This is a genomic window from Streptococcus pyogenes, from assembly GCF_002055535.1.
In the GTDB taxonomy this organism is placed as follows: domain Bacteria; phylum Bacillota; class Bacilli; order Lactobacillales; family Streptococcaceae; genus Streptococcus; species Streptococcus pyogenes.
Window position 1 is genome coordinate 1,207,440 of the sequence record NZ_LN831034.1, and the last position, 114,230, is coordinate 1,321,669.

The 114,230-nt window shown below is 38.3% G+C and carries 129 protein-coding genes, 1 pseudogene and 1 CRISPR repeat array (2 of these 131 cut by a window edge); of the genes and pseudogenes, 11 read left to right on the forward strand and 119 right to left on the reverse strand.

Features of this window, described 5'->3' with window-relative positions; all coding sequences use genetic code 11:
• The 12 genes from B6D67_RS06425 to B6D67_RS06485 form a co-directional block, all read right to left on the reverse strand.
• Positions 1–666, reverse strand: partial view of a KUP/HAK/KT family potassium transporter gene (locus tag B6D67_RS06425; protein ID WP_010922439.1) — the beginning only. It extends 1,335 nt beyond the left edge of the window; only the first 666 of its 2,001 coding nucleotides appear in the window; it begins with the start codon at positions 664–666; the stop codon falls past the left edge of the window.
• Between the two features lie 127 nt (positions 667–793).
• Positions 794–2,413 carry a DEAD/DEAH box helicase gene (locus B6D67_RS06430; RefSeq protein ID WP_002989158.1) on the reverse strand — a complete coding sequence of 540 codons (1,620 nt, stop codon included), beginning with the start codon at positions 2,411–2,413 and terminating at the stop codon, positions 794–796.
• Between the two features lie 306 nt (positions 2,414–2,719).
• On the reverse strand, positions 2,720–4,264 hold the full coding sequence (locus B6D67_RS06435; protein ID WP_002989155.1) for a peptide chain release factor 3: 1,545 nt from the start codon (positions 4,262–4,264) through the stop codon (positions 2,720–2,722).
• A 247-nt stretch (positions 4,265–4,511) separates the two neighbouring features.
• Positions 4,512–5,207, reverse strand: a complete 696-nt coding sequence (locus B6D67_RS06445; RefSeq protein ID WP_029714299.1) for a YwaF family protein — start codon at positions 5,205–5,207, stop codon at positions 4,512–4,514.
• Between the two features lie 79 nt (positions 5,208–5,286).
• Positions 5,287–6,678: a UDP-N-acetylmuramoyl-tripeptide--D-alanyl-D-alanine ligase gene (locus B6D67_RS06450; RefSeq protein WP_010922441.1), complete on the reverse strand. Its 1,392-nt coding sequence runs from the start codon at positions 6,676–6,678 to the stop codon at positions 5,287–5,289.
• A 190-nt stretch (positions 6,679–6,868) separates the two neighbouring features.
• Positions 6,869–7,915 (reverse strand): D-alanine--D-alanine ligase, encoded by a 1,047-nt coding sequence (locus B6D67_RS06455; protein ID WP_002989146.1) that lies wholly within the window; start codon positions 7,913–7,915, stop codon positions 6,869–6,871.
• A 100-nt stretch (positions 7,916–8,015) separates the two neighbouring features.
• Positions 8,016–8,612 (reverse strand): recombination mediator RecR, encoded by a 597-nt coding sequence (recR, locus tag B6D67_RS06460; protein WP_029714296.1) that lies wholly within the window; start codon positions 8,610–8,612, stop codon positions 8,016–8,018.
• A 46-nt stretch (positions 8,613–8,658) separates the two neighbouring features.
• The gene (locus tag B6D67_RS10550; RefSeq protein WP_011285608.1) at positions 8,659–8,850 is read right to left on the reverse strand and encodes a hypothetical protein; all 192 of its coding nucleotides are present in this window, start codon (positions 8,848–8,850) and stop codon (positions 8,659–8,661) included.
• 560 nt (positions 8,851–9,410) lie between these two features.
• A complete protein-coding gene (locus B6D67_RS06470; protein WP_002989141.1) occupies positions 9,411–10,190 on the reverse strand; it encodes a formate/nitrite transporter family protein in 780 nt (259 codons plus the stop codon).
• 123 nt (positions 10,191–10,313) lie between these two features.
• Positions 10,314–10,856 (reverse strand): hypothetical protein, encoded by a 543-nt coding sequence (locus B6D67_RS06475; RefSeq protein WP_002989140.1) that lies wholly within the window; start codon positions 10,854–10,856, stop codon positions 10,314–10,316.
• 160 nt (positions 10,857–11,016) lie between these two features.
• A complete protein-coding gene (locus B6D67_RS06480) occupies positions 11,017–11,538 on the reverse strand; it encodes a transcription repressor NadR (RefSeq protein WP_002983930.1) in 522 nt (173 codons plus the stop codon).
• Positions 11,539–11,644: 106 nt separating this feature from the next.
• A complete protein-coding gene (locus B6D67_RS06485) occupies positions 11,645–12,340 on the reverse strand; it encodes a phosphoglycerate mutase (protein WP_002983928.1) in 696 nt (231 codons plus the stop codon).
• A 238-nt stretch (positions 12,341–12,578) separates the two neighbouring features.
• On the opposite strand from B6D67_RS06485, the gene B6D67_RS06490 reads away from it, so the two are divergent.
• Positions 12,579–13,514: a dihydroorotate oxidase gene (locus B6D67_RS06490; RefSeq protein ID WP_010922443.1), complete on the forward strand. Its 936-nt coding sequence runs from the start codon at positions 12,579–12,581 to the stop codon at positions 13,512–13,514.
• Between the two features lie 299 nt (positions 13,515–13,813).
• Here the strand turns inward: B6D67_RS06490 and B6D67_RS06495 are convergent, their stop codons facing one another.
• Both B6D67_RS06495 and B6D67_RS06500 read right to left on the reverse strand, forming a co-directional pair.
• Positions 13,814–15,676: a heavy metal translocating P-type ATPase gene (locus B6D67_RS06495; protein ID WP_029714293.1), complete on the reverse strand. Its 1,863-nt coding sequence runs from the start codon at positions 15,674–15,676 to the stop codon at positions 13,814–13,816.
• 530 nt (positions 15,677–16,206) lie between these two features.
• On the reverse strand, positions 16,207–16,389 hold the full coding sequence (locus tag B6D67_RS06500; RefSeq protein ID WP_029714291.1) for a competence regulator inhibitor paratox: 183 nt from the start codon (positions 16,387–16,389) through the stop codon (positions 16,207–16,209).
• Between the two features lie 228 nt (positions 16,390–16,617).
• Between B6D67_RS06500 and sda3 the strand changes: the two genes are divergently transcribed.
• Entirely contained in the window at positions 16,618–17,418 is an 801-nt protein-coding gene (gene sda3, locus B6D67_RS06505) for a streptodornase Sda3 (RefSeq protein WP_011285611.1), read from the forward strand.
• A 270-nt stretch (positions 17,419–17,688) separates the two neighbouring features.
• On the forward strand, positions 17,689–18,123 hold the full coding sequence (locus B6D67_RS06510) for a hypothetical protein (protein ID WP_011017966.1): 435 nt from the start codon (positions 17,689–17,691) through the stop codon (positions 18,121–18,123).
• A 69-nt stretch (positions 18,124–18,192) separates the two neighbouring features.
• Here the strand turns inward: B6D67_RS06510 and B6D67_RS06515 are convergent, their stop codons facing one another.
• The 45 genes from B6D67_RS06515 to B6D67_RS06725 all read right to left on the reverse strand — a co-directional run bounded on the left by B6D67_RS06515 (position 18,193) and on the right by B6D67_RS06725 (position 46,509).
• Complete coding sequence (locus tag B6D67_RS06515) at positions 18,193–19,398, reverse strand: glucosaminidase domain-containing protein (protein ID WP_010922446.1); 1,206 nt, start codon at positions 19,396–19,398, stop codon at positions 18,193–18,195.
• 115 nt (positions 19,399–19,513) lie between these two features.
• The gene (locus B6D67_RS06520; RefSeq protein ID WP_003058873.1) at positions 19,514–19,741 is read right to left on the reverse strand and encodes a phage holin; all 228 of its coding nucleotides are present in this window, start codon (positions 19,739–19,741) and stop codon (positions 19,514–19,516) included.
• Positions 19,738–20,013, reverse strand: a complete 276-nt coding sequence (locus B6D67_RS06525) for a DUF7365 family protein (RefSeq protein ID WP_002987582.1) — start codon at positions 20,011–20,013, stop codon at positions 19,738–19,740. The genes B6D67_RS06520 and B6D67_RS06525 overlap by 4 nt, the downstream gene beginning before the upstream one ends.
• A 9-nt stretch (positions 20,014–20,022) precedes the next feature.
• Positions 20,023–20,640: a DUF1366 domain-containing protein gene (locus tag B6D67_RS06530; protein ID WP_010922447.1), complete on the reverse strand. Its 618-nt coding sequence runs from the start codon at positions 20,638–20,640 to the stop codon at positions 20,023–20,025.
• 2 nt (positions 20,641–20,642) lie between these two features.
• Positions 20,643–21,074: a DUF1617 family protein gene (locus B6D67_RS06535; protein ID WP_010922448.1), complete on the reverse strand. Its 432-nt coding sequence runs from the start codon at positions 21,072–21,074 to the stop codon at positions 20,643–20,645.
• A gap of 11 nt (positions 21,075–21,085) precedes the next feature.
• Positions 21,086–22,870 carry a gp58-like family protein gene (locus tag B6D67_RS06540; RefSeq protein ID WP_010922449.1) on the reverse strand — a complete coding sequence of 595 codons (1,785 nt, stop codon included), beginning with the start codon at positions 22,868–22,870 and terminating at the stop codon, positions 21,086–21,088.
• A 14-nt stretch (positions 22,871–22,884) separates the two neighbouring features.
• Complete coding sequence (locus tag B6D67_RS06545) at positions 22,885–23,886, reverse strand: hyaluronate lyase N-terminal domain-containing protein (RefSeq protein ID WP_023079488.1); 1,002 nt, start codon at positions 23,884–23,886, stop codon at positions 22,885–22,887.
• Positions 23,886–25,844 carry a phage tail spike protein gene (locus B6D67_RS06550; RefSeq protein ID WP_010922451.1) on the reverse strand — a complete coding sequence of 653 codons (1,959 nt, stop codon included), beginning with the start codon at positions 25,842–25,844 and terminating at the stop codon, positions 23,886–23,888. The genes B6D67_RS06545 and B6D67_RS06550 overlap by 1 nt, the downstream gene beginning before the upstream one ends.
• Positions 25,841–26,536: a hypothetical protein gene (locus B6D67_RS06555; protein WP_010922452.1), complete on the reverse strand. Its 696-nt coding sequence runs from the start codon at positions 26,534–26,536 to the stop codon at positions 25,841–25,843. Before B6D67_RS06555 ends, B6D67_RS06550 begins: the two co-directional genes overlap by 4 nt.
• Positions 26,533–28,890: a phage tail protein gene (locus tag B6D67_RS06560; RefSeq protein WP_010922453.1), complete on the reverse strand. Its 2,358-nt coding sequence runs from the start codon at positions 28,888–28,890 to the stop codon at positions 26,533–26,535. Before B6D67_RS06560 ends, B6D67_RS06555 begins: the two co-directional genes overlap by 4 nt.
• Positions 28,890–29,261, reverse strand: coding sequence for a DUF5361 domain-containing protein (locus B6D67_RS06565; protein ID WP_010922454.1), 372 nt, complete (start codon positions 29,259–29,261; stop codon positions 28,890–28,892). The genes B6D67_RS06560 and B6D67_RS06565 overlap by 1 nt, the downstream gene beginning before the upstream one ends.
• Before the next feature lie 14 nt (positions 29,262–29,275).
• Positions 29,276–29,539, reverse strand: coding sequence for a hypothetical protein (locus B6D67_RS06570; RefSeq protein ID WP_010922455.1), 264 nt, complete (start codon positions 29,537–29,539; stop codon positions 29,276–29,278).
• A 10-nt stretch (positions 29,540–29,549) separates the two neighbouring features.
• Complete coding sequence (locus tag B6D67_RS06575; RefSeq protein WP_010922456.1) at positions 29,550–30,143, reverse strand: phage tail tube protein; 594 nt, start codon at positions 30,141–30,143, stop codon at positions 29,550–29,552.
• A gap of 11 nt (positions 30,144–30,154) precedes the next feature.
• On the reverse strand, positions 30,155–30,490 hold the full coding sequence (locus B6D67_RS06580) for a hypothetical protein (RefSeq protein ID WP_000573598.1): 336 nt from the start codon (positions 30,488–30,490) through the stop codon (positions 30,155–30,157).
• Positions 30,491–30,727, reverse strand: coding sequence for a hypothetical protein (locus tag B6D67_RS06585; RefSeq protein WP_010922457.1), 237 nt, complete (start codon positions 30,725–30,727; stop codon positions 30,491–30,493).
• Positions 30,720–31,058 carry a hypothetical protein gene (locus B6D67_RS06590; RefSeq protein WP_011285617.1) on the reverse strand — a complete coding sequence of 113 codons (339 nt, stop codon included), beginning with the start codon at positions 31,056–31,058 and terminating at the stop codon, positions 30,720–30,722. The genes B6D67_RS06585 and B6D67_RS06590 overlap by 8 nt, the downstream gene beginning before the upstream one ends.
• Positions 31,018–31,440 (reverse strand): phage Gp19/Gp15/Gp42 family protein, encoded by a 423-nt coding sequence (locus B6D67_RS06595; RefSeq protein WP_010922459.1) that lies wholly within the window; start codon positions 31,438–31,440, stop codon positions 31,018–31,020. Before B6D67_RS06595 ends, B6D67_RS06590 begins: the two co-directional genes overlap by 41 nt.
• A 9-nt stretch (positions 31,441–31,449) precedes the next feature.
• Positions 31,450–31,650 carry a hypothetical protein gene (locus tag B6D67_RS06600; protein ID WP_010922460.1) on the reverse strand — a complete coding sequence of 67 codons (201 nt, stop codon included), beginning with the start codon at positions 31,648–31,650 and terminating at the stop codon, positions 31,450–31,452.
• Positions 31,650–32,561, reverse strand: a complete 912-nt coding sequence (locus B6D67_RS06605) for a phage major capsid protein (RefSeq protein ID WP_010922461.1) — start codon at positions 32,559–32,561, stop codon at positions 31,650–31,652. Before B6D67_RS06605 ends, B6D67_RS06600 begins: the two co-directional genes overlap by 1 nt.
• 24 nt (positions 32,562–32,585) lie before the next feature.
• Positions 32,586–33,047, reverse strand: coding sequence for a capsid assembly scaffolding protein Gp46 family protein (locus tag B6D67_RS06610; RefSeq protein WP_010922462.1), 462 nt, complete (start codon positions 33,045–33,047; stop codon positions 32,586–32,588).
• 80 nt (positions 33,048–33,127) lie between these two features.
• Entirely contained in the window at positions 33,128–34,543 is a 1,416-nt protein-coding gene (locus B6D67_RS06615) for a terminase (RefSeq protein WP_011285619.1), read from the reverse strand.
• A 109-nt stretch (positions 34,544–34,652) separates the two neighbouring features.
• Positions 34,653–34,919 carry a hypothetical protein gene (locus tag B6D67_RS06620; RefSeq protein WP_010922464.1) on the reverse strand — a complete coding sequence of 89 codons (267 nt, stop codon included), beginning with the start codon at positions 34,917–34,919 and terminating at the stop codon, positions 34,653–34,655.
• Positions 34,912–35,091 carry a hypothetical protein gene (locus B6D67_RS06625; protein ID WP_015055972.1) on the reverse strand — a complete coding sequence of 60 codons (180 nt, stop codon included), beginning with the start codon at positions 35,089–35,091 and terminating at the stop codon, positions 34,912–34,914. Before B6D67_RS06625 ends, B6D67_RS06620 begins: the two co-directional genes overlap by 8 nt.
• Positions 35,092–35,140: 49 nt before the next feature.
• A complete protein-coding gene (locus B6D67_RS06630; protein WP_010922466.1) occupies positions 35,141–35,365 on the reverse strand; it encodes a hypothetical protein in 225 nt (74 codons plus the stop codon).
• 5 nt (positions 35,366–35,370) lie between these two features.
• On the reverse strand, positions 35,371–36,864 hold the full coding sequence (locus B6D67_RS06635; RefSeq protein ID WP_010922467.1) for a hypothetical protein: 1,494 nt from the start codon (positions 36,862–36,864) through the stop codon (positions 35,371–35,373).
• The gene (locus tag B6D67_RS06640; protein WP_010922468.1) at positions 36,857–38,125 is read right to left on the reverse strand and encodes a phage portal protein; all 1,269 of its coding nucleotides are present in this window, start codon (positions 38,123–38,125) and stop codon (positions 36,857–36,859) included. Before B6D67_RS06640 ends, B6D67_RS06635 begins: the two co-directional genes overlap by 8 nt.
• Positions 38,122–38,478: a hypothetical protein gene (locus B6D67_RS06645; protein WP_002994106.1), complete on the reverse strand. Its 357-nt coding sequence runs from the start codon at positions 38,476–38,478 to the stop codon at positions 38,122–38,124. The genes B6D67_RS06640 and B6D67_RS06645 overlap by 4 nt, the downstream gene beginning before the upstream one ends.
• Positions 38,479–38,626: 148 nt before the next feature.
• The gene (locus B6D67_RS06650) at positions 38,627–38,971 is read right to left on the reverse strand and encodes an HNH endonuclease signature motif containing protein (RefSeq protein WP_010922469.1); all 345 of its coding nucleotides are present in this window, start codon (positions 38,969–38,971) and stop codon (positions 38,627–38,629) included.
• A gap of 108 nt (positions 38,972–39,079) precedes the next feature.
• The gene (locus B6D67_RS06655) at positions 39,080–39,499 is read right to left on the reverse strand and encodes a DUF1492 domain-containing protein (RefSeq protein WP_010922470.1); all 420 of its coding nucleotides are present in this window, start codon (positions 39,497–39,499) and stop codon (positions 39,080–39,082) included.
• 267 nt (positions 39,500–39,766) lie between these two features.
• Positions 39,767–40,402 (reverse strand): N-6 DNA methylase, encoded by a 636-nt coding sequence (locus B6D67_RS06660; protein ID WP_010922070.1) that lies wholly within the window; start codon positions 40,400–40,402, stop codon positions 39,767–39,769.
• Position 40,403: 1 nt separating this feature from the next.
• On the reverse strand, positions 40,404–40,673 hold the full coding sequence (locus B6D67_RS06665; protein ID WP_002988369.1) for a hypothetical protein: 270 nt from the start codon (positions 40,671–40,673) through the stop codon (positions 40,404–40,406).
• Positions 40,674–40,756: 83 nt separating this feature from the next.
• The gene (locus tag B6D67_RS06670; RefSeq protein ID WP_002988366.1) at positions 40,757–41,269 is read right to left on the reverse strand and encodes a hypothetical protein; all 513 of its coding nucleotides are present in this window, start codon (positions 41,267–41,269) and stop codon (positions 40,757–40,759) included.
• Complete coding sequence (locus tag B6D67_RS06675) at positions 41,266–41,607, reverse strand: hypothetical protein (protein WP_020837403.1); 342 nt, start codon at positions 41,605–41,607, stop codon at positions 41,266–41,268. The genes B6D67_RS06670 and B6D67_RS06675 overlap by 4 nt, the downstream gene beginning before the upstream one ends.
• A 177-nt stretch (positions 41,608–41,784) precedes the next feature.
• Positions 41,785–41,952 carry a hypothetical protein gene (locus tag B6D67_RS10270; protein WP_011285624.1) on the reverse strand — a complete coding sequence of 56 codons (168 nt, stop codon included), beginning with the start codon at positions 41,950–41,952 and terminating at the stop codon, positions 41,785–41,787.
• A gap of 9 nt (positions 41,953–41,961) precedes the next feature.
• Positions 41,962–42,759 carry a PD-(D/E)XK nuclease-like domain-containing protein gene (locus B6D67_RS06680; protein WP_011285625.1) on the reverse strand — a complete coding sequence of 266 codons (798 nt, stop codon included), beginning with the start codon at positions 42,757–42,759 and terminating at the stop codon, positions 41,962–41,964.
• Positions 42,756–43,685: a recombinase RecT gene (locus B6D67_RS06685; RefSeq protein WP_011285626.1), complete on the reverse strand. Its 930-nt coding sequence runs from the start codon at positions 43,683–43,685 to the stop codon at positions 42,756–42,758. The genes B6D67_RS06680 and B6D67_RS06685 overlap by 4 nt, the downstream gene beginning before the upstream one ends.
• Positions 43,686–43,687: 2 nt before the next feature.
• Complete coding sequence (locus B6D67_RS06690) at positions 43,688–44,017, reverse strand: hypothetical protein (protein WP_002988359.1); 330 nt, start codon at positions 44,015–44,017, stop codon at positions 43,688–43,690.
• A gap of 55 nt (positions 44,018–44,072) precedes the next feature.
• Positions 44,073–44,279, reverse strand: a complete 207-nt coding sequence (locus B6D67_RS06695; RefSeq protein ID WP_011017565.1) for a hypothetical protein — start codon at positions 44,277–44,279, stop codon at positions 44,073–44,075.
• 8 nt (positions 44,280–44,287) lie between these two features.
• The gene (locus tag B6D67_RS10140) at positions 44,288–44,428 is read right to left on the reverse strand and encodes a hypothetical protein (RefSeq protein WP_011017992.1); all 141 of its coding nucleotides are present in this window, start codon (positions 44,426–44,428) and stop codon (positions 44,288–44,290) included.
• Entirely contained in the window at positions 44,425–44,658 is a 234-nt protein-coding gene (locus B6D67_RS06700) for a hypothetical protein (protein ID WP_002985387.1), read from the reverse strand. Before B6D67_RS06700 ends, B6D67_RS10140 begins: the two co-directional genes overlap by 4 nt.
• Positions 44,639–45,025 (reverse strand): DnaD domain-containing protein, encoded by a 387-nt coding sequence (locus tag B6D67_RS06705; protein ID WP_011017564.1) that lies wholly within the window; start codon positions 45,023–45,025, stop codon positions 44,639–44,641. The genes B6D67_RS06700 and B6D67_RS06705 overlap by 20 nt, the downstream gene beginning before the upstream one ends.
• Positions 45,026–45,165: 140 nt before the next feature.
• Positions 45,166–45,435: a helix-turn-helix domain-containing protein gene (locus B6D67_RS10430; RefSeq protein WP_011106700.1), complete on the reverse strand. Its 270-nt coding sequence runs from the start codon at positions 45,433–45,435 to the stop codon at positions 45,166–45,168.
• Between the two features lie 93 nt (positions 45,436–45,528).
• Positions 45,529–45,714 carry a hypothetical protein gene (locus B6D67_RS06715; protein WP_010922477.1) on the reverse strand — a complete coding sequence of 62 codons (186 nt, stop codon included), beginning with the start codon at positions 45,712–45,714 and terminating at the stop codon, positions 45,529–45,531.
• Between the two features lies 1 nt (position 45,715).
• Positions 45,716–46,027 carry an excisionase gene (locus tag B6D67_RS06720; RefSeq protein ID WP_010922478.1) on the reverse strand — a complete coding sequence of 104 codons (312 nt, stop codon included), beginning with the start codon at positions 46,025–46,027 and terminating at the stop codon, positions 45,716–45,718.
• A 269-nt stretch (positions 46,028–46,296) separates the two neighbouring features.
• Positions 46,297–46,509 (reverse strand): helix-turn-helix domain-containing protein, encoded by a 213-nt coding sequence (locus B6D67_RS06725; RefSeq protein WP_010922479.1) that lies wholly within the window; start codon positions 46,507–46,509, stop codon positions 46,297–46,299.
• Between the two features lie 200 nt (positions 46,510–46,709).
• On the opposite strand from B6D67_RS06725, the gene B6D67_RS06730 reads away from it, so the two are divergent.
• The 3 genes from B6D67_RS06730 (at position 46,710) to B6D67_RS06740 (ending at position 49,261) form a co-directional block, all read left to right on the forward strand.
• The gene (locus tag B6D67_RS06730) at positions 46,710–47,465 is read left to right on the forward strand and encodes a helix-turn-helix domain-containing protein (protein ID WP_010922480.1); all 756 of its coding nucleotides are present in this window, start codon (positions 46,710–46,712) and stop codon (positions 47,463–47,465) included.
• Positions 47,466–47,476: 11 nt separating this feature from the next.
• Positions 47,477–47,995: an HIRAN domain-containing protein gene (locus tag B6D67_RS06735; RefSeq protein ID WP_010922481.1), complete on the forward strand. Its 519-nt coding sequence runs from the start codon at positions 47,477–47,479 to the stop codon at positions 47,993–47,995.
• Positions 47,996–48,118: 123 nt separating this feature from the next.
• A complete protein-coding gene (locus B6D67_RS06740; RefSeq protein ID WP_003051793.1) occupies positions 48,119–49,261 on the forward strand; it encodes a tyrosine-type recombinase/integrase in 1,143 nt (380 codons plus the stop codon).
• Positions 49,262–49,349: 88 nt separating this feature from the next.
• On the opposite strand, the gene B6D67_RS06745 is transcribed toward B6D67_RS06740, so the two are convergent.
• The 17 genes from B6D67_RS06745 to B6D67_RS06825 all read right to left on the reverse strand — a co-directional run bounded on the left by B6D67_RS06745 (position 49,350) and on the right by B6D67_RS06825 (position 65,091).
• Entirely contained in the window at positions 49,350–49,625 is a 276-nt protein-coding gene (locus B6D67_RS06745; protein WP_002983920.1) for an HU family DNA-binding protein, read from the reverse strand.
• A 98-nt stretch (positions 49,626–49,723) separates the two neighbouring features.
• A complete protein-coding gene (locus B6D67_RS06750; protein ID WP_010922482.1) occupies positions 49,724–50,311 on the reverse strand; it encodes a YpmS family protein in 588 nt (195 codons plus the stop codon).
• Positions 50,289–51,131, reverse strand: coding sequence for an SGNH/GDSL hydrolase family protein (locus B6D67_RS06755; RefSeq protein ID WP_002992620.1), 843 nt, complete (start codon positions 51,129–51,131; stop codon positions 50,289–50,291). Before B6D67_RS06755 ends, B6D67_RS06750 begins: the two co-directional genes overlap by 23 nt.
• Positions 51,124–51,963 (reverse strand): DegV family protein, encoded by an 840-nt coding sequence (locus B6D67_RS06760; RefSeq protein WP_002989125.1) that lies wholly within the window; start codon positions 51,961–51,963, stop codon positions 51,124–51,126. The genes B6D67_RS06755 and B6D67_RS06760 overlap by 8 nt, the downstream gene beginning before the upstream one ends.
• A 227-nt stretch (positions 51,964–52,190) precedes the next feature.
• Positions 52,191–53,132: an LPXTG cell wall anchor domain-containing protein gene (locus B6D67_RS06765; protein ID WP_011285633.1), complete on the reverse strand. Its 942-nt coding sequence runs from the start codon at positions 53,130–53,132 to the stop codon at positions 52,191–52,193.
• A gap of 171 nt (positions 53,133–53,303) precedes the next feature.
• On the reverse strand, positions 53,304–54,965 hold the full coding sequence (gene recN, locus B6D67_RS06770; protein ID WP_010922485.1) for a DNA repair protein RecN: 1,662 nt from the start codon (positions 54,963–54,965) through the stop codon (positions 53,304–53,306).
• Positions 54,966–54,986: 21 nt separating this feature from the next.
• Positions 54,987–55,457 (reverse strand): arginine repressor, encoded by a 471-nt coding sequence (locus B6D67_RS06775; protein ID WP_002983907.1) that lies wholly within the window; start codon positions 55,455–55,457, stop codon positions 54,987–54,989.
• Complete coding sequence (locus B6D67_RS06780) at positions 55,444–56,271, reverse strand: TlyA family rRNA (cytidine-2'-O)-methyltransferase (protein ID WP_003056952.1); 828 nt, start codon at positions 56,269–56,271, stop codon at positions 55,444–55,446. The genes B6D67_RS06775 and B6D67_RS06780 overlap by 14 nt, the downstream gene beginning before the upstream one ends.
• Complete coding sequence (locus tag B6D67_RS06785; protein WP_003056941.1) at positions 56,264–57,136, reverse strand: polyprenyl synthetase family protein; 873 nt, start codon at positions 57,134–57,136, stop codon at positions 56,264–56,266. The genes B6D67_RS06780 and B6D67_RS06785 overlap by 8 nt, the downstream gene beginning before the upstream one ends.
• Complete coding sequence (locus B6D67_RS06790; protein ID WP_002983901.1) at positions 57,136–57,351, reverse strand: exodeoxyribonuclease VII small subunit; 216 nt, start codon at positions 57,349–57,351, stop codon at positions 57,136–57,138. Before B6D67_RS06790 ends, B6D67_RS06785 begins: the two co-directional genes overlap by 1 nt.
• Positions 57,329–58,669 (reverse strand): exodeoxyribonuclease VII large subunit, encoded by a 1,341-nt coding sequence (gene xseA / locus B6D67_RS06795; RefSeq protein ID WP_002992349.1) that lies wholly within the window; start codon positions 58,667–58,669, stop codon positions 57,329–57,331. Before xseA ends, B6D67_RS06790 begins: the two co-directional genes overlap by 23 nt.
• Before the next feature lie 152 nt (positions 58,670–58,821).
• Positions 58,822–59,676 (reverse strand): bifunctional methylenetetrahydrofolate dehydrogenase/methenyltetrahydrofolate cyclohydrolase, encoded by an 855-nt coding sequence (locus B6D67_RS06800; RefSeq protein WP_010922486.1) that lies wholly within the window; start codon positions 59,674–59,676, stop codon positions 58,822–58,824.
• A gap of 207 nt (positions 59,677–59,883) precedes the next feature.
• Positions 59,884–61,578 carry a phospho-sugar mutase gene (locus B6D67_RS06805; protein ID WP_002989112.1) on the reverse strand — a complete coding sequence of 565 codons (1,695 nt, stop codon included), beginning with the start codon at positions 61,576–61,578 and terminating at the stop codon, positions 59,884–59,886.
• 177 nt (positions 61,579–61,755) lie between these two features.
• Positions 61,756–63,165: a cryptochrome/photolyase family protein gene (locus tag B6D67_RS06810; protein ID WP_010922487.1), complete on the reverse strand. Its 1,410-nt coding sequence runs from the start codon at positions 63,163–63,165 to the stop codon at positions 61,756–61,758.
• Between the two features lie 148 nt (positions 63,166–63,313).
• Complete coding sequence (locus B6D67_RS06815) at positions 63,314–64,048, reverse strand: amino acid ABC transporter ATP-binding protein (RefSeq protein ID WP_010922488.1); 735 nt, start codon at positions 64,046–64,048, stop codon at positions 63,314–63,316.
• Positions 64,048–64,734, reverse strand: coding sequence for an amino acid ABC transporter permease (locus tag B6D67_RS06820; RefSeq protein WP_002983887.1), 687 nt, complete (start codon positions 64,732–64,734; stop codon positions 64,048–64,050). The genes B6D67_RS06815 and B6D67_RS06820 overlap by 1 nt, the downstream gene beginning before the upstream one ends.
• Before the next feature lie 126 nt (positions 64,735–64,860).
• A complete protein-coding gene (locus tag B6D67_RS06825; protein WP_002983885.1) occupies positions 64,861–65,091 on the reverse strand; it encodes a YkuJ family protein in 231 nt (76 codons plus the stop codon).
• Between the two features lie 297 nt (positions 65,092–65,388).
• On the opposite strand from B6D67_RS06825, the gene B6D67_RS06830 reads away from it, so the two are divergent.
• From B6D67_RS06830 to B6D67_RS06840, 3 genes are all read left to right on the forward strand, one after another.
• A complete protein-coding gene (locus tag B6D67_RS06830) occupies positions 65,389–67,671 on the forward strand; it encodes an ATP-dependent Clp protease ATP-binding subunit (protein WP_010922489.1) in 2,283 nt (760 codons plus the stop codon).
• Positions 67,672–67,798: 127 nt separating this feature from the next.
• Complete coding sequence (locus tag B6D67_RS06835; protein ID WP_002989103.1) at positions 67,799–68,254, forward strand: NUDIX hydrolase; 456 nt, start codon at positions 67,799–67,801, stop codon at positions 68,252–68,254.
• A gap of 50 nt (positions 68,255–68,304) precedes the next feature.
• Positions 68,305–68,607 carry a DUF1827 family protein gene (locus B6D67_RS06840; protein ID WP_010922490.1) on the forward strand — a complete coding sequence of 101 codons (303 nt, stop codon included), beginning with the start codon at positions 68,305–68,307 and terminating at the stop codon, positions 68,605–68,607.
• Between the two features lie 264 nt (positions 68,608–68,871).
• Here B6D67_RS06840 and ileS read toward each other — a convergent pair whose 3' ends face one another.
• From ileS to B6D67_RS06925, 17 genes are all read right to left on the reverse strand, one after another.
• A complete protein-coding gene (gene ileS, locus B6D67_RS06845; RefSeq protein WP_010922491.1) occupies positions 68,872–71,673 on the reverse strand; it encodes an isoleucine--tRNA ligase in 2,802 nt (933 codons plus the stop codon).
• Between the two features lie 272 nt (positions 71,674–71,945).
• Positions 71,946–72,704, reverse strand: a complete 759-nt coding sequence (locus B6D67_RS06850; RefSeq protein ID WP_002989099.1) for a DivIVA domain-containing protein — start codon at positions 72,702–72,704, stop codon at positions 71,946–71,948.
• A 9-nt stretch (positions 72,705–72,713) separates the two neighbouring features.
• Positions 72,714–73,505 (reverse strand): YlmH family RNA-binding protein, encoded by a 792-nt coding sequence (locus B6D67_RS06855; RefSeq protein ID WP_010922492.1) that lies wholly within the window; start codon positions 73,503–73,505, stop codon positions 72,714–72,716.
• Complete coding sequence (locus B6D67_RS06860; RefSeq protein ID WP_002983869.1) at positions 73,505–73,759, reverse strand: YggT family protein; 255 nt, start codon at positions 73,757–73,759, stop codon at positions 73,505–73,507. The genes B6D67_RS06855 and B6D67_RS06860 overlap by 1 nt, the downstream gene beginning before the upstream one ends.
• Before the next feature lie 4 nt (positions 73,760–73,763).
• The gene (locus B6D67_RS06865; protein WP_002995878.1) at positions 73,764–74,420 is read right to left on the reverse strand and encodes a cell division protein SepF; all 657 of its coding nucleotides are present in this window, start codon (positions 74,418–74,420) and stop codon (positions 73,764–73,766) included.
• Between the two features lie 11 nt (positions 74,421–74,431).
• A complete protein-coding gene (locus B6D67_RS06870; RefSeq protein WP_010922493.1) occupies positions 74,432–75,103 on the reverse strand; it encodes a YggS family pyridoxal phosphate-dependent enzyme in 672 nt (223 codons plus the stop codon).
• 2 nt (positions 75,104–75,105) lie between these two features.
• Positions 75,106–76,425: a cell division protein FtsZ gene (ftsZ, locus tag B6D67_RS06875; protein ID WP_002983862.1), complete on the reverse strand. Its 1,320-nt coding sequence runs from the start codon at positions 76,423–76,425 to the stop codon at positions 75,106–75,108.
• Positions 76,426–76,448: 23 nt separating this feature from the next.
• Positions 76,449–77,813, reverse strand: a complete 1,365-nt coding sequence (ftsA, locus tag B6D67_RS06880) for a cell division protein FtsA (RefSeq protein WP_002983860.1) — start codon at positions 77,811–77,813, stop codon at positions 76,449–76,451.
• Between the two features lie 211 nt (positions 77,814–78,024).
• Positions 78,025–79,173: a cell division protein FtsQ/DivIB gene (locus tag B6D67_RS06885; RefSeq protein ID WP_010922494.1), complete on the reverse strand. Its 1,149-nt coding sequence runs from the start codon at positions 79,171–79,173 to the stop codon at positions 78,025–78,027.
• Entirely contained in the window at positions 79,174–80,256 is a 1,083-nt protein-coding gene (locus tag B6D67_RS06890) for a UDP-N-acetylglucosamine--N-acetylmuramyl-(pentapeptide) pyrophosphoryl-undecaprenol N-acetylglucosamine transferase (protein ID WP_014407695.1), read from the reverse strand. It abuts the gene before it with no gap.
• Positions 80,256–81,614 carry a UDP-N-acetylmuramoyl-L-alanine--D-glutamate ligase gene (gene murD, locus B6D67_RS06895; protein WP_010922496.1) on the reverse strand — a complete coding sequence of 453 codons (1,359 nt, stop codon included), beginning with the start codon at positions 81,612–81,614 and terminating at the stop codon, positions 80,256–80,258. The genes B6D67_RS06890 and murD overlap by 1 nt, the downstream gene beginning before the upstream one ends.
• A 369-nt stretch (positions 81,615–81,983) precedes the next feature.
• Positions 81,984–82,235: a DUF3165 family protein gene (locus B6D67_RS06900; RefSeq protein WP_002995892.1), complete on the reverse strand. Its 252-nt coding sequence runs from the start codon at positions 82,233–82,235 to the stop codon at positions 81,984–81,986.
• A 121-nt stretch (positions 82,236–82,356) separates the two neighbouring features.
• Entirely contained in the window at positions 82,357–84,198 is a 1,842-nt protein-coding gene (gene typA / locus B6D67_RS06905) for a translational GTPase TypA (protein WP_002983847.1), read from the reverse strand.
• 182 nt (positions 84,199–84,380) lie between these two features.
• On the reverse strand, positions 84,381–84,770 hold the full coding sequence (locus tag B6D67_RS06910) for a rhodanese-like domain-containing protein (protein WP_002995894.1): 390 nt from the start codon (positions 84,768–84,770) through the stop codon (positions 84,381–84,383).
• 9 nt (positions 84,771–84,779) lie between these two features.
• Positions 84,780–85,751 carry an ROK family glucokinase gene (locus B6D67_RS06915; RefSeq protein WP_009880399.1) on the reverse strand — a complete coding sequence of 324 codons (972 nt, stop codon included), beginning with the start codon at positions 85,749–85,751 and terminating at the stop codon, positions 84,780–84,782.
• Positions 85,752–85,755: 4 nt separating this feature from the next.
• Positions 85,756–85,959, reverse strand: a complete 204-nt coding sequence (locus tag B6D67_RS06920; RefSeq protein WP_002983840.1) for a YqgQ family protein — start codon at positions 85,957–85,959, stop codon at positions 85,756–85,758.
• A gap of 141 nt (positions 85,960–86,100) precedes the next feature.
• Positions 86,101–86,628 (reverse strand): Dps family protein, encoded by a 528-nt coding sequence (locus tag B6D67_RS06925; protein WP_002983837.1) that lies wholly within the window; start codon positions 86,626–86,628, stop codon positions 86,101–86,103.
• A gap of 227 nt (positions 86,629–86,855) precedes the next feature.
• Here B6D67_RS06925 and B6D67_RS06930 point away from each other — a divergent pair, with 227 nt between their 5' ends.
• Complete coding sequence (locus tag B6D67_RS06930) at positions 86,856–87,482, forward strand: A24 family peptidase (RefSeq protein WP_010922497.1); 627 nt, start codon at positions 86,856–86,858, stop codon at positions 87,480–87,482.
• Between the two features lie 81 nt (positions 87,483–87,563).
• On the opposite strand, the gene rlmN is transcribed toward B6D67_RS06930, so the two are convergent.
• The 14 genes from rlmN to B6D67_RS07000 form a co-directional block, all read right to left on the reverse strand.
• Positions 87,564–88,643, reverse strand: a complete 1,080-nt coding sequence (rlmN, locus tag B6D67_RS06935; RefSeq protein WP_002992788.1) for a dual-specificity RNA methyltransferase RlmN — start codon at positions 88,641–88,643, stop codon at positions 87,564–87,566.
• 3 nt (positions 88,644–88,646) lie between these two features.
• On the reverse strand, positions 88,647–89,267 hold the full coding sequence (locus tag B6D67_RS06940; RefSeq protein WP_011285637.1) for a YutD family protein: 621 nt from the start codon (positions 89,265–89,267) through the stop codon (positions 88,647–88,649).
• Between the two features lie 447 nt (positions 89,268–89,714).
• On the reverse strand, positions 89,715–90,692 hold the full coding sequence (locus B6D67_RS06945; protein ID WP_002994809.1) for a LacI family DNA-binding transcriptional regulator: 978 nt from the start codon (positions 90,690–90,692) through the stop codon (positions 89,715–89,717).
• A gap of 413 nt (positions 90,693–91,105) precedes the next feature.
• Entirely contained in the window at positions 91,106–92,143 is a 1,038-nt protein-coding gene (locus B6D67_RS06950) for a SepM family pheromone-processing serine protease (protein WP_010922499.1), read from the reverse strand.
• On the reverse strand, positions 92,130–92,621 hold the full coding sequence (gene coaD, locus B6D67_RS06955) for a pantetheine-phosphate adenylyltransferase (protein WP_002983821.1): 492 nt from the start codon (positions 92,619–92,621) through the stop codon (positions 92,130–92,132). Before coaD ends, B6D67_RS06950 begins: the two co-directional genes overlap by 14 nt.
• Positions 92,611–93,150, reverse strand: coding sequence for a 16S rRNA (guanine(966)-N(2))-methyltransferase RsmD (gene rsmD / locus B6D67_RS06960; RefSeq protein ID WP_002983819.1), 540 nt, complete (start codon positions 93,148–93,150; stop codon positions 92,611–92,613). The genes coaD and rsmD overlap by 11 nt, the downstream gene beginning before the upstream one ends.
• Before the next feature lie 122 nt (positions 93,151–93,272).
• Positions 93,273–94,265, reverse strand: coding sequence for an aspartate--ammonia ligase (asnA, locus tag B6D67_RS06965; protein WP_010922500.1), 993 nt, complete (start codon positions 94,263–94,265; stop codon positions 93,273–93,275).
• A gap of 312 nt (positions 94,266–94,577) precedes the next feature.
• Positions 94,578–95,528, reverse strand: coding sequence for a carbamate kinase (gene arcC / locus B6D67_RS06970; RefSeq protein ID WP_010922501.1), 951 nt, complete (start codon positions 95,526–95,528; stop codon positions 94,578–94,580).
• 19 nt (positions 95,529–95,547) lie between these two features.
• On the reverse strand, positions 95,548–96,879 hold the full coding sequence (locus B6D67_RS06975; RefSeq protein ID WP_011285641.1) for a dipeptidase: 1,332 nt from the start codon (positions 96,877–96,879) through the stop codon (positions 95,548–95,550).
• A 16-nt stretch (positions 96,880–96,895) separates the two neighbouring features.
• Entirely contained in the window at positions 96,896–98,389 is a 1,494-nt protein-coding gene (locus B6D67_RS06980) for a YfcC family protein (protein WP_002983810.1), read from the reverse strand.
• Positions 98,390–98,558: 169 nt separating this feature from the next.
• Entirely contained in the window at positions 98,559–99,572 is a 1,014-nt protein-coding gene (gene argF / locus B6D67_RS06985) for an ornithine carbamoyltransferase (RefSeq protein WP_002983808.1), read from the reverse strand.
• Positions 99,573–99,611: 39 nt separating this feature from the next.
• Entirely contained in the window at positions 99,612–100,040 is a 429-nt protein-coding gene (locus tag B6D67_RS06990) for a GNAT family N-acetyltransferase (protein ID WP_010922504.1), read from the reverse strand.
• Between the two features lie 99 nt (positions 100,041–100,139).
• Positions 100,140–101,375, reverse strand: coding sequence for an arginine deiminase (gene arcA, locus B6D67_RS06995; RefSeq protein WP_002983803.1), 1,236 nt, complete (start codon positions 101,373–101,375; stop codon positions 100,140–100,142).
• Between the two features lie 273 nt (positions 101,376–101,648).
• Positions 101,649–102,329: a Crp/Fnr family transcriptional regulator gene (locus B6D67_RS07000; RefSeq protein WP_002983795.1), complete on the reverse strand. Its 681-nt coding sequence runs from the start codon at positions 102,327–102,329 to the stop codon at positions 101,649–101,651.
• 141 nt (positions 102,330–102,470) lie between these two features.
• Here B6D67_RS07000 and B6D67_RS07005 point away from each other — a divergent pair, with 141 nt between their 5' ends.
• Positions 102,471–102,944, forward strand: a complete 474-nt coding sequence (locus tag B6D67_RS07005; protein WP_002989056.1) for an arginine repressor — start codon at positions 102,471–102,473, stop codon at positions 102,942–102,944.
• A gap of 165 nt (positions 102,945–103,109) precedes the next feature.
• On the opposite strand, the gene B6D67_RS07010 is transcribed toward B6D67_RS07005, so the two are convergent.
• From B6D67_RS07010 to cas8c, 12 genes and pseudogenes are all read right to left on the reverse strand, one after another.
• Positions 103,110–103,826 carry a B3/B4 domain-containing protein gene (locus B6D67_RS07010; RefSeq protein ID WP_011285642.1) on the reverse strand — a complete coding sequence of 239 codons (717 nt, stop codon included), beginning with the start codon at positions 103,824–103,826 and terminating at the stop codon, positions 103,110–103,112.
• A gap of 13 nt (positions 103,827–103,839) precedes the next feature.
• Complete coding sequence (locus B6D67_RS07015; RefSeq protein ID WP_010922506.1) at positions 103,840–104,919, reverse strand: MmcQ/YjbR family DNA-binding protein; 1,080 nt, start codon at positions 104,917–104,919, stop codon at positions 103,840–103,842.
• Between the two features lie 72 nt (positions 104,920–104,991).
• Complete coding sequence (locus B6D67_RS07020; RefSeq protein WP_011285644.1) at positions 104,992–106,725, reverse strand: cache domain-containing sensor histidine kinase; 1,734 nt, start codon at positions 106,723–106,725, stop codon at positions 104,992–104,994.
• Positions 106,722–107,462, reverse strand: a complete 741-nt coding sequence (locus B6D67_RS07025; protein ID WP_010922507.1) for a response regulator transcription factor — start codon at positions 107,460–107,462, stop codon at positions 106,722–106,724. Before B6D67_RS07025 ends, B6D67_RS07020 begins: the two co-directional genes overlap by 4 nt.
• 87 nt (positions 107,463–107,549) lie before the next feature.
• Positions 107,550–108,482, reverse strand: a pseudogene (msrB, locus tag B6D67_RS07030) (peptide-methionine (R)-S-oxide reductase MsrB); the annotation flags it as partial.
• Between the two features lie 216 nt (positions 108,483–108,698).
• Positions 108,699–109,322 carry a TlpA disulfide reductase family protein gene (locus tag B6D67_RS07035; RefSeq protein WP_002983778.1) on the reverse strand — a complete coding sequence of 208 codons (624 nt, stop codon included), beginning with the start codon at positions 109,320–109,322 and terminating at the stop codon, positions 108,699–108,701.
• Positions 109,323–109,334: 12 nt separating this feature from the next.
• The gene (ccdA2, locus tag B6D67_RS07040) at positions 109,335–110,045 is read right to left on the reverse strand and encodes a thiol-disulfide oxidoreductase-associated membrane protein CcdA2 (RefSeq protein WP_002983776.1); all 711 of its coding nucleotides are present in this window, start codon (positions 110,043–110,045) and stop codon (positions 109,335–109,337) included.
• Between the two features lie 159 nt (positions 110,046–110,204).
• Positions 110,205–110,499: a CRISPR direct-repeat array (repeat unit 32 nt; unit sequence ATTTCAATCCACTCACCCATGAAGGGTGAGAC).
• A gap of 148 nt (positions 110,500–110,647) precedes the next feature.
• A complete protein-coding gene (gene cas2 / locus B6D67_RS07045; protein WP_002989044.1) occupies positions 110,648–110,941 on the reverse strand; it encodes a CRISPR-associated endonuclease Cas2 in 294 nt (97 codons plus the stop codon).
• A 10-nt stretch (positions 110,942–110,951) separates the two neighbouring features.
• Positions 110,952–111,977: a type I-C CRISPR-associated endonuclease Cas1c gene (gene cas1c / locus B6D67_RS07050; RefSeq protein ID WP_010922509.1), complete on the reverse strand. Its 1,026-nt coding sequence runs from the start codon at positions 111,975–111,977 to the stop codon at positions 110,952–110,954.
• Complete coding sequence (gene cas4, locus B6D67_RS07055) at positions 111,974–112,648, reverse strand: CRISPR-associated protein Cas4 (protein ID WP_003060901.1); 675 nt, start codon at positions 112,646–112,648, stop codon at positions 111,974–111,976. Before cas4 ends, cas1c begins: the two co-directional genes overlap by 4 nt.
• Before the next feature lies 1 nt (position 112,649).
• Entirely contained in the window at positions 112,650–113,498 is an 849-nt protein-coding gene (gene cas7c, locus B6D67_RS07060; protein ID WP_010922510.1) for a type I-C CRISPR-associated protein Cas7/Csd2, read from the reverse strand.
• Positions 113,499–113,502: 4 nt separating this feature from the next.
• A protein-coding gene (gene cas8c, locus B6D67_RS07065) for a type I-C CRISPR-associated protein Cas8c/Csd1 (RefSeq protein WP_010922511.1) crosses the window boundary here: on the reverse strand, positions 113,503–114,230 show its end. Its footprint extends 1,168 nt past the window's final position; 728 of the gene's 1,896 nt are visible here — the last part of the coding sequence; the start codon falls outside the window, past its right edge — the gene reads right to left on this strand; it ends in the stop codon at positions 113,503–113,505.

Here is a 114,230-nt window from a genome sequence, read left to right on the forward strand (position 1 = left end):
AAAAATCCCACGATGGTTTTCAGGACTAAACAGCAAATGCAGAGCATAGTAAGGATTGATAGCCTTGAAAATTTCCAGATGCCCCAACGTATTAAAAAAACCACTAACACCTAGAAAACTAAACCAGATAAACATAACTGGTCCAAAAATTTTACCAATAAAACCTGTTCCAAACCGCTGAATACCAAACAAGACTATTAAAATCACTAGAGTTGTGATAATGACATTGGTTTGATTTTGGTAGATGTGACTCAGACCAGGAACGGCTTTCAAGCCCTCAATAGCTGAAGTAACTGTTACCGCAGGTGTAAGAGCCCCATCAGACAAAAGTGTTGCACCTCCAATCATCGCCGGAATAATGAGCCACGGTGACATTTTACGTACCAAGGTGAATAAAGAAAAAATCCCACCTTCATGGTGGTTATCCGCTTTTAGAGCAATCAAAACGTACTTGATTGTTGTGATTAAGGTCAGTGTCCAAATAATTAAAGAGATTGATCCTAAAATAAAGGATTCAGAAACCTGATTAACCCCTCCTTGATTTTCAACTAGAGACTGTATCGTATAAAGGGGGCTTGTTCCAATATCTCCATAAACAATACCTAAAGCAATAATAAAACCTGCTTTTGAAGCTTTGTCAAAGGCAGTAAGATGGCTATCAGACATCTTATACTCCTCCTAATTTTTTAAAAATTATCACAAAAATAACTGAAACCATTATAACAGATTCCATTATAAAAGCAACTTTTTCAGAAAATTAAAAAGAGCTGACTCTCATCAACTCTCTTTAAGCTTATTCACCTTTGTGACGAATCACAAAACCAGTATTTTTAGCACTTGATTTTTTCTCTTTATTGAAAAAGTCTTTACTATTACGTTTTGATTTACGTTTGAAATCGCGGTTGCCACTGCCATCGTGACCATCACGCTTATCACGTTTTTGACGACGACGGTCACCATCACGCTCATCTCTGTTACGGTCACCACGATAGCCGCCACGGCGATCACCACGGTTACGGTTGTCACGTCCACGACCACCTTTGCCATTTTTATTGCCGTGACCACCACCCACATATTTGAATGGTAATGGTTTTTCACGTGCAATTTCAACTTCCGGTAAGCTATCTGGATCTTGAACCGTTAAGCTCAAAATATATAAAGCTAATTCTTCAGGAGTGAATTCGGCAGCCAATTGGACAGCATCGCCTTTGAATTTATCAAAGTTTGAACGAATAGTCTCATCCGCAAAGTCGCGTTCAATTTTCTTGAGGGCTACTTTTTTCTTGGCTTGAAAGGCCTCTTCAGCAGTTGCTGGACGAAGAGGTTTCATCTGTTTTTTCGTTAAGTTCTCAATCATTGAGAGGTAGCCCATCTCATTTGGTGAGACAAAAGTGATAGACTCACCAGATTTACCGGCACGACCTGTACGACCAATACGGTGAACATAACTTTCTGGATCTTGGGTAATATCGTAGTTATAAACGTGGGTAACTCCTGAAATATCAAGGCCACGCGCTGCTACATCAGTGGCAACAAGAATATCAATTTGGTCGTTTTTGAAATCACGGATAACACGTAAGCGTTTATTTTGGTCAAGATCACCATGGATTCCTTCGGCACGGAAACCACGAAGTTTCAAGCCACGTGTAATTTCATCAACTCGGCGCTTAGTCCGCCCAAAAACGATGGATAATTCTGGCTGGTTAACATCCATCAGACGGGTCATAGTATCAAATTTTTCTTGTTCTTTCACACGAACATAGTATTGATCAACATTGACGTTTGTTAATTCTTTGTTCTTAATTTGAACATGTTCAGGGTCTTTCATGAATTTAACCCCGATTTGTTTAATAGGTGCCGGCATCGTTGCGGAGAAGAGCAAGGTTTGACGGTCTGCTGGGACACGACTAATAATAGCTTCAATGTCTTCCAAGAATCCCATGTTAAGCATTTCATCTGCTTCATCAAGGATTAAGGTTTCCACATGATCTAAAATAAGAGCCTTGCGCTTAATCAAATCTAACAAGCGACCCGGTGTTCCCACGACAATGTGGGCACCTGATTTAAGGGCTTTGATTTGTTTTTCAATACTTGATCCACCGTAAACAGAGCGAACCTTAACCCCTTTTTCACGTCCAAAACGGAACAATTCTTCCTGACTTTGTACAGCCAATTCACGCGTTGGTGCAATGACCAATGCTTGGATGATATTTTCGTTAGTACGAATCTTATTCAAGGTTGGTAGACCAAACGCTGCTGTTTTACCAGTTCCTGTTTGTGCTTGACCAATAACATCCTTCCCTTCTAGTGCGAGAGGAATCGTCATTTCCTGGATAGGAGATGCTTTCTCAAAACCAGCGGTAACAACAGCTGATTGGATGTCTTGTGATAAGTTAAATTCTGTAAATTTCAATTGTTTCTCTTTTCTAAAAAGGCAGTGCGAAGCTGCCTTATAAACCTTTTAATTTTCGTCGTTTGATTAACAACCTAACTAGTGTAACACAATTAGAATCAAAAAGATAGGAAATAAGGCTAATATAAGCAATAACACGCTTTCACGATTATCCGCTAAATCATAAATATGCTTACAGTTGTGAAGATATCGTTTTTTGATAGAATCTTAAATCTGCAAAAGAGATAACTAGCCACTCATTTCTTTTAAAAAGTTGCTCAGTAAATTGATCTCCAAAACGTTAGACTGTTGAAAATCATGTTTCAATTACATTTTCTCTTCTAAAGTGACATCTGGGTATTTGTCTGCAAACCAGCGAAGGGCAAAATCATTTTCAAATAGGAAAACTGGTTGGTCAAAACGATCCTTAGCTAAAATGTTTCGGCTTGAAGACATGCGTTGATCCAAATCATCTTCTGAAATCCAGCGAACAGTCTTTTTACCCATTGGTGTCATCACAACTTCAGCGTTGTATTCACCTTCCATACGATGTTTAAAGACTTCAAACTGCAGTTGACCCACAGCACCCAGCATGTATTCGCCTGTCTGATAATTCTTATAAAGCTGAATTGCTCCTTCTTGTACTAATTGTTCAATACCTTTGTGGAAGGATTTCTGCTTCATAACATTTTTCGGAGAAACCTTCATGAAGATTTCTGGGGTAAAAGTTGGTAAGGGTTCAAATTCAAATTTATTTTTCCCAACTGTTAAGGTATCCCCAACTTGATAAGTTCCTGTATCATAAACCCCGATAATATCCCCAGCAACAGCATTCGTCACATTTTCCCGTGATTCTGCCATAAATTGAGTAACATTGGAGAGCTTAGCGCCTTTGCCAGTGCGTGTCAAATTAACTCCCATACCGCGCTCAAATTCACCAGAAACAATACGCACAAAAGCAATACGGTCACGGTGTTTAGGGTCCATGTTAGCTTGAATTTTAAAGACAAAACCTGAAAAATCTTTAGCTAAGGGGTCAACAACATTACCTTCTGTAGTCTTGTGACCATGAGGTTCTGGGGCAAACTCCAAGAAAGTATCAAGAAAAGTCTGAACTCCAAAGTTCGTAAGGGCAGAGCCAAAAAAGACTGGAGTTAGGTCACCATCAAGAATAGCTTGTTCTGAAAAGTCATTACCTGCTTCTTGAAGAAGTTCAATATCTTCTTTGACTTGTTCATAAAAGGGATTATTGGCAAACAGCTGATCACCGTCTTCAATACTTGCAAAACGCTCGTCTCCCTTATAGAGTTCTAAACGTTTATTATGTAAATCATATAAGCCCTCAAAGGCGCGTCCCATACCAATCGGCCAGTTCATCGGATAAGAAGCAATCCCTAAAACTTCTTCTAATTCTTCCAAGAGTTCTAAAGGCTCACGCCCATCACGGTCTAACTTGTTAATAAAGGTGAAGACAGGAATATTACGATGTTTGACAACTTCAAAAAGTTTTTTCGTTTGCGCCTCAATACCTTTAGCCGAATCTACAACCATGACAGCCGCATCCACAGCCATTAAGGTACGGTATGTATCTTCCGAGAAATCCTCATGTCCAGGTGTATCCAAAATATTAACACGTTTACCCGCGTAATCAAATTGCATAACAGATGAAGTAACAGAGATACCACGTTGCTTTTCAATATCCATCCAGTCGGACTTTGCAAACGTACCTGATTTTTTGCCTTTTACTGTCCCTGCTTCTCTAATTTCACCACCAAAATATAATAGTTGCTCAGTAATAGTCGTCTTACCAGCATCCGGGTGAGAAATGATGGCAAAAGTACGGCGTTTTTTAATTTCTTCTGTAAGTGACATTCTTTTTTCCTTGTATAGTAAAATGGCAGAGCTTTTCTCTGAGTTATTTTCGTTAGGTATTACTTGTTTATCAAAAGAGTTGGGCTACATTGGGTTTCTCCATATACGATTAGCCTCTAAAGTTCTTCAAAACTGGTATTATAACTTATCTTGGGCTATCAATGAGTGTCTTTTTTTTAAAAATCGAGCCTGGAAATCATCCCAGACTCTTCTTATTATAGCTGATTTTAAGTGCTTTTTCAACGACCTACTTTTCTTTAGAGAAAGCAAGTGCCAGCTGTTGAGCTTCACCAAATTTAAGGTAAAAATATTCGGTTATTTTAACCATAAAAGTCAAGCCACTTGTAACGATCACAAAATTAAGTAGCAAATGACGCGTATGAATCACTGGAATATCCATCACAAAACCATAATTTCCTTTCGTGGCTAAACTGACCAACAGAAGAAGAAAGTTAACAGTTGCTAAATAGCGTACTACTGATAGCAGTCTTAACTGACTGGCATCGTAAAAACGCAAGAGGTAAATCAAACCATTCACTAACAAAGCATAATGACCAAAATAAAACGAGACATTTGCTACATGCCATAATCTAAACGGATAAAGATCTGGCGATAAAAGTGCAAGGAATGTTCCACCTATCCCCAAAACCATAAATAATTGCTTAAACTTGTTACGATCAGGTAGAAAAAAGATAGCTAACATAGCGATGCGACAATGATACAACGGCAAAGCTTCATCTAAAGGAAACCCCCTTAACACGTACCATGTGTATAAGCCAATCACCTGAGATAACTGTAAAAACAAGAAAAAATAACGATAAGATTTTAACCTATATGCTTGAAAAGTCAAAAAAACAAGCAAAAGCGCTATCAAGAGTGACGACAAGTAAAAGATAAGTGAGGTATGAGGCAGTCCGATGGGGTCAATTGCAAAAAAATCCATAATCGTCCCTTTCTATATTTTTTCATTATACCTTAATCTTCATGAGAGAACAAGCCTTTCTCTGAAAGTTTTATAAAAATCAAGGCTGATAGCTGTCACAATTCTTGTCAGTCACTAATCGATCTACTAACTTTTCTAGCGACATCGAGTGGCTGCCTTTTAAAAGAATTTGATCAAAGGGATTAAGAATGTTTTGAACATATTGTGCCATGGCTTCAAACTGGTCTTCTTGTTCAGTTTTTAAAAAATAATGTACTTGCTCAGCAGGATAAACCTGACTTGCCAACCGTGCTAATTCTTTAATATGATCCCCATAAAAAACAAGCTGATCAATATTACCTGATGTTAAGCTGTCAATTAACTGAGAATGAAGTATCACTGAATCCTTTCCAAGTTCTTTCATATCTGCTAGCACTGCAATCTTTTTTCCTCCGGGGTTCTTTGCTATGTTAGCAAATGTTTCTAAAATCAGACGCATGGCTGTTGGGTTGGCATTGTAGACATCTGACAAAATATCAGCACCATTGGCTGCTTTTTTCCACTCCGTACGATTACCTGTCAACGTCACAGTCTGTAAAGCAGCTATAATATCCTCGTCTGTTACTGCCAATAGTTTTCCTACATAGGCTGCTACCATAGCATTGGTCGCGTTGTATTTTCCTGGTAGAGGTAGGGACACAGGTGTTGCTAACACATTTGTTGTAAACGTTAAGCTATCTTTGTCTTCTTGAATACCAGTAACGTCAATTTCCTGCTGATTTCCAAAACGGATAACCATCTGATTTTCTGGAAGATATGGGTCAATAATCGGATCTCCCGGAGCAATTAAAATCCCATCTGAATTCATGCCGTCAACAATCTGCATTTTGCCTTGGGCTATTTTGTCTCGGCTTCCAAAATATTCTAAATGAGCTTCGCCGACTAAGGTTAAAACTGCAATACGAGGCCTTGCAATTTCAGACAGAAGACGAATATCTCCCATGTGATCTTGTCCCATTTCAAGAACAATTTTTTCCGTATCGTCAGGCATGTGGAGAACGGTGTAAGGCAAACCAATCTCATTATTGTAATTTCCTTGCGTTTTGTAAGTTTTGTAAGTGGTTGATAGGACAGCTCCTATCATATCTTTGGTGGAAGTTTTACCATTTGAGCCTGTCACAGCAATAACATCCACGCGCATCTTATCAATATAATAATGGGCTAGCTTTTGAAAAGCTTTTAGGCAGTCTTCAACAAGAAGGTGAGGTTTCCCCGGCAATTCTTTTTCTGAAAAAGTAGCGACAGCTCCATTTTGAAAGGCTAAATCAATAAACTCATGACCATCCCTTTGACCTTTTAAGGGTAAAAAGAGGTCTCCTTTTGTAATCTTTCGGCTATCAAATTCAATGTGATGCAGAGGAACGTCGTCTAAGTCAGACACATTATTTTGGGCGTCAACTATTTTAGCCACTTCGTGTAAGGTTAATTTCATTTTGTTTTCTTTCTAAGAACACTAGTATTTACGATGTCCTATCTATTATAGCACAAAACATTAGAAAAATTTCTAAAATGTCAAACTCCCTTAATGACTCTACTATAAAGAGCAACAAAAAAAGGACGAACGTCACATCTTGACGATGTTTGCCGTTCCATCCAAGTCAATGTTTATTCATCTCATAGGTTTAAATCAGGTGGCTCTCACGCTGGTCAAACATTTCTTGTGCCAGTGTCACCAGCTCTTCAATCAAATCTGGATAAGCCAATCCCATATTTTCCCATAAGAGTGGATACATAGACCATTGGGTAAAGCCTGGCATGGTGTTTAATTCATTAAGGTAAACCTGTCCATCTTGGGTCAAGAAAAAGTCACAACGGGACAACCCACAACCACCTAAGGCTTTAAAGGCTACTTCAGCATAAGAACGCATTTCTGTCACAATACTCTGGTCTACATCTGCTGGAATGGCCATCGTAATCTTATTGTCAACATATTTTGCCTGGTAGTCGTAAAAATCAACGTCCTTGATTACTTCTCCTGGTAGAGTTGATTTAACCTTATCATTTCCAAGGAGACCAACTTCAATTTCTCTTGCAACCACGCCTTGTTCAATCAAGACACGACTGTCATAGGTCAGGGCTAACTGAATCGCTTTTCTTAATTCTACTTTTGTTTGGGCTTTGGAAATCCCCACAGAAGAACCCATATTAGCTGGTTTTACGAAGATAGGAAAAGTAAGTCTTGCTAAAGTTTCAACTAAACAAGCCTCCAAATCTTGTCCGTCAATATAAACAGTATAGGCAACTTGTGGAATTCCAATTGATTCTAAGACACGTTTAGTAGTAATTTTATCCATAGCTATGCTAGAAGACATGACATTAGTCCCTATATATGGCATTCTAAGCACTTCTAAGAAACCTTGGATAGAGCCATCTTCTCCCATAGGTCCATGTAATACAGGAAATACAACTGCACCTTCTTCATAGATATCACTTGGTTTTATTTTTTGAGTTAGCTCTATCGTCTCATTTGTCATCAAGCGTTCTGATTCCGATGGCTTTTCTGAAAATTGCTGAGTTTTGATAAATTGGCCCATCTGAGTAATAAAATAAGTTTTTACTAAGAACTTATCATAGTTGACTGCTCGCATCACACTCTCTGCTGAAAGCACTGAGACTTCACGTTCTGCTGAGCGGCCTCCGTATAATAGAACTAACGTTTGTTTGGACATAGCTAACCTTTCTTATCTGAATTGAATGTTTTTTTATTATAACAAAAAGATGTAGCCTTTTCAAAACCTCTCTTTGCGAGTAAAGGCACCAACATGATCATTAAAGTTCAGTACGATTCTCAATAGCTCTCAATAATGTTACTTCATCAGCATACTCAATATCTGAACCTACTGCGAGACCTCTTGCCAAACGAGTTACCTTAATCCCGGCTGGTTTCAAGACACGTGAAATATACATGGACGTTGCTTCCCCATCTGCTGTGGCATTGGTAGCTACGATAACTTCGCTCACCTTACCATCCATTAGACGGGTAATTAAACTTTTAAGGTTGATGTCATCTGGCCCCACACCATTCATAGGCGAAATCAAGCCGTGAAGCACATGATAATAGCCATGATACTCTTGGATTTTTTCCATGGCAGAAACATCTTTAGCATCTTCTACTACCAGAATGGTCGTCTGATCACGACTCGTGTCTGTGCAAATGTGACAAGGATCGTCATCGGTAAGGTTTCCACAAATCGAACAATAGGTCAGTTCTCTTTTAGCTGCTAATAAGTTTTTAGCAAAATCATTGACATCTTCATTTGACATTCCAATAGTATAAAAGGCTAATCTCGTCGCCGTCTTGATACCAATTCCTGGAAGTTTAGAGTAACTGTCAATTAACTTTGCAATGGGTGTTGCATAAAGCACTAAGTTCTCCTTTATTGTTTTCCATATATCGCCACATAAAGCGCTCTCACATCTTTGCCGATATATTCGTAATATGTGGATACATAACAGCAACCGCAATATTATCTTCGTTATTTGTATTATAAGCTACTACATTTAAGTTGTAAGTTACTAAGGTCTGATCTGAATTGTCTGTGATACAAGTCTCAACAGTTCCAATTTTAGCGTGAATCGTGACAGAACCGTTTGGATTAGCCAAGTAAAAACTTTTTTACTCGACTTGTTACCTTGGCCTTGGGATATTTGGCTTTTGTTTTTTGATTCATGTTACTTTTTTAGAAACCGCAAACCATCCTTATGATATAAGTTTATAGGAATTGTTTCATTCCATGCAGAAATGATGTTTACTCAATTGACTATGCTATTTTTCTCAACAATAGTGCATAAAGCGAACTCATGGTTATCTTTAAGCTTTCATGCTACACTTTCTTCACTAAAAGTGTATTACCAAAAGCATTATTAAGAAATCTCTAAGCACAAACCATAAGACAGTTTGTACGCCTGATGAATCTGTTGCTGCATCACTGTCCACTTTTTACCCTATCAAGGCTATTTTTGAAAGACAACTAAATGATCTGCATTATTTTGGGAACTACTCCCATGGCAAATTCTTTTTACGGATTTTTTGGGAATACTCCTTTTTTAGGGAATAAACTAACCATTATTTAGCTAAATTTTTTAAACTTCGCTTCTTATTTTACCATAAATTATAAAAAGAAGACTGAGAATAGGACGCCCTCAGTCTAAAAAAATATTTTCTCATTGAGTTTTACTCTTTTGCGGATGATAGTAAACTTTAAAATATAAAAAACTAACAAAAATGGCTCCACCGATAATATTACCACTATAGACAAAAATAAAATTAGTGACAAAATCCAACCATGTTGCTCCTCCTTCAAAAATAGCAGCAGGAATGACAAAAGCATTTGCTACACTATGCTGAAAACCAAGGGCTACAAAGGTCATGACAGGAAACCAAGTACCAAGGAATTTACCAGCAGCATCATTTGCCCCATAGCATAGCCACAAGGCCAAACCAACAAACCAGTTACAACCAATTCCTGATACTAGTGCCTGCAAAGGGCTCGCTGCTATTTTAGCATGGGCCACCTCAATCACTTCTTCTTTAAAAATACCAGCTGATGTTAAGCCTAGAAAATGACCAAACACAAAAGCTACAAAAACAGCTCCAATCACATTAAACAAGGTAATGATAAGCCAATTCTTGGCAAGCTCGCTAAACTTAATTTTTTTGGCCAACAAAGCTGCAGAAACAGCCATCATGTTCCCTGTAATTAATTCTCCACCCGCCATTAAAATAATAATTAGACCAATCGGAAAAGCACAAGCTCCTACGATACTGGAAAAAGCACCAAAAGTTTCTAAACCACTGGCGGCAATTCTCACGTATAGTAAATAACCAAGGCTAATCATCGCTCCACCAATAAAGCCTAAGATAGATTTAGCCAAAAAAGTTTTGGTAACCTTATGTTCCCCAATATGAATAGTTGCTTCTAAAATCTGTTCTGGTGTTTTCATGATATCTCCTTTTGTTACTGTATTCACAAACACACACTTTAGTATATCAATTTTCCTAAAAAATGCAAGCCCTTTCAACAAGAAAGGGCTCGTCATTATCATATAACTATCTCTATTTTAGTCTTAGGCATTTATGGTGGGAAGTTTTAAGTTTTTTGCTAAAAAACGCCATAGAACTAAAGCAAGATAGAAATCCAATATGCCATGAATAAGCGAACCTAAGCCAATCAAGCCTAGCATAGACCAAAAATAAGACATAGAAGTTGCTGTGGTTGCTGTTAAAATATAGACAACTAAAAATTCAGCCAAGCCATGAATGACATTAATGAAAAACGCAAAACTAAAACATTTTACTGCCGATGTCATCAGTTGTGGTTTTCTACTTAACCACCACGCTGCCAAAATAGCAAACAATAAATGAGAGAGTGCTCTTAAAACAATAATTAAAGGTAGTCCAGCTAATAAAAAACCTAATGTGGTACCAAGAGCGACCAAAATTGCTACTGGAATCGACATAAAAATAGCCAAAAACAAAGGAACATGGCTCGCCAGAGTAAAGGAAGCTGGTCCAATAATAAGCTTAAGAGGCATGATTATCGGAATCAAAATCGCAAATGCGACCAAAATAGAGGTATAAGCTATTAGTTGTGTTGGTTTTTTAGTCATTTTATCTCCTTTTCAAAAATAGTATACCTTAAAAACCAATAACTATCAAGACACCTGTATCTTTTGGTATTTTTAAACGATACCTTGTTGCTGATAAATAATCAATAGAATATTTTAGCATGGTATTCATAACAACCATCAATGGCATAATATACTATAGTTATATTCCTTTGTATAAGATACCTGCTAATTCTAAATCATGCTTAATAGCTAAAAAGGCTTCTTGACTAGGACACGAAATTAAGTGACTATGTAGTCCTTCTGTCAACGAAGACAATAACTCTGCTTTAGATTGACTGAGTTTGGACATGAAATTAGTTACATCAGAGTGTGTCTTAATATTTAAAGGGGCTGTTATCATACCGTAAATAGGATGTTCTACCTCTACCGTCGTAATAATCCCTTGATGAGCTAAAATAATTTCTAATTCTTTTTTAGTTTCTTCTACATTATGTTGGCACACAATACGTGCACAAAATTGGTGACTATAAAGTGCTGTTGACATAATATAACCTTTTGGAGTCGAAATAATATCAATCTGCTGAGCTCGAAGAAGAGCTATATCTCCAACGATTACTTGGCGACTCACTCCTAATAACTTACCTAAACGAGTAGCAGATACAGCTTTTTGTTCACTATTTAAGCACTCAATAATTTTTTGACGACGATCTTCTGCTTTCATAATCTATCTATCCTTTTTTATTTCTATCATATCATATTTTTAAGCAGGGTTTTCTTTCTTCTTAGGATATAGAACCAAAAAACCAGACCAAAGTCTGGTTTTTAAGTTATTCACCACCAAGGTAGTATTCTTTAACAATGTTAAGTTTTTCATCTAATTCAAAAACAAGTGGTGGGAAGTTTGGAATTTCCACATCCATGATTTCGTCATCTGAAAGACCTTTAATGTGTTTCACAAGAGCGCGGATTGAGTTACCATGTGCGCCAACAAAGACGTTTTTACCGTCAAGAAGAGCTGGAGCAATTTTTTCTTCCCAGTAAGGCATTGCGCGTTCAAGAGTTACTTTTAAGTTTTCAGCATCTGGAATAAGGGCTGGGTCAAGATCAGCATAACGACGGTCTTTGTGTGCTGAATACTCATCATCTTTAGCCATAGCTGGCGGCAACACGTCGTATGAACGACGCCAGATATGAACTTGTTCATCACCAAATTGTTCTGCAGCTTCAGCTTTGTTTTTGCCAGTCAAAGCACCATAGTGACGCTCGTTCAAGCGCCATGATTTTTCAGTTGGAACCCACAATTGACCTGCATTTTCAAGGGCAAGGTTAGTTGTTTTGATAGCACGTGTCAATACTGAAGTGAAAGCAAGGTCAAATTCAATACCTGCTTCTTTGATCAATTTACCTGCATCAATCGCTTGTTGTGTCCCTTTTTCTGAAAGATCAACATCTGCCCAACCAGTGAAGAGGTTAGCTTTGTTCCATTCTGACTCACCGTGGCGAGCGAAAACCAATTTTACCATGAGTTAATATCTCCTTTTAATTTAAAGGTTGCTACCTTTTTACAATTCCTATTTTACAAAAAATATAGCAAAAAAGCTAGTCTATTCTGACTTTATTGAAAATCATAATGTGACTATCATGAAAATTTCAAATGTTCGTCAATAACAGTAATATATTTACATTTTTGTAAAAATAGCTTGCTATTATTCATGCCTAGTGGTAGAATAGAAAAAATTTGTCTAAAATATGGAGGAAATAATGGTTTCTACTGCTACACAAATTGGTCATTTCTCTTTTGATAACTGTTTGATGAATGCTGCTGGTGTTTACTGCATGACAAAAGAAGAGCTTATGGAGGTTGAAAAGTCTCAAGCCGCTTCCTTTGTCACCAAAACAGGGACGCTTGAAGTTCGTCCAGGTAATCCAGAACCTCGCTACGCAGATACTCGTCTTGGTTCTATCAATTCAATGGGACTCCCTAATAATGGTTTTCGCTACTACTTAGACTTTGTCAGTGATCTTGCCAAAACCGGGCAACATAAACCTCACTTTCTCTCCGTTGTCGGGCTATCTCCTACTGAAACCGAAACCATTTTAAAAGCCATCATGGCTTCAGATTATGAGGGTCTAGTGGAACTAAACCTTTCTTGCCCTAACGTTCCAGGAAAACCACAGATTGCTTATGATTTTGAAACCACTGATCAACTTCTAGAGAACATCTTTACCTATTACACTAAACCTCTTGGTATCAAATTACCTCCTTATTTTGACATTGTGCATTTTGATCAAGCGGCTGCGATTTTCAATAAATACCCCCTTTCCTTTGTTAACTGTGTCAATTCTATCGGAAATGGGCTGGTCATTAAGGATGAACAAGTCCTCATCAAGCCTAAAAATGGCTTTGGTGGTATAGGTGGAGATTACATCAAACCTACTGCTCTAGCCAATGTCCATGCGTTTTACAAACGCTTAAAACCTTCTATCCACATTATTGGTACAGGGGGAGTTAAAACAGGACGCGATGCCTTTGAACATATTCTTTGTGGCGCCAGCATGGTCCAAATTGGGACAGCCCTTCATCAAGAAGGGCCAGCTATCTTTGAACGGGTCACTAAGGAACTTAAAACGATTATGGTAGAAAAAGGCTACCAAAGCTTAGACGATTTTCGTGGGAACTTACGTTACAAAGATTAACCTTAATAGTCAAAAAAGCTTGGAAATGTGCACTTTGTACACTTTCCAAGCTTTTTAAAATGGGAATTTTTTTGAAGGGACAGCGTCACTTTCTTGGGACTGTCTTTGCTGGTTGTTTGATTCAACTTTTCTTTTTTGCTTGCGCTCAAATTGCTGATAAAAATAGAAAAATAGAATGATTTTAATTATTGAAAATACAGCTAAACCAATGATCATAATAGTAAACATACGGCGGTTTTCTCTTTCATAAGTCTTACTATTATTATAAACACTTTCAAGTTTTCAAGCAAGTTTCTAAATTATTTAAAAGAAAGTAAACGCAAGCCATTTAAAATCACTAAAATCGTTGAGCCTTCGTGTCCAACAACACCAAGCGGCAAGTTAACTACCTGAAAAACATTGGCTAAAATCAATAAGGTAATCACAGATAAGGCAAAAACAATATTTTGTTTGATAATGGTCTTCATTGTGCGGGAAAGTTGAATCGAAAATGGAATACGAGTCAAGTCATCCATAATCACACTGTCTGCACTTTCCATTGCAATATCTGTTCCTGATCCAATAGCATAAGAAACATCTGCTTGAGCAAGGGCAGGAGCATCATTAATACCATCTCCTACCATAGCCACAAAACCATATTTAGTCTTTAATTCTGCTAACTTAGCCACCTTATCTTGAGGCATACAGTTGGCTACCACTTCATCAATACCAAGTTTTTGTGCCACATAATTGGCGGTTCGTTCTTGGTCACCTGTTAACATGACTGTTTTGATTCCCATGGCATGAAGAGACTTAATAGCACGTTTTGATTCTATTTTGATATCATCCAAGAGGGCATAGTAAGCTATCAATTGATGGTCACGTGAAACAAAGATTAGGGTTTTCCCTTGATTTTCTTCCACTTGAATAGTTTCTTCAAAAGCTGATAGGTCTTGAACCTTTTCCAAAATGTAGGTTTTCTTGCCAATTCGCCATTCTTGCCCTTGATAGAAGCCCTGAAAACCTTTCCCAGAAATTTCTTCTAAGTGGTCAAAGGTCAGTGGCTCCAATTTTTCAGTGTATTCAAGAAGGGCTTTAGAAATAGGATGGGTACTAGCAGTCTCTGCTCCTTTTACCAGTCTATTCACGAGCAACTCATCTTCCAAATAATGAGCATTCACAACAGAAGGTTTTCCTTGGGTGAGCGTTCCCGTTTTATCCATGACAACAGCCTTAATATCTCCCATGTTATCGACAATATCCCCTCCTTTGATAATCAATCCCTTTCTGGCTGCACGAGAAATAGCAGCCAAGCTAGCAGGTGTGGAACTGGCAATTAGGGCACATGGTGAAGCTACTGTTAAGAGAATCATCCCTCGGTAAAAAGCAGCCAACCAAGTCCAAGAAAGCACAAAGTGGCTAAAGAGGATAAAGGCAGGAATAAGGACGAGCACAAATTTGACATAACCATCTTCTAAGCTTTCGATAAAGGTGGCGGTTTTGCTTTTCTTTTCTTGGGCAGATTCCACCAGATTAATAATCTTGGCAAAGAGAGTATCGTCATTTTCAATAGTAACCAATATATCTATGGTTTGTCCTTGGTTAATGGTTCCCCCAATCAGATCCTGGCCTTCTGCCTTATCAACAGTGATAGGCTCACCAGTGACCATAGATTCATCAAATTGACCAAAAGGACTAAGCAACTGCCCGTCAATTGGAACAGCTTCGCCTTTACGAACTTGTAAACGGTCACCAACACTCAAGGATCTGGTCTCAACTTCTAAAATATGGCCATCTTCTTGGTATTGACGAGCTGTATCTGGCGTCAAGGACATCAAGGCTGAAATAGCATCCTTACTTTTTTCCATGGCCATTTCTTCAAGCGTATTGGACAACGAAAAGATAAAAATAAGCAGAGCACCCTCCAGCCAATAGCCGATAATTCCAGCACCGATAGCTGCCAAAATCATCAAAATATCCACTGACAAGTGTTTGTTCTTCACCAAATCCAATATACCCGTTTTTGCAGACGCATATCCTCCAATCAAGAAGGCTGTAATGAAAATAGCGGAAGCCACTTGTGGAAATGAGTGTAAAAAGGCTAGGCCAATTATTATTAATACCAAACACGCTAAAGTCTCCATCAAATGAAGATGGTCTGCCATCCATTGTCTGATTGTCATTTTTAGTTCCCTCGCAATTAAAAGTTATTCAATCTTTAAGATATATTAATTATAATAATTCTAAATAAATAAGTCAAGTAATTTAGAAACATTCTAAATAAACTTTTTTAAACTTACCTTTTGCTTTCAAAAATCCTAACTTCAACTATTTGCAAATATGAAAAAAACTCCCCCTACCTGCGGAAATGATATACTAATAGAAGGATGACTGACCATTATAGAGTGCATGCTTTAGAACTTGGCTTAACTGAAGAGAAAACTACTAACTTTATGCCCCAAATATAAAAAAAGAACCTTGTCGCTATCAATAAACATCGATAGCAACAAGATTTTTCTAGACGAATTATTTAACAGCGTCTTTTAAAGATTACTTAATATTGTGCACATATAATATAATAAACTTTGATTTTATAAAGCTACAAAATAACGAAACTTTATATAATTGCTTCGAATCAACTATGTAAGTTTTAAACTTATGCCCCCTATTTACCCCTTTAATAAAACTACTTCTCAGGGGGCAAAGAAAATACTTATCTCGAAAGCTCCACCAGCACCTCTTCCACTTTTTCCTTAGTCACAACTTCTCCATTCTTTACTTTCTCATGTGGCAACACATAATCAAAAATCTGTCCGTCTTTACGCACGATCATAACTGTGTCTCCTGTGATATATCCACGGTCAATCGCTTGTTTAAACTCGTCGTATGTTAGCATTTTTACCCTCCTACTTATTTATTCGTATTTTACAGGAAATAATATAATTAAATTTAAAGGTCGTTTAAATTTAATTAACATCTTTTTTGTTACAAACTAAAATATTGATTGTTAGCGAATATTAAATAAAAAGAAATTTTAGCGTAATATTATTGATAAATTAATTTTAAGTTTTTTTAATTTAAAGTGATATAATTAACCTGTAAATAATAAAAGGAGGACATGGATATGTCTAAATCAAATCGTCGTACTTGGCAAGGTTTAGTTGTTATTTTAATAGCTATTCTCACCACTTTTACCACAAGTACTGTTACGGCAGCCAGAAAAATTAGAAATTTCCCTGATACCACGGAAATTTTGTTAGGAACGAAGGCGACTGAGACACCAGGAATCTTACCATTCACTGGTAGCTACCAATTAGTTTTGGGCGATCTTGACAATCTGCAAAGGCCAACCTTCGCACACATCCAGCTAAAAGATCAAGATGAGCCTAATATTAAACGAAAAGGACTTAAATTCAATCCTCCTGGCTGGCATAATTACAAATTGACTGACGCTAATGGAAAAACAACTTGGTTAATGGACCGTGGCCATTTAGTTGGTTACCAATTTAGCGGCTTAAATGACGAGCCTAAAAACCTAGTTACAATGACAAAATATCTTAATACTGGCTTTAGTGACAAAAATCCTTTAGGAATGCTCTATTATGAAAATAGATTAGATAGCTGGTTAGCTCTACACCCTAACTTCTGGCTAGACTATAAAGTTACTCCTGTTTATCATAAAAATGAGTTAGTTCCTCGCCAAGTAGTTCTACAGTATGTTGGAATTGATGAAAATGGAGATCTACTTCAAATTAAGTTAGGTAGTGAAAAAGAAAGTGTAGACAACTTTGGAGTAACATCAGTTACATTAGATAACGTATCTCCTTTAGCTGAATTGGATTACCAAACAGGAATGATGCTAGATTCAACTCAAAACGAAGAAGATAGTAATTTAGAAACCGAAGAGTTTGAAGAAGCGGCTTAACATAAACTTATACTTAATAAAAATATCTAGATTGTGAACATTATCCCAAATGTTAGATTATTTATTTAATATTTGGGGTAATTTGTATAAAGTTAAATTTTGAAGAAAAATTAGTATAGGCTACTATCTGTGCTATTTTTTAAAAAAACAACGTCTATTTAGAAAGTCCCTTAAATAGGACTTTGAGAAATTAGTCTGTTTTAACGGCCTTTGTTGAGGATGATTGAATCGAGTAATATGTATAGTAGATTGAAAAAAAAGGGTGATTTTATGAAAAGGTCCAAAAAAGCATCGTTACTTAGTGTTATTGTTGGAATGGCTTTAGCTGTGATACCAATTTATATTGTTAATTATGACAATGAACTTATCGTTCTTTTAATGAGTATTTTTTTTAATGGGATAATTGTTTCCGCTTTTGAACTTATTAAAACATATGATGGTTTGCAGGAAGAATATAAAAAGCTAACTGTAGATAGATGGAAGAATACTATTTTACTGGCTTTCAATTCATTATATTTTGCTTCTATTTTGACAAATAGTCTATCAAATAATTTATCGACCATTTTATCAACTAATCGTTCTGACAAAGTAAGTGCAATATTTCTTACAGGTTGTTCTATTTTAGCACTACTTCCATTCCTCCTTCATAGGTTAATAAAACGAGAAATAGAAATTGAAAATGAAAGAAAAAAATTAAAAAAATAATTACTTAAACACAAAAAACCGCCCTCGATTAAGAGAGCGGTTTTGTCTTATCTAAAGGAGCTTTATCTCCTAATTTAATTTGCCCCAAAGGCTGATAATGTTACCGTCTTTGTCAGTTATCCCAATAGCCGTGTAGTTTCGCATACCCGAGCCGCCAACGTAGCTAATCCAGTAGTAACCATTGGCGTAACCCTCACTATCAAAGCTGATAGTATCACCTTGTTTATAGCTACCTACTACCTCGCTAGTTAAACTTGGCCAACGTCTGATATTGATTTCTGCGACATCAAGCGTAAAAGTACCTGTTTTTGCTGTCTCTACGATAGTGTCAGACGTTTGTGGCTCGGTGCTGACTGGTTGCGTGACAATATCTCCTTGGTAAGGAGGGTAAAACCATCCTGTCACGCCGGTAAAATCACGAGTATTAAAACGAGCTGGTGCACCGACATACAAAGCATCAGGATTGCCATCAATGTTTTGCTCGATAGTTCGCATGGTATAACCGTCGCTATCCTCAATGACAACTCCTGTGTGACCAAATTGATGATATGGCACTGATTGGACAAAAAATGCTCCAGTCTGTGGATTTGCATCTGTCGGCATGCGGTGGACTTCCCAACCTACGGCAGCAGCGCTATCTAGTAAGTCAATCGCATTTCCCCAAAGATCAACACCAAACCAGTGCTTTGCTGCATAACAAGGCACATCTGTGCATTGCCAGCCCGCAAAACCATCTTTATCCACGCCAACCCCAGCATTTACCAAGTTAATAAAAAATTCAATGACTTCTCGACATTGAGAACTAATCATTTGCTTCTCCTTTCTGACAATAGCCTCTTCATCCCATTCCTGAAGGTCATTTTCCTCGATTAGTTGGATAAGCAACTCTGCATAACCGCTAGCTGTGGCATAACCTGCATCTTTTATAGCGTGACAAGCTTTTTTGTAATCAGTCTCACCAATCACAGCCTGATACCGTGGATTATCGTTTAAAAATTTACCGTGATCAATAATGCTGTCAGTCCAACTATCATACGCCCTAAATCGGTCCACAATATCCGTGACAACACCTGCTTGATATTCCTCTTGGGTTTTGGTATCAAATGATTTACCAGTCCAAGAGCTATCTGCCTTAATACCAAACAGAGCGTTGTGTGGGGCATGTTTGCCCCACCCGCTTTCTAAGATTGTCTGCGCTGCGGTCAAGGATGGCAAGATTTTGTACGTTGTCCAGCCATCTAAACAGCCTTGTTTAATTTTATCTAAAAAGGTCATCTGTCCTCCTTATCTAAAAATGGATAAAAGATCAGAGCAACAACAGATATCGGCACATACAGTATTGCGATTGCTATAACTAATGCTAATCGTGTGATTGCTCGCATGGCTCCTCCTATTGTTTTGGTTCGTGGTAAGTCAATGCTTGCTCACTGTCTGACAGGCCTTTTGTGGTTGGATCTGTGACAACACCGAGCAATACCAAAAGCGTTACAGCTGTGTTGGCAATATCCGCGATGTTTGATGGTAGTTTAATACCTAATTGTTGCGCTAACAAAAAGATAGCTCCCAAAATAGCCATCAAGGTTACTTTGTTTTGTAGTCGTAATTTTAAATTGATCATTTGATTTCTCCTCTCATCATATCTTTTAAATCTTTAACATCATCTGTTAAATTTTTAATTTGCTCTGTCATTGTAATCAACGTTTTATTTTGCTCAGCGTGCTCTTCAAGCCGCCGAGCATTTTGGCGTGTAACAATTTTTAAATGCTCTACCTCAGATTGCAACAAAGTAATATCTGTCGCATGCTTGATGGATTTTGCATTAAAAATATTGTAAGTCGTGACGATAGCTAAAATAAAGCCACCGACGCCAAATATCAACTCTGTTGCCATAAACCACCTCTAATCTTGTTTAACCAAATCAGCGTACTTGATAACTGTTACTTTGGCTTCTGACTCTAGCTCCTCTAAGGTTTGTTTGTCATACTCAAATGCTTCATTAACGTGTACAAAGACTAGGTTCCCTTCGCCTGCTTCACCGTCTTCCTCTTTAGTACTGTCGACCACCGTAAAGACATCATAGGCTTGATACTCACCTTTTTTGGCTGGCTCGATTAGCTCAAGCATGCCTTTATAAATGTCAGGATCAATCTTGCCGCCGCTCGTTAACATGTGGATGGTTTGCAAGTTAATCATTCGCTGTGTACGCTCTGCGGACACCTTAGCTAGTCCAGCAGCTGTTTGAGCAGTTTTGGCAGTCTTAGCGGTTTCCTGTGAGATTTTTTCAAGGTCGTCTACCTTTTGCACGGCTTCGCCCATTGCAATTTCAACGTATTCAGATTTTTTAAATTCTTCCAAAGTAGCTTTGATAATCTCTGTGTCATTATTTGAGGTTAAGTCCTGCTTGATTGGTTGAGAGATGACTGAGCCATCCTCAGCAGTGATAATAATATGTGTGCTTGCGACTGCTCCTGTGCTGTCAAATTGTGGGTATTTTCCTGTCACTTTCCAATTTCTCATGGTTATTCTCCTTTTTTACTTTCTTCAAATTGTTCCAAAATGTTGTCGATAAGAATGATTTCAGATGATGTAAATTCATCTTCACACTCTTCTAAAAAGTTTAAAAAGTCAATAAATCGCTTGGAGTACTCACCCCCTTTAATCACAATTTCTTCATCAGCTAGCTCGTTGAGTAGGCCGTTGAACTCGTCGAGTTTAGCGGGGTCTGCTAGCTTGATGTTTTTGTGCTCATCAATGACAAACTTGCCATCTTTGTCTTTTTGAGCATACAGATCAATAAGGTCACCCTCATCCTTGGCGTACTCTTTGAATTTATCTACTACTTTTGCGAGTAGCTTAGCACGTCCGCGGTTTGCTCGCATGTTCGTGACTTTGATTTTGTCTAGTACACGATATAGTGTGTTTAAATCTTTGTTTTTAATAGTTAATTGCATATTATCTCCTGTTAAATTTTAGTGATGTAGTTATTCAATTCCCTACTCACAGCACTTGTAAAATTGCTATGAGCAGTATTCCAGCCGACGTTAGCCAAGTGCCCCCAACAGCGGCCTAAGGCTACTACAGCCGCATACAAGTCGTTCATGTCGAGCACTTTTTCCATTTTGTCTGGTCTAAATTTAAATCCTCGATTGATGTTAAAGTCATCTGCAATCAAGACATTATCACCGTATAGCTCGGTTTGGTCGACTGCAGCAGTATGGTTATATCCCGTAGCGTACCTAAATGACCTTAGCCCTGCAAAACGACCGGAAGAAGCGCTGTCGATGCCATCTCCTGATGAGGTAATGCCGATAGAGGCATATAACGCTGAGCCTCTATAGCCTTTTGGTGTGGCATTACTAAAATGTACAAAAGCAGTATGTGTGCCATCTTTACGTACTAAGGCATTGTTTTTGCTATTAAAATTAATTGTGGCATCTCGATTAAAGGTCATATTGGCATTATTTAGGTCCCACTGACTTGCCCCATTTGTAGCGGCTAATACACCTCCAGTAATTTTGCTAGCTGATAGTGTTACAGATTGGACTGATGTTGCAAAGATGTCTTTGGCAAACAACGTCCTAAAATATCCCTCGTTAGCAGTGAGTTTATTAAAAAAGGCATAGTCCATCTTAATTTTCTCACCAGTAATGGCCTCGGTTGCAATCCTATTAGCATTAAGATAACCAGTATTAATCTTACCGGCATCCATGTTAGCAATATGAGCATCTTTGATGACAGCGTTGCTGATGTAGCTGTTACCATCAAGAGTGATATTTTTTCCAGTGATTTTAACCCCAGACCTATCAAGATTGATTGCCGAGATAATCTCACTGCCAGACATTTTGCTTGCTGGGAGTTTATCCCTGATTGCGAAGGCTATCTTGTCGTAACTCTGAGCAATAGTTGTCTCAACATCACCTTTTGATACCTTTGTGCTGATCAGGTCACTTAACTGATTAATCCGACTTGTAGCATTTGATTGATTATCACGTACAGTTGTTTGTAGTCCCTGTACAGTCTGAGACAAACTGCTGTAATTTTGGTTTGCATTTGTGATTTGTGACTGCAATCCTTGTGCTGTCTGAGACAATCGAGAAACATCATTAGCTGCATTACTAACTCGTAAATCAATGCCACTTACCTTTTGAGATAGCGTTGAGTAGTTACCAACACCATCATCAAGACGACTGCTAAGACTATCAATTGTTTGGCTCAAACGACTGTATTTGCCATCAAGTCCACTAATACGACTATCAAACATTGATGCTAGCTGAGTACGTGCGGATTCAACTGACTCACTTTTGACAGTTTGTTTGATACCATTCAGAGTTTGCTCAAATTTGGAATATCGTTCATCATCAATAGACTTGACTTGTAACAATATCTGCTCAGCTGATTGCGCAATGGCACTTGACATCTCTTTGTTGGCGTACTCGACTAGCATTGCCTTATTATTGAACTTGATTTTGCCCCACAAATCTGACTTAGGGTCTTTTAGCTGTAAATCAAGCTCTTTGACCTGCTGAGCTAGTCCAAAAGCTTGTTGAGTGGTAACTTTAGGCTTTACAAAGTCGTGCATTGTATTGTCATCCTCGACCTGTAGCTTTTTGATTATGGTATTGCCAAGGCAACTACTGTTAAGTCTCACAGTCTCACTTGACTTATCTGCCTTAAAGGTCACATAAAAACGACCATCTGCAAAAGATAAGTCGTGCTCGTTTATTGTATATGTTGGGTCTCTGCTCATTTATCCTCCTTAATCTATTTTTTTAGTATGAGTTTTTTTAACTCAGCAATTTTTTCATCTACGTAATCTTTAGTCGCAGCATGTTTTCCAGATGTTGGATCTTTAACTGTTAGATTACCATCCACAATTGAACTTGCACATGACCAAAAGTCACCATCTGGACCTACATAAAATTTGTCTTTATTTTTATTTCTGATTCTGAGCATTTTACCAGCTGTGCCTGATGTTGAGTTAATGTAGATTCCTTGAGCAGCAGTACCTTTTCCGCCTTTCTGTTTTTTAACGATATCAATAGATAACGCTGCAGCGTTTTCATCGTATTTTGCCTCAACGTTTGGGTTTTCGTGTGTGATTTTGAGCGTTCCTAGCGCTTTTTCTGACCCTCGTAGCTGCATCGCACTACCATTTTCATTGCCGCTAGTAATATTAAGCGCAGAGGAAAAATTAGGTGTGCTTGGCTGGCGCATCGCAATATTAACGGCATTAGTCTTACCGCTGTAATCGACAAAAAGCGCCGATTTATTGAAGGTCTCTTTACCCGTCCGCAAGCTCATTAACGGCCCATCACTGGTATCATTGTTAGAATAGACAACAACACCAGCACCTTTCGATTTAGACATATCAATGTTAATCGCTCCTCCTACGGAAGATGAGGGTTTAATACCACTGTTAGGTTTAAACTGTAGTTGTCCTGTCACTATGCCGCCTGTCAAACTCAATTTTTCGTCTAGCTTTGCATTTGACTCTGCTTTTAAGTAAACAGCGTTTTTATCTGCTTTATTTGATTCTAATTTGGTGATTTTACTATTAGTTTCTTTTTTTTGTGCAAACGCATCTAGATCTAATTTATTAAGGTACTTAAGCTTACTAAATTGGTTTTTACCATCACCAAACTTAGCATATCCTGTGTCGGTCTCAAAGCCTATTTCACTCTCAAGTAAGATGACATCGCTGCGAGCCCATTCTTCGGCAGTCATCCGCTTAAATTGGACTCTTAATGGTATAGTTTCTGTCATTAATTACCTCCGTCTAATATAATTTGTGGGCTGTCTGACCACTGCCCTGTGATTGTGGCATTATTACCGTCAACAACATCTTTATAATCCATCTCCAGAGCCAATTCCTGCACCTCCGACGCGTTTAAATCTATCTGCTTAGATTTATACCAGTCGCTGGTTACAAGCACTGTGTAGCTAAACGGATAGACATTGATAGTCTCAGTATCCTTAGTCAAGCCAAAACTCTCGACAACTAATTTGGGATTTTTAGGTGTTAACACTAAGCGAGCACCTTTCATGTTAGCCTGTGTCACTGTGATTCCTACTTTACGCAGTAGCTCACAGGTTGCCTCAAAGCTGATAGTGTATGTCTTGCCTTCTTCAAAACCTTCACCATTATGGGCAATGTCAATATAACCTTGTTCAAAAGTGATAACTTTGTCAGTATCACCATCCAGTCTGTTGCGATTGTAAAACGTGCCGCCAGTTGATCCAACAATGTTAGCTGTAACTGTGGCAGTTTCAGACGTGTCTTCCAGTTTAGCTTTAATGTCAGCTAAGCTATCCTTGCTAAAACCGGCTTTGGCCAAAGCATCATCAATCTGCTTTTCATCAACTTCAAGGTCTTTAAGAGACGTTCTAAATTCTTCAAGTTTTTTATCAAAATCTTGCTCTTTAGTGTCAGCATCAGATAAAAATTTTTTGAGTCGCTCATCGACTGCCTTGGCTAGCTCCTCAGCTTCCAGCACTTTAGCGTTAACCTCAGCAACTTTGACCTCTGCATTAGCTTCAGCTTTTTTGATGCCATCTTCAATCTCTTCACGGAGTTTAGCTTCTTTTGTGTCAAAAATACGATTAGCATTATCAATCTGCTTTTGTAATTTTGCTTCAAATGCTGCGTCATGTTGAGCAGTTGATTCAGCTACCTTATTGTCAATTTGATTGCTAATTTGTTTTGCTAAGTTGGTCTTAATCTCTCCAAAGATGATGGATTTTAACCGATTAGCCATAGGGGCGAACCGATAGCCAGTGATTTGCATTCGTAAGTCTCTGTCATAGAGCTCGTGGAAGACAATTGCTGTGTCAAATAGCCTAACAGCGCCCTCGTAGTTATTAGTAACATCAATTTTTAAACTATTACCTGGTATGTCGCAAAGAGTTTTTTCAAAGTATTTCTTACCATATGCAAGCAAGTCCTCTTCTGTTTTGACATCTTGATCCTGCACCTTGATAGTCTTTTCAACAATTATCGGATGAGTGTCTTTGAGCTTGCTCTCAACAGATACCCTAATTGTTTTCTTTTTCGGTGATTCACTATGACCAATGTTTCCATCTGAAGCTTCTCTGGTTTCTACTTCATGTTCTTCTTCTACTTCAGCAACTAAATGAAGGATAGAGACAAGCCCTTTGATAGTATCTGTTTCCTCATAAGATTTGAGGTTTTTCTTGTACATGAACAAGGTTTCGGTATCTTTGCCAGCTTTTTTGAGCAAGTTAATTTGGTATTTATTTCGTACAAGTTCGCCACCCCACTGCCCCATGATTGAGTGCTTGCCATTAGCTAAAGCGTCCATAACAGATACGTCTGATTGATTAAATGTGTGACGACCGTCAATATCACTAAAAAAGCTAAAAGGATGCTCACGCTTGATACTACCTGCTAACTCTGACATTACTGTCATGCCTTGCACCCTATCAACACTGATAGTGTCAATTGCATAGCCATTTAAGTCATCAGCGACCTGATTAGCGTAAACGTTAATATAGCCATGCCGCTTAGTAATTTCAAAAATCCTAAAAAGCTGAGAACCATGCAGATCATCAGCTTCTAAGATTATTCCTTTTTTTATTAAAGGGCGATACTCGTGTTTAGCAGGATACTTAAAATTTAGTTTGTAATCACTATTGGCCTCCTGTGTAATCTCATCTTCAAAGGCTGCTACAAGAGGGGTATTATCATCTTTAATCGATATCAAACCTTATACCTCCACCTTGGACTAATTATTGTTCTAGTAATGCCTCCACTGACGGCAATACCTTGTGTGCCAGGTTGTATTTCAAAAAAACTTCCTCTTATTCGGATTGAGTTTTTCACATTACCTTCAGCATCATAGACGCATTGTTGGCCATGTTTGCACTCAATCGTTGCTTTACCTGACAAATTTAATTCCATGACCTGTTTGCCAATGGTTAGCGTTCCTTTACCAGTACCCTCAACAACTATCTTAGGTTCGCTGAAAACATTTCCTGCATTGTTAATGTTTCCGTTGCCTGCAATTACTACATCTGAGACACCTTTTGCGTATCTAAATGGATAAAGAGCAAGTTTGAGAGTCACACGCCATGATGACATGGTTACCGCATTGATTTTGACAGATAAGCAATCATAGTAATAAATAGAGTTAGGTATGTGCCAAAATTCGATTTTTTTACTAAGGCCGTCTAAATGATTAATTAGATTAACTGCATCATCAAAAGTACTCAAATGCCACATTATGGTTGGTTTAGATTCATTATATGACTCCAATTCCCTACTAGTTCCATTCATGCCATAAGCTTCATTTTCGACAAAACTAGGGGATAGAATATCCCCCACATCGTAACCGGTCAAAACACAATTAGGGATTGAAGATGTGTCAAAATCATCAATAATAACTTTAGGTATCATACAATCCCCTCTCTAGCCATAATTTTGGCAAATTCTTCGTATAAAATAGCGCTGACTTTTTCTTTGTCTAGATAGACATCCGTATTTTTATCAAGGATATCTTGCAACAGAGCAAGCACCTTAACAAAGAATAATGACAAGTCACTTGTAGCAGAACCGACTGTAGTTTTAGTACTAATATTGCTTGATAGTAAGTCATCAGCTGTGACGCTTGGTTTAGCATCGATACCGAGAGATAGACTTTTACCTGTCATGGTGCTTGCAAGGTCGTCAGCCATGCCAGAGACATTTGATTTAACCTCTTTAAAGCCGTCAATCAAGCTTGTATTAAGTCCACCCATAATTGCTTTACCAGCAGGTTTTAGTAGAACTCTATCATAAGAGATAGGTCCTTTATGTTCTGCAATCCAGTTGGCGATACCGCTCACAAAACTTTTGACGGCTCCCCAAGCTGATTTCAAACCGTTTAAGAAACCATTCATAATTGCGGCACCAGCTCCAGAAATATCAATGTTTGCCAAACCTCTAATTGTGCTTGAGATTGAATCGATAACTCCATTTACTGCTGAACCAACACTAGACACTAAGCTACTAAAACTACTGAAGGCTGATTTTATGCCATTTATAACAGAGCTTATGATACCCTTAGCCACATTTATTGCGTCTCCCATTGCCATCCAAGCAAGTGAGAAAATGTTTTTTAGGACGCCAACTGCAGAACCGGCACCACTGAACGCTAATTTTATGTAGTCAATAACCGTAGATATGATTGTTCCAGCAGTTGAAATTGCAGTCTGAATGTTAGTCCAAGCGCTCTTAATAAAAGCGCTCAAGCCTTGGCCGGCTGTGCCTAAATTACCAAACATACCGATAGCAACTCCAATCCATTCTGCAATGACACTGAGAACAGGTTGTACAAAATTAAGACCTTGAACCAGCAAGTCAATAATTGGTGTGACTAGTTGTATAGCCACTTTAACTGCATCAAAGGCAAAGCTAACTCCCATAAGCGCACCTTTTACAACACCACCTAAGAAAGACCCTAAAATTTGAAATACTGGCATCAAGGCATCACTTAGTATCGAAATTAAAGGTTGTGCTGCATTCCACATGCCAACAAACGAGTCAACAACTCCTGAGATAGCTGGTCCAACAATCGCAGCGAAGTTAGAAAAACCTGCCTGTAGGGCTGGTAAAATTGCTGAAATTAAAGCCTCAAAACCACTGAAATCTAATCTGGCTAATCCGCTAATAATAGTGTCTATTACTGGTGCAACTGCACTACCAATGCTAGTAAAAAATGATGGCAACTGACTAAAAGCCGTTTTTAAACCGTTAAAAACAGGTTGTAAATTTTGGCCAATCTGTGCAAATTTAGCAGTAATAGGACTTAAATCAATACTAATTCCAAGGCTACTCATTAGACCTTGGAATTGACTTGTGATAATAGGAGCTGCGGCTCCAATAAAAGTACCAATTGCCGATGGTAATCCTTTAAAGATATTTGCCACCATCGGAATAAAGTTACCAAATAAGAAATTAGAAGTTGTCTCAGCCAGTCCTCGTAAAGCCGGTCTGATATCATCTCCTAGTGATAAACCTGCCATTACATTTGTAAAAGAGGACTTCATAGCAGCTAGTGAGCCTGAAAATGTAGTTTTTGCTTCTTCAGCAGCAACTCCAGCGATACCCATGTTATCCTGTACCAAGTGTATAGCCTCAACCACATCAGCATAATTACTCAAATCAAACTTCTTGCCCATAGCGGCAGGTAACTTTTCAGCGTCTGATAAAAGACGCTTCATCTCTTCTTTTGTGCCGCCGTACCCAAGTCTTAGGTTATCAAGCATTGTATAGTTTTGCTTAGCAAATCCCTGGTAAGCCATTTGGATTGATGTGATATCAGTACCCATCTTAGCCGAGTTGTCGGCCATATCCATGATTGCCATGTTAGCAGCCTTGGCAGCCGCGACAGCATCACCTCCAAGTGATTGCTTTAGAGATGCACCCATTGAAACTGCTTGCTCTGCATAAGTATTTGCTGATATTCCAGCTTTGTATGCCTCTTTAGCAAACCCTTTGACAGCAGTCTCAGCGCCCTTATACAATGTGTCAATACCACCAAAAGATTGCTGCAAATCAGCACCAGCGGACAAGGCAGACGAAATCATCTTACCGATTCCAGCAGCTGCAATGGCACCACCAATCATTTTAACGAGATTACCACCAATGAGCGAACCAGCGCTCAATCCAGCCGACCTTGCTTCGGGATCAAGTTGCTTCGAGATTGCTCCACTTATTCCACGAGCGGATGGCATAATTTGCACATACGCTTGACCAAGTTCTGTTGCCATTAGCCATCACCTCCTAGTAATTGTTTACGTGCATTTTCAAAATCCTCGCCAGACACAAAAGAAATGACATCATTAGCTTTTTGTGATTTAGATCCAGATATAGCTTCCACCACGGATTTAGGTTTGTTTTGACCAGATTGACCATCCTTAGTTTTAGACCAAAACAGCAAATTAGTATTATCATAAATACCAGCTAACAAAACAGTATCCAAAGCCTCAGTCTCTCCAGATAATGCCATTTTTATCCTAGAGTTAGATCTCAAACCGACAGCAAAAACAGCCACCTGATAAGCAGGTAGCTGTCTGTAATCATATATGCCGTATGTTTCAGCTAAATCACAAGTCAATGCATCATCATCTTTTGCTATCATCTGAGCGAGGATTGCTAGTTTTTTAAATCTTTTTGACTTTCAAAAATTTCTTTGATTTCTACTCCGATAGCTTCAACGTCTACGATACCTTCTGCATCTCGTACATGTTCTTTTAGAGACTTAGCAGCATCACCAAGTAACAAATTAACGATTTTAACTACCGCTGTTGGATCAGTTTCCTCTTCTGCAATAGCTTCAACAAGTTCAAAGTTTTTTAATCGTTTTTTAGGAATTTCGTATTCAAATCCTGATGTTGTTTTTCCTTTTAAGATTTCCATTTACTCCCCTTTACATTTCAAAGCTGTTTTCTTTTTTATTAGCTTCTCCAGGTTTTACAATATACTCACGGTGTGTATCACCATCCTTGTCCGGGAAACATTTTAGTGTTGTTTCATAACCAACGACTTCGCCGTCAACATACTTAATTTCACCTACCTCATCGACTTTTGCATTTGGTAAGACAATTCGTTTAAGAATGCCGCCATTCATGATCATGTCAACAACAATTACGTGAGCTTCTAACTCTTTTGAATTTGATTTAATCTGGATTCCCCCACTTAAATCTCCAGTAACATTGACAGCGCCATAAACTTCTTTTAAGACTTCTACATTTAGTGACTCAATCAGCTTATAAGTAAATTTATCCTCTTTTTCTGTCTGTACAGCCCCGACAATATCTCCACCCCACGCTTTAATATTTTCGGATGAACGTGTATCTTCATTGACCACACCATCCTCGGATACATAACCCAAATTCTTAAATTTAGTATTTAATTCTGATTTTGCATCCTTGGGCAATTCAGTACCAAGCGGTGCCGAATAAATCGCCCCACCGGTCTTGGGCTTTGCAGATGTTACATTTTTAGTATCATTCTTATTCATCAATATCTCCTTTAATAATGATTAATATCAAATACAGCTTGATAACGATAGCGCTTAGTTGCTGTATCTGTAAAATTGTAGTCAGCGTTAAGATGTACACCAGAAACTTGTGGCAAGACATCAAGCTGCTCAATTACTTGCTTTACTTTGTCATTAAGTAAAGCCGCCTCATACAACGATTCGGCATAACTTTGAAAAGCAAACGTGGAACTTAGCAAATGATTTTGCTTAGCCCCACTAGTCTTTTCTAAGATGATGAATCGTGCAGGTTCATCTTTTTGATGTTCAAAAAAAGACGGCACATCTAAGTGCTCGTCTAAATATTTTTTGATAATTACTTCAATCAATCATCGCACCGCCTTCAACAGTGTGTTATTTTTTGAGTTATCTTTCTTGGCCTTTATGGTTTTAGTACTGACCATAGCATTAGCCCTATTTTTCCCAACATGGATATCTTGGACATAACCATCACCACAACGTTCTCTGATGGCTGTGGCCTTAGTGGTTAATACCTGCTGCATTTCTGATGATTTCATCAATTCGGCAACACCAGCTCTATTAAGCTTGAATTTAAACTTACTCATATCTTTCCACCATAACTTTCTTATTCCAGTCTAGTGGTATAAGCTCTTCAATACCTTCTAGTGGAATTCCTACTGTGCGCCATTTTTTGCCGAAAAATCTAACTTCCTTATTTTCCCAATCGTGTTCGTCTCCTTTTGGTATAGCCAAGACATATTCAACCTTTTTTCCGGTCAAAGATAACTGATTAGTGATATCTTCGGTAGTTGCTGGTGCAACAAGCACATTCTCAATTTTGATATCAAAATCAACTGTTACAGGATTTCCAAAAGGGTCTTTTCCGCTAATCGACTTATCGGCTAAAGCAACTGTTATCCCTTTCAATTTCGCCATAAAGTTCAATTCCTCCATATCGTTGTTTTTTTAGTCCAAGACGCTTCAACTCACTGTCCTTAATAAAAAGACCGCCGCCTGGAACTAAATAAGTGCCTGACCATGTGTATCCTAAAGCTGATTGGCTCTCTTGGGCCATTGGTTCGCCTCGAGTAGATGTCATCAGCGTTCTCGCTACAATGTCAACCGTAACCGATTTAATAACATTAACAAAATAAGGCTTATCAACCATCGTTTTATCTAAGTCTTTGCCAACTTTGTCAGCTTCCATTCTTAATGTATCTGATACGACTTTCAAGAGTGCATTTGCACGTTTCAATTCGTCAACAGATAAGGGACGCCATAACAAAATGACGTCATCTGTTGTTGCGAAATTGCCCACTTTTACCTCCTAACCAGGCAAGAGTGCCTCTAATTCAGGTTTCTTAGCTTTAGAGCTATATTTTATCCCAGCAGCATCTAACTGACGTTTAATTTCTGCTACTGTTTTTGCTTTTTCGCCTGTCTGCTGTTCAACCAAAGTCCAATCTCCACCACAAACAGGGACGGAGCTATAAAAACTAGCTCCAGTCTTACTGTTAACGTATAACATTATACTTCTCCTTTAGTGACACGAGCAAAGCTCTTAGCGTCCAAAATACCCCAGCCGATATACGCCTCAGCACGTAAGTAAATTTGGTTATACCCTTTAAGGTCTTTCCCCGAATTATCAGGATCACCGTATTTAATGATTTCCATTGGAATTTGTTTTGCATAACCCCACTTAAACATGCTTTCAAAATCGCCAATAATTACTAAATCTTTGGATTCTGCTTCATCAGCTCCAGCACCAACAGTAGTATTGACGGACGATTTCAAGCCATTGATGCTATCTGGATTCGCTCCCCAAGCAAGTTCAGGGTACATTTTAGGCCCCATCTCCCCATTGGTAACTTTCGCCAGTGCTGTTGAAAACTCTGTATCCATCGCAAGCCCTGTCACTACACCTTCAGACCCCTGAATTAGATTAACAGCTGCTTCGATATTTGCATCAGCGTCTTCGCTCTCTGTAAATTTAACCACTTGCGTCACTTTACTATCAAAGTGATTCGTGCCGATAACGTCAGACGCTTTTTTTGTACGTGGATTGATACCATGCATCGCCATTAGGTCAATACCACGAGCGAGTTTTTTCGCAAACCCTTCGTTAAAAGCTTTCAAAATATCAATCTTTTCCTCTTCTGTTGCATATAAAAATTCATCAGAAAGACGAGCACCATACTCAACCTTGATTGGTACGATAGTAACAGGCTCTAGCGATAAGCCACCGTGTGTTTTTTTACCGTTTTCAGCAACCACATCAATATCAGAATCTAATGTAAACGTAAATTCTTTAGATCCGTTAAACGGAATAGGTTTTTGGCTAGATAGTTTAGCTAGTGAGCTATGCCCCTTAACTTTATTGATAAGATCTGATACTAAATGTTTGTCAAATAAGCTCGCTTTTGATGTTTCTGTTCCCATATTTTTTCTCCTTTAATTAATCTTCTAATCTTCTGTACTTAATCCTTGCACTAACGCTCTGTAATTTGCGTCTGCATTACTATCGATATTTGGTTCGTTTGATTTTGCTGGCGGTTGTGGTTGGGATGGCTTAATAAAGGATGCTAAGCGTTCTGCATCTACTTTGAGTCCATCTTCATCATCTCCTTGCAAACGATCAGCTAAATCAATCGGTAAGCCATACTGTAACGCTACCTTTGTCCGTAAATTTGCCGTCTCATAATCGGCAATTTGATTCTTCAGGGTGCTAATCTCTTCCGTATAGCTATCAGTGTTTGATTTAGCATCATTCAAAGCAGTTTGTAAGCTGCTGTTTTCGGTTTCTAGTTCTTCAACACGAGTTTTCAGTTGGTCGTAATCTTGATATTTCTCACGTTCTCGAGCAATGCGAGCTTTCACAATCGTGTCCAACTCTTCTTGTGTTTCAATAACTTTAAATTCTGACATATTAACGTCCTTTCTCCTGCTTTCCCGGCAGTTCGGTAGATTTTTTAGCAGTAAAAAAACACCCTTTCGGATGTCGTTTTTTAACAGCTGGTTCTTTGCTTTCTTTTTGGCTTCGTTGTGTAACAAATCCAGTGCGCAAGCAATGCACTGTCCATTAAGCTAATGTCTCTATCATCATAAAGCGATTTATACCCAAAACCACCATTAGAGCCAATTTGCCTCTTTTCACAGTTTGTGACTACTGCTGTCAAAGATGGCTGATCACTATGACAAATGGTTTCCTGCATGATCCCCTGCTCCCACATCATGTTAGCTGTGATAATTTCAGCAACTTTAGGCAATTCTGGTTTCTTTAGACCTTGATCTTTCATCTCCTGAGCAAGTAATTCTTGACCACTTGCACCATCAATGACAACCTTAGCGATATCAGCCGATTTCAAAAAATTAATAATCCATTGAGTTCCATTTCTGACCGATAAACAGTCAATAGTCTCAACAAATACCTTATTTTCTGATGTTCTTGCTGCAATTGATAGTGATACGTTGTTGCCATCTTGACCAAACTTGATACCGACAAAAAGCTTGCTTTTGAGTTCTGGCACTTGCTCAACTTTGAGTTTTGCCCATTCTTTTTCGGATATAACTGATTTTTGGTTAAAGGATGGCCAATAACCTAAGCGTTGGATGTTGTGATCAATCTCATCTTCACCTAATTCAGCTTCGATTTTCCTCTCGTTGAGGTGGAATCCCATAGATGGGTTGGAAATATACCAGGAAGATACATCGTTAATCTTAACCATCTCAGGAACTGACCATTCAGCCCAACCAGAATAACGCTTATTGCCTTTTAAGCAATCTTTCCGATATGCTTCAAATACTGTACCAGTAGATACCATCGTTGGCGGCGTTCCACACATAATAGTCATTGGATTATCACTATCAGTAACTGTGTACTTCAATGCTGATTCTTGCTCAGATGTGTATTCTTGTGCCTCGTCAATGATAAGTAAGTCAAATCCCTCACCAAGTCCACCGTTTGATGTCCTAGTTCGGAACTGGATAACAGCGCCGCTGGCTTTGAACTCTATACGCTCTTGACCTTTGGCTTTATTTGATATAAAGTCTTCTCCATCAACATAACCTGACATCTCAAGGTATTTTTTTACCTTTTCGAATGATGCATGAGATGTGCTAATTCGATGAGCTGTATGCAAGATTTTTAAACCTTTATGCAAAGCCCACAGCTCAACAATATAGACTACTTCCGTCTTACCGTTACGCCGTGGGATAGCATACCCATACTTTTGATGAACCCACAGACCATTTTCATCTATGGCCATAATTGGGATAAGCATATTTACTTGCCATGGATAGCAGCTTAGCCCTGTTTTTTTGTAGTAATTAATAGCTTCATGCGCTAGAGATTTAGCAAAATGTAAATTTACCGATTGAGTAGGTCGCTGATTGCCAAGCTTTGTTTTCGTCTTAGTAACCATACTTATTCCTTTCAATCGTACTGCCTAGTTTTTAGCCATGCGACAGGGCACAATAAAAAGCCGTATTGCTACGACTTTGATTTCTAAAGGGGTCGAATTCGTTTAAAATTTATTTTCCCCATTTTCGCTTGTAATTTTTCTTAATATAGTTAACGTCAATTGCAATATCTGCAATAGCTGATTGGTTATCTAAAGTAGCAGCTTTAACAGACGCAAACTCTTCGTTTGTTGCCAGAGCGTTTCGTTGAACGATTGATTTTAGCTCCATGATTTCTTTGTTTTGATTTTTAATTGCTTCTGCTTGCATAGCATTTTCCGCAACCAGCATCACAATAGCCCGTTCGAGTTTACGTTTCTTTTTGATTCGCTTATTCATCGCCTTCTCCTTTATTTAACTTTGTTGCACACGACATTTTAGGGACAAAATTTTCCGCAGCTTCTAAGGCTTTTTCGTAAGCTTCTTTTGTTTCATTGACTTTATTCATGATTTGTTGAAATTCGTCTTTGTTTTCCCAAGTCATTTCGACATTTAATGATATTTTATTCATATTTTTCTCCTTTTTGGGCATAAGAAAAGCACCAGATTGCTCTAGGTGCTTAATATATTGCGTTTTCTGGATCTGGACCAATCGCCACCCCGCTATTAATAGCTTTGTTTAATTCCAGTGTTGCATCTGGTAGAACCTTTTTCCACTCATCAAAGTAAACGTCTGGCTCCCAAAAAAATACTCTATCAAGCGAGTCTTCTCCAAACTTTTCAAGATATTGTTTTTCAGCGTCGTCATATTTTTGACGCAGTTGCCGATGTAATTTTGGTTCCATATTTATCACACTTTCACAAATAATCCAATAATAAAATTCAAAAATTCAGGGTCGTCATTGATTGTCTTGTAGTCATATTTCCATGTTTTTTTGTCAAAGGACTTAGCAAATCGTTCTTCAGGAACAAAAATACCTTGTAATCCCATAGTGAAAACTTCAGCTGCATCGCTGTAGTATTTACCAATATATGGTGATATAAAGTCATCTTTCTTAGTAACTTCCCCAATACCATAATTTGAACTTGGAAAAATATCTTTCAAGCGAACCTCAGCTTCATTAGCAGTTCTTTTATCTACCCAGGCTTTCTCTAATCTTACTAAATCAGGATTAACCAGTTCAATCATATGTCCTATCTCATGGTAAGGTGTTGTTTTTCTTGTTCCATTTGTAGCAATAACTAAATCTTCATCATATCCATCGAAGTAACCGCGCTTCCTTTTTATAGCTTTTAGTTTTTTACCAATACCGTCCGGAACAGCTGCCCACTCAGTTGGATAATTTTGAAAAGCCTCTTGTAGCTGGTCTTTAACAAGTTTAGATGAACCTTTTGCCCAAGTATTTTTAGGTATTTCTCCACCGATTTCACGAAAATTTGAGAAAATTTCTTTTAATTTCTCTTTATCTCCTATATGTTCTGAAACTCTAAAGTGATAATTGATACGTTTCCCTATATCAATTATATCACTCGGACCAACCTTTGTCATATCTAACTTAGCGATATCATTTTTGATAGATTCTACTAGAGCACTTTCCTTAAATTTTTCAACCCTTTCTATAGATTCTTGAGTTTTTTCTTTCTTTCGCCAGATTTTACTCCAAGCACTCTGAACTTTTCCATTCTTCGGGTCATAGTCAAGCGTACATCGACACCGCTGATGTCTTCTCCATACGTCCTTAGGGACTTTTGGATAACTATAAGTGCCAACAACCTCACGACACCATTCACAACAGTTGCCACTTTCTGTTCTGACAACCTGTGGCGTCATACCTGTTTTATATTGTAAATCCGCATTTGCCTTGATGGTATCATCCACAATGGACTGCGAAAAATTAACAATCGGTTCACCAAACAGCCATTTTACATCATCAAATGTATTCTCGCTATCCAAACGATTTACCATCCCGTTAATCTTGTCTCGATTTAGCGGTGGACGTTGCACCTTTAGACCAATCTGAGCATTCTCATTTAAAATCCGCTGAACATCACCAGCATAACCTGAAATCAATTTGTAATTCCGTCCCATAGTCTCATCTAAGAGACGCTTAGCGATATTGTAATACATTTTACCGTCTGGTAATTTATCCGAGCTAACAGAACCTGTCAGAGCCAAAGATAAAAGTCTTCCGACTTCAATAGCAAACTCATTGACTGTTTTATAGGTCACTTTTTTAGCTTGCAATTCTGCAAAAGCCTTGGTTACAACATCACTTTCGCCAAAATACTTTTCAAAATCTTGTCGAACAGATTTTAGTAGCTTAGGTAAGACATCATCAACCATCAGTTGTTACCTCCGTGATAGCAGGTATAGGTTTATCAGCCCCTTTTACTCCCGTTAAATCACGGATAACATCTGCATCCATGAAACCAGGGATAGCTTGATTAAGTTTGATAGCTCCATCCCCTACTAAAGTTAGCATATTTGCATCAGCTTCAAAGAGAGGCTCCCATTTAATTACTGTATCCATGAATTGATTACGAAGATAAGGAAATTCATCTCTTAAACAAACAGCAATATACGCCACATTTAGAAATCCAGAAGAAAAAGAACGTTGAGCTTTGCGTCCTGCTGCTCTCAAATTCTCATGTGCCGCTTTTATTGACTCAACAGACGATGGGTTGTCAGATGGAAAACCAAGGTCATCAAGAGTGAGACCGGAACCACCAGCAAATAGCGAAGCATACATTTTCAAGTGTTCCATGAAAGGGGCCATGCTTGCTGTTGTGAATTGCCCAACTGTTGGCTTGTCGCCATCCTCGTCTTTTGAGATTTCGAGTAACGTTGACACCGTAGCACGCCACTTTTCCATCGGTTCAGCGTCTGGATCCATTCCCAAAACATATTTTTGTGGGAATGAGTAAAACTCAGCCGTAACCTCTGCTCTCTCAAGCGTTCTCTTCGCTGCCTTTTGATGATACATTCCAGCCTTGGTAATGCGACTGCGACCAAATGGTCTAACTGCGTCTGGTCTGTGAATGATAGGTACAAGCAAGGGGTGACCTGTTGGATTTTTAATATTATATGGTTTCCCTTTTTTTGGATAATACCAGATGTCTTTGTCTGTGAAATAGGCCTCTAACGTAGGATTACCGTTTGAGTCAGACTCTAAAATTGCATAACCCTCTGTTAATAAAAATGTAGTTGGGTCAAGTATCCCCGTCGCTTTACTAGCTTCGATAACTTGCATTTTAGGTAAGCCGTCTTCCGCTCCTGGCATGATGTACACAAAGCAACAAGATGCAATTAATGCTGACTGTATGGCTGTATCAAAAAAGATATCAGGGTTATTCGCTTTAAAAATTTCCCAAGCATTAAAATCATCGTTGGTAAACTCCCTGAAAATAATACGGTCCGCAAGGCTATCAACCCCTTTAGCGGTCCATTCTAACACAGACCTGTACATTTCACGCACATTATTTGGCATGACAATACTTCGTGTGTCGTCTCTGTCATCCATGGCATAATAACGATATCTTTTATCAACTCCAGTTTTAAAAAGAGCTAACTTCCTACGAAGATAGCCCATACCCATATAATTCATTTCTGCTCCTTTATTTTTTGCATGACTAAATCTACAAAGTTTTCTTCATGTACATCTATTCCTTCAATAAGTGTTATTCCAGTAAAACCAAATTCAGATTCATTTGCCAAAATTTCCTTTTTTAGTTTTTTATAGTGCTGCGCTAAATTACGTATTTTTTTAGGCTTTTCTGTCACATCTGTGTTAGGATTTAGGACTTTCTTTTTTTCTTTCCTCTGTTCAGCCCGTTTTTGTTTCATCAATTTACGTTGTTTCTCACGATTGCCTTTCTTACGGCATTCTTCAGAGCAATATAAAGTTCTATTGGTTTTTGCTTGGAAGTTTTTTTTGCAAATTAAGCATTTCTTTTTCAATGAAATTCAACCTCCAAAATTTTCTAAATCCTAACGTGAGAAAAAATGTACAGTGACGGCGTGAAGCTCGGCCGACCGACCGGGTAGGGAGATACCCCCCATTTCGCTTCTAAGAGCTTTTAGTATAAATCAATATATTTGCCTAAAATCACTTTTTAAATGCAAAAGATGACCAGTCTCGACTTTGAGGAAGGTTTCTGTTGCCAATTGTCTTTGGCTCGTTGCTTGCTTGGTTAGCAAACAACTTATCAGACTTCTGCCTGTTGCACTGCCAGTGAGTTAACTGTAAGTTCTCAAGCGCTGATGGATGACCACCTTTTGCGATAGGAACTATATGATCTATTGCTGCGCTTAATGGATGTGGATACTTAAGAGACTTGTCCACTGGCTTGCCACAGATACCACAGACAGTGGCTGCCTTTAGTAACTTCTTTTTATTTCTGTCAAATGCTACCCGGTGGGTACCTTTTTTATCTGCCCTTAACTGAGACATGGATGGGCCTTTCTAAATTTAAAAGAGGGGGGTATTTTCTTACCTGTCCCTCATTTCTTGATAATACTATATTATCACTTTAAAACTGTCATGCACTGTTATTCACTGTCAATCGCTGTCATTTACTGTCAAATTATTTAATTCCTTAGTTGCAACTCTTAACAGTCTGAAATAGGTGCTTTCGCTGCAATTTAGCTCATCAATCACTTGCCATCTAGTCATCTTATCAATATAGACCATGCTCAAAATCGTTTGACTGTCTGTATTTTCAAGGCTATCAATCAGGTTTTGAAGCTCTCTTTGTTTTCTTATAGCTTCAGCAGTCTTCTTTTCAATATCTTTGGCAGTTGCAATCAACTCTACGTAAACATCATCTTGCTTACGTTTTATACCACCATTCACCTTATCAGACGACCATTTAGGGCTAGAAAGCAACGAAGCCTCAATCTTATCTCGACGTCTGATTAAACTAGCGATATATAAATCTAAATTGCGTAAGTCTTTTAAAATTGCCTTAGCTTTGCTCACTAACTAGCTCCTTTTTGATATAATAGATTTGTCAAATTATTAACTAAGGAGTCAGCTGTGAGCTGGCTTTTTTGTGGAGAAAAGCCCTCTCTTCCTTTTTTTTATTTTGACACAGGCGCAGGATGTCAGTATTAGCGCCTTAAATAATAGCCAGTGACCGATAACCAGCGTTAGATTTTGTTTTGGTGTAAGGAGGTTCTCGTTTCTATTTTTTAATTTCGGTCAATACCAACCGCACGAGTCGAACGTGCGTGATACCGTTATTGGTTATATCCATTCAATTAGTGGATTTTCAATGTGTTCTATCCCATCACCAATCCACTCTTTGACATTAAATTCTCGCTCAATATCTTGAGTCCTTGGCATAACGTTAATATCACTAAAACTCAGCATGTCGTCTTTTGTATTTTGCAAAAAATAAATGTTTTTAACTTGTCTTGTTAAAGAGTCGCCATGCACCACCACACCATTTATCCCTCTTATAGACATATTAAAGAGTAGAAACGGTACTGCTTTGTCCGATAACTCTTCTACGTGATACCAGTATTTACTCGGACGATAAGTAAATGGACTGTCATTTAATCGTTGTTCTTGCCATGCTTGGATAAGTATCCCACCCGTCCCGACTGCTACCTCGTAGTATTGATTACCACTTATTATTTTAGATAATAGTGTACTAACCGATTTAGGCGTAAAGTCTTGCTTTTTATTTTTGCGGTCAGCTTGTTCTTCCTCAAAATATTGCATAAACCAGTCGTAAGATACATCTGTTTCATATTTCAAAAACTGTCTAAATATATCCTCACGACTATCTTTATCAAAGAGTATGTCCGTAAGTCGTTTGGGTGCTTTATAAACTTCGTCGATGCCTAGTATGCGATGTATCTCATCGATCTTAATCATGTTACCCTCCGTTATTCGTTAAATCAGCAATCCGCTTTGTCTGTCTCTGATTTTGCTCACTCGCACGTTTAAGCTGCTTTTGTGTCCTGCTTAGCTGTGTACGTAGTCCGTATATTTGCGGTTCATAATAGCTTTTAAGCGATACGCAAAGCCCTGATACGACAATCAGCATAACTGTTAGTGCAGCGATAATGATGCTTTTCTTTTTGATTGCTTTGTCTTTTTTTACTAACTCATAAAGCAAGCAATCAATCATCTGTTCTTCAGTCATCCGTTTACCCCTTCATGTAGTACTCGTTTACGCGCTTGCCGCTAGCTAACTCTAGCTGTCTAATAAACCGCATCGCTTCGTTTTTAGTAGTAGTCATGTGTCTCCAATTCATCAAGATAGCCTTGATTGACATAGTATGAGCCAATCAAAATAGCGTCTGCTTCGTCGTCTTTGACCGATTTATTAAATTCTTGCTCCACTTTTATTTTTGACTGTAATTTCATGGACTTCTTGCTTCGGTCTTTGTAGCTAAACTTCCAATACTTACGCCACGTTGATACATTGATAAACACGACGTTATCAGCTATTAATCTTCCTAAGATAATTCCTGTAACAATACCGATTTTAAGCATGGATTGCTGGTTAGGTCCCATAACCGAGTTTTTTTCGACTGCGATTGTACTAAAATAGCAATCGTATTTTTTTAATGCTCGTGACTGGATTAGCCTTAATTGACTAGCCATATAGCGGCCGCGCTCAAAGTAGGATTTACTCTTATGTTTTAAGACACCACTCTGGATAAGATCTGAGCCTTTAAATAAGGCCCACCCTGTTCCAGATGTTGAGATGTCTAACGATAAAACTAGATTGCTCATTCAAGCACCCCGCGAATGCCAAGGGTTTCAAAGATATTTCTCTTGTTATCTTCGATAAATGAGAATACTTTTATGATTTCGTCTATGTCTTTCTTGTGCTCTTTAGCAAAGTATGAAGATGTTAGATTGATTTTAGTTTTGGGTTTAGCTGCAAGAATGAGGTCGTAGGCTGTTTCGAATAACTCTCCATCTTCATCAAGTGACGGTTCGTCGTCAATCTTTTTAAAATCACTAATAAAATCCCATTGCATAGTCAAACTGCCAGAGATGGCAAAGATTCGGTTTACTCTATCTAAAATTAGTGCTGTTCCTGTTCCTGTAATTTTGATTTGTTCCATATTTTTCACCTTTTTAAAATCCACACTCGCCCTAAAATTGTGTGTGAGCATTGGCAAGGACGAGTGTAGCAATTCTTCATATCATCGATCCTGTTAACTTGACGATATTCCAACTTTCCTTTCTCACTCGGAAAATATTGATACTGCAAAGGTCGAGCTTCACTTTGCAATAGGTTGTTAATTGAGTTCTTCGACGCCTAATATTATCAGCTTATGGCTTCCAAATCTAAGTAAATGGTCGTACGTTTCTTTAAACGCTATCGGAGCCATGTGTTGATTTTCTGCTTCAGTTTCTGCACCAATGTCTAAATTTGCAATCTTAGCTGATACATAGTATTTAGTCATTTCTATCTCCTAAAAAATCATTACTCTTTGTGTTAATTGATTGGCTCTACAATACTCGCAATGACCGCAAGGCTTAGGTTTTTCTAGGCCTTTTTTAACATCATCTAAATGCTTGATGTTTTGGGCTAAATCGTCTAACTCATTTTGCATAGCATCTACATTTTGGATTCTGATGGCTCTCGTGTCTGGCGGCGTTTCTTTAGTCACTGCATAAATAATCGGCTTAAACGGCTTATTGTATTTAGCTTCTAGCATGGTTTTGTAAGCAGCCATCTGCAAAATATATCCATAAGCTTCAAACCATCTGACACGCTCTTCTCTATTCCAGATTGTGTCGTCAATCGGCCCTTTTGTTGTTTTGATGTCTACAAAATAGCCACGTTCAACATTCAAGCAGTCGATTTTACCCTTGAATTCAACCTCGCCAAGAAATCCTGTGATTGCTGCTTCTTTTTCTCCTTGGTATATGGCCATGAAGTTACTGTCATTTTTAAGCGCTTCAATCATCTGTTCTGCGACTAAATAGTCTTTTTTGAGCTGACCTTTAGTTGTTCCTCTGGTCGAAATCATTTCAGAGTCGTTTTGGGCTTTGAATTCTTCATGAGCTGCTTTACTCTCAAAGTAAGAGTGGACATAGTTCCCGACGAGCAGCGCAGTGTTATCTCTGGTATCTGTCCAACCCCCTCGTAATTCAGCAAGCGCCCTTGCCTCGCACTCTCTAAAACGCTTGTACTGACTAATGGACCAGTATTTAATCGCTGATTCACGGCTATAATAGTCCTTTCCGAGCAAGTCTAACTTCGTCATGGCATTAAGTCCCCAAGGTTATCAAAGAGGTTGCCTTCGCTAGCTTTAATTTCGCCTGTCTCTTGGTCGAAATCAGGGATTTCATCAGCCGGATAAGACGTATCTTCTAAAGCCGTCTTATTTTCGTCTGCGAGCGTTTTTTCTTCTTCGTCATGTAAATCTTCAGTTACGTCTTTTAAATTATTAGGAGCATCCTTATTTTCGTTCTGGTGACCAATTAGGTCGTCAAGGCTATTTGCTTCTTGTGGGGTAATGTCTTTTGGGGTAGAAATCGTTGAATCTTGATTATCTTCCTCGATAGCTTTCTGCATCTCAACTGATAACGGACCATATTTACTCAAAATATCTTTTAAAATAGTTTTTTGAGCCATTGCATCAAAGTCTGTTTTCCAAGGACCGCTAGCAAACGATTTTGAAAATTTCTTTCCATGTGCAGTTACTTTTTCTACTGTCCAAAAAGAAACTTTCTCGAATCCATTTAAAAGTTTAAAAGCGGCAAAATACCCTACAATTTCATCTTGTGGCTTGCTAAAGTCAAGGATTAATTCCTCGAACAAAGGGTTGTAAGAAATTAATTGTGATTTATAGACGATACCTGCATTAATATTTTTGTATTGTCCGCTGCGCTGAGCTAACTCAATCAACCCTTTATAGCCTAATTGGAATTGTGCTTGACCTTTGTACGGAACTAAATAGGCCCTTCCTAAGCTTGGCTCAATAGGCAGATTTAACACGGCTGCTTTCATAGCTGCTGCATAAATAGATTCATTAGATGCCGATTTCAAACTTTGACTACCTTGTAGTACTGACAAGATGCTTACTGCGAACTGTGTCCCGGCGCCTTTCCAAACGTCATCAAAAGCTTTTTGAATTGTTGGTGCGTTAAAAAATTGTTTGTGTGTGTATGTTGATAATTGATTTGCCATCTCTATTCACCTCCAAAAACCTGCTCAAACATTCCGTTTACCATACTTTTAACTTTTTGCTCTTTTGTTAACTCTGGAACATCCTCGCCATCAATAAATTTTAGGTCATATGATGCTTCGATAACTACAACATCACACCCAAGCGTTTCTGCCAAATTATCAATTTTTTCTTTTTGTATGTTGTAAGCTTCTTCTGGTAAAAATGATGCCAGTTGAATGCTATCTGTAAGTTCCACATTATAAGCAAGTACATCTTTTTTGTTTTTGAAACTCTTTAAAAAACTTCCGTCTTCAGTGTTTCTTAGCACTACAATTTTTTCTTTGATGTTCATTTCATTTCCTCTTCCTGTGTTTTAGTTGCTCTCCCAGTCTTCACTAAATTTAAAATCATTGGATTTGCTCACATAATCCCTCGACTGCAGCATGTATATCTGTCTGACCTGCGCCAAGATATGTTATTCCCGCTGCTAAAAAGACTTCTCGTGAAGTTAGAACTCCACCGAGCTCATCAATTGCCTGATCAAGGTATATGCTAAACGTTTCAAGTTCTTGTTTAGCTCTGATTTTTGCTTTTTCTGCTTGTTCTGGTGTCATATTTTCTCCTAAATCGCATATTTCTTGCGCAATTGCCGCAATAGTGTCATGTACTGTGATTTATCAACAAGCCCGAAATCAAGCAATCTCTCACGCTCTTGATGGCTTGCTCTGTACCAGATAAGCGTTTCTCTATGCTGTTTTGTCATAACACATTCTCCTGTTTATATCGCTCTATTCTTAATCGGTCTGCTTCTGCTGTTGTCATACCGGTTCCAAAAGCGTATAGGTTTATCCAATTAAAAATTGGCTTAACTCCATTTTTTTCGATTCCTTCGGCGCAGTAACTAGCAAACTTAGCAAAAGTCTCTTTACTCGCCGTTTTACCAAAATCTTTTTTGATTTGTTTGTTAAAAAAATTAAAAATCTCCTGATCCATCTTCTATACCGTCCATGCTTCCTAGAGCAAATTCTTTTAAATCTGGTTCTTTGTAGTCTGGATTCGACCAGCTTGGGACGTTTGAGGTAGTTACACTTCGTTGTTTTTTACTATCGTCAAACCGTTGCAACCTGTCTCTGACCTTTTCTACTGTCGTATCTCCAGATTTATACCAATCAACTAAGATTTTATTGATATACTTCCAACTGATTTTGTTGTTTTCTACCGCTTCTCTTAAGGCAAGGTTGACAACTTCAATTGGCATGTTATCTTCGTGAATCCACTTTTGAATATCTTCGATTTCAAATGGCGATATCATCCGTCCAAAAGTTAATTGGAAATTTTCAAAAAGCTTTTTTTCGTCCATAGCTCCTCCTGATGTTGATGATGATGCTTATTATCTGTTAGTATTTATTGTTATTTAGTATTTATTTATAAGTTAGTATTTATTAGTTGGCTAATTTGTTGATTAGCAAATTGCACATTAGCAAATTGCACATTAGCAAATTAGGTATTAGCAATTTTTTCTAGTTCTAAGTCCTGTTCTGCCTTCAAAGTATTGAACGCCTCGTCGCTTATTTTTCTGTCAGAACAGAATCTATAGGCTTCGGTACCATATCGCCCGCCAAATGATTTTCTATAAGTTCTGATATACTTGGCATTCTCTAACGCTTTCAACTGGCTTCTGATTGCAGATTCGCTATCCTTACAACGTCTAGCGAGTTCTTCAGGATAGACTCTCCATTCGTCTGCATTACTCAAAATGGTTAGCAGCAGTCCTTTTTCCTTATTGAAAAGTTCTTTGTCCTGAATAAATTCATTGCTAACAGCTGTGTAACTACCTGTTAATGTCTTGAAAAATGTACTGCATTAGCTGACAACCCCTCCTCTTGCACGCTTCTTGCTCCATCCTTTGCTGTTTTTTAAAGCTACTTCCCTAAAAATTTTCCGCTTATTCTCTGGCGAATTGTGTTTTTTAATGACTTCGTGTTGCACCCTAGCAATGACCGCTAAGATAACGGTTGTTGCTAACAAAAATAATTCTAATTTGTTCATGTTATACTCCTACTCTTTTTTCAAATTTAATATTTTCAAGCATTTCTGGCAGTGTCTCTTTTTTTGTTTTGTAACGATTGCGAGATTTCCACTGTACAAACAGTTTGAATCCTTTGTAATCAATGAATACGATTCTATGCGTTGGATTTAATACAAACTGTTTAAAGTCTGGATGATCACGCATTTCTGTCGCCCACTGCTTTGCAGTAGCAACTGTCAACCCCTCCCATTGTTGAATCAAGTGTTTATAATCACCATGAGAAGCTGTTTCATTAACATCAACTGCTCTATAAGTAATTTCTGCTTTTGGCATATTAATATCCTCTCTCTTGTGTTATAATTAAGTAAATATTTTTTGTTTGGAGTCCGATTCCCGTCGGACTTTTTATTATCTAATTAAGTTGGTTCTATTAGTAAAACTCAGGCTTAATGTTTACATTGAATCGAAGTCTATCCTTTGGATGGGCTTCTTTTAGTTTCTTTACTTCCGTGATTGCTTCTTCAGATGTTGTGCAATATAGGGTAAATGTTATTTCGTTCATGTGTGTCCTTTCTACTATATGATTTTAAATCATATAGTGTTTAAAATTTTTGTGTTGCTTGCTTGTTTATCCCAAGAATGTCATCGGTAGATACATCGAAAAACAAAGCTAGACTAATAAGATACTCACCTGAAATCTTTGTCTGGTCTTTTTCCCAGTTGCTGATAGATGTTTGAGTAACACCTAATTCTTTTGCCAATTCACGCTGTGACATCTTATTATGTTTAGCTCTTAATTCTGCAATAGTTACCATAGCTGAGTCGCTCCTTTCTTGATGATGATTACATTCTATATGATTTTAAATCTTGCGTCAAGTGTTTTATATGATTTATTTTCTGTTTTTTGAAAAAATCGTAAATCATATAGTTTATTTAAAACTTTTTTCTTATATGGTTGATTTATAATCATGGTTTTGATATAATTTACTTATCAAAATTAAAAAGGAGGTATCCTATGGAGCAATTAGGGGACCGAATAAGAAAGTTGAGAGAAGGGCGCAACATGACTCAGACTGAACTTTCAGAAATATTGGGCATGAAAACCTATACTACTGTTTCAAAGTGGGAGAAGAATGAAAATTTTCCAAAAGGTAAAGACCTAAAAAAACTAGCAGAGATTTTCAACGTTACCTCTGACTATCTTTTAGGACTCACAGATAGTAAACTTGGGAAAATCACAATACAGAACGAACAACCTGAAATCGTTTCTATATACAACCAACTAGAACAACCTAGACAAGAAAAAGTCCTCAACTTCGCTAACGAACAATTAGAAGAACAAAATAAAACCGTTTCTATATTCGATAAAAAATCTGAGGAGACAGAAGATTATATCACTGACTACGTTGAGGGATTGGTTGCCGCTGGTCTTGGGGCATACCAAGAAGACAATTTACACATGAAAGTTAAACTACGTTCTGATGATGTCCCCGATGAGTATGATACTATTGCAAAAGTAGCTGGCGATTCAATGGAACCACTTATTCAAGACAACGATTTGCTATTCATCAAGGTATCTAGCCAAGTCGATATGAATGATATAGGGATATTCCAAGTCAATGGTAAAAACTTTGTAAAAAAACTCAAGCGTGATTATGATGGCGCTTGGTACTTGCAAAGTTTAAATAAAAGCTATGAGGAAATCTATCTATCAAAGGATGACGACATCCGCACAATCGGTGAAGTTGTGGATATTTATAGGGAATATTAAAGGAGACTGTTATGGCAAAAGTCATATTCCAAGATAACTTTCTCTTAATGGGAACAAATTATCATGAAAAAGAAGCTAATAAAGTTATGGCTGAAATTGGTAAGAAATCACCATACTGGGATAAGGATAAAGATTTTATTTCTGACTACATAAAATCAAACTTCAAGGATATCTACAAGTATTACAGGGTCTCAACAAAAGATGTAGAGATTGTCAGAGAACCTCTTAATCGTCACGATCCAAATGCCATAAAAGTCATGGTAAACAAAACTTTTGTTGGCTACTTTCCAGCAGACTTAGCTAAACGATTAACCCCTTATGTAAAAAAATCTAGTCATTACCAAATGGAAGCAACCCTTACTGGTCGTGGTGGACAATACAAAACACTCAAAAACGATTTAAAGACCGTGGTTACTAAAAAGAAAGATATAACTTATAAGTTACGATTGACTATTTTAAAAGTAGATAGAGTATCAAAAAGTAAAAATGCTGGATTATTAGAGTCGATAGCATCTTGGTTTCTCAACTAACAAAAAAGCCCCACGCTCAAATTTGGCGAGGAGAGCGTGAGGCGAATCTAGTATAGTAAAAACCTGCTTCGCAGTAGGTCTCTTTACTATACCTATTTTAACAGAAAATGAGGTAAAAAACAAATGTGGATAGAAGAAACTGATAACGGTAAATTCAAATTTCGTGAAAATTATAAAGATCCTTACACTGGAACATGGAAACCTGTATCCGTTACTATGGAGAAGGATAATTCAAGAGCTTATAAAGCAGCTCGAAAAATCCTTGAACAAAAAATAACAGAAAAAATAGCGCAATTAAAGGCCTCTGAGTTACTTTTCACGGAACTTTTAGATGAATGGTGGGCGTTTTATAAGAAAGAACTTAAAAGGTCGTCTGTAGCTTCTCTGAGAGGTAATATCGAAGAGATAAGGGAAACTTTTGGAATAGGTGTTAAAGTAGTGAATATTGATCCTAAATACGTTCAGAATTATCTCGATAACCTAGATTGCTCTAGGAATAAAAAAGAGCGTAATAAGTCTATGCTAAACTTAGCATTTGATTATGCTGTTGGTTTGGATATTATCCAAGATAATCCTGCAAGACGTGCTAAACTCCCAAGGGTAAAGAAAACTCTTGAAGACTGGAAAAAGGCTGAAGAAAAATATCTTGAAGAAGATGAAATTAAACCATTATTGAAAGAATTGTACAGAAGACCTAGCACTTACCGACTTGGTTTGTTGGCTGAGTTTATCAGTTTGAACGGTTGTCGTATCGGTGAAGCTGTCAGCATTGAGCCGTGCAACTACGAATCTAAGTCAAGAATATTGCAGTTGCACGGAACATTTGATCATACAGAAGGATATCGTAACGGGGAAAAGACAGCACCAAAGACATTAGCTTCTTATCGTGAAACCATCATGACAAGTAGAGAACTTGAAATTCTACAAGAGTTAGAATTTATGAACGAACTAGAAAAAAATACAAATCATAGATATAGAGATATGGGATACCTTTTTACAACAAAAAACGGTGTTCCAATTCAGACTAACTCATTCAACTTAGCTTTAAAAAAAGCTAATGAAAGATTGGAAGACCCAATTACAAAAAAACTTACTAGCCACATCTTCCGTCACACTCTTATTAGCCGTCTAGCAGAGAATAACGTGCCGCTAAAATCAATCATGGAACGTGTAGGACATGCAGACGCTAAAACTACTGCCCAAATTTATACTCATGTCACAAAGAAAATGAAATCAAGTGTAGCTGATATTATGGAAAACTATTAAATTTTTTACCCCTTTTTTACCCCCCTGAACACAAAAAAGCCCACTGCACAGGCTACAACGCTTGTACAATGGGCTTTTATATATGCAATTATTTAACAGCGTCTTTAAGAGCTTTACCAGCTTTGAAGGCTGGAACTTTTGAAGCTGCAATTTCAATTTCTGCACCAGTTTGTGGGTTACGACCTTTACGAGCTGCACGTTCGCGTACTTCGAAGTTACCAAAACCGATCAATTGTACTTTTTCACCTTCAGCAAGGAAAGCTTCGATTGTAGAAAACACGGCATCAACTGCTGCTGCTGAATCTTTTTTAGTCAATTCAGTTGCTTCTGCAACCTTTGCGATTAAATCTTGTTTGTTAGCCATTTAACAAATCCTCCAAATAATTAGTAAGCTTAATGCTTTAACAGATATTATCATATCTAAAAAAAGCGATTAGGTCAAGTATTTAACGTTATTTGAGCTTATTTCTTATAGATGTTAAAACTGATTTCATCATTAAATAAATCAATTTTCTTGGCTTTTAAATAAACCTTAGCATCATTTTGGATATCTTGTAAATTAACAACGATAGCTGATTGATTTGGCATCACTTTAACAAAGCTTGGCAATTTGTAGCTTGATTTCAAATACTGCAAAACATCTTTTTCTGGGAGTGGCAGAGTTCCCACTGAAAAAGAGATCACCTGTAGTTGGACAGCTCCATTTTCTAGACGATGAGGTTGAAAATAGATATATAAAGGGACTTCATACCCTAATAATTGATAAGTTCCTTCAAACAAAATAGAAGAAGATGTCGCATAAAATTTATAAGACATTTTTTCAGTCTGATAATCTTTAAGATAACTTGCTACAGTTTCGTTAAGCTGTTCTCTGGTTGTAACAAATGTACCAATTTTGATATTTTTAACTGGTTTTTTAGCAATCAGTTCTGACTCAGGTTCTCTTACTTGAATGAGACGACTTGCAATAACCATCAAAAAGGCGGTATTAAAAGCAAGCAGACATAAGAAGCTCCACTTCCACCAATTAAGGTTTGATTTTTTTTTCATGCTTTTTAATTTTCTCCATTACTGCATTTGACATGATTTGATAGCCAGTATTATTTGGGTGAAAATGGTCCCCAGTAAACAAGGCATCATTGACAATTGTAGTTTGATCTCCTGAAGAATGAACAATTCCTTCTTGTCCATTTATCCCTTTATACAAGAGGTCATTTATTGGCACAAAGTACACACGATCGTATTCTCCAACAACCTCCTTAGTTTTGGTATTCCAGTCATCAATCACTTTTTGCATATCAGTTAGTTCTGGAAAATTCAAATAAAACGGATTATAGATGCCTAAAATAAAAATAGGAAGATCTTTATTATCTTTTCTGGCTAACTCGATAATCTGTCTTAATCGTTTTTGATACTGACGAGCTGGCTTTCTAAAACTAGAAACTTGCAAATCCGCTAAATTCTTCCGAATAACTGCCATAACATCATTACCACCAACGGTTAACGTCATTATATCTGCTTTTTTTAAAGATAACTGTATCTGCTTTTGTTTTATCATCCTATCAAGAATTTGTTGACTGGTATCACCAGATACGCCGTAATTTTGATGATTAACATTAGCCTTAAAATATTCACTGAGATCATTCGTTAACAAAGGAACAAAACCACCTTGATGAGTTAGATCACCTACTCCTTCTGTCAATGAATCTCCTATAGCAACATATTGGATAGCTACTTGTTCTTTTTTCAGAAAATCACTCTTTTTCAAACGTGAATTTGACTTAGGGATAATAATATTTAGCAATAAAAAGGCCAGACATAAACTAATAACAAAGAAAAATATCCCACTAAATAAATGACGATTATTCATAACGAACCATAACCGCAAAAGCTCCTTCTCCTGTATGTGTTTGGATGATAGAGCCTGTTTCTAAAACCGAAATAGAGTGGTTGTAATAAGCTGCGATTCTTTCTTTTAAGGTTAATGCCAGGCTAGCTTCACCAGCATAAGAAATAGCTATCTCTGCAATCGGGCGATGACTATTTTTAGCGAGGTAACTATCTAACCATTTCGTAAATGTTTTATTACCTCGACCTTTGACAAGCGTTTTTAACTCATCATTTTTAAGTGCCATAACAACTTTGACATTAAGTAGCGAGCTCAAAACACCCGTCACACGACCAATACGACCTCCTTTTACTAAATTTTCTAAGGTAGATACACCAATGTAGAGCTCTGTTTTTGATTTGATAGCTTGAACAGCAGCCAAAATCTCATTCAAACTAGCACCCGCTTTTGCCATCTTTGCTGCCTCAACGACCTGAAATTTCATGGCTTGATCAGTAAATCCTGAATCTAAAACTGTAACAGGTGCCTCAGCGATTTCAGCCCCCTGACGGGAAGCTTCAATAGTACCTGATAAAGCTGGTGAGAGGTGAATAGCAACAATGTCAGTTACTCCTTTTTTGACCAAATTTTCGTAAGTTTCAGCAAAGAGACCAACCGGTGGCTGACTGGTTTTGGGAAGGGATTTGCTAGCCTTCATAAGGCTCAAAAAATGACCTTCTTCTTTTAAATCATTATCAGAATATAATTTGCTATCAATCATGACAGATAAAGGTACTACAGTAATATCTAAAGCTTTAATTAATTCTGGTTCAATAGTTATTGATGAATCTGTAACAATTTTTATAGTTCCCATGTATTTTTCCATTCTAAACTAGTTTCTCACCTCTTTATTCTAACACTCCTTACTAAATAAAGCAAAACTGGTAGTGCTATTGAATAATCACTCGGTAGATAGGTATGGCGAGCACTAGCTGCTCGAAGAAAATGCCTTAGCAATAACGAGATACAAAACGAGGCAAAAGTCAACCTTTTCACGCTTGAACATTTGCCCCGTCTTTTACAACTACAATAACTTATTACCTAATTATTTATCTTCTTTGGTATCATAATCGGCGTTAATCCTAATATCATTAAACCAAGTAAAACTGGATAATAAGAGAACCCCTCTCCCGTTTGTGGCAGGGCTATTTTTCTTTTTGCAACTGCCATACCTAGCTTCCGACTATAAGGAACTGAAACATCTTCTTTTGAACTTCCAATAGAAGAGACTAGGCGCCTTAACTCCTCTATAACAACATCTGGAGTAGCAATAGGAAGGTGAAATCTCTTTTTCTTAGAAAAAGCTGATTCTGCTTTTCTGTCTTCATAATGAGCAGCTAATACTTCACTAAAGCTTTCACCTATAGAATAGACATGCGTTGTCAAATCAAATTTTTGAGCCATCGTTAATGCTAACTTTGTAGCTGTTACAGACAAAGCGTCCAGTTTGTTATCTAAATGTCCTCTAATTTCACCAGACCGCAGTGCTGTATCTGATAGGCTCCTCAAATGTGGTTTCGGCAATTCAGCCTCTAAATGGGGAGCACTAGAAACAGTAAGGCGTGTCTCAACAGCATCAGTTAAATCAAATAGCTCATCGTCACTAGGCATTATTACATTTTGCTCTGGCTCAATTGTATCTTCTTCATCTTCTTCATTTTCTTCATCTAATTCATCTAATTCATTTAATAACCTATCATCAGTTAAATTCTCAAACATCTTATCAGTTTCATTTTGAGAAATAAAAGAATCATCATCGAGAAAATCTTCATAGTCTCTGTCAGCATCATCAGTTGTTTGAGACGAGGACCATGCTAACATCTCAAGTTCATCTTTAGGGGCCACATCTTTTTCAACAAGTGTTGAGCAATCATCAAACTTATCTCCAGTTGCTGAGAGATGATTGGCACTAACAGTATCATTTCCACACGTTAAACTTGCTAACACAATGATGCTTGATAAACACGCTTTTTTACTAGTCATTTCTATCCCCTCAGCTTAAAATTCTCTTATCTATTCTACTATTTCTCAGAGGTTTGTCAAGGCAAACCAAGCCAGATTAACAGAGGAAAAATGGTCTAGCACAATGATTATTTTAGCACCTAAAAAATCAATGTCATCTAATTATGAAAATATCAAATACCAAACATAATCTTAATGTTTGGCAAGTAGTTCACGAGCCTGCGTAAGAGCAGCTTGTGTCATATCTGTTCCTGCAATCATGCTAGCAATTTCTTCCACACGTTCTTCAGGAGTTAATAACCTTACCTTAGAAACGGTGGACTCTTCTTTACTTTCTTTAGAAATAAAATACTGATAATCAGCAATAGCAATAACTTGAGGTAAGTGTGAAATAGCGAGAACTTGCCCATGTCGCCCAATTTTATAAATTTTTTGGGCAATGGCTTGCGCAACGCGACCAGAAACACCTGTATCTACTTCATCAAAAACAATACTCGTCTTATCTTCTTTTCTAGAAATAGCAGCCTTGATGGCTAACATAAGGCGTGATAACTCTCCTCCAGAAGCCACCTTGACAAGGGGCTTGAATCCTTCGCCTGGATTAGTAGAGATGTAAAATTCCAAGCTTTCATTACCATCACGATTAAATTTTGATGTGGTAAAGTGAACTTTGAAATCTGCTTTTTCCATATAAAGTTCCTTAAGTTCAGCTTTAATCTCAGCTTCTAATTGCTCCGCCAATTGATGGCGAGAGACACTTAACTCCGAAGCAGCAGCAACCAATTGTTTTTCCAAGCTTTTCAATTCTGCCTCTAGATCCCCTGAAGACAAGTCATCTCCTGTTAATAGCTGGTATTCTTTGACGATATTATCGTAGTAGTCAAGCACATCATTCACATTACCACCGTATTTACGAGTTAAGCTATTGAGTATATCCAAGCGAAATTCAATTTCCTGTAATCGCCCACCATCAAAATCCAGTTGGTCAATGGTATCTGATAATTGCTTGCTCACTTCTTCAAGAATATAATAGGCTTCAGAAATCGAAGTCGACATCCCTTTGTACTCTGAATCAAACTGCTCAATTGATAGTAAGTCATTCATGCTAGAGCGAATATTGGATAGACTTGAAAAATCGTCATTATCTAGCATGACGTAGGCATTGGTCAGGGTATCAGCAATTTGTTTGTGGTTCATTAAGCGATCACGTTCTTGATTTAACCGGTCGTCCTCACCTCGACTCAAGGCAGCAGCTTCAATTTCTGCTATCTGAAAGGCCAACATATCAATACGATCTTTGTGTTCCTTTTCATTTTTTTGTTTGTCAATAACCTGGCGACGCAAGCTTTTATAACGATCAAAAATAAGCTGATAATTCTCTTTCAATTGCTCAAAAGCCTTATCACCAAAAGCGTCCAAAATTTGCTGGTGGAGCTGTGGTCGCATTAATTCTTCTTGGTCATGTTGCCCATGAATATCTACCAAAAACTGTCCGACCTGTTTTAAGGTGGCTAGGTTAACCATCTGACCATTAATGCGGCTCACGCTTCTGCCATTGGCAAAGATATCTCGGCGAATAATCAGTTCTTCTTCCATAGCAATACCTGATGATTCCAGACACGCAACCAGTTCTGGGGTAGCATCTACCGAAAAGAACCCCTCAATTTCTGCTTTATTAGCTCCACGACGAATCACTTCTGTACTAGCACGCGCACCAAGCATCATATTCATAGCATCAATGATAATAGACTTTCCTGCTCCAGTTTCACCCGTCAAAACCGTCATACCATTTTCAAAATTTAGGGAAATTTCATCAATAATAGCAAAATTTTTAATAGAAATTTCTAATAACATCACTTTCTCCCCTATTTTTTTCTAGGTTATACCCTGCATCCAAAGCAAAATTTCTTGGCGTATCATATCTGCTTCTGAAGGAGACTTTGCAATTAACAATAAACTATCATCATCAGCAATAAGACTAAAAATAGCTTTTGAAAAATCTGCTAATAAATAACGTTTGATTAATTTACTATTGCCAGGTACGACTTTTAAATAGAGGTGTTGTTCTAAACCTTTTGTTTTGTCAGATACAGCTAAAATAGTGCTCTTTATCGATCTAGGTCCTTGAACGATCTTTTTTCCACTATCTTGAGAAAGACCATAGATGTAACGTCCACTGCCAGAAGGAATCTTTACTATACCAATTTCATTCATGTCTCTTGAAATAGTAGCCTGGGTTAATTCTAACCCATGCTCTGCCAATAATCTTAAGAGGTCATGTTGCGTCTCAATTGGATGCGTCAAAACCATTTTTTTGATTAATTCAAGTCGTTCACTCTTTTTCATGTTTCTCAAACTCCTTATGTGCCTTGGCAACAACTTTCTGAATCAAATGCGGGGCTAACGTTTCAGGTGTCTGTGACTTAGCAAGATGAGCTAAAAATTCGATATTGCCATGACCACCCTGAATAGGAGAAAAATCAAGTCCCTTAACTGTAAATCCGTAACCTGAGGCAAAATCCATGACCTTTTGAATCACTTTTTCATGAATCTGTTTGTCCTTGACGATGCCTTTTTTACCAATCTGCTCGCGCCCAGCTTCAAATTGCGGTTTAATGAGAGCAATAACCTGTCCCTGATCTGACAAAACGTTATGCAGGGCTGGCAAAATCAAGCTGAGAGAAATAAAGGACACATCAATACTGGCAAATACAGGCTGTCCCTCATTAAAGTCTTCTGGCTGAGCATAACGAAAGTTATACTGTTCCATACTTCTTACTCGTGGATCTTGTCTGAGTTTCCATACCAACTGGTTAGTCCCAACGTCGACGGCATAGACTAGTTTGGCCCCATCTTGTAACATAACATCGGTAAAACCACCTGTTGAAGCGCCAATATCAATCCCAATTTGATTAGCAACTGATACACCAAAAACGTGCAGCCCCTTTTCCAGTTTTAATCCACCACGACTGACGTATTTGAGTTTTTCACCTTTAAGTTTTAACTCAGTCCCATCGTCAATTTTGTCACCTGGCTTGTCATAGCGTTGGCCATTAATCACAGAGACCACTAAGCCTGCCATGACACCACGCTTAGCTTGCTCTCTGGTCTCAAATAATCCTTGCTTATAGGCTAACACATCTACTCTTTCTTTAGGCATTAAGTCGTAACCCTTCTATCAGTTTTGTAATTATTTGAGGCTTAAAGCCTACATCGCTTTCTAGTGTCTGAAAAATCGTCAAAGCCTGATCTAAACTCTCTGTCAGCAGTTGGTAAGAGGCTTCTAACCCCAGTAAACTTGGATAAGTAGCTTTTTCTGCGAATAAGTCCTTTTTAGGCGTTTTTCCAAGATCTTCAAAGCTAGCTGTCACGTCTAAAATATCATCCCTAATCTGAAAGGCGTGCCCGATGAGCATTCCCGCTTGCTCTAGTTGTTGACGAACAGTCATAGCCTGTTCTGTTATAAGAGCTGCTGCTTTAAAAGGAAAAGCTAATAATTTTCCGGTTTTATTGAGGTGAATCAGTGACAACTGAGGAAGACTTAATGCTTGATTTTCCCCTTTCATATCTAACATCTGACCACCAACCATGCCAAAAGTTCCTGAAGCTAGGGAAAGTTCTTGGATTAAGGCTACTTTAACCTCACTATTTAATTCAGCTTGAGCTATTAACCCAAAGGGGTCTAAAAATAAGCTGTCTCCCGCCAAAATGGCCGTGGCTTCTCCAAATTGTTTGTGATTGGTCAGTCTGCCACGTCGGTAATCATCATTATCCATGGCTGGCAAATCATCGTGAATCAGACTTCCTGTATGAATCATTTCAAGAGCTGCAGCCAAATCAAAATGAGCATTCTGTAACGATACCCCAAATCCCTCAATCATCTCTAATAAGATAAGTGGGCGAATGCGCTTGCCACCACTGTCAACAGAATACAAGATAGCATCAATCAACTCTTCAGATACACCGTTACTAGTCGTCTTATAGTAGCGACGAATGGCTTCGTCAATTCTAGCTAATTTGTCCATTAATCATCCATATCTACTTCTGTGCCATCAGCTTGCATCACTTTGACGAGTGTTTTTTCTGCCGCTTGTAAGGTCTTTTGAAGTTCTTTTGAGAGAAGCATTCCTTTTTGAAATTCTGAAATAGCTTCTTCCAAAGGGACATCCCCATTTTCAAGTTTGTTCACAATAGTCTCTAAATCTTGTAAATTTTCTTCAAATGTTTTCGTTTTTGACATCTTTTACCTCTACATCTAATTGTCCATCACGCATCTTAATGGTTAACTGATCACCCTTTGTTATCTGACTTACAGAGGCTACCAGTGCTTGATTTTTTTCAATCATTGCATAACCACGGGCGATAATTCGGCTGGCATCCAGTGATAGCAAAGCATCCTGTGCTTTTTCAAAGCGAGCCAGCTGACTATCATATTGACTAGCCATATTAGCCATCAGTAAACGCTTAGCGGTAGCAACACGGTCTTGGTATCGCTCGATTTTTGTCTGTAATTGACTATTGGCCAAGGCATGGTCCAACTGAACCTTGTTTTCTTTGGCGGAACTCAGACGATCTTTCATCGTATTCATCAGGGTCATGCTAAGGCGATCAATTTTTTGCAGGTAGGCATCATATAATCGTTCTGGTTGCCTAAAAATAACAGATTGCGAGAGTTTATCCACCCACTCTTGCCGTTGCTTAATCCGCCTCAAGCAGGCCTGATAGGAACGATTTTGCCGCTCTACTATCCAAGACATAAGATCTGTTTTTGTAATAGGCGTTGCTAACTCTGCTGCTGCTGTTGGTGTGGCTGCTCTGCGATCTGCCACAAAATCCGCTAAAGTCGTGTCTGTTTCATGACCCACACTCGAAATCACTGGAAGTTGCGATTCAAAGATAGCCTGAACCACTATTTCCTCGTTGAAGGCCCAAAGGTCTTCTATCGAGCCACCTCCACGGCCGACAATGAGCAAGTCCAAATCCTCTCTTTGATTGGCTCTTCGAATATTAGCCACTACTTCTTGGGCGGCTCCATCACCTTGTACTTTAGTTGGGAATAATAAAATCTCAACCCCTGGAAAACGCCGTGAAACGGTTGTGATAATATCTCGAATCACAGCACCACTAGGACTTGTAATGACCCCAATTTTTGATACAAACTGTGGCAAGGGCTGCTTGTGTTTTTGCTCAAAATAACCTTCTGCCGTTAATTTTTTCTTTAATTGTTCAAACTGCAAAGCCAAGGCACCTATACCATCTGGCTCTGCCTTTTCAATCACGATAGAGTAAGAGCCACTAGGTTCATAAAGTTGGACTCGCCCAATTACATTAATTTTCATGCCTTCTTCTAGGTCGAATCCTAGTTTTTTATAGACTCCTGCCCACATGGTGGCTTGAATCACAGCACTTTCATCTTTTAAGGAAAAATATTGATGAGTTGGTCGTTTTCGAAAATTGGACACTTGACCAGTCAGATAAACCCGTTCCAAATAAGGGTCACGGTCAAATTTTAATTTTAAATATTTCGTCAAATGAGTGACGGTTAAATAATCTGCCATCAAGCCACCTTTCACTTAGTTGGACCTGACATAGTCCCTTTGCATACTAATGCAATTATACCATTTTTCTGAATAAATAGTGAGCAGAAAAACAAAAAAGGAAGCCATTGCTGACTTCTTATATTCTCTTATGTTGAATTGTCTAATTATAACTATTTATGAGTACTACGGAGAGCAGATTGATAAGTTTGCTCTAGCAACATAGCAATCGTCATAGGACCGACACCTCCTGGTACAGGGGTGATTTTCGCTGCAACTTCTGCCACCTCATCAAAGGCCACATCTCCAATTAGCTTGCCATTATCATCACGGTTCATTCCCACATCAATCACTATCGCACCATCTTTTATATATTGTTTTGTTATGAAATGACCTTGTCCGATTGCCACAATCAACACATCTGCACAGCGACATACTTCTTCTAATTGACGTGTTCTTGAATGTGTCAACGTGACTGTTGCATTTTTGTCCAGTAAGAGCTGTGCCATTGGTTTTCCAACGATATTCGATCTGCCAATAATGACGGCATGTTTACCTTCAAGGTTAACATTATATTCTCGAAGCAATTCCATAATCCCTGATGGAGTACAAGGAACCATCAAGGGACGTCCTGACCAAAGGTGACCTGTATTCATCGGGTGAAAACCATCCACATCTTTTTTGGGATCAATGGCGAGAATAATTTTTTTATCATTAATATGATTTGGCAGGGGTAGCTGCACTAAAATACCATGAATAGTGTTATCTGCATTGTAACGTTCGATTACTGCAATAAGCTCTTCTTGACAAATGAATTCTGATAATCTAACGGTCTCACTTTTAAAACCTACAGTAAGAGCTGCACGCTCTTTATTACGGACATACACCTGACTAGCAGGATCATCACCTACAAGAATAACGGCTAAGCCTGGTACAATTCCTTTTTTTTGTTTTAGATTGTTGACTTTAGCTGCTAACTCTTGTTGCATCTTTTGAGCTAAGGCTTTACCATCAATTAGTTCTGTCATTGACATCTCCCTTTAATTTCATTTTTCTATTATAACAAAAAAATAGATGCCTGTTCTTTATACTCTTACTTATTTTTTAGTATTGGTTTGAGTCGATTAAATTGATTAGTGGCACCTACAAGAAAAAGAAGGTGCCTAAAAGTCTCACCTCCTTTTGTAGTTGTTTATATGGAAAAATAGTGTAAAAGTGTTATCCATTTTTGATGTTTAATTAACCTGATTTATTTTTGTGCGACACGCTGCTTCAATAGCATCTAATTTTGTTGCACTATTTTCTTGTGTTTGGCCAATAGTATATAAATAAAATTTTATTTTAGGCTCTGTTCCTGATGGTCTAAGTGCATACCAAGAACCATCATCCAAATAAAATTTGAGACAGTTTTGCTTTGGAAAATCTTGATAGCCATCAATAAAATCAATTGTCTTGTCTAACGCCATCTCTGCAACACTAGCTATTGGTGTCTGTCTGAAATCTTCCATTATCCTCGCAATGCGTTTTTGTCCTTCTATCCCCTCAAGCTCCAAGGCAATTTGACGTTCATTATAATACCCAAATGTCGCATAAATAGTCTGCAAAACATCTAGTAAATTCTGCCCTTTTTTCTTGTAGTAAGCTGCCATTTCTACAATCATCATAGAGGCGCTAACAGCGTCTTTGTCACGAACAAAAGTGCCATAGCAAAAACCAATACTTTCTTCATAACCAAACAGGTAGTTTTTTTGTTTCGTCACATCATATTCGTTTGCCTTGCCACAAATATTCTTAAAACCAGTCAATGTTTCAACGGTTTCAATACCATAATGGCTAGCAATAGCCCGTGACAAGTCTCCTGTTACAATGGATTTCACTAAAACAGGATTAGCCGGTAAATTGCCTAAGTCAAATCGTTGTGAAAAGATATAGTAAGATAAAAGCGCTCCGATTTTATTGCCATTGAGAAAAACATAGTCACCGACTGCATTTTTAACTTCTAAAGCCACACGGTCACAATCTGGATCAGTTGCAATCAAAATATCAGCATCAACTGCCTTACCTAATTTTTCTGAATATGCAAAAGTTTTAGGGACTTCGGGATTAGGATAGCCAACTGTTGTAAAATCAGGATCGGGCATTTCCTGCTCAGGTACCACATAAACATTTTCAAAACCGCGGCGTCTTAAAACCTCACGCACTGGTAGATTCCCAACACCATTTAAAGGGGTATAGACTACTCGGACTGACTTATCAATGTCAGTATCATTAATCGTTAAACCAAGCACTTCTTTTTTATATGCTTCTTCAATACTCTCATCAATATAAGTAACAAGTCCACTGTCCAGAGCCTTTTCAAAAGGCATTTGTTTGATTTCCTGATACTGAGTTAGTGCAGCCATGTGTTGTGCAATTTGATCCGCAATGTCATCCAAAATTTGAGAACCTTCTTGCCAATAAGCTTTGTAACCATTGTAAGCTTGGGGATTGTGACTAGCCGTAATCATAACACCAGAAATACATCCCAAAGCACGAATAGCGTACGAACACATTGGTGTTGGCCGAATCCCTTTATAAAGGTACGCCTTAATACCGTTAGCTGCCATAATAGAGCATGTTAATTCTGCAAATGTTCTAGATTGATAGCGAACATCATAACTAACCGCAATGCCCTTTTTAACCGCTTCAGGTCCATGATCAATAATAGTATTAGCTAAAGCTTGTGCTGCCTTACCAACCATATAGGTATTCATGCGATTGGTGCCTGCTCCAAGTTTTCCTCTTAGCCCTGCTGTTCCAAATTCAAGTGTTTTGTAAAAACGATCTTGAATCTCAGCCTCATTGTCTTTTATGGCTGCTAAATCTGCTTTAATATCATCACTAAGATCATTATTGTGCAACCATTCTTGATATACCTCGTTGTAAGTCATATTACTCATCCTATTCTAAGACCAAATGGTAAAAATCAGCTCCAAAACAAGAAATCGCTTTCTCTAAGGGAGACAACTGAATAGTATCAAATAATCTAAATAAAGTCAACTTATTTTTTAAATTAAATAATCTTAATTCATGATAACTTTTTGTTTAAACTCTTATAATGAGAACAGTCATTCTATTTTTGCTTTTTCTTTTGCCCACTCATACTTTGCAATAGCTTGTTCACGTTGTTTAGCATGATCGACAATTGGTTGAGGATAGTCTGTGCCAATAATACAGGACACACTCTCTTGAAGGTTTTTTGGCATCTTCCACGGTTCGTGGAGATACTTCTCTGGAACGTGTTCTAGTTGAGGCAAATACGCTTTAATAAACTCGCCTTTAGGATCAAAGCGCTTACCTTGAGTAACAGGATTAAATATTCTAAAATAAGGAACAGCATCTGTTCCAGTGGAAGCAGCCCACTGCCATCCTCCGATATTACTGGCAGCATCATAATCAATTAGTTGTTGTTGAAAATACTGCTCTCCTAAACGCCAATCACATAAAAGATCTTTAGTTAAAAAAGAAGCTACTATCATTCGTAAACGATTATGCATCCATCCTGTCTTTTGTAACTGAAGCATTGCAGCATCGACAATAGGGTAACCCGTTTTACCTTCTTTCCACAACTGAAACCAGTCAGGATTATTAACCCATTCGATTTGAGAAAAGGCTTTTTGGATAGGCTGAGTTTTCTGATCAGGATAAGCCACATAGACCATATTGTAAAAGTCTCTCCAAGCTAATTCTTTTAAAAAAGTAGCTTGCCCTAGACTATTTGGTGCTTGACGCACAGCGTGATATACCGTGCGAATGCCAATAGCTCCTATTCTTAAAAAAGGAGACAACCGACTCGTCCCTAGCTGCGCTGGAAAATCTCGATTAGCGTGATAAGCTGCTAATTGGTCTTGAATAAATCGATTTAGTTGTTTTGACGCTTCATCAAAAGTTGCAACATCCTGATATTTTTCATCTTTAAAACTCTCAACAGTCCTTAAAACATCATCTGGTGTCTCAAGATTTAACCACCTGCCTTGCGATAGTTCTACTTTAATAGGAGTCTCTTTCGGATAATTTTGCCAAATCCTATAGTAGGGCGTAAAAACTTTATAAGGCTGACCTGATTGGTTAATGATCTCTTGACTACCATGTAAATAGTGATCTTGGTAGGTATGAACAGCAATCCCATTTTTTTTGAAAAATTGTGCTGCTTTTTGATCACGTAAACGACCATATCCAGATTCATCATAGTTAAAATACACATCTGTCCAGTCTTTTAATTGTGTCAATAATTGCTCAAAACAGGTCATTAAGTCTCCATACATTAGATATAAGTCAATACCTTCACATTTTAATAACTTTCTAAAAGCCAAAACGCTAGTAATAAAACTAGATTGATTCCGACTATGTAGCAGATTTAATTGCTCCTTGTTAAATTGAAACACACATAAGGTTGGTGATTGACTAGCAATAGCATGAGCTAAAGCTTTTTGATCATCAATCCTTAAATCTCTACGAAACCACATCACTGAAACCATAACAGATCCCTTTCTTCTATGCAAATAATGCAACTATTTCTTTTTATTTTAACAAAAAGAAAAGTAATCTCCTATAAAATGCCTTAGCAAATTATAAAAGGAAGTCCTAAATCATTTAGGACTTCCTTTTATAATTCATAGAACAGATTTATAATACTCTACTCAAAAAATCTTTTGTACGTTCTTCTTTAGTCAGATCAAAAAGTTGGTTAGGACTTCCTTCTTCCACAATAACGCCGCCATCCATAAACATCACACGGTCTGCGACTTCTTTAGCAAAGCCCATTTCATGAGTCACAATAACCATAGTCATCCCAGATTTAGCCAAATCTTGCATGACAGCCAAGACCTCACCCACCATTTCTGGGTCTAGAGCTGAAGTTGGTTCATCAAAGAGTAAAACATCTGGATCCATAGCCAGTCCACGCGCAATCGCAATCCGCTGCTGTTGCCCACCAGAAAGACTAGCAGGATAAGCCTTGGCTTTTTCTGATAATCCAACTTTGTCCAACAAGCTCAAGGCTGTTTTGTCAGCCTCTGCTTTAGCCATTCCCTTAGTTTTGATTGGCGATAAAGTGATATTTTCTAAAATAGTCATATTGGGAAAGAGGTTAAACTGCTGGAAAACCATTCCCATTTTTTCACGCATGCTGAAAATATCATTCTTCTTATCGGTAATATCAATCCCCTCAAACCTAATCTGTCCCTTAGTTGGTACTTCCAAAAGATTCATGGTTCGAAGTAAGGTCGATTTTCCAGAACCAGAAGGGCCAATAATCACCACAACCTCTCCTGGCATAATGTCTAAATCAATTCCCTTAAGCACTTCATTGTGCCCATAATACTTGTGCAAGTCTTTAATTGAAATAATAGCCTCAGTCATCAATGATTACCTCCTTGCGCCATGTGACGTTCTAAGACTGCCAATAACTGTGCCATCACTGTTGTGACCATTAAGTAGTAAAAAGCAGCCACCAGTAAAGGGGAAATTGGAGAATAAGTAGCCGTTACCACCGATTGGGCACCATTCCAAAGTTCCATCACTCCAATGGTTTGTAAAAGAGCACTATCCTTAATAATGGTAATAAATTCATTTCCTAAGGCTGGCAAAATATTTTTAAAGGCCTGAGGCAAAATCACATAACGCATGGCATTTTGAGGACGAATACCTAGTGAATAAGCTGCTTCTAATTGCCCTTTTGGTACAGCCTCAATACCTGCTCTAACAATTTCTGAAATATAAGCACCGCTATTCAATGAAATGATAATAATTCCAGGAAGTAGTCTTGAAAAGTCCAAGTCTAAAACCCCAAAACCAATAGTAGGCATATTGTTAAAATGCATCCAAGCAAAGGCAATCATGATTTGAACCACCATAGGTGTTCCCCGAAAGATCCAAACGTAAAGATTAACGACCCAGGTCAACGGCTTCACATGACTACGCTTAATCAGGGTTACCAAGACACCAATAAGGGTTCCAAAAAAGACAACGCTGACTGAAATCATAATGGTGACAAGTACACCGTAGTTAAAGTAGGCCCAGTATTTGGGCAAAAATGACAAATCCATTTATATCTCCTCATAAGTCCTAGGTTCATTACAATAAAGATAATTATACCATCTGATGAATATTAATACAATACTTTTTGACAATAAAAAAACCTGCCTCAGGCAAGTCTCTTTACTATGTCAAGCTTAATATAATAAATCGTAGATTTCCATTGCAATCAAGTCAATGCTATCAAAGGAATATGACTCACGCGCTTCAACATCACGCAATGTGAAAACAGGTCCATTTTCAGGATCATTTGAAAAGGCAACTTCTGCAACAACAACACCATCGCGTTCAAAATTTCGCTTGAGATTACCGCCATCTGTCACCATCAACTCCAAACGATTGATGATTCTCACCAAATGTGATTCCATTTCGTTTCTCCTATTCGTTTTTTATCCCTCTTATTTTAACACAAAACAAGGGAAACTAACAAGGAAAGTAATATATTTATTGATATTTTACTTTTTTTACTCTTTTCAATGATTTTAAACATTTGCTCATTGGAAACTTAATAAAGTTACTCTGTCATGTTACTCTCTAAAAGCTAACGCTAAAGCGATAAACTTTTTACTTGATTTCCCAAGCCGTGGTGCTATAATATGAATATAAAGTTTGACCATTTTTGACTAAATGACTTTGACTTTTAGATAAACCCTCGGAGGTATATTATGCTGTGTCAAAATTGTAATTTAAACGAATCTACTATTCATCTTTATACAAGTGTTAATGGAAAACAAAGACAGGTTGATCTCTGTCAAAATTGTTATCAAATCATGAAATCCGATCCTGCCAATTCTATTTTAAATGGCCTAACCCCAGGATATAGAGCACAAGATAGATCCACAAGTCCTTTCTTTGATGACTTTTTTGGTGATTTGAATAATTTTAGAGCTTTTGGTAATCTTCCAAATACCCCACCTACTCAGGCAGGGCAAAATGGAAATGGCGGAGGACGCTATGGTGGTAACTACAACGGACAACGACCTGCTCAGCCACAAACACCAAATCAGCAAGCAAAGGGCTTGTTAGAAGAGTTTGGGATTAATGTCACAGATATTGCAAGAAATGGTAATATTGATCCTGTTATTGGTCGTGACGAAGAGATTACACGCGTTATCGAGATCCTCAACCGCCGTACTAAAAATAATCCTGTGCTAATTGGTGAGCCTGGAGTTGGTAAAACTGCTGTTGTAGAAGGTTTGGCTCAAAAAATTATTGATGGTACTGTTCCTCAAAAACTCCAAGGCAAGCAAGTGATTCGTCTTGATGTGGTTAGCCTCGTTCAGGGAACAGGTATCCGTGGTCAGTTTGAAGAGCGCATGCAAAAATTAATGGAAGAAATTCGCAATCGCAAGGATGTGATTCTCTTTATTGATGAAATTCATGAGATTGTCGGTGCTGGTTCTGCAGGAGACGGCAATATGGATGCTGGTAATATTTTAAAACCAGCCTTGGCCCGTGGTGAGTTGCAACTCGTTGGTGCTACTACATTAAATGAATACCGTATTATTGAAAAAGACGCTGCCTTAGAACGACGTATGCAACCCGTTAAAGTTGATGAACCTTCTGTTGAGGAAACCATCACGATTTTAAAAGGTATCCAACCGAAATACGAAGACTATCATCATGTCAAATATAGCCCAGCCGCTATTGAAGCTGCCGCTCATTTATCTAACCGCTATATTCAAGACCGTTTTCTTCCTGATAAGGCTATTGACCTTCTGGACGAAGCTGGTTCCAAAATGAATCTAACCCTCAACTTTGTTGATCCTAAAGAAATTGACAAACGTCTTATTGAAGCTGAGAATCTCAAGGCGCAAGCTACTCGAGACGAAGACTATGAACGCGCAGCTTATTTCCGCGATCAAATTACAAAATACAAAGAAATGCAGGCTCAAAAAGTCGATGAGCAAGATATTCCCATCATTACTGAAAAAACCATTGAAGCTATTGTAGAGCAAAAAACTAATATTCCAGTTGGGGACTTAAAAGAAAAGGAACAGTCTCAACTCGTAAACTTAGCCAATGATCTGAAAGCACACGTGATCGGGCAAGACGATGCTGTTGATAAAATCGCTAAGGCTATTCGTCGTAACCGTGTGGGATTAGGAACTCCAAATCGCCCTATTGGTTCTTTCTTATTCGTTGGACCGACTGGGGTTGGTAAAACTGAATTGTCTAAACAACTAGCCATTGAACTCTTTGGTTCGACAAACAATATGATTCGCTTTGACATGTCCGAATACATGGAAAAACACGCTGTCGCCAAATTAGTCGGGGCTCCTCCAGGTTATATCGGCTATGAAGAAGCTGGACAGCTAACCGAACAAGTTCGTCGCAATCCATATTCACTTATTCTCTTAGATGAGGTGGAAAAAGCCCATCCTGACGTCATGCACATGTTCTTACAAGTTCTTGATGATGGCCGTTTAACAGATGGTCAAGGACGAACAGTCAGCTTCAAGGACACCATTATTATCATGACCTCTAATGCCGGAACAGGTAAAAGCGAAGCTTCTGTCGGATTTGGTGCTGCTAGAGAAGGACGGACAAGTTCTGTCCTTGGTGAATTAAGCAACTTCTTCAGCCCAGAGTTTATGAATCGTTTCGATGGTATTATTGAATTCAAAGCTTTATCTAAAGAGCATTTGCTGCATATCGTTGATTTAATGCTGGAAGATGTTAATGAGCGCTTAGGCTATAATGGGATTCATCTTGATGTGACACAAAAGGTCAAAGAAAAATTAGTAGATTTAGGCTATGATCCTAAAATGGGCGCTCGGCCGCTCCGTCGTACTATTCAAGATTATATCGAAGATGCCATTACAGACTATTATTTAGAACACCCAACTGAAAAACAGTTACGTGCACTGATGACAAACAGTGAAAATATCACGATTAAAGCTGTTAAAGAGGGAGATTCTTTTCTTAACGAAGAGTCTCTCGATTAACGTTAGCTAAGAGAGTTTCTATAAGGAGACTCTCTCTTTTTCTATCAATTTTTTATTAAACTAAACAAATTGATAAGAATAATTAGCAAAAATTTAGTATAATGAAGAAAAAGGAAAGGTAAATAAAATGATGATTCCAACATTTGGACATAAAAATGCACATAAAGACTATGTCACACGTTACGGTGTCTATGCTATCATTCCCAATCACGAACAAACAAAAATTATTCTTGTTCAAGCTCCTAATGGTTCCTGGTTTTTACCTGGTGGTGAAATTGAAGCAGGTGAAGGTCAGCTTCAGGCCCTAGAGCGTGAACTGATTGAAGAACTTGGTTTTTCTGCTACTATTGGTTCATATTACGGTCAGGCAGATGAATATTTCTACTCTCGCCATCGTGATACCCACTTCTACCATCCTGCCTATCTTTATGAAGTAACTGCATTTCAAGCCGTTTCTAAGCCCTTAGAAGATTTTAATAACTTAGGTTGGTTTTCTCCTATCGAGGCAATTGCTAAATTAAAACGAGAGAGCCATCAATGGGGAGTCAAGGAATGGCAAAAAAAGCATCATTCTACTAACTAAGGCTTTAAATTAGTGCTATAATAGGTACAGGAATACTAAGGAGGACATTTATGAGACTCATCAATACCACTAGCAGTCACCCAGAACTCATCAAAAATCAGCTAAAAAACACCGATGCCTATTTAGTCGAAGTATACTCAGCAGGAAATACAGATGTCATTTTTACCCAAGCACCAAAACATTACGAACTACTTATTTCAAATAAATACCGTGCCATCAAGGAGGATGAACTTGATATCATTCGCGAATTTTTTTTAAAACGTAAAATTGATCCTAAAATTGTTATTCCTGGACAATCAAAAACACTTCACACGAATAACCTTATTGAAATTTCATTTCAAACTTCTGTATAAACAGCAGCCAGCTATTCAGACAAAACTTAGCCCTTCTAAAAGAGCTAAGTTTTTTTATTAGCGAAAGGTGAACTCTATCTTAATAGTCCTTATATGAAGCCAGCAATTTTCTTAAAAGAAATTAAAAAAGTAGTCTAAATTTCTCCTACTTTGTCTCTCGTTAAAGCTGGCTAATGGACGTAATCAGCTCTACTAAAAAACCATCAGGTCCTAAGACCCGATGGTTGTCTTCTTACTCAGTGTCACTTCAAGTCTTGATAAGACTTATTTGCCACTCTCTTCAAACCCTTCAGCCACAGCTTCTGGGAAATTTTCTTCAATGATTTTAGCGCTGTGATCACAGACAAATGCATTGTAAGAACGCATGCGAGTAGTTGGGTCGATGCGACGTGAACGCTCACAAACTTCACCTATGGCATGTTCTACTATAAAGGCAACACCTTCAAATGCCACTGCATCCGCAGGCGCATCTGCCAAGTCAGCAATGGTTAATTGAGACACGATCAAAAGCAAAGCAATATCGCTGTCTAAAGCAGTCAATAAGGTTTTCACTTCTTCACTAGCGTAGATGGTCAAATGGGCTTCCAATGATTTACCGATAATCTTAGCATTTCGCGCTTCTTCCAAAGCTTTTTGAGCTTGAGTACGCAAAGTCATGAAAGCTGACCAAGCTTCTAAAATATCCTCTTGAGCCGAGAAGGTTTCTGCCACAGGCATTTCTGCCAATTGAACAAATGCTTCTGACTCATGCTCTAGATAAGACCAGATTTCTTCAGTAGTGTGAGGCAAGATTGGCGTCAATAACTTGGTAATCTTAACCAAGATATCATAGAAGACTGTCTGCATGCGACGACGTTCTAAGCTATTGGCAGCTTCAATATAGACAACGTCTTTAGCAAAATCAAGATAGAAGGCTGATAAATCAACCGTAACAAAGTTCACCACTGCTTTGTAAATAGCCATAAAGTCATAACGCTCATAAGCGTCAGTAATCGTTGCTACCAACTGATTAAAGACAATTGTCATGTACTTATCAACAGTTCCTAAATCTGCATAAGCTACTGTATCCGTAGCAGGGTTGAAATCAGATGTATTAGCAATCAAGAAGCGAAGGGTGTTACGGATTTTACGGTAAGTTTCAGAGACTTGACCAAGGATCTCCATAGAAACACGGACATCATTATCGGTATCCACAGAAGCTACCCAAAGTCGAAGAATATCTGCACCATATTGTTTAGCCACATCATTAGGAGAAATGATATTGCCTTTTGATTTAGACATTTTTTCGCCCTTACCATCAAGAACAAAGCCTTGCGATAAAATAGCCTTATATGGAGCATGCCCATTAACAGCCACAGATGTAATTAAGGATGAATTGAACCAACCACGATACTGGTCAGAGCCTTCTAAGTATAGATCCGCTGGATAGGAAAGATTTTCTTTAGTATTCATGACTCCATTCCAAGAAGAACCAGAGTCAAACCAAACGTCCATGATATCAGTTTCTTTTGTAAACTCGCCATTTGGTGACCCTGGATGAGTGAAGCCCTCTGGTAATAGGTCTTTAGCTTCTTTTTGCCACCAAATGATTGATCCATTTTCTTGGAACAAATCAGCCACATGATCTGTCACTTCTTTAGTCATAATAGCTGTGCCATCTTCGGCATAGAAGATAGGAAGCGGAACTCCCCAAGCACGTTGACGAGAAATAACCCAGTCGCCACGATCACGAATCATATTGTAAAGGCGTGTTTCACCCCATGATGGATGAAAGGTTGTTTTTTCAATTTCATCCAAAATATCTTGACGGAAATCAGAAACAGAAGCAAACCATTGCGGTACAGCACGCCAGATGATTGGTTTTTTCGTCCGCCAGTCAAATGGGTAAGAGTGATTGATCACTTCTTGTGCCAATAAAAGATCACCAAGTTTATCAATGACAATCGGCGTTACCTTGTTATAAAATTGTCCGTGGAAATCTGGACCTGCATTTTCCATCATTAGGCCACGTTCATCAACAGTCACAGCAACTTCCAGTTTGTATTTTGTCCCAACATTGTAGTCATCCTCACCAAAACCTGGTGCTGTGTGGACAATCCCTGTCCCTGACTCAAGGGTAACATGGTCACCAAGGATAACCAATTCTTCTACGTCAGTATCCCATGGGTGTTCTGTCACAATGTACTCTAAATCAGCTCCTTTATGGCTAGCTAAAGTTTCAAAAGATTCCCAGCCAAATTTTCCAGCAAGGCTATCCAAAAGACCTTCTGCCACAACATATTGACGGTCTGAACCAGCAGGTTTCACCACAAGATAATCCATATCAGGACCAACAGTCAAACCGCGTGATGCTGTAACGGTAAATGGTGTTGTGGTCCAAACAACGATATACGTATTAGTATCAAGGATACCTTTACCATCTTTAACTTTATTGGCGTAGTATAAAGAGGTTGAATCGATGTCATGGTATTCAATTTCAGCCTCTGCCAAGGCCGATTCTGAAGACCATGACCAATAAACAGGTTTAGCACCACGATAGATGTAACCTTTTTCAGCCATCGCTCCAAAAACACGAATTTGATCAGCTTCAAACTGTGGGTCCAAAGTGACATAAGGATTTTCCCAGTCTGCCGAAACACCTAACCGTTTGAAATCATCTCGCTGTTTATCAACCTGACTTAAAGCGTATTGACGACACATCTCAAGGTATTCTGCTAAATCCATCTCCTTACGTTTGATTCCTTGCTTAGCCAAGACTTGTTCGATTGGAAGGCCGTGTGTGTCCCAACCAGGTACATAAGGCGCTTGAAAGCCAGACATGGACTTAGAACGCACAATGATATCTTTTGAAATTTTATTAAGGGCATGCCCAACGTGAATATTGCCGTTAGCGTATGGAGGTCCATCATGAAGATGAAAGGCAGGCTTACCTGCATTCAATTCTTGACGTTTTTTGTAAAGCTCTGCTTGTTCCCAAGCTGCTTGCCATTGTGGCTCTTTATTAGGAAGACCTGCGCGCATTGGAAAGGCTGTTTTTCCTAGATTAAGTGTCTCTTTTAATTTCATTATTTCAAACTCCTTTTAAACAAACTTGCGACTATAACGAAAAAAGCCTCGTCTCAAAAAGGACGAAAGCTCGTGGTACCACCTTAGTTCAGAGCGATAATATATCATAAGACTTACCGCTCCCTCTTTGCTCGTAAGGTGAACAAACCTCCTCGCTTACTGTAGTTCAGCGAAAATTTTAGAAAATGATAATGATAATACTTAGGGAATACGAGACTCTCATCATCTCCCGCTTGCTGTGATTATAAGCAAATCATCTTGTTTTTCTTTATTTAGATATTTAATTTAAACGTTTGTGTTTCACTGAGATTTACCTCTGGCTCAGTCGTAGAATCAGATTGAGAGTCAAGTTGGTAAGCCTCTAACTCCTTATTGCTTTCATCAACACGACGTTGCAATTCTTCTAACTCTTCTGGAGTAAACTGACGTGTTGCATCAAAAGAGGCACTATCATCAGATTCAGGAATGTCTTCATTAAGAACGGTCTTCACGACTTCCTTAAAAGCATCGTCAGAATTTTGAAGATAGATTGCAGTCGGTTGTAGCAGTTCATCCCATTCAGGTGAATTTGATAAGCTTAATTGTGACTCAATAGATGAGATTAAACGTTGGTGGAACACACGTGTTTGACGCTTTAGTTCTTCTGTTTCAATCGCAACTCGCTTAGCCTCATCAGTTGCATCACGCAACATTTGATTGGCTTTAGCTTTAGATTCATCTAATAAATGCTGAGCATCATAAGTCGCTTTACTAACCAAGTTTGTTGCTTCCGCATTAGCCGTTGCTTTCACTTTTTCAGCTGTTTCTTGAGCTAAGATTACAGACTGGCTAAGTGACTCTTTCATTTCATCAAAGTAAGATAATTTTTCTTCAAGATCTTTAATTCTTGCTTCGTTATCACGATTTTTACGTACAAGAGCTTCGTAATCATCAACAACAATATCAAGGAATTCATTGACTTCTTCTTCACAGTATCCTCGGAATTTTGTCTTAAAAGTTTTATCTTTAATTTCTAGCGTTGTAAGTGCCATTGTATCTCCTTATTTATGTATCATTTTACTTAGTGTTATTTTTTGTTTGCCATGTTTGGTCACTCCATTATCTGCTAAAAGAGTAAAACGCCCGTGACCTCTGATACTCACCATATCCCCTATGACTAGATTATCTGAAGCTTTATTAGCAACTCGATAGTTTACCTTAATCTTATTTGCTTCAATTAATGCTATAACTTGCGTTCGAGATTTTTTTAAGATAGTAGCAACTACACCATCTAATCGAAAACTAGAAACTAGAATATCCAGGGTCTGGCTGTTATCAATAGACCTAATTAACTGATCAAAGTTAACTTCTCTTAATTTCACACTAGTTTTAGCTATTTTAGTAATTGTTCCTAAAAAATAATCCAATAACTCCCGCTTAATCATGAGCTGGGCATATCCCATTTCAACAAAAACATCTCCAAATAAATTTCGCTTTACTCCTAATTCATTAATTAAAGTTCCTAAAATTTGACTATGTGTCAACTGATTAAACTTTGCCTGATAACTTATCTCTACTAAAGCTATTTGAAAATCACTTTGTTCTAAGTCATAGTAACCAGGTGCAATAATGACACGACCATATTCGCTTGGGTAGTAATCTGTTGATACGAACATTTTTAGATCTGTTAAAGCAATCAAACTTTTTAAAATCATCACTTCTCTAGGATTTAAAAACTCAGTAACTTCTAAAAGATAGTAATCTTCAACTCTATTAATCATATCAGACATTCTATCAATAAAAGGATATTCTTCTTGGTGAAAATGCTGATAAATCTTACTATGACTAACCATTAAATAAACACACGGACCAAAACTTGAGCTAAAAAATTCAAACTAATAATGACGACAAAAATAGTGAAGTCAAGACCGGCAAATTGTAAATTAAATGCTCTAAAAGGTTTTAAAATTGGTTCAACGATACCACTAATCAAACGCCCAATTTTTGAATCATATGCCCCAGGAAACCATGACATTAATGCGTAAGCAATCAATAAATAAGTGTAAACTTTGATCAGACGAAGAAGAATAGATAGTATTAATATCATTTATTTACCGCCTTTTCATATCAAAATCAAAGCCAATATCTTGTGTAGTATGTGGGATAGTCATTTCTTCTATATTGACGGATACATTTGACGGAGCCAGTAAGTACATTGAAGAGCCGACCTTTTGTAAGCTACCATAGAGCACTTTACTAGCACCATCAATAAAATCTAAACACCGTCTAGCCTGAGCATCTAGCATAAACTGAAAATCAATCAAAACGCATTCATTAACTATTAAAAGATCCACAATTTCTTGAGCATCCTCATATTTACGAGGATACTTTAAGGCAATAGTTGTTTGATCTGAACAAGTTGATTGTTGATACTGCTCACGGCGATTTGCAATACTAGAAGTGCTCATCCGTTTTCTTCTGTCAACCATTTCATGGCCTTCTTTTGGCTGAGACTGCTGATAATAGCGTTCAGAAGTGCCATGTTTTGGATGCATTTGTGACCTTGTCTGTTCTTGGGATCTCGCTTGATGATCTTGTTGTACGTGATTGTTTCTAGGTTCTTGTTTTGGATGACTACTTGCTCTGACTGATTGTTGTGATCTTGGAATAACGTTATCAGTTGATGCTGCAACATCTTCTTCAACTTCGTTAACCTCATCCGTGTCAAAATAAGAAATCATCTTGTTAAATGTATCTTTAAAAGCCATCTTATTCTCCATTAGTGAAAGAAAGCTCTACCAATCCGAATAAAAGTTGAGCCTTCTTGAATAGCAATTGGATAATCGTTACTCATGCCCATGCTCAATTCTGTAAAAGGCATATTCTTTCTTTTTTTTAACTGCAAGTTTTTTCTTAATTGATTTGCTTGTCGAAAAATAGTTATAATACTTTCTTTACTGGCATTTGCTGGTGCCATAGTCATTAAACCAACTAACTGTATCTTCTCCATCTTACCTATTTCTCCAATCGCTTCATCAATCTCAGAAATGTTAAAACCATGTTTACTCTCTTCTTTAGAAATATTAACTTGTAGAAAACACTTCACAGGATGGTCAGCTCTCTTGTTGATTTCCAAAGCTAATCTCACAGAATCTAGAGCGTGAAAATAATCAACATAATTGATAACTTCCTTGACTTTACGACGTTGTAAGGTACCAATTAAATGCCACTTTACTGGCATATACTTTAACGCATCATACTTTTCAAGAAATTTATCAACACGGTTTTCGGCAATGTGCTCAATTCCTGCTTCGATAAGCTGACCTGCAATTGTACTATCCACATATTTTGTTACAGCAATAACTGAAACACTATCATTAGTCCTATTTGCTGCCTCTGTAGATAAGCGGATAGTCTCAAAAATTTTCTTTTTATTTGTCAGTAAATCCATTATTAACGGTTTTTAAAGAATGGAGGCGTTTCTAATTCATCATCACTGTCATCGTTAGCTGAGAACGTTGACATATTAAGATGGTTATCCAATTCACCTTCTGTTGGACGAGAAATATTATCACGTCTCAAATCCCAATTTCCAAAAGCAGAACCTTGATTTTGATTATGATTAGAAATTACCTTTTGTGCACTTGGTATCTCGCGAGACTCCCCCATGTCAAAATCAAAATTTGAGCGACGATCAAACCCTGGTTGAACCGACTGTTTTGCTTGATCTGATGCATATTGTGCACCCGCTACTTGCTGCGCGTTGGTTTGGGTAAAAGTCCTAGGCTGACGAAAACCTGAAACTTGTTCGGCTTTTTCTTGGCGCACTCCAGTTGCTACAACAGTCACACGGATGTCATCTTTCATAGTATCATCAATAGATGTTCCTAACCAAATGTTAACGCCTTGACCAGCAGCTTGCCCAACAATTTCAGAGGCTTCTTCAGCTTCTGTAAGTGTCATGTCGAGACCTCCTGTAACGTTCACAATAACGTCTTGTGCACCATCAATAGTCGTTTCTAATAGGGGTGAATAGATTGCCTTACGCGCCGCCTCAACAATGCGCTCTTCTCCAGAGCCAATCCCAATCCCCATCAAGGCATTCCCTTTATTTGCCATAACTGTTTTCACGTCGGCAAAATCGAGATTGATAAGGCCAGGACTAGTAATTAAGTCGGTTATCCCTTGAACTCCCTGGCGTAAAACATTATCAGCTTCACTAAGTGCTTCTAATAAAGGTGTCTTTTTATCAACAATCTCAAGAAGGTTATTATTTGAAATAATTAACAAAGTATCAACTTGTTCACGTAGTTCTTCGATACCTTCAATAGCAAAATTACCACGTTTGTTACCTTCAAAACCAAACGGGCGAGTAACAACAGCTACTGTCAAGGCTCCCAAACTTTTAGCGATACGAGCAATAACCGGTGCAGCCCCTGTCCCAGAGCCACCACCCATACCGGCAGTAATAAATACCATGTCCGCTCCTGTAAGAGCTTCTGTTAAAATTTCTTCGCTTTCTTCAGCAGCTTTACGTCCTACTTCAGGTTGTCCTCCAGCACCAAGTCCACGAGTTAATTTAGGGCCTAGTTGAATAACCGTTTCAGCTTTTGATGAGCTTAATGCCTGAATGTCTGTGTTTGCTGCGATGAACTCGACACCAGCAACACCTTCATCAATCATACGATTAATGGCATTTCCGCCACCTCCGCCGACTCCAATTACTTTTATAATTGCACCTTGAATTGATGCAGTATCAAATGAAAATGCCATTTTATTTCCTCACTTTATTACTTTTAATCAAACATACTCCCAAATATGCCACGAACACGTTCTGAAATTTTTTGTTTAGGATCACTCGGAACTTGTGAATCATATGCTGTTTGTGACGCTTGTTGTTCATAGCCAATGGTCGATTCTGGTCTTCTTGAATCATCATAATCTGGTAAATAAGATTCTTGGCCACTGAAATCGATAGGCTTGCGTCGCAAAAGTTCTTCTCCTGAAACTGCAGTTTGTGCTAAAACGTCTACTTCAGACATCATACCAACATATTCTACCAAACTGATAACGTTTGAAAACATTGGATTTCTAATACCGACTTGGTTTGGAACATGGAGCTTTACAGTTACTCCAAAGATTTCTTGTGCAATTTCTACCACTCCAGGCATGATTGCACCGCCACCAATCAAAACAATGCCTCCTGGTAAGTCTAGTAAACGACCTCTTTCCAAATCTTGCTTCACACGATCTAAAATATGACGAATACGCGCTGAAATAATTTCAGATAAATAACGTTCAGTTACCTCAACAGGCTCTTCACTACCTACCACATCAACTTTTACTGTTTCAGTTATACTAGCTTCTGATATCTCCGCTTGACCAAAATTAAACTTAAGTGCTTCTGCAATAGCCAAAGACGTTTTTAATACTTTTGATATATCTTTAGTAATGTATTCGCCGCCTTCGGCATATATATTGGTATACTGCAATTCTTGTGCTCGCATAGAAGCGACAGTTGTCTGTCCACCTCCCATATCAATTACAGTAGCTCCAAACTCGCGCTCACCTTCGTTTAAAATGGTTTTAGCCATAGCTAACGGAGAAATAATGATGTTTTCAACTTTAATGCCTGCTCTTTCTACCGTTTTACGCAGATTATGTAAAATGGTGCTTGGTCCAGTATAAATAAGCCCGCGCATCTCTAATCTAATCCCCATCATACCACGTGGATCTCGAATGCCCTGAAAGCCATCCACAATGAACTCTTCTGGAACTAAAGAGATAACCTCTCGTTCTGGTGTGATACTTTTTGTTAAAGCCGATTTAACAACGCTATCAACATCCTCATCTTTTATCTCTTTAGACTCACTTGGGACAGGAATCATTCCTTGTGTTGGTTCAATTTGAAGAAGGTTTGCCGGTAGCCCAACATTAACCTTTTCAATTGTCATCCCTGCTTTTTCTTCTGCTTGTTCTACCGCAGTTTTGATGGCAGTCGCAGCTGCCTCTATATCGATTATTATGCCATCTTTTACGCCGGTACTTGGAACATTACTAACACCAATGACGTTCATCTCACCAGAAATAAATTCTGCTACTAAAACTTTTATCGAGCTTGTTCCAATGTCCAAACCAGTAAAAAAGCCATTTCTAGCCATTCACTTGACCTCACTTACTTTCCAAACTTTTGCTATTCTAAAAACTGCTAAAAAACAGAATCATTCAGAAAATATTATACCATAAAAAAACGTAAAATGTTATCATTTTACGTTTTTTGTTATATAAACTTAATTTTTTTTAGGCAATTCATTATGGGTTAGAATCGTTGAATTTCTAACGTTTTCATTGCTTTTTCAACTTAGATATTAGCTAGCCATGGGCCTGTTCGAGGACCGTTTCTGGGGATGGTGGTGTTTGCTGAGGACTACTCTGATTTGCTGGCGTTTCTGAATCATTGTCTGTCTGTTCCTGATGTTCACCAGGCTTATCTCCTTCTTTATCAGCTGCGTTTTGTTCAGGCGTAAGAGGAACTTCAGGTTGATTTTCAATCTCCTGTGTTGTAGTATAAATTCCCACTTCCATATCCACTATACTATCATTTTCAAGGTTTTTTTTCAATTTTTGATAATAGGGAAGTTTCAATGTGAGTTGTGACTGCGGTACTCTAACTACATTACCGTCATGCATTTCAATAAGTAGTAAATCCGCTGTCGTTTTGGAATTTGCAAGAGACACTGACTTGATATTCTTGACTAATTTTTTAGGTAATGTCGTTAATTGCTTAACTAACTGTTGGATCGCTTTCTCATCTTTTAAATTAAGAATCAAGAAAGATTTCGGTAGTTCTGATGCCCTGACCTTGTCCACACGTTTTCCATTCTCCAAAATAGGCTGAAAACCGTTTTCAACTTGTGCATAAGCGATGATTTCAAATTCAATAACGTTAAATAGAAAGTGATTAGGAAATTGGTAAGAGAGATGTACAGATTTCACCCATGGAATAGTACGAAGAATCGGTCGTTCATACTGACCAGGCGAAGTTAACAGCGTTAACCAATAGTCAGATGCTTTGACTTTGCTAGCTTTGATTAATTCGTCAAGGTTCGTTTGATGGTTTCCTCTTACAGAAAACTCTTTCTTTTTGCTATAAGGAGTGATCATAAAAATAGACACCGCCATGAGTAAGAGCGCCCCCAAAAGAACAGGCAAGGATTTTTGAAAAGCGATTTGTGTCGCGCTTTTTTCCTTGGGTTGTCTAACTTTTTTGGTTTTTTTAGGTTTTGACGTCGTTTCTGACTCAATTTCCTGACTATCAGTTTTCTCATCAGTTTTAAGCTCAACCGCTTCAGAAGCATTTTGAGCTTGCTGCTGCGCTTTTTTATCACTCAATAATTTCTCTTTGAGTTTTTTTTCTTCCTCAGCTTGCTGCTTCTTTTTCTTTAAAAATTCAATGTTACGCTTTTGCCACTCTGTCAAAACGAGCTTGTCATCACTTTGTTTCTCTTTATCTTTTGCCATTTACTTCTCCTTAATCGCGGAGCTAATATCAGCTCTCAAAAGGTCATAAAAGAAGTCCGGTGACTGAATCTCCTTAGTTGCCAACATAGTAGCCTCATAATCAGCCTGATGTTCAAACAAATCAGCCATTGCCTGATCAAAATTATGCAAAGTTAAATCAGGTTCCTGTAATTGTTTAGCGTAGCCCCTCTTCTCAAAATAAGTGGCATTTTCTAACTGATCGCCACGGCTAGCTTCTTTACCAAGAGGAACGATGAGGTGTAGCTTAGCCATTGCCAGTAGCTCAAAAAGTGTATTAGAGCCCCCTCTTGTCACTACAAGGTCAGCCATCGCCATCAAAGGTTGGTAGAGATCGGTAACATAATCTACTCGATACAGATGAGAACTCAATTCATTAAGGTGAGGGTCTCCTGTAATATTGATGATATTATAACGTTGCTTCAATTCTGGATGATCACTAATAAACTGATTAAACACATGCGCCCCTGCCGAACCACCAATAAACAAGAGGGTTTTTAGGTCTCTACTAAAATACTCTTTCACCGCCTCTAACTGAGTTGATTCAGGCATTTGGTTGGCATCTTTGAAAACCTTTGTCACCGCTCCAAGGTGTTTAACTTTAGACAACTGGTCTTCCTGCTCAAAAGTGGTATACATGGTAGTTGCAAATTTGTAGGCAATCTTGTTTGCTAGTCCCATTGACCGATCTGATTCATGAATAAAGACTGGTTTACCAAGCAATTTAGCAGCCACAACTGGCGGTACTGAGACAAAACCACCTTTGGAAAAAAGGGCTTGAGGGCGAAGCTTGGCAACAATAAAGAGAGACTGTAGGAGGCCAAGTGCAACCTTAAAAACATCAGCTAGATTTTGCCATGAAAAATAGCGTCTAAGCTTGCCTGTCGCGATAGCATGAAAGGTCACGTCAAGGCCTGACTTTTCAATTTCTGTATGTTCAATGCCATTTTTATCACCAATATAATGTACTTCCCAACCGTCCTTGATAAATTTTGGTATGAGAATGAGGTTCAAGGTGACATGACCTACAGTTCCACCACCTGTAAATAAAATCTTCTTAGGCATTAGGCATCTCCTCTTAAACAATCAAAGGTTGCCAAAAATTCATCCCCACGAACCTCAAAATTAGGATACATATCCCAGCTAGCATTGGCTGGGCTAAGCAAGATAGTATCGCCTGTTTGGGCCAGCTTAAAAGCAAGCTCTGTTGCTTCTGCCACATTTCTAGCTTCAAGATAAGAGACCTCTGCTTTGTTAGCAGCTCGCTTCATACGCTCTGCGGATTCTCCCAAAATAATCATCTGCTTAAGTCCTAAAAGGTCTGGCACCAAATCGTCAAATTCATTGCCACGATCTAGACCGCCAGCAATCAAAATCAAGCGACTGTTATCAAAACCTGATAAAGCTTTTTGAGTGGCTAAAATATTGGTTGACTTACTGTCATTGTAGAAGGTAATATCTTTGATTTGACCAACCCGTTGCAAACGATGTTTAACGCCTCCAAAATGTGAAAGGCACTGGGCAATAATATCATCAGCAATACCAGATAACTTGGCAACTGCAATAGTTGCTAGGGCATTTTCAATGTTGTGGCTACCTGGGACACCTAAGTCAGTTGCAGCTATAATCGCCTGTTCTTTAAAATAGAGTATTCCATCCTTCAGATAAGCTCCATCAACCACTTTTTGAGTTGAAAAAGGAATCACTGTTGCTTTGGTGGTCTTAGCTAGAGTTGCTGAAATCTCTTGATTAGCATTTAAAATAAGGTAGTCTGATTCTGTCATCTGAGCTTGAATCATCCATTTAGCAGCAACATAATCCTCAAAACTGCCATGATAGTCCAGGTGAGTCGGCATTAAATTAGTGATGACAGCAATATGAGGGCGAAAAGCATTCACTCCCACTAATTGAAAAGAGGACAATTCCATCACCAAAGTATCACCAGCAATTGCTTTTTGAACAACTTTTGAAGCAGGATAACCAATGTTTCCAGATAAGAGTGCAGATTGCCCGCCAGCATTCAAAACATCGGCAATCATTGTCGTTGTGGTTGTCTTCCCGTTTGATCCTGTAATCCCGATAATAGGCGCTTCAGATACGAAATAAGCCAATTCTACTTCAGTCAAGATGGGAATTTCCTTTGCAAGGGCGCGTTTAACCATAGGATTATCATAAGGAATCCCAGGGTTTTTAACCATGTACTCAAAGTTCTCATCTAATAATTCTACTGGGTGGCTACCACAAATGACCTTAATCCCCTCTTCCAACAAGGCTTGTGCCGCTGGATTTTGGTCAAATGGTTTACTATCATTAACAGTCACTAAAGCACCAAGTTTGGTCAATAATTTTGCTGCTGCTTCGCCCGATTTGGCTAACCCCAATATTAATATTTTTTTGTTTTGAAAATTACTTATCACTTTCATCTAAGCTCACACTATCCATTCTATTTGATTTCTATTTTACCTTTATTTAGATGCTTTTTCAACATTTTAAAAATACCGTTCTTGAGTTTAGAATTAGAATCCGTTTCCAATATACAAACATCATGCCCATATTTGTGAGATTATTGATACGTTTTTTTAAGTAAAATAAGATAAAATACTAGTCAGAGGTCTTAACTGTCACTACCAAGCATCTCTTTTTAGTTGCACACTCAATGAAAATCGGCTAAAAGCTTTCTTTCAGAAAAAATGAACTATTAAAAAAGGACTGATATTGTCTAAAACAAATCAGTCCTTTTATCGTATAAAAACCAAAATCATCAATCTTTAAGTATTTTTATTTAAGTATTTTTATTTAACTCTCGGTTTTTTGGTCATTTTACGCACATCTTTTAAAGCAAAATAGCCCAATGCCACCATTCCCATCCCAATAAAAAATTCAGGAGGGGTTTGCATGATTTTGATAAAACTCAAGCCCGCTAAAACAATAAGCAGAGCAACCAAGCCAACTAAACCAATCATCCCAAGGGTGTTACGGACACTTTTAGGAGCCATGTATAGATAATAAGATATAATCGAGACAGCCATAATAAGGTAAAACATTCCGTCCTCCTTTATTTTGGTTTATATTCCATAGGAACTTGTAAACGCAAAAAGACCTTTAAAAAATGACTTTTCTTAAATATCTTTTTGCTATTTTATTTAGTTAGTTTAACTTCAAAAGCTATTCGGCTGATTTTTTCTTTTTATTAGCTTTATCACGCGCAGCTTTATTCAAGATTTGTTTACGCAAGCGGATAGATTCTGGCGTTACTTCCATGTATTCGTCGTCATTCAAGAACTCTAATGATTCTTCAAGCGTTAGGATACGAGGCGTCTTGATAACTGCAGTTTGATCTTTAGTCGCTGAACGGACATTTGTCATTTGCTTAGCTGTTGTAATGTTAACACCAAGGTCGTTATCACGTGAGTTTTCACCAACAATCATCCCTTCGTAAACTTCTGTACCTGGATTGACAAAGATAGTTCCACGTTCTTCAATACGCATGATTGAATATGTCGTTGCTTTCCCATTTTCAATAGAAACCAAGGCACCACGATGACGGCCACCGATTTCTCCTTGAACAACCGGTAGATACTGATCAAAAGTATGATTCATGATACCATATCCACGTGTCATTGAAAGAAACTCTGTTGAATAACCAATCAAACCACGTGCAGGAATCAAGAAAATCAAACGCGTTTGACCATTACCAACCATCTGCATATCAAGCATATCCCCTTTACGTTCTGAAAGAGACTGGATGATTGCACCCTGATATTCTTCTGGTGTATCAATTTGAACACGCTCAAACGGTTCACATTTGACACCATCAATTTCTTTGATGATAACTTCTGGACGTGATACTTGAAGTTCATAGCCTTCACGGCGCATGGTTTCAATGAGGATAGATAAATGCAATTCTCCACGCCCTGAAACCGTCCATTTATCTGGCGAATCTGTTGGGTCAACACGAAGTGACACGTCTGTTTGCAATTCTGCTAAAAGACGTTCTTCAACCTTACGTGACGTGATCCATTTACCTTCACGACCTGCAAAAGGAGAGTTATTGACCAAGAAAGTCATCTGAAGTGTTGGCTCATCAATACGAAGAATTGGCAGAGCTTCCACACAGTCAGTTGGTGTAATGGTTTCTCCAACAAAGATATCTTCCATACCTGAAACAGCAATCAAGTCACCTGCTTTAGCTTCTTGAATTTCACGACGTTCCAAACCGAAGAAACCAAACAGTTTTGTAACACGGAAGTTTTTAGTGGTACCATCAAGTTTTGAAAGAGTTACTTGGTCACCCACTTTAACAGTACCACGGAAAACACGACCGATACCGATACGACCTACGAAATCGTTGTAGTCCAAAAGTGACACTTGGAATTGCAAAGGCTCATCTGAATTATCAACTGGCGCTGGAATATGATCAATAATCGTATCAAAGATCGGTGCCATAGTATGCTCTTGGTCAGCAGGGTCATCTGATAATGATGATGTTCCATTAATAGCTGATGCGTAAACAACTGGGAATTCCAATTGCTCATCATCGGCACCAAGTTCGATGAATAATTCAAGCACTTCATCTACAACTTCTGCTGGACGAGCTGAAGGTTTGTCAATCTTGTTCACCACAACGATCGGGATAAGGTTTTGCTCAAGTGCTTTTTTCAATACGAAACGCGTCTGGGGCATTGTTCCTTCGTAGGCATCCACAACAAGAACAACCCCGTCAACCATTTTCATGATACGTTCAACTTCACCACCGAAGTCCGCGTGTCCTGGGGTATCCATGATGTTAATACGAACATCGTTATAGGCTACTGCCGTATTTTTCGCAAGGATTGTAATCCCACGTTCTTTTTCAAGGTCATTGGAATCCATGGCACGCTCTTGAAGCTCTTTACGCTCATCAAGAGTATGGGATTGTTTTAATAATTCATCTACAAGTGTTGTTTTTCCGTGGTCAACGTGGGCAATAATCGCTACGTTACGGATATCGTTTCTTAAGTTAGTCATTTGTTCCTCTAAGTAAATATATTTTAACTAGATAAGTATAACACAAAATGTTTTAAAAAACTGGTTTTAATCAATTGTAAATGTTTTCAGACTTTCAGCAAGTCTGGATACAGCAAAAAAAGGAATTAAGGTTTTTGAGACAGTGACTGCCTTTATTCCCCTTAACTCCACGTTACTCTTAACTAGGTTGTTTGTTTAACTTTGCCATCCCAATAATCAATACCGTCTTTTAAGACATAAACGTCTTCAAAGCCAGCTTTTTTAAGTTTTTTGACCGCAGGCACACGGTACTGGGGACGCATATTTTCGTAAATAAGAACAGGTTTGTCCTTGCGTAGTCCCTTAATAGCAGCATCAAATTGTTGCGCTGGAAAATTTCGAGCTCCTAAAATATGCTTAGTTCTAAAAGCCGCTGGCTCTCGTAAATCAATCAATTGACCTTGACGCATCACGTCTTTAAAAGTCTCGTTATCAACCTGCTTTGCCATTTTTCGAAAAGAGAAATAGTTCCATGTATAATAACCAACAATGCCGACAAGAAGTAACCATAAGATAAGTGTGATTGGAGACATATCCCCCTCCTATTTTGTGATAAATTGTCGAGCAAGGCTAGCTGCACCGATAATTCCAGCATCATTGCCAAGTTCTGCAATCTTAATTTTAGTTGAATACCTCACTTGTGGGAAAGTGAAGGTCACAAAGTATTTTTCAATACGTGAGCGTAGAAATTCTCCTGCTGCTGACACACCCCCACCGATAACCACTGAGTCTGGATTCAAGATATTGGAAATATTTGCTGAAGCAAGGCCAAGGTAGTAACCAACCTTTTCCACAACAGAATCAGCAAAGGAATCCCCTGCTTCAGCCGCCATGAAAATGTCTTTACTGGTAACACCTTCACCATTGTCAATAGCTGCTTTGATGGCTGAATCCCCTTCGTAGGCTTCTGCCAGTAAACGTGCCACTTTGACAACTCCTGTTGCTGAAGCTACTGTTTCCAAACAGCCGTGTGAGCCACAAGTACAAGCAAAGCCATTTTCTGGCTCAACAATCATGTGGCCGATTTCACCACCTGCTCCTGCAACACCATGAATCAAGTTACCATCAGCAATAATGCCTCCACCGACACCTGTTCCAAGTGTCATGAAGACGACATCTGGGTTATTTTCACCAGCACCTACCCAACGTTCACCAAGGGCAGCCACATTGGCATCATTGTCAATGGCAAAAGGAATGCCCAATTCTTTTTCAACAACGGAACCGACTTCTTGGGTTTCTTTCCAATTAAGGTTGAATGCCCCAGTAACTGTATTAGTATCACGGTCAACCGCTCCTGGTGATCCCATACCAATTCCCACAAAGTCAGCACTGCTTAGACCATACAAGTCTAAGCGATGTTTGATGGAAGCGATGATATCAGGGACAATATGTTTGCCTCCTTCTAAAATATTAGTCTCAATTGCCCATTTTTCTTGGACTTCTCCTGCTGCTGTTAAAATTCCAAATTTAATGGTGGTACCACCTAAATCAATCCCCAGTAATTTTTGACTCATTTGTCTATCCTTCTTTTTCCAATTCTAATCTATGCTCACGTCGCAAAATTAACTCCGCATTTAAGTAATCCCTCTTATCCAATAAGCCGCTATCATAGAGACGCTGAAGTTCAATCTTCATCATTTCAATATCATAAAGACGTTTGCCAAGGTAAACAAAAATGCCAAAGTTTTTTAGCAATTGTTGCACATCATATAGTGTTTTCATATAAGTAGATTTTAGCAAATTCTACGGCAGATTTCAAGACAAGTATGGAATCGCTTTCTATGTTTCTGAAAATGAATCGATGATTCCATAAAAAAGAAGCCAATTTTATCATTGACTTCTTTTATCCTAAGGCATAATCAATTAGAGTGCTGGGCCTTGTCCACGCTCTGCTTGGAGCATCCAAATGGTTTTTTCAGCCTCTGTCTTAGCTGCTGTAAACAAATCGTTTGTTCCAGCATCGCCTTCTTCATCGGTAATATCCAAACCAACTTGGTAAAGGCTGCTGAGGTAAAGGTAAACTTCGACCAATCTTGCTAAATGCTGAGCAACGGTTTTATCGTAAGTACCTTTTGCTTCGTCCAATTTAGAGTGTTTAGAAAACTCAGCTAGGGTAGAATAAGGCGCTCCGCCAATAGTGATCAAACGCTCGCTCATTTCATCTAAATTAGCATTCAAGCTATCAAGTAATTCATCCATTTTGGGGTGAAGGTACAAGAAACCTGGACCACGCATATACCAGTGTACTTGGTGCACAATAGATGCAGCCACAGATAAGTCAGCGACAGCTTGGTTTAAAACAGCTTTAGTTTTTTCATTTTTTGATGCTTCTTTTTTAGAAATATTGTGAGTTACTGAAGCATAAATATTTTCAACGAGTGTGTTTGTCATAATAACATCTCCTTACTTTTCAGCTTAAAGGGCAAGAATGGAGAGGGAACTAACCCTAACGTGATAAACATAAGAAAGGGTTAAGGACCTAATCCTATTCGACAATAACGGAATAATCCTAATTGGATGATTAGACACTTAATTAGAATCATTATCGTTTTATATCTATATTCTACAATGATTAAGGAAAGATTGCAAGTATTTGATTTCTTTTCGAATAAATAAGTATGATAGCTTTTTTTAGTATATGTTCGGGCATCTTATTGACCCATCTTTTTTACTGTTTACTACTTTATTTTCCTGATAATGGTCAAGAGCAGCTAAGTAAACAGACTGTCATTGTTTGTGACCAACTAACTTTTGCCAAACGCGTTTTTCGGCAGTTCCAAAACCATTTTATAACTAGCCAAAAAATCTTCTTTAGCTTAGAGATAGGTCTAATAATTATCTTATGGGCTAGTATGGTACATTGGGTTAGTGCTAGTTACTGTTACTTGTTACTCTTTTCTTTATTATTTAGTTTATTTGATTGGCGTTCTCAAGAATACCCTTTTATCTTGTGGCTTTTTAGCTTTGTAAGTCTACTCCTGTTTTATTCGATCAATTATTTATCATTGATATTACTGCTACTAGGTTTATTAGCTCATTTAAGACCTTTTTCAATTGGAGCAGGCGATTTTTTCTACCTTGCTAGCTTAGCTTTAGTATTGGATCTAACGTCGTTGATTTGGCTAATTCAACTTGCTAGTTTAGCAGGTATTACTGCTTGCTTACTATTAGGCATCAAGCGCATACCTTTTATTCCTTATCTTAGTTTTGGATTATTTTGGATTGTGCTTCTAGAGCATTTTTAGGCCAGATAAAAAACCTAGTCATTTTAGTGACTAGGAATATTTTGTCATCAAGCATTGTCAATCAAAGATATTTTTTGGGCTTTATTTTGTCGCTGTAACCTTTTCGCGATCTTTTTTCATCGTTTTAGAACGTAACTGGCCACAGGCTGCATCAATATCTGTTCCGTGCTCTTGACGCACCACACAGTTAACTCCATTTTTCTTTAGCACATCATAAAACGCTAGAACTCGCTCTTTAGGACTTCTACTATACTGATCATGTTCTGAAACAGGATTATACGGAATCAAGTTAACATAAGATAACTTACGAATAGTTTTAGTTAAGTCTGCTAATTCTTGAGCTTGCTTAATGCTATCGTTAACTTCATTTAGCATAATGTATTCAAAAGTGACACGACGATTCGTTTTTTCAATATAGTATTCTATAGCTGAAAAGAGCTTTTCAAGCGGAAAAGAGCGATTTACTCGCATAATACTTGAACGTAAATCATTATTTGGTGCATGCAACGAGACTGCTAAGTTAACCTGTACTCCCTCGTTTGCAAAATCCCGAATCTTGTGAGCTAACCCTGAGGTAGAGACTGTAATATGACGGGCACCAATTGCTAAGCCATTATCATCGTTGATGACGCGAAGAAAGCACATGACATTTTTGTAATTATCAAAAGGTTCACCAATGCCCATTACGACAACATGGCTAACCCGCTCACCTTGCTTTCTATCGTCAAAATATTTTTGGACTAACATGATTTGAGCTGTAATTTCCCCACTGTTTAGATCACGTTGCTTTTTGATCAATCCACTAGCACAAAAAGTACAGCCAATGTTACAGCCAACTTGAGTCGTCACACAAACAGAATGACCATAATGTTGACGCATTAAAACTGTTTCAATTAACATACCATCGGGCAGTTCAAATAAATATTTTACTGTACCATCAGCTGACTCTTGTACAACTCGCTGTTTTAAAGGATTGACACAGAAACTATCATTTAAAATAGAAACAAAATCTTTAGAAATATTCGTCATCTCCTCAAAAGATTGAACTCTTTTTTTATAGAGCCAATCCCAAATTTGAGTAGCTCTAAACTGTTTTTGGCCGCGTTCAACTGCCCACGCGATCAGTTCATCGCGTGTTAAGCTATAAATCGATGGTTTCATGGATTATTTATCTTTCTTTCTGATGATAAAATGACTAATTTTGGTATTAAGTTGACTAGTCTGATTACGTTTTGACTTTTCTTTATGCTTAGTATTACTTCGACGTTTTTGACTGGTAAACGCTTGGTTTTCAGGTTGCTTTTCTTTTGATGCCCGCTTCGATTTGCTCTTAGGTGTTGCGGGCTGCTGATTTGAATAGTTTGGCTTGCGACGATTTGATTTTGATTTAGGTGATTTCTTTCGTCTTGGTTGGCGCTCCTCTTCAAATTTAATATCTTGTGGATGAAGATTTTCTAAAACAAAATAAGCACAACCAAAATTGCAAAATTCTTTAATATAATCTTCTAAACGTGAGATGCGATTCGTTTTCTTGATATCGTCACTATCCTTATAAAACCCTTTAAGACGAAGCTGTTCATTTCCCCAATCGCCAACAATATAGTCATACTTTAGGAGAACTTCTGTATAACGTTGACCAAAGCTAGTCGTATCAAAAGCGTTCTTAACATCTTCTAAGAGTAACAAATCAATGCCTTCAGCCTTAACTTGCTCTTCAAAATGAATAAATTTGGGACCTGGAAATTTATTATAGTTGTACATTTCTGGCGAAATTTCTTTTTTCATTTGACACCTTTCTGAAAAATCCATTAGTTGTAACTAAATCGGTTAATTGTCCAGTGATAACTGATTCGTCATCTTTTTTATATCTGTCTATATCGCCTTTATAGTCTTAGATAATTATGGACACTTGTTATCTTTTTTGCAGTGTTATCTGTAACTCAACCATTATACACTATTTTTTGACTTTTGTAAGTAAATGAGAGACTTGCTATCTCATTACTCACTAGCTATAAAATCACGACAATTACTATATTTAGGCTTTATTGCATCATCATCGTGTAACATTCCTCTATGTTATCAAAAAGACATTAAGCTTAAGGTTAAGAGTTGCATAAGAATGCATTTTGACTGATAGCGATGAAAGTAATGACAGATAACTTCTTTTAAAGTAGAAGGTAAATCCCAATAAATCTTCATCATACCTGCTAAAATCTGGACTAATATTATTACTTATCTTTTCCTTATTGTTTCTCGCTCAACGTAGTGAACAGGCAATTTAATCCGATTTGCTTTCACAGTTAATTGACTAGCAATAGTATAAACTAATTCGGCGGCATAACGGCCCATCAAATAAGAGGATTGATGAATAGTCGATAAAGAAGGATAAATAAATTGACTCATTAAAATGTCATCATAACCTATTATTTGAACATCTTGAGGAATCTTTTTACCTTGAGAATGCAGTTCATGAATATAAGCAATAGCATGGATATCAGAAGGTGCTATAATACTGTCTATTGTTGGGTAACACTTGAGGTTGTAACTAGCTTCTAGCTGAATACTTTCAAAATCAAAATTCTGACTATCACACACATACATAGTCACGTCTTGTTTTTGAAGGTAAGAAAAACTAGCTTCAAACCGCTCATTAATGTTTTCAGCATTATCCAGCGGACCTCTTATTAACAAAACTTCTTTTGCCCCTGCTTGCCAGACAGTCTGAGCCGCCAATAAGCCCCCTGCCCTATTATCTGAAAAGACACCGTACTGGGTCTCTTGGTCAACACGATCTACCACTACAACTGGAATAGCAAGAGTAGGATACCGCTTTGTAAAGTCATGGGTAGTAATAATGCCAGCAGCATTGCTTTGAAGAAGGACATGGACGTATTCTTCTTCAAGAGCTTCGCTGTCTGAAATATTTCCTAGCATAACCCGATACCCCTTTTCTTTTAAATATTCTTCTGCTCCTCTTGCTAACCTCGGAAAAAAAGGATTGGAAATGTCTGGTAATAATAAACCGACTAGTTGATTTTTTTTCGTCTTCAATGACTGCGCCAAGACATTTGGAGTGTAATGTAATTTTGCTATCGCTGCTTTGATTTTATGCCTTGCATCATCAGATACATATCCTTTTTGAGAAATATACCTGGAGACTGTTGATCTAGAAACACCTGCTTCTTCAGCAACTTGTTTAATGGTTACCATAGCCTTACCTCCTTGTAAAATAAGTTTATGGGGATTTTTCAATCTCAAGTTTTTAATTTAGTTGTTATAACGTTAACTTGTCTATTGCAAGGCTTTCCAGAATAATAGAGTCATGGAATGGACTCATGATTATCTGCGCAAGTTCTTGGATGAGCTAGTGAAAAAAATCAATTTTCACTAGGTGTTTTTAGTATGCTCTATTTCCAGATAATCGACTAAAGTTTACTCAATTCTCTATTGCCTTTTTACCACTAGACTTTTATAACATCTTTTTTACGCTGTCAAGTTAGATATGTTTTATGTAAAAAATGATTGAACCCAAAAGACTGGTCAAGGATCTGTCTATCTGGTTCAACCGTTTTTTATGAGTTAATAGCGTGAATATAATTGAATATAATACATTCATAGTTATTTTATTTGCGAAGATAAACCAGTGCCTCTTGAACAGTCGTAACAGGAACAATCTTCATTTTGGTCTTTAGTCGTTTGGCTGCCCGTTTGGCTTCTTCGTAATTACTTATAGCATTTGGATTAACTTTTTTAATTTCCTTATCAACAGGATTATTCGGAACAAAAAATATATCTGCACCAGCTTCAGCTGCTGCAACTACTTTAAGACCTGCACCACCAATATCTCCTACTTCGCCATCCTTGCCAATAGTTCCTGTACCTGCAATTGTACGGCCCTTGCGTAAATCTTCTTTAGTTATTTGATCATATATATCAAGAGTAAACATTAGACCAGCACTAGGTCCTCCTACTCCTTTAGTACTAAAGATCACTGTGTCTTCTGAATTGACACTTGTATGATCAGTCAAGGCAATGCCAATCCCATTTTTCCCATTTTTCAGTTTGATAATACGGCCAACTCCTTTTTTAGGCTTATTATCACTCGTAAACTGAACCGTAACTTCATCCCCTAGTTTTAGGTGAGAAACATAGTCAATAAGTTCTGCTGAACTAGTAAACTGTTTACCATTTACACCTGTTACAGTATCTGCTAAGTGTAGCGTTCCTTTAAAAGTAGATTCGTTGTTTACGTCTAAAACATATACGCCTTTATAATCTAATGTAACTGGTTTTCCAGCTAAGGATAAAGCTTGATAAATAGCTGCATTTTGTGATGTTTCCATGTAAAATTGATTAATTCGAAGGAAATCAGCATCGCTGTATCCGCCTGTTGTATCTTCTGCTGTACTAATTTCAGTAAACGGTGTCAGCCAAGCATATAATAGCTGAGCGAGGCTGGCACGACTAATGCCCACTGCAACAAACTGGTAAGCTCCTTTTCGTTTGTCTTCTTTGCCATTGACTTGTAAGACAGTCCGAATATCGTAAGCGCCTCCAGGCATTTCAATATAATAAGGTAGCGGAAAAAATAACGCTAGCAACAAAGAGATTAAAGCTAGCAGACCCACTAACCACCATTTGATTTTTTTAAGTCTTTTCATTCATTTTCTCCACTTGAGCAATAACCGACTGAGGAACCAAACCTTCTAAGGAAGACTGAAAATGAATTAGCTCTCTCACACGACTAGAGCTAAGGGCCTGCCATTTATTTCTTGATATCAAATAGACGGTTTCAATATTTGGAGCTAAAAGGTGATTAAAATATTCCAAATTTTCTTCATACTCAAAGTCAGTTGCATTTCGCAAGCCTCTAATCAAGTGAGTTACTCGTAATTCTTTAGCTACATCAATAGCTAAACGTTCGTGCGAAGTTACTACAATTACATTTGTAAAATCAGCCAGAGCTTGAGTAAGCATTGCTTTACGAACTTCTAGTTTAAAATAGCTTTTTTTGGTAGGATTATCAAAAATCCCAACATATATTTGATCAAATAGGCCACTTGCCCGTTTAACAATATCGAGATGACCGTTTGTAACAGGATCAAATGACCCTGTATAAAGTCCTATTTTAGTTAACATAAACTGTTACCTTACTAATTCCATAAATTTTTTCTTTCCAAATACCTAACGTTGCAATCTCTTTTGGCAACAAGACTGTTTTATCTGTCTCACAGACAACCATAACCTGTTCACTCAATAAGTTTTTAGCTGCTAAAGCTTCAATAGTTGCCACAATTGTTTCTTTGGCATAAGGAGGGTCTAAAAAGACTAAGTCAAATCGACCAGTCAAGCAATCAATAGCTCGCTCAGCTTCCATTTTTAACAAGGTAAACCGATTCTCAGCTTTAGTCATTATAATATTGTCTTGAATAATAGCTTGCGCTTTACGATTCTTCTCAACCAAAACTGCAGCAGACATCCCACGAGAAACAGCCTCAATGGCTAATCCACCTGAACCTGCAAACAAATCTAAAACACGACCACCATTAAAGTAAGGTCCTATCATATTAAAAATCGCACCTCTAACTTTGTCTGAAGTAGGGCGTGTTATCTTTCCATCGAGCGTCTTTAAAGGACGCCCACCAAATTCACCTGATACAACTCTCATAACATTTATTATAGCAAATTTCTAGCTCTAAACCTTAAAAATGATTTCTTTTTTCAATATTTCTGATCATTTATTTAAAGTCTCTTATACAAGTGGAAAACTTAGCAAAATGATGTGATTACTTATAAAATATTATCGTAGCTATCACGAACTTCTTGGGGCCAAACGGAGGTCTGAACTTCTCCAATATGTTGTTTACGCAACAAAAACATGACCATACGTGATTGACCGATTCCTCCACCAATCGTTAGAGGGAAAAGTCCATTCAACAAAGATTTGTGCCAATCAAAGCCTAAGCGGTCTTGGTCACCAGTCATTTCCACCTGACGTTTTAGGGCCTCTTCATCCACACGGATCCCCATTGAGGATAATTCAAAGGCTGAACCAAGTTGGTCATTCCAAACCAAAATATCACCATTAAGCCCATGATAGCCATTTTCAGTTTCTGTTGTCCAGTCATCATAGTCAGGAGCGCGGCCATCGTGTGGTTTACCGTCAGGTAAAACCCCGCCAATACCAATTAAAAAGACTGCTCCAAATTCTTTAGTAATGGCATTTTCACGTTCTTTGGGCGTCAAATCAGGGTATTTAGCTACCAATTCTTCGGTATGAATGAAGGTTATTTTCTTAGGTAAAACAGCCTCAATATCATAACGAGCTTCTACAGCTAATTCAGTTAACCGAATGACCTTGTAAATGGTTTCAACGGTTTCTTTGAGGTAAGCGAGATTACGTTTGCCATCAGGGATGACTTTTTCCCAGTCCCATTGGTCAACATAGACAGAATGGGTTTGGTCAAGTGAATCCTCATCAGGTCGGAGAGCCTTCATATTAACAACAAGGCCTTCACCTTCATTAAACCCAAAACGGGCTAAGGTGTGACGTTTCCATTTTGCTAATGAATGCACAACTTCAAAGGTTGCATTAGGAATTTTCAAGACATTGACAGATACTGGATTTTCAGTACCGGACAAATTATCTTGCATACCGTCCCCGACCCGACTTAAAATGGGTCCTTGCACTTCAACAACATCTAACTTAGCAATCAAATACTGAGTGAACGTATTCTTAACAAAGGAAATCTCCTCTTGTTGATGAATAAAACTTTTCTTCATAGTTCTTCCTTCTTTTTTGGTAATCTTTTTGGGACTAATGAGCTCAACGACTTAGCAGTTCTCTTTATACGTTGTCCACTTTTGTTTATTCTAATATTTTGAAAAATAAAAAATAGTATGGTTATTATACACCTATCAAAGCTAAAAGAAAAGGCTAATTCTCAATAAAATTAGCCTTTTCTAATACTATTATTGTTTTTTATTATGGCACACTCTTTTCCTTTAAAAACAGTATCAACTCTTTATGTCAGTCGTACTCTTCAGAAAATACCATTAAATGAGTCTTTTAAACAGAACTAAAAATCCTCTTGATTACCCTGCGATAATTTGTGTTCCAGCGTTTGCTGATAGTACATTGTCAATATTTTCGAGCGATGTGATAATGGCTTTAGCATTTGGTTTGTTTTCAACAAAAGCAATGGCAGCTTCCACTTTTGGTAACATACTACCTGGTGCAAATTGGTCTTGTGTGATGTATTCTTTCATTTGAGAGACAGTCACTTCTTCCAATTTGGCTTGGTCAGGTTTGTTGAAGTTGACGTAAACATTATCAACTCCTGTCAAAACGATAAAGAGGTCTGCGTCCACCAATTCTGAAAGGGTTTGACTAGCAAAGTCCTTGTCAATAACAGCTTCCACACCAGTCAGGGTCTTGCTAGTAGCATCTTCCACAACGGGCACACCGCCACCACCAGCACTAACCACAACAACGCCAGAATCAACGAGACTTCTGATGACATTGGCTTCTTTAATACCAACTGGTTTTGGTGATGGCACAACCTTACGCCAGCCACGACCTGCATCTTCTTTGAAACTTGCACCAGACTCCGCCATTTGTTTTTTGGCATCTTCTTCGGTAAGAAATGGACCAATTGGTTTTGTTGGGTTTTCAAAAGCTGGGTCTTTGGCATCCACGATCACTTGAGTGACAACAGCTGCCACTTCTTTTTGAATACCTTGGGCTTGCAATTCATTATCGAGGGCATTAACTAACCAAAAACCGATGCTACCTTCTGTCATGGCAACACAAGTATCCAAAGGCATAGCCGGATTCTTTTCAGAATCTGCTGCTGCTTGTTGTAACAAGAGATTACCAACTTGTGGGCCATTGCCGTGGGTCACGATGACTTCATGACCTTCTTTAATTAATTTAACCAGTGATTTTGATGTGGAAATCAAGGCTTCTTGTTGTGCTTTTGCTGACGCATCTGTTGAAAGAATAGCATTTCCTCCAAGTGCGACTACGATTTTTTGTTTCGTCATAATTACTCCTCATATCTTGTTATCGCGTTAGTCGGTAAATAGCTTCCGCATAAATATCCATAGCGCGGTAAGCATCCGCTAAAACAATATGTTCATTTTCTTGGTGTTCCGTTTGAACAGCATCAGGGAAAAGGGCACCAAAGGCAACACAATTCTTCATTGTTCTAGCAAAGGTTGCCCCTCCTGATGATTGGGCAGGGCTTTGATCACCTGTTTTTTTCCGATAGACAGATAACAAGGTTGTTACCAATTCACTGTCTAATGGCACATATAATGGGGCCAAATAATCAAATTCTTCATAGGTTAGGCCGTATTCTTGTGCTTTTTGGCTTAATTGTTGGACTAATTTTTCCTTATCTGCCAAAACTGGAATCCGAATATCTAGGCGAATTTCTGCCTTGTCTTTGGTTAAGGTAAGCCCTGCGGCATTAAAGCTTAATTTGCCTGAAGGTTCATCTTCGATTCTGCCAAAAATATTAAGTGCTCTGCCATCTTCATCAATGACATTAGCAAGAAAATCAAGGGTTTTGTTAGGTTCAAGGACCACTAAAGCCTTGGCAAGCCTAATCATAGCGTTGATGCCATCGGGAGCATCTTTAGCATGTTGGGCGAGACCATAAACCGTTAATTCTCCCTCTTTGACGACGTACTCAAAGCCAAGCTTATCTAGTTCTTTTTGTAAAGCCTCAAGCTTATCACCTTGATAAGAGGCTCTTGCAGGAACAACATTGTAGGCTTGTCCGATTTCAAGTGACAGTTTATCAGAACCTTTCCCCACTAATTTTGCCTGAAGTAGGCCTTTTTCGGCATAGGTTAAAGGGAAACTTGAATCAGGAGCAAACCCAAAGGTAGCCTGTTCTTCTACATCATTGTAGCGATTCATACACCGCCACAAAGTTTCTTCATCTGTTCCGAAAATAAAACGAATGCGTTTATTAAAGGTAACGCCTGCATCTATCAAGGCTTTGGTGGCAAATAGCGCCATCATAGTAGGCCCTTTATCGTCTTGAGTGCCTCGACCAAATAAACAGCCGTCTGCCTCAACACAGTCAAAAGGATCTGTCTTCCATAACTGACGATCTCCTTCTGGAACAACGTCCAAATGGCAAAGAATAGCCAAGACCTCTTTTTGGTCACCTAACTCAGCATAGCCATAGTAACCTTCAGGATCAATATAAGTATGAAAACCAAGACCTTGACATAAGTCTAAGGTTGCTTCGAGAACATCTTGAATGGCCTGTCCAAAAGGTGTGCCATTTTCTCCTTCATGACAAACAGAAGGGTAAGAAACGATCTGTTTAATGGCAGCTACACAGGCCTCTTGATGTTTAGGTGTGATATAGGATTCCATAGGAACCTCCTATCTGTTAAAAGAATGTTGCAACTACAAGTAATAGCACGCTTACAAGCATCACCATTACAATAAATTTACCAATGAATTTCCACCAAGTACCAAGGTCAACGCGACCAAGCGCAAGTGCTCCCATAACGATTGCTGAAGTTGGAGAAATCATGTTTAAGATTCCAGAAGCTGACTGGAAGGCTGTAATAACAAGGTGAGCAGGGACATTTGAGAATTGTCCAAGCGGTGCCATAATTCCCATTGTAGCCCCAGCAAGTCCTGATGTTGATGGAATCAAGAAGGACATTGGGAGGTAGAAAATATAAGCTAATATCACAAAAACTTGAGAAGATAAACCAGAAAGACTTGTTTCACCTAAGTGTAAGATAGTGGCTGTAATCATACCACCATTCATGATAACTTGAATACCGCGTGCAATAGCACAGATCATGGCAACACCTAAAAATTCACCTGCACCAGTCAAAAAAGAGCTAAAAAAGTCTTCTTCACTCATACGATAAACAATAGCAACTAAGACACCCATCATGATAAAGAGCATGGTGATTTCTGGGAAATACCAAGTACCAAATGCTCCCATGGTTTTCCCAATAACTCCCCCTAAGATAGGCATTGTGGTTAACCAAGTATTGATATTAGTAAAGAATTTGATGCCAAAATCTTCCCACGGAATCAAACTAAGAATCATAATGACAAAGGTCAAAGTAAAAATGGTCAAAACGTTTCGTTGGCGCTTGTTTAAGTCTTCTCCAGAATTTTGCAACTGGAAGAGTTCCTTATGCTCTTCTTCCTTGTCTGCAACCAATGATTTACTTGGGTCTTCTTCAATCTTACTAGCGTAATTGTAAACAAACCAAATAGACATGCCGACAAGAATAACCCATTGGATAACACGCCAAATCATTCCATCTGCAATGCTGACACCAGCAGCATCAGCTGCTACACCAGTTGCAAATGGGTTAATAGTGGAGGCTAGACACCCAATTTGAGAACCAATCAAAATAATGGCTACAGCAACAATACTGTCAAAACCAACCGCAATCATAACAGGAATTAAAAGTGGGTAAAAGGCCATGGTTTCTTCCCCCATACCATAGGTCGTTCCACCTAGAGCAAACAAAGGGATTAAAATAGCAATCAGCATTTTTTCTCTACCTTTGTTTTTACGAACCACTGACGCAATCCCTGTGTCAAGAGCACCTGTTTTGTTGACAACTCCTAAAAAGCCCCCAACCATTAAGATAAAGAAAGACACTTGAATAGCACCATCAGTGCCTTCAACACCTAACATGCCTCGAACGGGAGCCATCAAGATGTCAAAAAATCCTTGAGGATTGGATGCTACTGTTTTGTAGGTTCCTGAAATAACACCACCGCCCTTAGCGGTTTCGTAGGCGCCAGCTGGAATAAACCAAGTTAACACTGCCATGATGGCTATAATGATAAAAAGAACGGTGTAAGAAGAAGGAATTCTAAAACCCCGTTTTTTTTCTTCTGTCATAATGATTACCTCTTACCTTTTCATAAAAATAAGCCGTTCTAGTTCCGGTCAAGGACGCGAAAACCAGAACGACTTGTCATGTAGTTAAAGTACGTTTTTAAGTAGTTAAATTGTTAAATTAAAGGGGTCACATTGATATGTGAAATGAGTTAAGGAGTACCAGTCCTTATTACACTTTTGGAATAAAGAGGTTACCAAGGGTTGCTGCCATAACCGCTTTGATAGTGTGCATGCGGTTTTCAGCTTGGTCAAAATGACGAGCGTATTTGCTGCGGAAGACTTCATCAGTGACTTCCATTTCTTTCACGCCGAATTTTTCAGCAACGTCTTTACCATAAACGGTATTTGTGTCATGGAAAGCTGGCAAGCAGTGCAAGAAGATAAGCTTGTCATTTCCTGCTTTTTGAACAAGGTCCATGTTGACTTGATATGGTTGAAGCAATTCAACACGTTCTTTGAATTTGTCTTCTTCACCCATTGATACCCAAACATCTGTGTAAAGCACGTCTGCGCCTTTAACAGCTTCGTCAGCATCTTCTGTGATAAGGATACGAGCGCCACTTTCTTTAGCATAGCCTTCAGCCAATGTCACAATCTCTTCTTCTGGGAAAAGTTCTTTTGGTGAGAAGATATGAACATTAACACCAAGGATAGCACCAGTCACAAGAAGGGAATTGGCAACGTTATTACGCCCGTCACCACAGTAAACAAGGGTAAGGCCTTCAAGTTTGCCAAAGTTTTCTTTCACTGTTAAATAGTCAGCAAGCATTTGGGTTGGGTGCCATTCATCAGTCAAACCATTCCAAACTGGCACACCTGAGAATTCTGCCAATTCTTCAACCATGCGTTGGCTAAAGCCACGGAATTCAATCCCATCAAACATACGACCCAATACTTTAGCAGTGTCTTCTGTTGATTCTTTTTTACCAAGTTGGATGTCATTGGCACCGAGGTATTCTGGGTGAGCACCTAGGTCAATGGCTGCTGTTGTAAAAGCTGCACGCGTACGAGTTGATGTTTTTTCAAACAAGAGGGCAATGTTTTTACCTTCTAAGTAGTGATGAGGCACACCACGTTTTTTCAAATCTTTCAAATGTGCTGAAAAATCAATAAGGTATTCTAATTCAGCGCGTGTAAAATCTTTTTCTGCTAGGAAGCTACGTCCTTGAAATACTTGTGTCATCTATTGTCTCCTTCGAGTGTTAACTGTAATCTGTTTTGATTAATTATTTTTTGTGAGATAGAGATAGCAGCCTAATAGACCACCAACAATCGCAATTAGCATTGCTATGTCCATATTCTTCTCCCATTTAAGAATGGTTTTTGCAAGGGACTGACAATACTCACCATCTTCTAAACACTTGGGACCATAGGACTGATAACCTAGGTTTTCATAAAAGGTTTGTGCTGTCAGTTCACTGTGAATGGTTAGTTGGTAAAAGCCTTCTCGTCTGGTATAAGTTTCGAGCGCTTCAGTGACTTTGGCACCATAACCGCAACCACAATAATCTGCTAAGGTTACAATGCGTGTCAATCGTGCTTCTATTTTCGTTTCAGCTAAAAATTGTCCTGTTGAAACGGGCTGGTCATTGTCATAAACGACTGCATAAACCGTTCTTGTTTCGTCATTGGCATCAAATTTATCTGCCATGACAAAATTTCATTGAAGGACAAAGACACAGAAGCGAAGATAAACACTAGCTGCCCTTTAAAAAGGCTTCTGACCTATAACCACCTTTACCATAGCTTATTAAATATCTTCACGTTCAAATGGCATTGACATACAACGAGGTCCACCACGACCGCGAACCAATTCACTTCCGTGAATCTTGATCAACTTCAAGCCTTTAGATTCAAGAATGGCATTGGTAATGGTGTTACGGTTATAAACCACAACCACACCTGGTGCGATGGTCAAGGTATTAGAACCATCGTTCCATTGTTCACGACCTGCTGCTACTAAGTTGTCACCACCACAACGGATAAGGTCAACTTTTTCAACACCAAGGTTAGCAGCAAGAAGTTCTGCTAAATCACCTTTTTCTTCAACGATATGAAGTTCTTCATTGTCGTAAGTGACAGAGTAAACACGAAGGTCGCCTTCAATTTCTGGGTGAATGGTGAATTTGTCATAGTCAACCATGGTAAAGACAGTGTCTAAGTGCATAAATTTACGGTTATTTGCAAATTCAAAGGCCAATACTTTCTTGAAGCCAAGGTTTTGTTTAAAGATGTTAACCAACAATTTTTCAATAGAAGCAGCATCTGTACGTTGAGAAATACCAACCGCAAGCACATCTTTTGAAAGAACAAGTTCGTCCCCACCTTCAATGCGAGTGGTTTCATTACGGTCATAAACCATAGGCACTTTGCCACCACCATAAATTGGGTGATGAGTGAAAATGTATTTACCATAAAGGGTTTCACGGTTACGGGTTTCTGAGAACATGTGGTTAAGAGAAACACCTGTACCGATAGTTGCGAATGGGTCCCGTGTGAAATAAAGGTTTGGCATTGGGTCGATGGCAAATGGGTAATTGGATTCAACCAAGTCAGTCAAGCCTTTTTCAGATGCTGGGATCTCTGGAAGTTCAGATTTTTGAACTCCTGCCATGGTTTTTTCAATCAATTCTTGATTGTCTTCGATAGCCATCAACAATTCACGAATGGCTTTTTTAGTAGCTCTTCCACGGATATTAGCTTCACTTAGGTATTCATCGATGAAAGCTTCGCGAATTTCTGGAGTGACAAGAGATTCTGCAGCTAAGGTCTCAAGGTACAAGACTTCAATACCTTCGTCACGCAAAGCTTGGGCAAAAGCATCATGTTCTTTTTGGGCATCCTCTAAGAATGGAATATCATCAAACAACAAGCGTTCCAAGTAGTCTGGCATAAGATTTTCAATTTCTTTACCGGGTCTGTGGAGCAACACTTTTTTTAATTTTCCAATTTCAGAATAAACATGAATTGGTGTTTGAGCAGTCATAAGAATTACCTCTTTCTAATTGGTTTTTGTGAATTCACCGTCAAGATTCTTAACTCTTGCTTATATTCCTAGTGTACTCCTTAAAAAAGATAAAAATAGGGTATTTCTCACAGCTATTTTGAGTAATCGCTTACATTTTTTGAGCGTTGTTTTTATTTTTATAGATTTGTATTCGTTTACTTGTATGTTTTTTACATCTTAGTGTAAAAATTTATACTTATAAATTAAAATAAGTCAGAAAAACTTTTAAAATAAAGTGTTCTGACCTTTAATTCACTTTGTGTATTGTAAAAAATAGTCTTTATCTAGATAAGTCAAATACTTACCTTTTATGGTAATCAATTCTTGCTTCTTCAAATCTCTAAGCACATGGCTAACTGTTTCTCTTGTCGTCCCACTTATTTGAGCAATATCTGTTGTTGTTAATTGAAAAGGTAAGGTATCACTGTCTTTACCCATTTCAACCAGCAAAATCGCCAGAGATTGAATCACACGAGAACTAGCACTTGATGTAATCAAGTTTCGGACCCTCAACTCATGTAACTCGAGCAGCTTAGACATCTTACTATATAAGTGTTTCATTTGTAGACGATTTTCAAGCGAATAATCTTCAAATAAATCGACTGGAAAGTAAAAATAAGTCACGTCTGTCATGGCTACCACTGAAAAATGGTAATAATCATCTGTAAAGAGGCCACCGTAAGGAAAAATGGTGCCGTGTCTGATGAAATCCGTATACATGAAGGTTCCTGATTGATCGGACTGCTCCACCTTGAAATAACCAGAGGTCACTAGAAAAAGCTTATCTCTTTTATCTCCCTCAAAAAAAAGGATATGGTCCTTTTTAGCTTTTCGGAATTCCATCTGCCCTACAATTTTGTCAAATTGTTCAATAGAAAAGTAGCGAAAATCGTTTAGTTTTCTAAGGTATTGATAATCTTCTCTTCGAATCACACAAATCTCCTTTTTCTAAACATCATCTTTATTTTACCATAAAAAAGCCATTTTGTAAGCGGTTCATCAAAAACTTTACACCTTCTCCTCTTTTTGCTATACTCGGATTGTTATCAATTACGTTAAAGGAAGATTATAACAATGAATAAGAAAGAGACGCGTCACCAACTCATACGTTCCCTCATCTCTGAGACAACTATACATACACAGCAAGAATTACAAGAACGGTTGCAAAAAAATGGCATCACGATCACTCAGGCTACCCTATCACGTGACATGAAGGAATTGAACCTGGTCAAAGTAACTTCTGGAAACGACACACACTATGAAGCGTTAGCCATTTCACAAACCCGCTGGGAACATCGTCTTCGTTTTTACATGGAAGACGCTTTGGTCATGTTAAAGATAGTTCAACATCAAATTATTTTAAAAACGTTACCTGGACTAGCCCAATCCTTTGGCTCCATTTTAGATGCCATGCAAATTCCAGAAATTGTAGCAACGGTCTGTGGTGATGATACTTGCTTGATTGTCTGTGAAGACAATGAGCAAGCTAAGGCCTGTTACGAAACCCTTAGTCATTACACGCCACCATTCTTCTTTAGTAACAAATAAGGCTTAACAGAAAACCTCTATGTGATATACGACCTCATCCTCACCTTTTGCTAGGACAGCAGTAAAATCTCATCAAAAAGCGAGTAAACGAAAACCTAAATGACAGGACATTCGTTTACTCGCTTTTTGTTAACCTTCTATTTTTACACAGCTCATCCTACTAATCTAGTTTTCTGTAAAAAGTGGCACGTGTGGATTGTCTTTATCCAACACATGCACAGAAGTGATTGCATGAAGGTACATTTTTGCGCTGCCTTCAATGAATTTCAGAGCTTCTTGCAATCTATTTTGACCTTCTTGATCAAGAGCTTCGATAATCAGAAATGCATTTTTGGTGTGTTCTGTCACCATGGTGCGTTCGCCATCTCGCCAGTTAAGGCAACGACAAACCGCTCCAATATCATCTTTATAACAGAGTTCATTTGGCAAGGTTGGGTTGTTGTCAGCATCCCCAATCAAGTAAAAGTCGTCACCACCATCTGTTATCGTCAGACGCAAATCTCCGATAAAACTGTCACTATCTTCGGCTCCAGCAGGTAAACCAAAACGTAGACTAGCCGCATTATAAATATCCACTAGTGGGTTAATAGACGGAATGCTTTGACCATTTGACACCCGCTTGAGAAGGGCTTCAATGCTAGAGCGAGCTCCTTTTTTGGTTTTAAAGTGTTGATAGGCCTTGCGGTAGACTTGAACCACCTGATTATCACTAAAATTGTCTGCTGTTAAATAAGCTTTTGCTAACTCATGGCTGTCTGCTAAGAGCTGTTTGACATCTTCTGGTGACTCTGCTTGGTTCTGAACATCCTTTAATAAGACGACACCTAGTTTGGCACCTGGAAAAAGTTCCCAAAAACTTTGATCTGCTACAAATTCAACCATCTCTTATTCTCCTTTAGTTGTTCTCTTTAAAATACTCTTTTTCCTTTAAAAATGCAATTAATTGAGGGCTTAATCGTCTTGGCCCTCTCACTGCAGCTACGCCATGTTTTTTCATAAGGTCAAAAGACAAGAGACCATCCTTGTACTGTTGGCATTTTCGGAGACGCATGAGTTTGTCAATGTTAGGATTTTTACGATAACCCTCGTTAGGTATATCAGTTTCTAGAACTTGGCAGACATAGCGAATGGATTTGACTGGGGCTGTTATATAAATCAGCACGTAGTCTCCCACGGCAATACCAGCTTTTTGGGTCCATAAAATCACATCATTGGCTGCAAATTCTGCATCAATGTCATAGTATTTCAAATTAGCTGGAATAACCCAATAATCAGGACCATTAGGATTAGAAAGACCGTTTGGGTTGACTAGTTGACGACTTTGAGTCACTAACGTCCAAAGCTTATCATCTGTTACCTTATCATCCAAAATAATACTAATCCAGTTTTTCTTTGACATGTGATACGCTGGGTAAATGCCTTCTTGCTGCAGTAACTGAGGGAAAGCCTTGGGATTAACTTTGACAGTCATCACTTCACATGTCTGTCCTACTAATCTCTCTGGTATCTGGTCTAATTTATCAGCCAAGAGAGAAAAAATCATAGCATACCATTTGCCCCCTACCCGATAGGTTGCAAGGTCTGGGTGCTTTTCAAAAGGATAGTCCATTGGGTCAGACCATTCTTTGGTGATATGCTTAGCAAGTCTATTAGCTTGCATTGACTGAAAAGGAGTGGCTTCAAAACAGGCTACTGATAAGCGCTCCAAAAGTTCCAAATAGGCCGCTCTAACCTGCCCAGTATAGGTTCCTTGCCAGGCTGCTTGTTGTAAAGGCAAATAATCCTCCTCCAAGTCACAATCAATAACCCGATCCCAGATATTGCCAGCCTCATCAATCCTAAGCTGCGCCTCAAATTCCCCTTCCATAAACCGTTCGTTATAGAAATAACCGTTGTCTCGCTTCTCAAAACCGTAAGCCATTAGCTTTTCAACTATGGGGGTCTGTCGGCTAAAATAGTCAGTTGCTAAACTCATGATATCCTTTCTAAGGTTCCTATCTCCAATACCCTAACTTAGGGAAATGGCTGACATGCACTTCCTGTAACCTTACTCGTTTTCCTGTGTGTCGTCTGCCATTAATTCATGCATTTTAGGAAGGCTTAATTGTATTTCAGTGAACTGGTCTGACTGGCTATGAATGGTCATGTGGTAGCCTTCACCATAGTGAAGTTTTAACCGCTGGTCAACATTTTTAAGGCCCACACCTCCCCTAGCCAACAAGCTCTGACTATTGGTCAGTGAAGAGTCTTCAATGCCTTTACCATTATCCCAAACAGTCAACATCAGATGCTGAGCTGTATCAGATACCGTAACCTTGATCATGCCCTTGCGATCGACTTCTTTGATGCCATGGTAGATAGCATTTTCTACTAAGGGCTGTAAGATAAGCTTAGGAATAACAAAGTCTGCGTAGACATCTAAGCCTTGCACTTCATAACTTAGCTTGTCTCCATAGCGCTGTTTTTGAATAAAGAGGTATTGGCTAACGTGATCCAGTTCATCTGCCAAACGAATGTATTCGTTCCCCTGATTAAGGGCCAAACGAAAATACTTAGCTAGAGACTTGGTCACTTCTACCACGCGCTTGCTGTCATTAAATTCTGCCATCCAAATAATAGTGTCCAAGGTGTTATAGAGAAAATGCGGGTTAATCTGACTAGCCAAGGCTTGTAACCTATACTGCCCAATCGCCTTTTCCTTATCCGCAACGGCAACCATCAAGCTATCAATTTGATCTAAGAGCGCATTAAACTGTTGGGCAAGGTCTGTCAATTCTGGAGAACCCGTTTCTTGGGCACGTAACTGACGATCTCCTTTTTGAATAGCAAGAATAACTTGCTGCAATTGTTGAATGGGACGAATCCATCTGCGTAAGACTAAGACAGTTGCAAAGCCACAAATCAGACAGGCTAGAAGCCCTGTTCCAAGAAAGGACCAAAAAATTTGGCGCTGCACCCGGTGCAACTGATCCAGTGACGCCACTCCCACTAAAGTCCATTGACTGTTAGGAATGAGTTTTTGGTAAACAAAAGATGTCTTGTCCTTAGTGTAACCATTCTGAATCGCTAAATAAGGTTTCATCGCAGCCATCTCCTTAGAAGAACTGTAAACACTCTTTTTGGGATGGTAAACAAATTCATGCTTATCATTCACAATAAAGGCAAAGCCTTGGCGGCCTAGCTGAAGCTGATCTAAAGACGCTTTAATGGTCGGGTATGCAATATCAAGTCTTAGCACACCTAAATTATGCCCAGCCCTATCTACTACCTCTTGGGTCACAGAAACTACCCATTCTTTTTTAGAAGAAAGGGATAATTGCCGAGCTGGGGTTAAGATTGGCATGGCTTGACGGTCTATGGCTGCTTTATACCAGGGTTCTGCCATCATGTCACTGGAGGTTTTCATGGTCAACTGAGAATTGGTAGACACCGTTCGACCATCCTTAGTCACCAGAACAGCTGCTTGTAAATCGGAATTGGTCGCAAGAACCATCTTCATGAGCTGAAGAACCTGTTTGTCATTTTCTTGATGAATTTGACTAGCAAAGGCTTGAATTTCCGTATTTTTCGCCAGCACCGAAGTTGTTTCTTTAAGAGGCTTGATGTAAGCGTCAATAAATTGGGAACTTTGCCGAATGCTCTGCCGGGTATCACGTTCAATTAGTTGCCTGATATTACGAGAACTCGTCTGGTAATAAAGCAAACCAAGCGTGGTAATGAGGGCAATTACGATCACAAAAACATACGAAATCAACTGGACCAGTAGGGGATAACGCTTCATGCCTGGCCTCCTTTTTTATACTGACTTGGGGTAACGCCTACCAGTTGCTTAAAGCGCTGAGAAAAATAATTCATGTCCTCAAAACCGACCTGCTCTGCAATTTCATAGATTTTAAGATTACTGGTTAACAAGAGAAGCTTGGCTTTTTTCAACCGTTCTTGTACCAGATAATCTTGAAAGGGCATCCCTAACTCTTTTTTAATCAAGACGCTAAGGTAATTAGGGCTAAAACCAAGCTGCTGAGCCAAGCTTTTTAGGGTCAAATCAGAATCTGCCAACCGCTCATGAATAGCCATTGCTATTGCTGATACTTCTTTTTGAGGCTGCTCAACCAATTCCTGAATGGTTTCTGTTTTCTTGGAAAGTTCTAATTTTTTCCGGAGCTTTCCTAACATGTCTTCTACATCTGCCTTGGAAAAGGGTTTGAGCAAGTAATCATCTGCCCCTAATTTCAAAGCAGATAAGGCATAGTTAAAATCATCGTAGCCCGTCAAAAATACCAGATGAGTTTGGGGGGATTCCTGTTTAATGAGTTCTGCTAGTTGAATCCCATTTAATTTGGGCATATTGATATCCGTCAAAACAATATCATAAGGCTCTTTCTGAAACAAGTCCCAAGCCAACTGGCCATTTTCTGCTTCGTTGACCCGATCAATCTTGAACTGGCTAAAATCAACCAAAGAACGAATACCCTGGCGCACAAGGTATTCGTCTTCTACAATTAACAATGAGTACACACGGTGTCTCCTTATCTTTATAAAGGGCCTTGCATGGCCCTCTCATACTAGTCTTTCTTCTATTATATCAGATTTTTAGGCCTAACCCTATTCTACAGATGATAATAAATAACCATAGCCCTTAGCTTCCATATCAGCTTTTGGAATAAAGGTAATAGACAAGCTATTGATGCAGTAACGAAGGCCGCCTTGGTCTTTAGGTCCGTCAGTAAAGACATGCCCCAGATGAGAATTCCCTGAACGGCTGCGCACTTCTGTTCTCGTCATATTGAAACTCTTATCTTCCTTGTAGCGGACAACGTCTGGGCTGATGGGGCGGCTAAAGCTTGGCCAACCACAACCTGATTCAAATTTGTCTTTTGAAGAGAAAAGCGGTTCTCCTGTCACAACGTCTACGTAAATTCCTGCATCAAAAGAATCCCAGTAGCGATTAGAAAAAGCTTTTTCAGTTTCGTTTTTTTGCGTCACTCGGTATTCGTCTGCAGATAGTTTTTCCTTGATCTCAGTGGCACTTGGTTTTGGGTACTTGCTTTCATCAATCACAGGATAAGTCGCTTGGTTGATGTCAATATGGCAGTAGCCATTTGGATTTTTCTTGAGGTAATCTTGGTGGTAGTCTTCTGCCTTAATAAAGTGTTTCAATGGTGCTTTTTCAACCACTATTTTTTTCTTGTAATCCTTAGCTTTTTCTTTGAAGACCTCATCAATAATAGCTAAATCTGCTTTGTCAGTATAGTAAATCCCAGTTCGGTATTGACTACCGCGATCATTTCCTTGCTTATTAAGACTGGTTGGGTCAATAATTCGGAAAAAATGCAGTAATAATTCTTTCAAGCTAATACGGTTCGCATCATAGGCCACTTCAACGGTTTCTGCATGACCAGTCTGATGAATTAACTGGTAGTTGGTGGTATCGCCTCTACCATTGGCATAGCCTGACACCGCATCTAGAACGCCATCCACTTGTGAAAAATATTCTTCAACGCCCCAGAAACAGCCTCCAGCCAGGTAAATCACTTTTTGATCAACAGGGGCATTGGGATCTACTTTAGTGGATTTGACTTTTTTAGCTGGTAGTTGAGGCTTGCCTTGACTAAAAGCCTTGGCTTGACCTTTCTGAATGAGAACAGAAGCTCCGCCTATTAACAAGACCACTCCAACGATAAATAGCCATAATTTCCATTTATGTTCCATAAACTCAACTCCTTTTTTCTAATGCCTATCAGCTGGTCCTTCCTAATGTATACCTTTAAGGGTCTTTTTGATGTCTGATTTTTTGGCATAACCAATGTGTTTTTTAGCAAGAACACCATCACTTCCAATGAAAACTTCTGTTGGGTAAGATCTGACACCGTAAGCTTCCAATAGCTTGCCATCCGGATCTAACAAGACTGGTAAGTCCTTATAGTCTGTTCCTTGGAACCATTTTTTAAAGTCTGCTTCTGATTTTTCCCCTTGATGACCTGGCGAGACAACTGTTAGGACCACATAGTCTTTATCTGACATTTTAGCCAGGTCTTCGGTATCTGCCAAGGTTGATAGACAGATTGAACACCAAGAGGCCCAAAATTTCAAATAAACTTTTTTACCTTTGAACTCTGATAAGCGATAGGTCTTACCATCGATGCCTTTGAGTTCGAAATCAGGCGCCATAGGACCATCATTGGTCATTTTCTTATCAGATGATTTATCTGCCATCATGGACTTGTCCTTTGATGTTGACATCTTATCTTTCTTTTTAGCTGCCATGCTCATCTTGTCCTGAGTTATTTCCTTTTTAGCCATATTGTCTTGGGTTGAGCAAGCAGTTAGTAGCCCGAGACAAGCCAAACCAGTTGTTACTAATAGTCCTTTTTTCATTGTGTTTCTCCTTTATCCAAAAAGTTGTGCTAAGTTATTTAAGGTTCCTGTCATAAGCAAGATTCCCATGACTATAATCAGAACGCCTCCTACTTTTTTCAGTAAAAGTATGTGGGGTTTGAGCTTGTTAAACTGTTTCAAAACAATGCCTGACGCAAAAGAGATGAGTAGGAAAGGAATGCCCAATCCAAGAGTATAAATAATCATCAAAACGCCACCTTGCCAGGCACCATTTCCCCCTGAAGCCACCAATGCTAGGACAGAACTCAAAACAGGTCCCACACAAGGCGTCCAACCAAAGCTAAAGGTTAAACCAAGGATAAATGCATTGAACAAACCGTTGCGATTCTTGTTATTATGGAAAGTCAGTGATTTTTGAAATTGTAAGCTCTTAATGGTAATGAGGCCCATCTGATGAATCCCCAAGATAATGACCAAGGCTCCCAGTAAGTACCGAAACCATACCGCATAAAGGATATTTCCTAAAAAACCAGCCCCGTAACCTAAAATCACAAAAATAGTAGATAGACCAAAAATAAAGGCTAAAGTTTTGACAATGCCATACCAATAGAGTTTTTTACCAAATATAGTAATCGTCTTTGAATCATCTGCATCCAGTAAAATGCCTAAATAGACAGGAAGGACCGGAAAGATACACGGAGAGAAAAAGGATAACAAGCCTGCCCCAAAAACCGATACCATTAATACAAGTGATAGTGTCATAAATAACTCCTCTCTTAAGTTACCCTTAGTTTACCGAAAGCTAGTGGCGCAAACCATAGACTAGAACATGCAAAAACTTGAATTTGATACGCTATCAGATAAATGGTTGACTAAAGGCATGTAAAAACCCGACCTCATTAAAAGAGAGATCGGGTTCATCTTTCAATCCACTCACCCATGAAGGGTGAGACGAGTTTACTCGCTCAAATCAAGGTATGCGGACAATTTCAATCCACTCACCCATGAAGGGTGAGACGCTGTGACATTGCGGGATGTAATCAAAGTAAAAAATTTCAATCCACTCACCCATGAAGGGTGAGACTAAAGCAAACCTAGCAGAAGCAGAAAATGACTTATTTCAATCCACTCACCCATGAAGGGTGAGACCTGATGTAATTGGTGATTTTCGTGATATGCTTTTTATTTCAATCCACTCACCCATGAAGGGTGAGACTGCGCCAAATGACACAGTTTATAGAGAAACGGATGGCACACATAGAGGTGTTTTAAGCCTTTTTATCTCCATTTCGCTTCTTTTTTAAGTTATTTTTGCGCGAGCAAGCAAGGTGTTTCTGTGAAAGCTAGCTTCGCACAAGAGATTTTTACAATAATAAGACACCTTTATCTGGGTCATAGCTGTCTGAGCGACCAAGTGTTTCCACACGCCTCTGCCAATTTTTCCCCAATAAATAAAAGCGAATACTATCAGTTTTCTCATCAATGATTTGTGTTAAGCGGTGCTTTATATCCACAAATTCTGCGGGTGTCACAGAACATTCAAAAACAGAATTTTGAACACGTTGCCCATAGTCCACACAGAGTTTGGCAACATGACGCAATCTTTTTCTACCAGCAGGTGTTTCCGTATTTACATCATAAGTGACTAAAACCATCATATAACATCTCCTAAACCATAAAAGGTGGATAGCTTTCTAAATCTCCTCGTATAGCCTTAGCTAAAAGCTGCGCTTGTACATAGGGTAATAACATAAGTTTTACTTTCTCTTTTGTAAAAGGATGTTCTACCTCAGTATGCTTACGCTTCTGCCACAAATCAATAAAAATAGCTCTGCCATTTTCCGTCAATAAAATACTACCATTTTCTTTAACCTCAAAGTGTTTTTTCTGAAGTTGTCCTTTATTAATTAATGAAAAGACAAAACGATCTACAATATATGAGCGGAACTCTTCAACTAAATCAAGCGCTAAACTAGCACGCCCAGGACGATCCGTGTGAAAGAAACCAACGTAACTGTCTAATCCGACAGCTTCCAAGGCAGATTGACATTCAAAGGTCAGTAAACTGTAACCAAAAGACAAGAGGGCATTAACACAATCTAAGGGTGGTCGTTTACTCCGACCTTGGAAGTAAAACGTTTTTTTGTCCGTCAACACCAGGTCATTAAATATGCGAAAATACTGATTAGCAGCTTGGCCTTCAATCCCTCTTAAAGAGTCTTTATTATCTGCTGCCTGAACCATCTCTAAAGCCCATATCAATTCGTCATTAACAGCCTCAAAAAGCTTGGTATCAATCTGTTGACGATGATCTCGTTTAAAGCGTAGCAAGTATTTCCTTGAGTTGGAAATTTTAGCCAAAATAAACCGCTTTGCGTATTCCAAAGATTCCTCACGATCAGATAAACGATAATGTTCTCTACGCAACAACACATTCCCATTGGTTGAACCAATATAGCGACCACAAAAACGCCCTTGTGGTGTATGAAACGATAAATTAATCTGATTCTCCGTACATAACTTCACCAAAGCAGACGACACACCCAAATAAGAAAAACAGACAATACCGTCAATAATCCGAAACGGAAACCGTTTGAGAACCTTACCTTCTTGCTTGATAACAATGTTATCGCCCTCTTTAGTGACATAAAAATCTTCTTGCGTCAAATACAAGGTATTTAGCAACTTCTTCATAGGTCCATCTCCTCACTGGTCATAGCCTCATTGATGTAACGCGACACACTCCTTGTTTTTTTACTCAACCTGGGCTTACAAATATCGACTAAAGAACAAAGCTGACAGTTTTTAAAATAAGCTGCTTTAGGTAGCATTTGACTCTGATAAACCTCATGCATCTCTGCGGCTAATTCCTTCACTTCTTGACGCAAAGCTGATGTCATAGGAACAATCACTCTTTGATTGACACTATGGTAATAAAGACAACCTTCGTTAATGTCGCAGTCTAGCGTTTCTTCTAAACACATGGTCTGAGCCACCAACTGGACAATATCTCTGGTATCTTTTTTAGGTTTTCCGCGCTTGTATTCCACAACTTTTGGTAACCATTTCCCACGTTTTCCCCTCAAAGACACACCTTGATCATCTTTATAAAATTCCACAACATCCATAATTCCTGAAAGTCCAAGTTCTGCAGAAGAAATGGGCATAGCACGTGAGACCAAAAGCTCTTTTCGTTTTTCTTTAATGTAAGGGTTATCTGCTTTAGTATGTAAAACCTGTCCATGCGCTGTCGCTTCATTATCAAGCCATTGTTGCTCAATATGGATCAACGCCCATTGACGTTTACAAAATTGGAAATGCTGAATACCTGACAGCATTAAATAATCATCTTCGGCATAGACCATACTAGAGTCCTTCTAGGATTTCAAGCGTTAACCCTTTCGCTTCATATTTAGCCAATTTTTCTTGATTTAGATGAATCTGATAAGCGTCATAAGTGCTTTTTTCTTCTATTGATTGATGATACTCTAACAAGTCAAAGACACGCGCACTTGAAACATTTCCCAATTTGCTTGAATGCGTAAACCAAAAGACTTCACAAACTCGCATAGAGCCTTCCGGACGTGCAGACGACGCATCATTTTCAAACAAGCTAACCAAAACTTCTTTAATAGCCTCAGCATCTTCCTGAGAAAAACCAGTCTTTTCAGCAAAATAAGCATTGATAGAACCTTTAAGTACATACACACCATAATCTACAAAATGTTTTGTCCCCATCGTATCAGAAGAGCGGCCACTATTATTCTTAGCTTCCATACCATTGGTACTACGCGTAATTTGAAGGCTGGAAATGACAATTGGCTCCAAGGACTTAGCCATACTGATGGAAACTGGTCCACGCACCCCAATTGATTTTTTCAGATAAGTAAAAACTTGTCCAAAAGCACGAACATCAAACCATAATGCATTTGCTTTTTCTTCAATTTCTTTGTCAGGTGTCTTAGCTGTAAAATGTTGCGAAAAGCGTTTTTCCAGTGAACGAAAATCATCTTCAATACGCTCATTAGCTTGCACAAAAATAGACTTCCCCATATCTTGCAAACGATTACGAATCTTACGTTTAATGGAGACATCACTCATCACACCATATCCTTTGGCATCTGTACGAGGCATGTTTCCATTTAAGGGATCACCATTTGCATTTGCTTCTTTCACTTCAAGAGTTACCATAAAATCAATTTTGTGTTCCAACATCTTTTTACTCCTCACTTTCTGTTACTTCCGTGTTTTGTTTTGTATAGTAATAGTTTTTCTCAGCATAATACCCAAAAATAAAGCGGTAATCTAAGGGTTTTTCCATTGTTTCTGTTTCTAACAGAGGATTTAACAGTTCTAAAATCTCTTCTTTTTCTTTTTCTAATTTCATCCAACTGCCACGACGATTTAATTTCAATGGTTCTTCGTAAGGCTTAATTTTATTTTCCAATAACATCATCAATTTTGTTGGTTGTCCAGTATAGGCTGTCCAATAACGTTCAGCATTGGTAATACGGTCGTTATTGTTTCCATCCAAGCCATAACGCAAGGTCTCGATTAATTCAAAAATTGCTAATAATCGTCCAAAAAGATAGGAACGATTTTGATTGGTATGATCTAGCATCGGTGAAAATTCCTCCCCATTTTGTTTGTGTAAAATTGCTAAGCAGACCTGCTCAACTTGATACCAGTGCTTACGGTAACGATGTCGTTCTTTAACATTGTTACCTAACTTTTTGACAATGGACTGTGGCATCGGTTTACCATCAATCAAACTTGCCACTAACTTTTGAATTTGATCACTTTTGAAGTTATCATTATCTAATTCAAGGAAGCGATCCCTATCAACCCCGTAGGACACATTAAGGATGTCATGAAAAGTAGGGGTTCTTAAGCGACTTTTCCCAAACTTAGATCGCGACTCCCAACTGTATGTTTCCTGCCACTTGT

What these genes read in the sequence shown, in the direction of transcription:
- B6D67_RS06435 (WP_002989155.1), bottom strand. Translation starts at nt 4,264, where the DNA reads ATGTCACTTACAGAAGAAATTAAAAAACGCCGTACTTTTGCCATCATT.
- B6D67_RS06445 (WP_029714299.1), bottom strand. Translation starts at nt 5,207, where the DNA reads ATGGATTTTTTTGCAATTGACCCCATCGGACTGCCTCATACCTCACTT.
- B6D67_RS06450 (WP_010922441.1), bottom strand. Translation starts at nt 6,678, where the DNA reads ATGAAATTAACCTTACACGAAGTGGCTAAAATAGTTGACGCCCAAAAT.
- B6D67_RS06455 (WP_002989146.1), bottom strand. Translation starts at nt 7,915, where the DNA reads ATGTCCAAACAAACGTTAGTTCTATTATACGGAGGCCGCTCAGCAGAA.
- B6D67_RS06470 (WP_002989141.1), bottom strand. Translation starts at nt 10,190, where the DNA reads ATGAAAACACCAGAACAGATTTTAGAAGCAACTATTCATATTGGGGAA.
- B6D67_RS06475 (WP_002989140.1), bottom strand. Translation starts at nt 10,856, where the DNA reads ATGACTAAAAAACCAACACAACTAATAGCTTATACCTCTATTTTGGTC.
- B6D67_RS06480 (WP_002983930.1), bottom strand. Translation starts at nt 11,538, where the DNA reads ATGAAAGCAGAAGATCGTCGTCAAAAAATTATTGAGTGCTTAAATAGT.
- B6D67_RS06485 (WP_002983928.1), bottom strand. Translation starts at nt 12,340, where the DNA reads ATGGTAAAATTGGTTTTCGCTCGCCACGGTGAGTCAGAATGGAACAAA.
- B6D67_RS06490 (WP_010922443.1), top strand. Translation starts at nt 12,579, where the DNA reads ATGGTTTCTACTGCTACACAAATTGGTCATTTCTCTTTTGATAACTGT.
- B6D67_RS06495 (WP_029714293.1), bottom strand. Translation starts at nt 15,676, where the DNA reads ATGACAATCAGACAATGGATGGCAGACCATCTTCATTTGATGGAGACT.
- B6D67_RS06500 (WP_029714291.1), bottom strand. Translation starts at nt 16,389, where the DNA reads ATGCTAACATACGACGAGTTTAAACAAGCGATTGACCGTGGATATATC.
- sda3 (WP_011285611.1), top strand. Translation starts at nt 16,618, where the DNA reads ATGTCTAAATCAAATCGTCGTACTTGGCAAGGTTTAGTTGTTATTTTA.
- B6D67_RS06510 (WP_011017966.1), top strand. Translation starts at nt 17,689, where the DNA reads ATGAAAAGGTCCAAAAAAGCATCGTTACTTAGTGTTATTGTTGGAATG.
- B6D67_RS06515 (WP_010922446.1), bottom strand. Translation starts at nt 19,398, where the DNA reads ATGACCTTTTTAGATAAAATTAAACAAGGCTGTTTAGATGGCTGGACA.
- B6D67_RS06520 (WP_003058873.1), bottom strand. Translation starts at nt 19,741, where the DNA reads ATGATCAATTTAAAATTACGACTACAAAACAAAGTAACCTTGATGGCT.
- B6D67_RS06525 (WP_002987582.1), bottom strand. Translation starts at nt 20,013, where the DNA reads ATGGCAACAGAGTTGATATTTGGCGTCGGTGGCTTTATTTTAGCTATC.
- B6D67_RS06530 (WP_010922447.1), bottom strand. Translation starts at nt 20,640, where the DNA reads ATGAGAAATTGGAAAGTGACAGGAAAATACCCACAATTTGACAGCACA.
- B6D67_RS06535 (WP_010922448.1), bottom strand. Translation starts at nt 21,074, where the DNA reads ATGCAATTAACTATTAAAAACAAAGATTTAAACACACTATATCGTGTA.
- B6D67_RS06540 (WP_010922449.1), bottom strand. Translation starts at nt 22,870, where the DNA reads ATGAGCAGAGACCCAACATATACAATAAACGAGCACGACTTATCTTTT.
- B6D67_RS06545 (WP_023079488.1), bottom strand. Translation starts at nt 23,886, where the DNA reads ATGACAGAAACTATACCATTAAGAGTCCAATTTAAGCGGATGACTGCC.
- B6D67_RS06555 (WP_010922452.1), bottom strand. Translation starts at nt 26,536, where the DNA reads ATGATACCTAAAGTTATTATTGATGATTTTGACACATCTTCAATCCCT.
- B6D67_RS06560 (WP_010922453.1), bottom strand. Translation starts at nt 28,890, where the DNA reads ATGGCAACAGAACTTGGTCAAGCGTATGTGCAAATTATGCCATCCGCT.
- B6D67_RS06565 (WP_010922454.1), bottom strand. Translation starts at nt 29,261, where the DNA reads ATGATAGCAAAAGATGATGATGCATTGACTTGTGATTTAGCTGAAACA.
- B6D67_RS06570 (WP_010922455.1), bottom strand. Translation starts at nt 29,539, where the DNA reads ATGGAAATCTTAAAAGGAAAAACAACATCAGGATTTGAATACGAAATT.
- B6D67_RS06575 (WP_010922456.1), bottom strand. Translation starts at nt 30,143, where the DNA reads ATGAATAAGAATGATACTAAAAATGTAACATCTGCAAAGCCCAAGACC.
- B6D67_RS06585 (WP_010922457.1), bottom strand. Translation starts at nt 30,727, where the DNA reads ATGAGTAAGTTTAAATTCAAGCTTAATAGAGCTGGTGTTGCCGAATTG.
- B6D67_RS06590 (WP_011285617.1), bottom strand. Translation starts at nt 31,058, where the DNA reads ATGGCGAAATTGAAAGGGATAACAGTTGCTTTAGCCGATAAGTCGATT.
- B6D67_RS06600 (WP_010922460.1), bottom strand. Translation starts at nt 31,650, where the DNA reads ATGTTATACGTTAACAGTAAGACTGGAGCTAGTTTTTATAGCTCCGTC.
- B6D67_RS06605 (WP_010922461.1), bottom strand. Translation starts at nt 32,561, where the DNA reads ATGGGAACAGAAACATCAAAAGCGAGCTTATTTGACAAACATTTAGTA.
- B6D67_RS06610 (WP_010922462.1), bottom strand. Translation starts at nt 33,047, where the DNA reads ATGTCAGAATTTAAAGTTATTGAAACACAAGAAGAGTTGGACACGATT.
- B6D67_RS06615 (WP_011285619.1), bottom strand. Translation starts at nt 34,543, where the DNA reads ATGGTTACTAAGACGAAAACAAAGCTTGGCAATCAGCGACCTACTCAA.
- B6D67_RS06620 (WP_010922464.1), bottom strand. Translation starts at nt 34,919, where the DNA reads ATGAATAAGCGAATCAAAAAGAAACGTAAACTCGAACGGGCTATTGTG.
- B6D67_RS06625 (WP_015055972.1), bottom strand. Translation starts at nt 35,091, where the DNA reads ATGAATAAAATATCATTAAATGTCGAAATGACTTGGGAAAACAAAGAC.
- B6D67_RS06630 (WP_010922466.1), bottom strand. Translation starts at nt 35,365, where the DNA reads ATGGAACCAAAATTACATCGGCAACTGCGTCAAAAATATGACGACGCT.
- B6D67_RS06635 (WP_010922467.1), bottom strand. Translation starts at nt 36,864, where the DNA reads ATGGTTGATGATGTCTTACCTAAGCTACTAAAATCTGTTCGACAAGAT.
- B6D67_RS06640 (WP_010922468.1), bottom strand. Translation starts at nt 38,125, where the DNA reads ATGAATTATATGGGTATGGGCTATCTTCGTAGGAAGTTAGCTCTTTTT.
- B6D67_RS06650 (WP_010922469.1), bottom strand. Translation starts at nt 38,971, where the DNA reads ATGTCTCAGTTAAGGGCAGATAAAAAAGGTACCCACCGGGTAGCATTT.
- B6D67_RS06660 (WP_010922070.1), bottom strand. Translation starts at nt 40,402, where the DNA reads ATGATTAAGATCGATGAGATACATCGCATACTAGGCATCGACGAAGTT.
- B6D67_RS06665 (WP_002988369.1), bottom strand. Translation starts at nt 40,673, where the DNA reads ATGACTGAAGAACAGATGATTGATTGCTTGCTTTATGAGTTAGTAAAA.
- B6D67_RS06670 (WP_002988366.1), bottom strand. Translation starts at nt 41,269, where the DNA reads ATGAGCAATCTAGTTTTATCGTTAGACATCTCAACATCTGGAACAGGG.
- B6D67_RS06675 (WP_020837403.1), bottom strand. Translation starts at nt 41,607, where the DNA reads ATGGAACAAATCAAAATTACAGGAACAGGAACAGCACTAATTTTAGAT.
- B6D67_RS10270 (WP_011285624.1), bottom strand. Translation starts at nt 41,952, where the DNA reads ATGACTAAATACTATGTATCAGCTAAGATTGCAAATTTAGACATTGGT.
- B6D67_RS06680 (WP_011285625.1), bottom strand. Translation starts at nt 42,759, where the DNA reads ATGACGAAGTTAGACTTGCTCGGAAAGGACTATTATAGCCGTGAATCA.
- B6D67_RS06685 (WP_011285626.1), bottom strand. Translation starts at nt 43,685, where the DNA reads ATGGCAAATCAATTATCAACATACACACACAAACAATTTTTTAACGCA.
- B6D67_RS06690 (WP_002988359.1), bottom strand. Translation starts at nt 44,017, where the DNA reads ATGAACATCAAAGAAAAAATTGTAGTGCTAAGAAACACTGAAGACGGA.
- B6D67_RS06695 (WP_011017565.1), bottom strand. Translation starts at nt 44,279, where the DNA reads ATGACACCAGAACAAGCAGAAAAAGCAAAAATCAGAGCTAAACAAGAA.
- B6D67_RS10140 (WP_011017992.1), bottom strand. Translation starts at nt 44,428, where the DNA reads ATGACAAAACAGCATAGAGAAACGCTTATCTGGTACAGAGCAAGCCAT.
- B6D67_RS06700 (WP_002985387.1), bottom strand. Translation starts at nt 44,658, where the DNA reads ATGGATCAGGAGATTTTTAATTTTTTTAACAAACAAATCAAAAAAGAT.
- B6D67_RS06705 (WP_011017564.1), bottom strand. Translation starts at nt 45,025, where the DNA reads ATGGACGAAAAAAAGCTTTTTGAAAATTTCCAATTAACTTTTGGACGG.
- B6D67_RS06715 (WP_010922477.1), bottom strand. Translation starts at nt 45,714, where the DNA reads ATGAACAAATTAGAATTATTTTTGTTAGCAACAACCGTTATCTTAGCG.
- B6D67_RS06720 (WP_010922478.1), bottom strand. Translation starts at nt 46,027, where the DNA reads ATGCCAAAAGCAGAAATTACTTATAGAGCAGTTGATGTTAATGAAACA.
- B6D67_RS06725 (WP_010922479.1), bottom strand. Translation starts at nt 46,509, where the DNA reads ATGGTAACTATTGCAGAATTAAGAGCTAAACATAATAAGATGTCACAG.
- B6D67_RS06730 (WP_010922480.1), top strand. Translation starts at nt 46,710, where the DNA reads ATGGAGCAATTAGGGGACCGAATAAGAAAGTTGAGAGAAGGGCGCAAC.
- B6D67_RS06735 (WP_010922481.1), top strand. Translation starts at nt 47,477, where the DNA reads ATGGCAAAAGTCATATTCCAAGATAACTTTCTCTTAATGGGAACAAAT.
- B6D67_RS06740 (WP_003051793.1), top strand. Translation starts at nt 48,119, where the DNA reads ATGTGGATAGAAGAAACTGATAACGGTAAATTCAAATTTCGTGAAAAT.
- B6D67_RS06745 (WP_002983920.1), bottom strand. Translation starts at nt 49,625, where the DNA reads ATGGCTAACAAACAAGATTTAATCGCAAAGGTTGCAGAAGCAACTGAA.
- B6D67_RS06750 (WP_010922482.1), bottom strand. Translation starts at nt 50,311, where the DNA reads ATGAAAAAAAAATCAAACCTTAATTGGTGGAAGTGGAGCTTCTTATGT.
- B6D67_RS06755 (WP_002992620.1), bottom strand. Translation starts at nt 51,131, where the DNA reads ATGAATAATCGTCATTTATTTAGTGGGATATTTTTCTTTGTTATTAGT.
- B6D67_RS06760 (WP_002989125.1), bottom strand. Translation starts at nt 51,963, where the DNA reads ATGGGAACTATAAAAATTGTTACAGATTCATCAATAACTATTGAACCA.
- B6D67_RS06765 (WP_011285633.1), bottom strand. Translation starts at nt 53,132, where the DNA reads ATGACTAGTAAAAAAGCGTGTTTATCAAGCATCATTGTGTTAGCAAGT.
- recN (WP_010922485.1), bottom strand. Translation starts at nt 54,965, where the DNA reads ATGTTATTAGAAATTTCTATTAAAAATTTTGCTATTATTGATGAAATT.
- B6D67_RS06775 (WP_002983907.1), bottom strand. Translation starts at nt 55,457, where the DNA reads ATGAAAAAGAGTGAACGACTTGAATTAATCAAAAAAATGGTTTTGACG.
- B6D67_RS06780 (WP_003056952.1), bottom strand. Translation starts at nt 56,271, where the DNA reads ATGCCTAAAGAAAGAGTAGATGTGTTAGCCTATAAGCAAGGATTATTT.
- B6D67_RS06785 (WP_003056941.1), bottom strand. Translation starts at nt 57,136, where the DNA reads ATGGACAAATTAGCTAGAATTGACGAAGCCATTCGTCGCTACTATAAG.
- B6D67_RS06790 (WP_002983901.1), bottom strand. Translation starts at nt 57,351, where the DNA reads ATGTCAAAAACGAAAACATTTGAAGAAAATTTACAAGATTTAGAGACT.
- xseA (WP_002992349.1), bottom strand. Translation starts at nt 58,669, where the DNA reads ATGGCAGATTATTTAACCGTCACTCATTTGACGAAATATTTAAAATTA.
- B6D67_RS06800 (WP_010922486.1), bottom strand. Translation starts at nt 59,676, where the DNA reads ATGACAGAACTAATTGATGGTAAAGCCTTAGCTCAAAAGATGCAACAA.
- B6D67_RS06805 (WP_002989112.1), bottom strand. Translation starts at nt 61,578, where the DNA reads ATGACTTACAACGAGGTATATCAAGAATGGTTGCACAATAATGATCTT.
- B6D67_RS06810 (WP_010922487.1), bottom strand. Translation starts at nt 63,165, where the DNA reads ATGGTTTCAGTGATGTGGTTTCGTAGAGATTTAAGGATTGATGATCAA.
- B6D67_RS06815 (WP_010922488.1), bottom strand. Translation starts at nt 64,048, where the DNA reads ATGACTGAGGCTATTATTTCAATTAAAGACTTGCACAAGTATTATGGG.
- B6D67_RS06820 (WP_002983887.1), bottom strand. Translation starts at nt 64,734, where the DNA reads ATGGATTTGTCATTTTTGCCCAAATACTGGGCCTACTTTAACTACGGT.
- B6D67_RS06825 (WP_002983885.1), bottom strand. Translation starts at nt 65,091, where the DNA reads ATGGAATCACATTTGGTGAGAATCATCAATCGTTTGGAGTTGATGGTG.
- B6D67_RS06830 (WP_010922489.1), top strand. Translation starts at nt 65,389, where the DNA reads ATGCTGTGTCAAAATTGTAATTTAAACGAATCTACTATTCATCTTTAT.
- B6D67_RS06835 (WP_002989103.1), top strand. Translation starts at nt 67,799, where the DNA reads ATGATGATTCCAACATTTGGACATAAAAATGCACATAAAGACTATGTC.
- B6D67_RS06840 (WP_010922490.1), top strand. Translation starts at nt 68,305, where the DNA reads ATGAGACTCATCAATACCACTAGCAGTCACCCAGAACTCATCAAAAAT.
- ileS (WP_010922491.1), bottom strand. Translation starts at nt 71,673, where the DNA reads ATGAAATTAAAAGAGACACTTAATCTAGGAAAAACAGCCTTTCCAATG.
- B6D67_RS06850 (WP_002989099.1), bottom strand. Translation starts at nt 72,704, where the DNA reads ATGGCACTTACAACGCTAGAAATTAAAGATAAAACTTTTAAGACAAAA.
- B6D67_RS06855 (WP_010922492.1), bottom strand. Translation starts at nt 73,505, where the DNA reads ATGGTTAGTCATAGTAAGATTTATCAGCATTTTCACCAAGAAGAATAT.
- B6D67_RS06860 (WP_002983869.1), bottom strand. Translation starts at nt 73,759, where the DNA reads ATGATATTAATACTATCTATTCTTCTTCGTCTGATCAAAGTTTACACT.
- B6D67_RS06865 (WP_002995878.1), bottom strand. Translation starts at nt 74,420, where the DNA reads ATGGCTTTTAAAGATACATTTAACAAGATGATTTCTTATTTTGACACG.
- B6D67_RS06870 (WP_010922493.1), bottom strand. Translation starts at nt 75,103, where the DNA reads ATGGATTTACTGACAAATAAAAAGAAAATTTTTGAGACTATCCGCTTA.
- ftsZ (WP_002983862.1), bottom strand. Translation starts at nt 76,425, where the DNA reads ATGGCATTTTCATTTGATACTGCATCAATTCAAGGTGCAATTATAAAA.
- ftsA (WP_002983860.1), bottom strand. Translation starts at nt 77,813, where the DNA reads ATGGCTAGAAATGGCTTTTTTACTGGTTTGGACATTGGAACAAGCTCG.
- B6D67_RS06885 (WP_010922494.1), bottom strand. Translation starts at nt 79,173, where the DNA reads ATGGCAAAAGATAAAGAGAAACAAAGTGATGACAAGCTCGTTTTGACA.
- B6D67_RS06890 (WP_014407695.1), bottom strand. Translation starts at nt 80,256, where the DNA reads ATGCCTAAGAAGATTTTATTTACAGGTGGTGGAACTGTAGGTCATGTC.
- murD (WP_010922496.1), bottom strand. Translation starts at nt 81,614, where the DNA reads ATGAAAGTGATAAGTAATTTTCAAAACAAAAAAATATTAATATTGGGG.
- B6D67_RS06900 (WP_002995892.1), bottom strand. Translation starts at nt 82,235, where the DNA reads ATGTTTTACCTTATTATGGCTGTCTCGATTATATCTTATTATCTATAC.
- typA (WP_002983847.1), bottom strand. Translation starts at nt 84,198, where the DNA reads ATGACTAACTTAAGAAACGATATCCGTAACGTAGCGATTATTGCCCAC.
- B6D67_RS06910 (WP_002995894.1), bottom strand. Translation starts at nt 84,770, where the DNA reads ATGTCTCCAATCACACTTATCTTATGGTTACTTCTTGTCGGCATTGTT.
- B6D67_RS06915 (WP_009880399.1), bottom strand. Translation starts at nt 85,751, where the DNA reads ATGAGTCAAAAATTACTGGGGATTGATTTAGGTGGTACCACCATTAAA.
- B6D67_RS06920 (WP_002983840.1), bottom strand. Translation starts at nt 85,959, where the DNA reads ATGAAAACACTATATGATGTGCAACAATTGCTAAAAAACTTTGGCATT.
- B6D67_RS06925 (WP_002983837.1), bottom strand. Translation starts at nt 86,628, where the DNA reads ATGACAAACACACTCGTTGAAAATATTTATGCTTCAGTAACTCACAAT.
- B6D67_RS06930 (WP_010922497.1), top strand. Translation starts at nt 86,856, where the DNA reads ATGATAGCTTTTTTTAGTATATGTTCGGGCATCTTATTGACCCATCTT.
- rlmN (WP_002992788.1), bottom strand. Translation starts at nt 88,643, where the DNA reads ATGAAACCATCGATTTATAGCTTAACACGCGATGAACTGATCGCGTGG.
- B6D67_RS06940 (WP_011285637.1), bottom strand. Translation starts at nt 89,267, where the DNA reads ATGAAAAAAGAAATTTCGCCAGAAATGTACAACTATAATAAATTTCCA.
- B6D67_RS06945 (WP_002994809.1), bottom strand. Translation starts at nt 90,692, where the DNA reads ATGGTAACCATTAAACAAGTTGCTGAAGAAGCAGGTGTTTCTAGATCA.
- B6D67_RS06950 (WP_010922499.1), bottom strand. Translation starts at nt 92,143, where the DNA reads ATGAAAAGACTTAAAAAAATCAAATGGTGGTTAGTGGGTCTGCTAGCT.
- coaD (WP_002983821.1), bottom strand. Translation starts at nt 92,621, where the DNA reads ATGTTAACTAAAATAGGACTTTATACAGGGTCATTTGATCCTGTTACA.
- rsmD (WP_002983819.1), bottom strand. Translation starts at nt 93,150, where the DNA reads ATGAGAGTTGTATCAGGTGAATTTGGTGGGCGTCCTTTAAAGACGCTC.
- asnA (WP_010922500.1), bottom strand. Translation starts at nt 94,265, where the DNA reads ATGAAGAAAAGTTTTATTCATCAACAAGAGGAGATTTCCTTTGTTAAG.
- arcC (WP_010922501.1), bottom strand. Translation starts at nt 95,528, where the DNA reads ATGACGAAACAAAAAATCGTAGTCGCACTTGGAGGAAATGCTATTCTT.
- B6D67_RS06975 (WP_011285641.1), bottom strand. Translation starts at nt 96,879, where the DNA reads ATGGAATCCTATATCACACCTAAACATCAAGAGGCCTGTGTAGCTGCC.
- B6D67_RS06980 (WP_002983810.1), bottom strand. Translation starts at nt 98,389, where the DNA reads ATGACAGAAGAAAAAAAACGGGGTTTTAGAATTCCTTCTTCTTACACC.
- argF (WP_002983808.1), bottom strand. Translation starts at nt 99,572, where the DNA reads ATGACACAAGTATTTCAAGGACGTAGCTTCCTAGCAGAAAAAGATTTT.
- B6D67_RS06990 (WP_010922504.1), bottom strand. Translation starts at nt 100,040, where the DNA reads ATGGCAGATAAATTTGATGCCAATGACGAAACAAGAACGGTTTATGCA.
- arcA (WP_002983803.1), bottom strand. Translation starts at nt 101,375, where the DNA reads ATGACTGCTCAAACACCAATTCATGTTTATTCTGAAATTGGAAAATTA.
- B6D67_RS07005 (WP_002989056.1), top strand. Translation starts at nt 102,471, where the DNA reads ATGAATAAGAAAGAGACGCGTCACCAACTCATACGTTCCCTCATCTCT.
- B6D67_RS07010 (WP_011285642.1), bottom strand. Translation starts at nt 103,826, where the DNA reads ATGGTTGAATTTGTAGCAGATCAAAGTTTTTGGGAACTTTTTCCAGGT.
- B6D67_RS07015 (WP_010922506.1), bottom strand. Translation starts at nt 104,919, where the DNA reads ATGAGTTTAGCAACTGACTATTTTAGCCGACAGACCCCCATAGTTGAA.
- B6D67_RS07020 (WP_011285644.1), bottom strand. Translation starts at nt 106,725, where the DNA reads ATGAAGCGTTATCCCCTACTGGTCCAGTTGATTTCGTATGTTTTTGTG.
- B6D67_RS07035 (WP_002983778.1), bottom strand. Translation starts at nt 109,322, where the DNA reads ATGAAAAAAGGACTATTAGTAACAACTGGTTTGGCTTGTCTCGGGCTA.
- ccdA2 (WP_002983776.1), bottom strand. Translation starts at nt 110,045, where the DNA reads ATGACACTATCACTTGTATTAATGGTATCGGTTTTTGGGGCAGGCTTG.
- cas2 (WP_002989044.1), bottom strand. Translation starts at nt 110,941, where the DNA reads ATGATGGTTTTAGTCACTTATGATGTAAATACGGAAACACCTGCTGGT.
- cas1c (WP_010922509.1), bottom strand. Translation starts at nt 111,977, where the DNA reads ATGAAGAAGTTGCTAAATACCTTGTATTTGACGCAAGAAGATTTTTAT.
- cas4 (WP_003060901.1), bottom strand. Translation starts at nt 112,648, where the DNA reads ATGGTCTATGCCGAAGATGATTATTTAATGCTGTCAGGTATTCAGCAT.
- cas7c (WP_010922510.1), bottom strand. Translation starts at nt 113,498, where the DNA reads ATGTTGGAACACAAAATTGATTTTATGGTAACTCTTGAAGTGAAAGAA.